The 113,763-nt window shown below is 72.9% G+C and carries 102 protein-coding genes, 4 tRNA genes and 2 pseudogenes (2 of these 108 cut by a window edge); 61 read left to right on the forward strand and 47 right to left on the reverse strand.

Annotated features, from left to right (window positions below; all coding sequences use genetic code 11):
- From CK485_RS04290 to CK485_RS29375, 7 genes are all read left to right on the forward strand, one after another.
- Positions 1 to 287 carry the end of an SDR family NAD(P)-dependent oxidoreductase gene (locus CK485_RS04290; RefSeq protein WP_109447067.1) on the forward strand. Its footprint begins 502 nt before the window's first position, so the window shows 287 of its 789 coding nt (coding positions 503–789); its start codon lies beyond the left edge, outside the window; it ends in the stop codon at positions 285 to 287.
- Positions 288 to 340: 53 nt separating this feature from the next.
- A complete protein-coding gene (locus CK485_RS04295) occupies positions 341 to 1,300 on the forward strand; it encodes an aromatase/cyclase (RefSeq protein ID WP_109447069.1) in 960 nt (319 codons plus the stop codon).
- Positions 1,293 to 2,900, forward strand: a complete 1,608-nt coding sequence (locus tag CK485_RS04300) for a class I adenylate-forming enzyme family protein (RefSeq protein ID WP_241968120.1) — start codon at positions 1,293 to 1,295, stop codon at positions 2,898 to 2,900. Before CK485_RS04295 ends, CK485_RS04300 begins: the two co-directional genes overlap by 8 nt.
- Complete coding sequence (locus CK485_RS04305; protein ID WP_109447071.1) at positions 2,897 to 3,514, forward strand: antibiotic biosynthesis monooxygenase family protein; 618 nt, start codon at positions 2,897 to 2,899, stop codon at positions 3,512 to 3,514. The genes CK485_RS04300 and CK485_RS04305 overlap by 4 nt, the downstream gene beginning before the upstream one ends.
- A 21-nt stretch (positions 3,515 to 3,535) precedes the next feature.
- The gene (locus CK485_RS04310; RefSeq protein WP_109447073.1) at positions 3,536 to 4,798 is read left to right on the forward strand and encodes an FAD-dependent monooxygenase; all 1,263 of its coding nucleotides are present in this window, start codon (positions 3,536 to 3,538) and stop codon (positions 4,796 to 4,798) included.
- Between the two features lie 186 nt (positions 4,799 to 4,984).
- Positions 4,985 to 5,572 (forward strand): NAD-dependent epimerase/dehydratase family protein, encoded by a 588-nt coding sequence (locus tag CK485_RS29370; protein WP_241968121.1) that lies wholly within the window; start codon positions 4,985 to 4,987, stop codon positions 5,570 to 5,572.
- Positions 5,565 to 6,032, forward strand: a complete 468-nt coding sequence (locus tag CK485_RS29375; RefSeq protein WP_241968122.1) for a hypothetical protein — start codon at positions 5,565 to 5,567, stop codon at positions 6,030 to 6,032. Before CK485_RS29370 ends, CK485_RS29375 begins: the two co-directional genes overlap by 8 nt.
- An 86-nt stretch (positions 6,033 to 6,118) precedes the next feature.
- On the opposite strand, the gene CK485_RS04320 is transcribed toward CK485_RS29375, so the two are convergent.
- A complete protein-coding gene (locus CK485_RS04320) occupies positions 6,119 to 7,300 on the reverse strand; it encodes a helix-turn-helix transcriptional regulator (RefSeq protein WP_109447075.1) in 1,182 nt (393 codons plus the stop codon).
- Between the two features lie 368 nt (positions 7,301 to 7,668).
- Here CK485_RS04320 and CK485_RS04325 point away from each other — a divergent pair, with 368 nt between their 5' ends.
- From CK485_RS04325 to CK485_RS04365, 10 genes are all read left to right on the forward strand, one after another.
- Positions 7,669 to 8,091 carry a recombinase family protein gene (locus CK485_RS04325; RefSeq protein ID WP_109447077.1) on the forward strand — a complete coding sequence of 141 codons (423 nt, stop codon included), beginning with the start codon at positions 7,669 to 7,671 and terminating at the stop codon, positions 8,089 to 8,091.
- A complete protein-coding gene (locus tag CK485_RS04330) occupies positions 8,072 to 8,293 on the forward strand; it encodes a hypothetical protein (RefSeq protein ID WP_146214483.1) in 222 nt (73 codons plus the stop codon). Before CK485_RS04325 ends, CK485_RS04330 begins: the two co-directional genes overlap by 20 nt.
- Positions 8,290 to 8,463 (forward strand): hypothetical protein, encoded by a 174-nt coding sequence (locus tag CK485_RS28670; RefSeq protein WP_158288155.1) that lies wholly within the window; start codon positions 8,290 to 8,292, stop codon positions 8,461 to 8,463. The genes CK485_RS04330 and CK485_RS28670 overlap by 4 nt, the downstream gene beginning before the upstream one ends.
- A 129-nt stretch (positions 8,464 to 8,592) precedes the next feature.
- Positions 8,593 to 9,633, forward strand: a complete 1,041-nt coding sequence (locus tag CK485_RS04335) for a radical SAM protein (protein ID WP_109447081.1) — start codon at positions 8,593 to 8,595, stop codon at positions 9,631 to 9,633.
- Positions 9,633 to 10,265 (forward strand): AAA family ATPase, encoded by a 633-nt coding sequence (locus CK485_RS04340; RefSeq protein WP_109447083.1) that lies wholly within the window; start codon positions 9,633 to 9,635, stop codon positions 10,263 to 10,265. The genes CK485_RS04335 and CK485_RS04340 overlap by 1 nt, the downstream gene beginning before the upstream one ends.
- The gene (locus CK485_RS04345; protein WP_109447085.1) at positions 10,259 to 10,780 is read left to right on the forward strand and encodes a hypothetical protein; all 522 of its coding nucleotides are present in this window, start codon (positions 10,259 to 10,261) and stop codon (positions 10,778 to 10,780) included. The genes CK485_RS04340 and CK485_RS04345 overlap by 7 nt, the downstream gene beginning before the upstream one ends.
- Complete coding sequence (locus CK485_RS04350; RefSeq protein ID WP_241968123.1) at positions 10,777 to 11,577, forward strand: STM4013/SEN3800 family hydrolase; 801 nt, start codon at positions 10,777 to 10,779, stop codon at positions 11,575 to 11,577. Before CK485_RS04345 ends, CK485_RS04350 begins: the two co-directional genes overlap by 4 nt.
- A 19-nt stretch (positions 11,578 to 11,596) precedes the next feature.
- The gene (locus CK485_RS04355) at positions 11,597 to 12,016 is read left to right on the forward strand and encodes an NUDIX hydrolase (protein WP_109447087.1); all 420 of its coding nucleotides are present in this window, start codon (positions 11,597 to 11,599) and stop codon (positions 12,014 to 12,016) included.
- 286 nt (positions 12,017 to 12,302) lie between these two features.
- On the forward strand, positions 12,303 to 13,223 hold the full coding sequence (locus CK485_RS04360; protein WP_158288156.1) for a methyltransferase domain-containing protein: 921 nt from the start codon (positions 12,303 to 12,305) through the stop codon (positions 13,221 to 13,223).
- Between the two features lie 167 nt (positions 13,224 to 13,390).
- Positions 13,391 to 13,606: a hypothetical protein gene (locus CK485_RS04365; protein ID WP_109447091.1), complete on the forward strand. Its 216-nt coding sequence runs from the start codon at positions 13,391 to 13,393 to the stop codon at positions 13,604 to 13,606.
- Between the two features lie 122 nt (positions 13,607 to 13,728).
- Here CK485_RS04365 and CK485_RS04370 read toward each other — a convergent pair whose 3' ends face one another.
- From CK485_RS04370 to CK485_RS04410, 11 genes and pseudogenes are all read right to left on the reverse strand, one after another.
- Entirely contained in the window at positions 13,729 to 14,103 is a 375-nt protein-coding gene (locus tag CK485_RS04370) for a hypothetical protein (protein WP_109447093.1), read from the reverse strand.
- Positions 14,104 to 14,345: 242 nt separating this feature from the next.
- Complete coding sequence (locus CK485_RS04375) at positions 14,346 to 14,948, reverse strand: DinB family protein (RefSeq protein ID WP_241968124.1); 603 nt, start codon at positions 14,946 to 14,948, stop codon at positions 14,346 to 14,348.
- Between the two features lie 62 nt (positions 14,949 to 15,010).
- Positions 15,011 to 15,184, reverse strand: a complete 174-nt coding sequence (locus CK485_RS30135) for an ATP-grasp domain-containing protein (RefSeq protein ID WP_342673459.1) — start codon at positions 15,182 to 15,184, stop codon at positions 15,011 to 15,013.
- An 86-nt stretch (positions 15,185 to 15,270) separates the two neighbouring features.
- A pseudogene (locus CK485_RS04380) lies at positions 15,271 to 15,891 on the reverse strand (ATP-grasp domain-containing protein); the annotation flags it as partial.
- Positions 15,892 to 16,049: 158 nt separating this feature from the next.
- Positions 16,050 to 17,216 (reverse strand): nucleotide disphospho-sugar-binding domain-containing protein, encoded by a 1,167-nt coding sequence (locus CK485_RS04385; protein WP_109447097.1) that lies wholly within the window; start codon positions 17,214 to 17,216, stop codon positions 16,050 to 16,052.
- 121 nt (positions 17,217 to 17,337) lie between these two features.
- Positions 17,338 to 18,894 carry an MFS transporter gene (locus tag CK485_RS04390; RefSeq protein ID WP_109447099.1) on the reverse strand — a complete coding sequence of 519 codons (1,557 nt, stop codon included), beginning with the start codon at positions 18,892 to 18,894 and terminating at the stop codon, positions 17,338 to 17,340.
- A gap of 101 nt (positions 18,895 to 18,995) precedes the next feature.
- Positions 18,996 to 20,183 carry a nucleotide disphospho-sugar-binding domain-containing protein gene (locus CK485_RS04395; RefSeq protein WP_109447101.1) on the reverse strand — a complete coding sequence of 396 codons (1,188 nt, stop codon included), beginning with the start codon at positions 20,181 to 20,183 and terminating at the stop codon, positions 18,996 to 18,998.
- Between the two features lie 295 nt (positions 20,184 to 20,478).
- A complete protein-coding gene (locus tag CK485_RS30020) occupies positions 20,479 to 20,601 on the reverse strand; it encodes a hypothetical protein (protein ID WP_275124587.1) in 123 nt (40 codons plus the stop codon).
- Between the two features lie 40 nt (positions 20,602 to 20,641).
- Entirely contained in the window at positions 20,642 to 20,920 is a 279-nt protein-coding gene (locus CK485_RS04400; RefSeq protein WP_109447103.1) for a phosphopantetheine-binding protein, read from the reverse strand.
- A 52-nt stretch (positions 20,921 to 20,972) separates the two neighbouring features.
- Positions 20,973 to 22,511: an AMP-binding protein gene (locus CK485_RS04405; RefSeq protein ID WP_109447105.1), complete on the reverse strand. Its 1,539-nt coding sequence runs from the start codon at positions 22,509 to 22,511 to the stop codon at positions 20,973 to 20,975.
- The gene (locus CK485_RS04410) at positions 22,505 to 23,533 is read right to left on the reverse strand and encodes a ketoacyl-ACP synthase III family protein (RefSeq protein WP_109447107.1); all 1,029 of its coding nucleotides are present in this window, start codon (positions 23,531 to 23,533) and stop codon (positions 22,505 to 22,507) included. The genes CK485_RS04405 and CK485_RS04410 overlap by 7 nt, the downstream gene beginning before the upstream one ends.
- 182 nt (positions 23,534 to 23,715) lie before the next feature.
- Between CK485_RS04410 and CK485_RS04415 the strand changes: the two genes are divergently transcribed.
- The 17 genes from CK485_RS04415 (at position 23,716) to CK485_RS04495 (ending at position 42,271) form a co-directional block, all read left to right on the forward strand.
- Complete coding sequence (locus CK485_RS04415; RefSeq protein ID WP_109447109.1) at positions 23,716 to 24,834, forward strand: MupA/Atu3671 family FMN-dependent luciferase-like monooxygenase; 1,119 nt, start codon at positions 23,716 to 23,718, stop codon at positions 24,832 to 24,834.
- 63 nt (positions 24,835 to 24,897) lie between these two features.
- On the forward strand, positions 24,898 to 25,479 hold the full coding sequence (gene ssuE, locus CK485_RS04420) for an NADPH-dependent FMN reductase (RefSeq protein ID WP_109447111.1): 582 nt from the start codon (positions 24,898 to 24,900) through the stop codon (positions 25,477 to 25,479).
- 147 nt (positions 25,480 to 25,626) lie between these two features.
- Positions 25,627 to 26,694, forward strand: coding sequence for a glucose-1-phosphate thymidylyltransferase (locus CK485_RS04425; RefSeq protein WP_109447113.1), 1,068 nt, complete (start codon positions 25,627 to 25,629; stop codon positions 26,692 to 26,694).
- Positions 26,691 to 27,671 carry a dTDP-glucose 4,6-dehydratase gene (gene rfbB / locus CK485_RS04430; protein ID WP_109447115.1) on the forward strand — a complete coding sequence of 327 codons (981 nt, stop codon included), beginning with the start codon at positions 26,691 to 26,693 and terminating at the stop codon, positions 27,669 to 27,671. Before CK485_RS04425 ends, rfbB begins: the two co-directional genes overlap by 4 nt.
- Positions 27,668 to 29,341 carry an FAD-dependent oxidoreductase gene (locus CK485_RS04435; RefSeq protein ID WP_109447117.1) on the forward strand — a complete coding sequence of 558 codons (1,674 nt, stop codon included), beginning with the start codon at positions 27,668 to 27,670 and terminating at the stop codon, positions 29,339 to 29,341. The genes rfbB and CK485_RS04435 overlap by 4 nt, the downstream gene beginning before the upstream one ends.
- A gap of 59 nt (positions 29,342 to 29,400) precedes the next feature.
- On the forward strand, positions 29,401 to 30,183 hold the full coding sequence (locus CK485_RS04440) for an NAD-dependent epimerase/dehydratase family protein (protein WP_109447119.1): 783 nt from the start codon (positions 29,401 to 29,403) through the stop codon (positions 30,181 to 30,183).
- Positions 30,184 to 30,245: 62 nt separating this feature from the next.
- Entirely contained in the window at positions 30,246 to 31,028 is a 783-nt protein-coding gene (locus tag CK485_RS04445; RefSeq protein ID WP_109447121.1) for a VC0807 family protein, read from the forward strand.
- A 93-nt stretch (positions 31,029 to 31,121) separates the two neighbouring features.
- Positions 31,122 to 32,072, forward strand: a complete 951-nt coding sequence (locus CK485_RS04450) for an NAD(P)-dependent oxidoreductase (RefSeq protein WP_158288157.1) — start codon at positions 31,122 to 31,124, stop codon at positions 32,070 to 32,072.
- Between the two features lie 96 nt (positions 32,073 to 32,168).
- Positions 32,169 to 33,488, forward strand: a complete 1,320-nt coding sequence (gene rfbH, locus CK485_RS04455; protein WP_109447125.1) for a lipopolysaccharide biosynthesis protein RfbH — start codon at positions 32,169 to 32,171, stop codon at positions 33,486 to 33,488.
- 76 nt (positions 33,489 to 33,564) lie between these two features.
- Complete coding sequence (locus CK485_RS04460; protein WP_109447127.1) at positions 33,565 to 34,326, forward strand: SDR family NAD(P)-dependent oxidoreductase; 762 nt, start codon at positions 33,565 to 33,567, stop codon at positions 34,324 to 34,326.
- A gap of 82 nt (positions 34,327 to 34,408) precedes the next feature.
- Positions 34,409 to 35,908, forward strand: a complete 1,500-nt coding sequence (locus CK485_RS04465) for an NDP-hexose 2,3-dehydratase family protein (protein WP_109447590.1) — start codon at positions 34,409 to 34,411, stop codon at positions 35,906 to 35,908.
- Positions 35,901 to 36,938: a Gfo/Idh/MocA family oxidoreductase gene (locus tag CK485_RS04470; RefSeq protein ID WP_109447129.1), complete on the forward strand. Its 1,038-nt coding sequence runs from the start codon at positions 35,901 to 35,903 to the stop codon at positions 36,936 to 36,938. The genes CK485_RS04465 and CK485_RS04470 overlap by 8 nt, the downstream gene beginning before the upstream one ends.
- Positions 36,939 to 37,105: 167 nt before the next feature.
- Positions 37,106 to 38,728, forward strand: coding sequence for an acyl-CoA carboxylase subunit beta (locus CK485_RS04475; protein ID WP_109447131.1), 1,623 nt, complete (start codon positions 37,106 to 37,108; stop codon positions 38,726 to 38,728).
- A 15-nt stretch (positions 38,729 to 38,743) separates the two neighbouring features.
- Positions 38,744 to 38,965 carry an acyl-CoA carboxylase epsilon subunit gene (locus tag CK485_RS04480; RefSeq protein WP_109447133.1) on the forward strand — a complete coding sequence of 74 codons (222 nt, stop codon included), beginning with the start codon at positions 38,744 to 38,746 and terminating at the stop codon, positions 38,963 to 38,965.
- Positions 38,966 to 39,070: 105 nt separating this feature from the next.
- Positions 39,071 to 40,690, forward strand: coding sequence for an FAD-dependent monooxygenase (locus CK485_RS04485; RefSeq protein ID WP_109447135.1), 1,620 nt, complete (start codon positions 39,071 to 39,073; stop codon positions 40,688 to 40,690).
- A gap of 89 nt (positions 40,691 to 40,779) precedes the next feature.
- Positions 40,780 to 40,852 (forward strand) — tRNA-Lys (locus CK485_RS04490).
- Positions 40,853 to 41,110: 258 nt separating this feature from the next.
- Entirely contained in the window at positions 41,111 to 42,271 is a 1,161-nt protein-coding gene (locus tag CK485_RS04495) for a chitinase (RefSeq protein WP_241968152.1), read from the forward strand.
- 82 nt (positions 42,272 to 42,353) lie between these two features.
- On the opposite strand, the gene CK485_RS04500 is transcribed toward CK485_RS04495, so the two are convergent.
- Positions 42,354 to 43,010, reverse strand: a complete 657-nt coding sequence (locus CK485_RS04500) for an IclR family transcriptional regulator C-terminal domain-containing protein (RefSeq protein ID WP_109447592.1) — start codon at positions 43,008 to 43,010, stop codon at positions 42,354 to 42,356.
- Positions 43,011 to 43,442: 432 nt separating this feature from the next.
- On the reverse strand, positions 43,443 to 44,468 hold the full coding sequence (locus CK485_RS04505; RefSeq protein WP_109447139.1) for a D-2-hydroxyacid dehydrogenase: 1,026 nt from the start codon (positions 44,466 to 44,468) through the stop codon (positions 43,443 to 43,445).
- A gap of 280 nt (positions 44,469 to 44,748) precedes the next feature.
- On the opposite strand from CK485_RS04505, the gene CK485_RS04510 reads away from it, so the two are divergent.
- The 3 genes from CK485_RS04510 (at position 44,749) to CK485_RS04520 (ending at position 49,334) form a co-directional block, all read left to right on the forward strand.
- On the forward strand, positions 44,749 to 45,852 hold the full coding sequence (locus CK485_RS04510) for an LLM class flavin-dependent oxidoreductase (RefSeq protein WP_109447141.1): 1,104 nt from the start codon (positions 44,749 to 44,751) through the stop codon (positions 45,850 to 45,852).
- 139 nt (positions 45,853 to 45,991) lie between these two features.
- Complete coding sequence (locus CK485_RS04515) at positions 45,992 to 46,966, forward strand: hypothetical protein (RefSeq protein ID WP_109447143.1); 975 nt, start codon at positions 45,992 to 45,994, stop codon at positions 46,964 to 46,966.
- Between the two features lie 202 nt (positions 46,967 to 47,168).
- The gene (locus CK485_RS04520) at positions 47,169 to 49,334 is read left to right on the forward strand and encodes a glycosyl hydrolase family 18 protein (protein WP_109447145.1); all 2,166 of its coding nucleotides are present in this window, start codon (positions 47,169 to 47,171) and stop codon (positions 49,332 to 49,334) included.
- Between the two features lie 97 nt (positions 49,335 to 49,431).
- On the opposite strand, the gene CK485_RS04525 is transcribed toward CK485_RS04520, so the two are convergent.
- A complete protein-coding gene (locus CK485_RS04525) occupies positions 49,432 to 51,261 on the reverse strand; it encodes a GGDEF and EAL domain-containing protein (protein ID WP_109447147.1) in 1,830 nt (609 codons plus the stop codon).
- A 324-nt stretch (positions 51,262 to 51,585) separates the two neighbouring features.
- Positions 51,586 to 51,762 carry a hypothetical protein gene (locus tag CK485_RS28950; protein WP_199239245.1) on the reverse strand — a complete coding sequence of 59 codons (177 nt, stop codon included), beginning with the start codon at positions 51,760 to 51,762 and terminating at the stop codon, positions 51,586 to 51,588.
- 78 nt (positions 51,763 to 51,840) lie between these two features.
- Here CK485_RS28950 and CK485_RS04530 point away from each other — a divergent pair, with 78 nt between their 5' ends.
- Both CK485_RS04530 and CK485_RS04535 read left to right on the forward strand, forming a co-directional pair.
- Positions 51,841 to 53,061, forward strand: a complete 1,221-nt coding sequence (locus tag CK485_RS04530; RefSeq protein ID WP_241968125.1) for a M6 family metalloprotease domain-containing protein — start codon at positions 51,841 to 51,843, stop codon at positions 53,059 to 53,061.
- Between the two features lie 59 nt (positions 53,062 to 53,120).
- Complete coding sequence (locus CK485_RS04535; RefSeq protein ID WP_241968126.1) at positions 53,121 to 54,326, forward strand: M6 family metalloprotease domain-containing protein; 1,206 nt, start codon at positions 53,121 to 53,123, stop codon at positions 54,324 to 54,326.
- 273 nt (positions 54,327 to 54,599) lie between these two features.
- Here the strand turns inward: CK485_RS04535 and CK485_RS04540 are convergent.
- A tRNA-Lys gene (locus CK485_RS04540) sits at positions 54,600 to 54,672 on the reverse strand.
- Positions 54,673 to 54,688: 16 nt separating this feature from the next.
- The gene (locus tag CK485_RS04545; RefSeq protein WP_109447149.1) at positions 54,689 to 55,372 is read right to left on the reverse strand and encodes a TetR/AcrR family transcriptional regulator C-terminal domain-containing protein; all 684 of its coding nucleotides are present in this window, start codon (positions 55,370 to 55,372) and stop codon (positions 54,689 to 54,691) included.
- A 128-nt stretch (positions 55,373 to 55,500) separates the two neighbouring features.
- Between CK485_RS04545 and CK485_RS04550 the strand changes: the two genes are divergently transcribed.
- Positions 55,501 to 56,439: an alpha/beta hydrolase gene (locus CK485_RS04550; RefSeq protein ID WP_109447151.1), complete on the forward strand. Its 939-nt coding sequence runs from the start codon at positions 55,501 to 55,503 to the stop codon at positions 56,437 to 56,439.
- 109 nt (positions 56,440 to 56,548) lie between these two features.
- Here the strand turns inward: CK485_RS04550 and CK485_RS04555 are convergent.
- The 7 genes from CK485_RS04555 to CK485_RS04585 form a co-directional block, all read right to left on the reverse strand.
- Positions 56,549 to 56,624: transfer RNA gene (locus tag CK485_RS04555), tRNA-Lys, on the reverse strand.
- 79 nt (positions 56,625 to 56,703) lie between these two features.
- Positions 56,704 to 57,345, reverse strand: coding sequence for a hypothetical protein (locus CK485_RS04560; RefSeq protein ID WP_241968127.1), 642 nt, complete (start codon positions 57,343 to 57,345; stop codon positions 56,704 to 56,706).
- A gap of 215 nt (positions 57,346 to 57,560) precedes the next feature.
- The gene (locus CK485_RS04565) at positions 57,561 to 57,932 is read right to left on the reverse strand and encodes a hypothetical protein (RefSeq protein WP_109447153.1); all 372 of its coding nucleotides are present in this window, start codon (positions 57,930 to 57,932) and stop codon (positions 57,561 to 57,563) included.
- A gap of 166 nt (positions 57,933 to 58,098) precedes the next feature.
- Positions 58,099 to 59,439 (reverse strand): AAA domain-containing protein, encoded by a 1,341-nt coding sequence (locus CK485_RS04570; protein WP_109447607.1) that lies wholly within the window; start codon positions 59,437 to 59,439, stop codon positions 58,099 to 58,101.
- An 8-nt stretch (positions 59,440 to 59,447) separates the two neighbouring features.
- Positions 59,448 to 61,004: a hypothetical protein gene (locus CK485_RS04575; RefSeq protein ID WP_109447155.1), complete on the reverse strand. Its 1,557-nt coding sequence runs from the start codon at positions 61,002 to 61,004 to the stop codon at positions 59,448 to 59,450.
- Positions 60,995 to 62,119 (reverse strand): hypothetical protein, encoded by a 1,125-nt coding sequence (locus CK485_RS04580; RefSeq protein ID WP_241968128.1) that lies wholly within the window; start codon positions 62,117 to 62,119, stop codon positions 60,995 to 60,997. Before CK485_RS04580 ends, CK485_RS04575 begins: the two co-directional genes overlap by 10 nt.
- 100 nt (positions 62,120 to 62,219) lie before the next feature.
- Positions 62,220 to 63,251: a phosphatase PAP2 family protein gene (locus CK485_RS04585; RefSeq protein WP_109447157.1), complete on the reverse strand. Its 1,032-nt coding sequence runs from the start codon at positions 63,249 to 63,251 to the stop codon at positions 62,220 to 62,222.
- Positions 63,252 to 63,533: 282 nt separating this feature from the next.
- Between CK485_RS04585 and CK485_RS04590 the strand changes: the two genes are divergently transcribed.
- Together CK485_RS04590 and CK485_RS04595 are read left to right on the forward strand one after the other, a co-directional pair.
- A complete protein-coding gene (locus CK485_RS04590; RefSeq protein WP_109447159.1) occupies positions 63,534 to 64,226 on the forward strand; it encodes a TetR/AcrR family transcriptional regulator in 693 nt (230 codons plus the stop codon).
- Positions 64,227 to 64,309: 83 nt separating this feature from the next.
- A complete protein-coding gene (locus CK485_RS04595) occupies positions 64,310 to 64,915 on the forward strand; it encodes a histidine phosphatase family protein (protein WP_109447161.1) in 606 nt (201 codons plus the stop codon).
- Between the two features lie 48 nt (positions 64,916 to 64,963).
- Here the strand turns inward: CK485_RS04595 and CK485_RS04600 are convergent, their stop codons facing one another.
- The gene (locus CK485_RS04600) at positions 64,964 to 66,307 is read right to left on the reverse strand and encodes a transcriptional regulator (RefSeq protein ID WP_109447163.1); all 1,344 of its coding nucleotides are present in this window, start codon (positions 66,305 to 66,307) and stop codon (positions 64,964 to 64,966) included.
- A gap of 314 nt (positions 66,308 to 66,621) precedes the next feature.
- Between CK485_RS04600 and CK485_RS04605 the strand changes: the two genes are divergently transcribed.
- Both CK485_RS04605 and CK485_RS04610 read left to right on the forward strand, forming a co-directional pair.
- The gene (locus tag CK485_RS04605; RefSeq protein WP_109447611.1) at positions 66,622 to 66,969 is read left to right on the forward strand and encodes a hypothetical protein; all 348 of its coding nucleotides are present in this window, start codon (positions 66,622 to 66,624) and stop codon (positions 66,967 to 66,969) included.
- A gap of 56 nt (positions 66,970 to 67,025) precedes the next feature.
- The gene (locus tag CK485_RS04610; protein WP_109447165.1) at positions 67,026 to 67,892 is read left to right on the forward strand and encodes a fused MFS/spermidine synthase; all 867 of its coding nucleotides are present in this window, start codon (positions 67,026 to 67,028) and stop codon (positions 67,890 to 67,892) included.
- Between the two features lie 125 nt (positions 67,893 to 68,017).
- Here CK485_RS04610 and CK485_RS04615 read toward each other — a convergent pair whose 3' ends face one another.
- Entirely contained in the window at positions 68,018 to 68,548 is a 531-nt protein-coding gene (locus tag CK485_RS04615; RefSeq protein ID WP_109447167.1) for a hypothetical protein, read from the reverse strand.
- Positions 68,549 to 68,728: 180 nt separating this feature from the next.
- On the opposite strand from CK485_RS04615, the gene CK485_RS04620 reads away from it, so the two are divergent.
- From CK485_RS04620 to CK485_RS04630, 3 genes are all read left to right on the forward strand, one after another.
- Positions 68,729 to 69,451 (forward strand): response regulator transcription factor, encoded by a 723-nt coding sequence (locus CK485_RS04620; protein WP_109447169.1) that lies wholly within the window; start codon positions 68,729 to 68,731, stop codon positions 69,449 to 69,451.
- Positions 69,448 to 70,902, forward strand: coding sequence for a HAMP domain-containing sensor histidine kinase (locus tag CK485_RS04625; RefSeq protein WP_109447171.1), 1,455 nt, complete (start codon positions 69,448 to 69,450; stop codon positions 70,900 to 70,902). Before CK485_RS04620 ends, CK485_RS04625 begins: the two co-directional genes overlap by 4 nt.
- A gap of 142 nt (positions 70,903 to 71,044) precedes the next feature.
- The gene (locus CK485_RS04630; protein WP_109447173.1) at positions 71,045 to 72,505 is read left to right on the forward strand and encodes a cellulose binding domain-containing protein; all 1,461 of its coding nucleotides are present in this window, start codon (positions 71,045 to 71,047) and stop codon (positions 72,503 to 72,505) included.
- 101 nt (positions 72,506 to 72,606) lie between these two features.
- Here CK485_RS04630 and CK485_RS04635 read toward each other — a convergent pair whose 3' ends face one another.
- The 5 genes from CK485_RS04635 to CK485_RS04655 form a co-directional block, all read right to left on the reverse strand.
- The gene (locus tag CK485_RS04635) at positions 72,607 to 73,005 is read right to left on the reverse strand and encodes a chorismate mutase (protein WP_109447175.1); all 399 of its coding nucleotides are present in this window, start codon (positions 73,003 to 73,005) and stop codon (positions 72,607 to 72,609) included.
- A 190-nt stretch (positions 73,006 to 73,195) separates the two neighbouring features.
- On the reverse strand, positions 73,196 to 73,903 hold the full coding sequence (locus tag CK485_RS04640) for a DUF1524 domain-containing protein (RefSeq protein ID WP_109447177.1): 708 nt from the start codon (positions 73,901 to 73,903) through the stop codon (positions 73,196 to 73,198).
- 279 nt (positions 73,904 to 74,182) lie between these two features.
- A tRNA-His gene (locus CK485_RS04645) sits at positions 74,183 to 74,255 on the reverse strand.
- Positions 74,256 to 74,375: 120 nt separating this feature from the next.
- A complete protein-coding gene (gene orn, locus CK485_RS04650; RefSeq protein WP_109447179.1) occupies positions 74,376 to 74,984 on the reverse strand; it encodes an oligoribonuclease in 609 nt (202 codons plus the stop codon).
- A gap of 5 nt (positions 74,985 to 74,989) precedes the next feature.
- Positions 74,990 to 76,279: a helix-turn-helix domain-containing protein gene (locus CK485_RS04655; RefSeq protein ID WP_241968154.1), complete on the reverse strand. Its 1,290-nt coding sequence runs from the start codon at positions 76,277 to 76,279 to the stop codon at positions 74,990 to 74,992.
- A 1,027-nt stretch (positions 76,280 to 77,306) separates the two neighbouring features.
- Here CK485_RS04655 and CK485_RS04660 point away from each other — a divergent pair.
- Positions 77,307 to 77,831 carry a universal stress protein gene (locus tag CK485_RS04660; RefSeq protein WP_109447183.1) on the forward strand — a complete coding sequence of 175 codons (525 nt, stop codon included), beginning with the start codon at positions 77,307 to 77,309 and terminating at the stop codon, positions 77,829 to 77,831.
- Positions 77,832 to 78,030: 199 nt separating this feature from the next.
- Here CK485_RS04660 and glmS read toward each other — a convergent pair whose 3' ends face one another.
- The 6 genes from glmS to CK485_RS04690 form a co-directional block, all read right to left on the reverse strand.
- A complete protein-coding gene (gene glmS, locus CK485_RS04665; protein ID WP_109447185.1) occupies positions 78,031 to 79,845 on the reverse strand; it encodes a glutamine--fructose-6-phosphate transaminase (isomerizing) in 1,815 nt (604 codons plus the stop codon).
- 89 nt (positions 79,846 to 79,934) lie between these two features.
- Entirely contained in the window at positions 79,935 to 80,210 is a 276-nt protein-coding gene (locus CK485_RS04670) for a hypothetical protein (protein WP_109447613.1), read from the reverse strand.
- Positions 80,211 to 80,393: 183 nt separating this feature from the next.
- Complete coding sequence (locus tag CK485_RS04675; RefSeq protein WP_109447615.1) at positions 80,394 to 81,554, reverse strand: acyl-CoA dehydrogenase family protein; 1,161 nt, start codon at positions 81,552 to 81,554, stop codon at positions 80,394 to 80,396.
- Positions 81,555 to 81,565: 11 nt separating this feature from the next.
- Positions 81,566 to 82,486, reverse strand: a complete 921-nt coding sequence (locus CK485_RS04680; RefSeq protein ID WP_109447617.1) for a hydroxymethylglutaryl-CoA lyase — start codon at positions 82,484 to 82,486, stop codon at positions 81,566 to 81,568.
- Positions 82,487 to 82,527: 41 nt separating this feature from the next.
- The gene (locus tag CK485_RS04685) at positions 82,528 to 84,543 is read right to left on the reverse strand and encodes an acetyl/propionyl/methylcrotonyl-CoA carboxylase subunit alpha (protein WP_109447619.1); all 2,016 of its coding nucleotides are present in this window, start codon (positions 84,541 to 84,543) and stop codon (positions 82,528 to 82,530) included.
- Between the two features lie 74 nt (positions 84,544 to 84,617).
- The gene (locus CK485_RS04690; protein ID WP_109447187.1) at positions 84,618 to 86,255 is read right to left on the reverse strand and encodes a carboxyl transferase domain-containing protein; all 1,638 of its coding nucleotides are present in this window, start codon (positions 86,253 to 86,255) and stop codon (positions 84,618 to 84,620) included.
- 167 nt (positions 86,256 to 86,422) lie between these two features.
- Between CK485_RS04690 and CK485_RS04695 the strand changes: the two genes are divergently transcribed.
- From CK485_RS04695 to tesB, 3 genes are all read left to right on the forward strand, one after another.
- Positions 86,423 to 87,025 (forward strand): TetR/AcrR family transcriptional regulator, encoded by a 603-nt coding sequence (locus CK485_RS04695; protein ID WP_109447188.1) that lies wholly within the window; start codon positions 86,423 to 86,425, stop codon positions 87,023 to 87,025.
- 160 nt (positions 87,026 to 87,185) lie between these two features.
- The gene (locus CK485_RS04700) at positions 87,186 to 88,343 is read left to right on the forward strand and encodes an acyl-CoA dehydrogenase family protein (protein WP_109447190.1); all 1,158 of its coding nucleotides are present in this window, start codon (positions 87,186 to 87,188) and stop codon (positions 88,341 to 88,343) included.
- A 20-nt stretch (positions 88,344 to 88,363) separates the two neighbouring features.
- Complete coding sequence (gene tesB, locus CK485_RS04705) at positions 88,364 to 89,239, forward strand: acyl-CoA thioesterase II (RefSeq protein WP_109447192.1); 876 nt, start codon at positions 88,364 to 88,366, stop codon at positions 89,237 to 89,239.
- Between the two features lie 4 nt (positions 89,240 to 89,243).
- Here tesB and CK485_RS04710 read toward each other — a convergent pair whose 3' ends face one another.
- Positions 89,244 to 90,032, reverse strand: coding sequence for a phosphatase (locus tag CK485_RS04710; protein WP_109447194.1), 789 nt, complete (start codon positions 90,030 to 90,032; stop codon positions 89,244 to 89,246).
- A 140-nt stretch (positions 90,033 to 90,172) separates the two neighbouring features.
- A complete protein-coding gene (locus CK485_RS04715) occupies positions 90,173 to 91,678 on the reverse strand; it encodes a PucR family transcriptional regulator (protein ID WP_109447196.1) in 1,506 nt (501 codons plus the stop codon).
- 246 nt (positions 91,679 to 91,924) lie between these two features.
- On the opposite strand from CK485_RS04715, the gene speB reads away from it, so the two are divergent.
- From speB to CK485_RS04730, 3 genes are all read left to right on the forward strand, one after another.
- Entirely contained in the window at positions 91,925 to 92,893 is a 969-nt protein-coding gene (speB, locus tag CK485_RS04720; protein ID WP_109447198.1) for an agmatinase, read from the forward strand.
- A 265-nt stretch (positions 92,894 to 93,158) separates the two neighbouring features.
- Positions 93,159 to 96,905, forward strand: a complete 3,747-nt coding sequence (locus CK485_RS04725; protein ID WP_241968155.1) for an ABC transporter ATP-binding protein — start codon at positions 93,159 to 93,161, stop codon at positions 96,903 to 96,905.
- A 34-nt stretch (positions 96,906 to 96,939) separates the two neighbouring features.
- Entirely contained in the window at positions 96,940 to 97,524 is a 585-nt protein-coding gene (locus CK485_RS04730) for a hypothetical protein (RefSeq protein WP_109447202.1), read from the forward strand.
- A 9-nt stretch (positions 97,525 to 97,533) separates the two neighbouring features.
- Here CK485_RS04730 and CK485_RS04735 read toward each other — a convergent pair whose 3' ends face one another.
- The 3 genes from CK485_RS04735 to CK485_RS04745 form a co-directional block, all read right to left on the reverse strand.
- Positions 97,534 to 98,325 carry a sugar phosphate isomerase/epimerase family protein gene (locus CK485_RS04735; RefSeq protein WP_109447204.1) on the reverse strand — a complete coding sequence of 264 codons (792 nt, stop codon included), beginning with the start codon at positions 98,323 to 98,325 and terminating at the stop codon, positions 97,534 to 97,536.
- Positions 98,322 to 99,212 (reverse strand): bifunctional helix-turn-helix transcriptional regulator/GNAT family N-acetyltransferase, encoded by an 891-nt coding sequence (locus tag CK485_RS04740; RefSeq protein ID WP_109447206.1) that lies wholly within the window; start codon positions 99,210 to 99,212, stop codon positions 98,322 to 98,324. Before CK485_RS04740 ends, CK485_RS04735 begins: the two co-directional genes overlap by 4 nt.
- A gap of 165 nt (positions 99,213 to 99,377) precedes the next feature.
- Positions 99,378 to 100,562, reverse strand: a complete 1,185-nt coding sequence (locus CK485_RS04745) for a LacI family DNA-binding transcriptional regulator (RefSeq protein ID WP_109447208.1) — start codon at positions 100,560 to 100,562, stop codon at positions 99,378 to 99,380.
- 203 nt (positions 100,563 to 100,765) lie between these two features.
- Between CK485_RS04745 and CK485_RS04750 the strand changes: the two genes are divergently transcribed.
- The 3 genes and pseudogenes from CK485_RS04750 to CK485_RS04760 all read left to right on the forward strand — a co-directional run bounded on the left by CK485_RS04750 (position 100,766) and on the right by CK485_RS04760 (position 104,108).
- The gene (locus CK485_RS04750; protein ID WP_109447210.1) at positions 100,766 to 101,923 is read left to right on the forward strand and encodes a Gfo/Idh/MocA family oxidoreductase; all 1,158 of its coding nucleotides are present in this window, start codon (positions 100,766 to 100,768) and stop codon (positions 101,921 to 101,923) included.
- A gap of 233 nt (positions 101,924 to 102,156) precedes the next feature.
- Positions 102,157 to 103,233, forward strand: a pseudogene (locus CK485_RS04755) (dihydrodipicolinate synthase family protein); the annotation flags it as partial.
- Between the two features lie 83 nt (positions 103,234 to 103,316).
- Positions 103,317 to 104,108 (forward strand): sugar phosphate isomerase/epimerase family protein, encoded by a 792-nt coding sequence (locus CK485_RS04760; protein ID WP_241968129.1) that lies wholly within the window; start codon positions 103,317 to 103,319, stop codon positions 104,106 to 104,108.
- Between the two features lie 769 nt (positions 104,109 to 104,877).
- Here the strand turns inward: CK485_RS04760 and CK485_RS04765 are convergent.
- Positions 104,878 to 105,798, reverse strand: a complete 921-nt coding sequence (locus tag CK485_RS04765; protein ID WP_109447214.1) for a ribokinase — start codon at positions 105,796 to 105,798, stop codon at positions 104,878 to 104,880.
- A gap of 648 nt (positions 105,799 to 106,446) precedes the next feature.
- Here CK485_RS04765 and CK485_RS04770 point away from each other — a divergent pair.
- The 3 genes from CK485_RS04770 (at position 106,447) to CK485_RS04780 (ending at position 111,607) form a co-directional block, all read left to right on the forward strand.
- Positions 106,447 to 108,693, forward strand: coding sequence for an ATP-dependent RecD-like DNA helicase (locus CK485_RS04770; RefSeq protein WP_109447216.1), 2,247 nt, complete (start codon positions 106,447 to 106,449; stop codon positions 108,691 to 108,693).
- Positions 108,694 to 108,815: 122 nt separating this feature from the next.
- Positions 108,816 to 110,105: a citrate synthase gene (locus CK485_RS04775; protein WP_109447218.1), complete on the forward strand. Its 1,290-nt coding sequence runs from the start codon at positions 108,816 to 108,818 to the stop codon at positions 110,103 to 110,105.
- A 662-nt stretch (positions 110,106 to 110,767) separates the two neighbouring features.
- Positions 110,768 to 111,607, forward strand: coding sequence for an SDR family oxidoreductase (locus tag CK485_RS04780; protein WP_241968130.1), 840 nt, complete (start codon positions 110,768 to 110,770; stop codon positions 111,605 to 111,607).
- 19 nt (positions 111,608 to 111,626) lie between these two features.
- On the opposite strand, the gene CK485_RS04785 is transcribed toward CK485_RS04780, so the two are convergent.
- Complete coding sequence (locus CK485_RS04785; RefSeq protein WP_109447219.1) at positions 111,627 to 111,875, reverse strand: heavy-metal-associated domain-containing protein; 249 nt, start codon at positions 111,873 to 111,875, stop codon at positions 111,627 to 111,629.
- A gap of 224 nt (positions 111,876 to 112,099) precedes the next feature.
- Between CK485_RS04785 and CK485_RS04790 the strand changes: the two genes are divergently transcribed.
- Positions 112,100 to 112,837 carry a VTT domain-containing protein gene (locus CK485_RS04790; RefSeq protein ID WP_109447221.1) on the forward strand — a complete coding sequence of 246 codons (738 nt, stop codon included), beginning with the start codon at positions 112,100 to 112,102 and terminating at the stop codon, positions 112,835 to 112,837.
- Positions 112,838 to 112,867: 30 nt separating this feature from the next.
- Here CK485_RS04790 and CK485_RS04795 read toward each other — a convergent pair whose 3' ends face one another.
- On the reverse strand, positions 112,868 to 113,068 hold the full coding sequence (locus CK485_RS04795; RefSeq protein WP_109447223.1) for a MarR family transcriptional regulator: 201 nt from the start codon (positions 113,066 to 113,068) through the stop codon (positions 112,868 to 112,870).
- A gap of 165 nt (positions 113,069 to 113,233) precedes the next feature.
- Positions 113,234 to 113,763: the 3' portion of a DUF4865 family protein gene (locus tag CK485_RS04800; RefSeq protein ID WP_109447225.1), read on the reverse strand. Its footprint extends 79 nt past the window's final position; the window shows 530 of its 609 coding nt (coding positions 80–609); its start codon lies beyond the right edge, outside the window; it ends in the stop codon at positions 113,234 to 113,236.

Genomic DNA, 113,763 nt, shown 5'->3' on the forward strand with positions numbered 1-113,763 from the left:
TCACCAAGGCCCTCGGCCTGGAGCTGGCCAAGACCGGCGTCACCGTCAACGCGGTCTGCCCGGGCTACGTCGAGACCCCGATGGCCGCCCGCGTGCGGCAGGGCTACGCCGCCGCCTACGACACCTCCGAGGACGCGATCCTGGAGCGCTTCCAGGCCAAGATCCCGCTGGGCCGCTACTCCACGCCCGAGGAGGTCGCCGGGCTCGTCGGCTACCTGGCCACCGACACCGCCGCCTCCATCACCGCGCAGGCGCTCAACGTCTGCGGCGGCCTGGGCAACTACTGATCCCCCCGAACCCCGATCGCGTTACGTCCTAGTCGAGTTGGAGTTTCCAGACCATGACCGTCACTGAACAGCGGCTGACGACGCACGAGACCACCCATGCGATCGACGTGGCGGCCCCGGCCCGGGTGGTCTACGGGATCATCGCCGACGTCGAGACCTGGCCGCAGCACTTCAAGCCCAACGTCCACGTCGAGCGCCTGGAGGAGGAGGCGGGCCTGGAGCGCATCCGCATCTGGGCCACCGCCAACGGCGAGGTCAAGACCTGGTCGTCGGTGCGCACCCTCGACCCCGAGGCGCGGCGGGTGACCTTCCGGCAGGACGTGTCCACCCCGCCGGTCGCCGCGATGGGCGGCGAGTGGATCGTCACCGCCACCGGCGAGGACACCAGCCGCCTTCAGCTCAAGCACGACTTCCAGGCCATCGACGACGACCCGGCCAACGTCGAGTGGATCAACAAGGCGCTCGACGAGAACAGCGGCAAGGAACTGGCCGGTATCAAGGAGGTCGCCGAACTCGCGGACCGGCTCGGCGAGCTGGTGTTCAGCTTCACCGACACCGTGCACGTCGAGGGTGACGGCGCGGACGTCTTCGACTTCCTCAACCGCTCCGACCTGTGGCCCGAGCGCCTGCCGCACGTCGCCAAGCTCGACCTGACCGAGGACACCCCGGGACTCCAGGTCATGCGGATGGACACCAGCACCAAGGACGGCTCCGTGCACACCACCGAGTCGGTGCGCGTGTGCTTCGCCCCCGGCCGCATCGTCTACAAGCAGACCACCGTGCCGCTGCTGATGACCGCGCACACCGGCGAGTGGCTGATCACCCCCAGCGGCACCGGCGTGGACGTCTCCTCCACGCACACCGTCACCCTGCGCACCGACACCATCGAGCGCATCCTCGGCGAGGGGAAGACCACCGCCGACGCGCGCGCGTACGTGCACAAGGCGCTGTCCACCAACTCCGGCGTCACCCTCCAGCACGCCAAGGCCTACGCGGAGGGCCGTCGTGGCTGAGCCGTCGGACGCCCGCGCCCGGGACCTGGCGGCGCTGCCGCCGGTCCCGGCGCGCGTGGACGCGCTGCTGAGCGAGGCGGCCGCCGCCCACCCGGGCCGCACCGCCGTCATCGCCGAGGGCCGCGGAATCGGCTTCGCGGCGCTGGACCGCAAGGTCACCGCGGTCGCCTCGGCGCTGCGCGAGCTGCTGCCCGAGCCCGGCGCGGTCGTTGCCACCGCCTCCGTACTGCACCCGGACTTCGCCGTCGCCTACTACGCGGCAGCGCGCGCCGGACACGTCGCCGCCGTCGTCAACCCGCTGATGCGCGAGGAGGCCCTGCTGCACGTGCTCACGCTCAGCGGGGCACGGGCGGCGTTCGTGGACGGCACGGTGTACGAGCGGCTCGCCGCCGTCCGCGACCGGCTGCCCCTGCTGCGCCACGTCGTGCTCATCGGCGCCGCGACGGGGCAGGAGCCGACCATGGAGACACTCGCCGCGGGTCCCGCGAAGGGCTTCACGCCCGCACCGGTCGAGCCGGACGACGTGGCCGTCATCCAGTTCACCAGCGGCACCACCGGCCTGCCCAAGGCCGTACGCCTCAGCCACCGCAACGTCACCGTCAACGCGGCGCAGATCGCCGCCGCCCACAAGCTCGACGGCGACGCGGTGGCCGTCAACCACCTGCCCACCTACCACCCCATGCACCTCAACTCGGCCTTCCGGGCGGGCGCGACGCAGGTGCTGTTCGCCGGGCCGGACCCGGCCGAGGCGGTGGCCGCCGCCAACCGCTACGGCGCCACGCACTTCTACAGCCTGCCGGTGCGCCTGGCCCGGCTGGCCGCCGACCCGTCGCTGGAAGGGCTGCGGCTGACCACCGTGAAGCGGATCGCCTCCGGCGGCTCCGGCCTGCCGGTACCGGCCGCGCGCCGCCTGACGCAGCGGTTCGGCATCCCGGTCTTCCAGGGCTACGGCCTCGCCGAGACCGCGCCGCTGACCCACAGCGACGACCCCGACCACCCGGTGCACGGCTCGGTCGGCACCCCGGTCGCGGGAACCGAGTGCCGGGTCGTGGACATCGACACCCGCGCCGTGCTCACCGAGCCGGACGCGGTCGGCGAGATCCAGCTGCGCGGCCCGCAGGTCATGCTCGGCTACCTCGGCGGCCCGGACGGCACCGGCCTGGAGCCGGACGGCTGGTTCTCCACCGGGGACGCGGGACGGGTGGACGGCGACGGGCGGCTGTTCCTCGTCGACCGGCTCAAGGACGTCTTCAAGTGCGACAACTTCCTCGTCGCGCCCTCGGAGGTGGAGAGCGCGCTGCTCGGGCACGCCGCGGTGCGCGAGGCCGTCGTCTTCGACCTGCCGGACCCGTTCAGCACCGCGGTCGCGGGCGCGCTGCTGGTGCTGCGCGCCGGGGCCTCGCTTGAGGGCGTCCTCGAAGAGGTCAACTCCCGGCTCCCGTACTACCAGCAGGTCCGCTACGCCGAGACGGTCGAGACGATCCCGCGCTCGGGCAACGGAAAGATCCAGCGCCGCATGCTGCGCGACCAGCTCATCGAGCGCGGCGCGTGGCAGTCCGTTCCCGGCGTCCCCGCCATTCCTGAAAGGGCATCAGCATGACGTACTTCACCGTGGTCAACGTCTTCACCCTCAAGAACCCCGACGAGGCCGAGGCGTTCGAGGCCCGCTTCGGCACCCATGTGCAGTGGATGCGCGAGCGCGAGGGATTCCAGGCCCACCAGGCGGTACGCCAGGACGACGAGCCGGCCACGTACGTCAACTTCGGCTGGTGGGACAAGCCGGAGTCGTTCCAGGCGGTCATGGCCAGCGACACCTTCCAGGCGCACGCCAAGGAGTTCCACGAGCTGGTCGACGTGGTCGCCGACCCGTCGCTGGGCGTCCTGAGCCTCCAGGGGCAGGCGAGCGCGGGCGAGGCGCCGCTGGTGGCGCTGGAGTTCATCGAGGCCAAGGGCGACCAGGAGGAGTTCGAGGCCGCCTACGCCGCCTACGCGCAGGCCGCCGCGCGTGCCGCCGGCTTCGCCTGGGCCGACCTCGCCAAGTCGCTGTTCACGCCCGGCAAGTACACCGCGGTGACCCGCTGGGAGGACCGCGACGGGTTCGCCGCCGCCAAGGCGCTGCCGCAGTACGCGGCGCTGACCGCGCTGGCCACGATCCGCACCGTGACCGCCGCCCCGGTGGCCGGCACCCGTACGCCCGAGGGCGCGACGGCCTGACCGCGGAAGGAGACCGACATCATGGCTGAAGGACACGCGGGGGAGGCCGTCGACACCGACATCTGCGTGGTGGGCGGCGGCCCGGCCGGGCTGACGCTGGCGCTGCTGCTGCTGAAGTCGGGCGTGCGGGTCGCGGTGGTCGAGCGCTCCCGGGCGCACCAGCGGGAGTTCCGCGGCGAGATCCTCCAGCCGGGCGCCATGCGGCTGCTGGACGAGCTGGGGGTGCTGGCCGGAGCCAGGACCCGCGGCTGCCACGAGCACCAGCGGTTCCGCCTGGTGGAGCGCGACCGGGCGCTGCTGGACATCGACTACCGCTCGCTGCCCGCCCCCTACGACCACCTGCTGAGCATCCCGCAGGCCCACGTGCTGGACGAACTGCTCCTGCACTGCGGCAAGTTCGAGGGGTTCAGCTACCTGGACGGCAGGCGGGCGGGCGGCCTGGTCAAGGACGCGGACGGCCGGATCACCGGGGTCACCGCAGACGGCCCTTCGGGGAAGCTGACCGTCTCCGCGCACTGCGTGGTCGCCGCGGACGGCCGCTTCTCCAAGATCCGCAGGCTGGCCGGGATCGAGGCGGGCCGCTCGGACGTCTTCGACCTGGACGTCCTGTGGTTCAAGCTCACCGTCCCGCCCGGCGGTTCGGACCGCGAACGCGACGTACGGGTCTTCCGCGCCGAGGGCGCCCCGGTGCTCGCGTACGACTCGTGGCCGGACAAGGTCCAGATCGGCTGGACGCTGCCGCACGGCGGCTACCAGGAGGTCGTGGCCAAGGGCCTGGACCACACCAAGGAGGAGCTGGCGAAGGCGGTCCCGCCCTACGCGGACCTCATCCGCGAGCAGATCACGTCCCTGAAGGACCTCACCCTCCTCGACGTCTTCTCCGGCCGCGCCGACACCTGGGCGGTGGACGGCCTCGTCCTGATCGGCGACGCGGCACACACCCACAGCCCGATCGGCGCGCAGGGCATCAACCTGGCCATCCAGGACGCGGTCCTGCTCCACCCGATCCTGGTGGACTCCCTGCGCCGCAGCGACGCGAGCGCCGCGGTGCTGGGCGCGTTCGAGGAGCGCAGGGCGGCCGACATCGCGACGGTCATGCGCACCCAGCGCATGCAGAGCAAGGCCATGCTGGCGCACGGCGCCTTCGCCACGAGGATCCGCCCGAAGCTGGCCGCGATCCTCAAACACACCCCCGCCTACGGCAAGATCCTCCGCAAGATCGCCTACGGCAACCCGGCGATCGCGATCGCGGGGGAGCTGTTCGTGGACGAGGGAGGCCGCTGAGGGCTTGAGTGGTGAGGCTTGAGCGGCGAGGGCTTGAGCGGTGGAGGCTTGAACGGTGGGGGCGGCTGGGTGAACACCTGGCCGCCCTCGGCACGTCGACCGGAGCGCCTTCGCGGCACGCGTAATCCGTTCGCCATCCGCATACGACCGTTCCGCCGGTGTCGTGGCGAACCGAGACTCGTCCTTATGAGGCTCCTCGTGATCGGTGGATCGGTGTTCGTCGGGCGGGCCTTCGCAACGGAGGGGCTGTGCCGCGGCTGGGAGGTGACCGTCTTCAACCGGGGCCGGACGCAAGCCGATGTGCCGGGCGTCAGCATTCTGCGTGGAGACCGGACGGACGAGGCGGATCTCGCCGCGGTGGCAGCCGCCGGGCCGTACGACGCGGTCGTGGACGTTTGCGGTTACGTGCCCCGCGAGGTGGCGAAGTCGGCCGCCGCGCTGGCCGGGCGAGCAGGTTCCTACCTGTTCGTCTCCACGATCAATGTCTACCCCGGCTATCCCGCGCTGCCGACCGACGAGTCGTCCCCGCGCCAGGGCGGCAGCGCCGACGCCGGACCGGAGGACGGTGACTACGGCTGGCTCAAGGACGGTTGCGAGCAGGCGGTCCGGCAGGCCTTCCCCGGAAGAGTCGTGGTGCTCCAGCCGGGTCTGATCGTTGGGCCGCACGACCGGGCCCGGCGCACCACCGCCTGGCTGCGCCGGGCCGCGCGCGGCGGGCCGATGGCCGTGCCCGGTACCCCCGGACCGGCCGCTGCGGGTCATCGACGTGCGTGACCTCGCTGCCTTCGGCCTCGACCTGCTCGCCGGCGTACCGAGGCACGAGGTTGAGGACTACACGGTGCCCGGCGCCCCGGACAACGGGAGCTGGGGCGACTACCTGGACGCCTGCGTGGCCGCCACCGCGGGCCGGGCCAAGCTCGTCTACATCGACGACCGGCTCTTCGTCGAACACGGGGTCGAGCCGTGGACGGAGATCCCGCTCTGGTTGCCGCCGGGACCTCGATCCGCGGGAGTCTGGGCGGCTTCGTGCGCGAAGGCGCTGGCCGCCGGCCTGCGCTGTCGCCCGGTCGCGGACTCGGTGCGTGACACCGCCGCCTGGCTGTTCGCGCCCGGCGGTGAACGGGAGGCGTTCGAGGACTACAAGCACTTCAGTGAGTGGACGCCGTTCCTCCCAGCAGAGAAGGAGCAGGCGATTCTCGCCGCCCACGCCACCGGCTCACATCAGGCCGAGTGAGCACCGCACACGTCGAAGGCGGCAGTGGCCAGGGGGCTGACTGATGGCGGGCACGCCAGGACGCACCGCGAGCCGCTCCCCCTGGTTCAGACGGTGAGCCCGGCGCGCTTGGCCATCGTCATCAGCTCGGGCTTGGCGCGCTGGTGGAGCACGAACAGCACGCGGAGTACCTCCCGCGCCATCGGGTGCATCTCGGCCATCTCCGGGGAGATGGTGAACGCCGCCTTCAGCGCCTCTTCGGCGCCACTGGTGTTCTTCACGGCCAGGCGGGCACGTGCCACGTCGATGTAGAGGCGGCCGACGCGGTTGGGCGTCAGGTCGCCGGGCGGCTGTTCCATCAGAGTGTCGCCCATGGCCGCCGCCTTGTCGGGACGGCCCAGTTCGACGTGGGCGGCCAGCTCGTACAGCGCGGTGTTGCCGGACCCGAAGGTGAGGTTGTGGCGGACCATGTCCCCCTCGCCGCCAAGCGACTTGGCGAGTTTCCAGGCACGAGTCAGATGGTCCTTGGTGGCCTGGGCGTCCTTGTGCCGGGAAGCGAGAACGACGCCACGCAGGTGAAGGGAGCCGAGCGGCACGATCTTCGCGGGACCGCCGGTGAACCGTGCGCTCTCCAGCCGTGAGATGGCGCGTTCGATGATCGCGAGGCCGTCGTCGTACTGCCCGGCCGACTGGTAGGTGCCCGCCTCGTTCCAGGCCGCGGCGGCGTCCGCCTCGGGGTTCCAGGTCTGTTCGGCGGCCCACGTCTGCCGGGCGACGACCATCTCGGCGAGGTCCGGCTGCCCGAGGCGGTGCGCGACGGCGTACCCGCACCCGTACAGGTCGGCGACCTGACCCCAGGCGGCCGGGTCACCGTCGCCGGCGAGGGCGACGGCTGTGGCCTGCTCCAGGAGAGTCGGCAGGATGCGCAGGAGCTCGACGTATTTGGTCTGCGCGCGCAGGGCCGTTGCGGTCGCCAGGCCGGTGGCGAGGACATCGAGGGGCGGCGCGTCCTGCCGGGGCAGGGTGTGGCGTCGTACCGATACCCGGAGGGCATCGAGGAGGTCGGCCTGCTCCGACGCGCTGAGGAACGGCTGCCCGTAGATGCGCGCGGTGGAGACGCGAAGCGCCTTGGCGACAGCGGCGACGACGGGAGGCGTCGCCGGGCGCGTACCGACCTCGATCTTGCTGAGGTACGACAGGGAGATCCCGGCCTGGCGTGCCAGCCTGGCCTGTCCTATCCCGCGCGACTTCCGGAGCACGGCGATGTTCTCGCCCGCGGCTGGGGTCATGCCCCTACCTTCCCACCCTTCGCGACCGCTGATCCGGCCTGAGGTCCTAACGCCCCTGCGTTGTGCATGACTTGTGCTAACTGATCTTGAAGCTCCGGAGTTGACTGGGTATCAGCCCGCTTCGGCTGCGGCCCCCGCAGCCACGAGGCTGAAGACCTGTCGGTGATTCATGATGCCGGAAGAGAGTGAGCATGCCGACCCCTCGCCGTACTCACCAAGTCCGCCTCCGAAGCGGCGACTTAACAGATAGCACCTTCCCCGTCCCTACTCCGGTGCGGCTCCCTTCACGAAGCCCCGAAGAACCGGCACCAGAAGTGGTCGGGGCACGCGAGGCAGGCATGTCGGCGATGGCATGTCGGCTAAGCCTCGTGCGGGAGGCCACCAGTCCGGCGCTGGCGTTCGTCTACGACCGGGGTCCCGCCTCTGCAGCGGCCCGTCTGAGTGTGTGCGTCGCGTACGCCGAGCGGCAGCGCTGGCCGGTCGCCGGGGCCTGGACGGAGAGCGGCGAGCACGTGGCCCGGCCGGTCGCCGAGCAGCCGGCGTACCGGAAGCTGCTGGCGAGCCTCCTCGGCGAGCACCGCGATGGCGACCGGGACGTCGTGCTCGTCGTGACCGACTGGGACCGCCTCCACCCCGATCCCGCGCAGCAGTTCGTGGCATGCCGCCAGATCCACGACGCGGGCGGCTGGACCGAGACCACCGCGGGCGACACGAGCCTGCGCCTGGTCGAGCGTCACCGGCCGCGCCGCACACCGCGCGACGGGAGGGCCCATGCGTACTCCAATGCCTGACCGGCCCGCATGGCTCGTCCAGGGCGCGAGGGTCGCCGACCTGGCCCGGGGTGAGACGGGCGTCGTTCAGGGTGTGGAACCGCCCACCATGCCGGGTTTCGCGTCCACCGACGCCACCGTGTTCGTGCTGCCTCTCGGCGGTGGCATCGGATGGGAAGCCGACCCGGCCGACCTGCGTCCGGCCGGGAAGGCCATGCGGTGAACCGCCAGGAGGTCGGCGAAGCGCTCGCCACGGTGTTGTGCGTCGCGGCGAACCCGGCCGGCCTCACCCTCCTCGGCGTGACCGTCCACGACCAGATCACGACCGACCACCCTGGCCCGTCCGCCTTGGCGGACCTTTCCTTGACACCGCCCGCCCCAGACGGTGTGTAGACCGGCTCGGCCGCGCACCTCTCTCCGGCCGCGCGGCCGCGCCGCCTTACTGCCCGGCACCTCAAGAGAACCGGGCACAGCCCACTCGGTCGTGCCCCAACGGCGAGCCCCTCTTTCCAGGAGAGCCACATGGGTCTTCTCAGTCCTGCTCTACGGTCACCGGCCCCCGCGCCGGACATGACCGCCCTGTCCAACTTCGCTGCTCTGCGGGGGCAGTTACGGGTCTCCCTCGGGCCCGCCTGCAACATCTGGTGCTGGTTCTGCCACAACGAGGGCGACGTGCCGCCCGGCGCCACCAAGGACGATGGGTCTCTGCGCCCGCGCGAGCGGCTCCTGTGTGCAGACCACTACGTGCAGGCCATCGGCGGGCTGATCGCGACCGGCCTGCGGCGGGTGTACTTCACCGGCGGCGAGCCGCTGGCCTCCCGCTTGGCCCGCCCGGTGCTGGAGGGCGTCGCCCGCTACGCCGCGCCGGACGTCACCTTCGCCTTGATCACCAACGGCATATTGGTGCCCCGGGCGTTGCCGTGGCTGCAGCGCATCCCGCTGGACAAGATCAAGGTGTCACTGCACTACTTCAGCGATGCCACGTTCCGCATGATCGCGCGAGCGAATCGGCCGATCTCCGACGTCCTGGCGGGCATCGAGTCCGCGCGGGAGGCGTTCGAGCGCGTCGAGATCAACACGCTGCTGCAACGCCAGAACCGGCACGAGGTCCCCGCGATTCTCGACTACGCGCTGACCCGGCGTCTGCCGGTGCAGTTCATCGAACTCGTCAGCACCGACTTCAACACGCCGGCCTCCGACGCGGCTGTGCCCGCCGACGACCTGGTCGCGCTGCTGCGCACGATGTGCGAGAGCGAGCGCGTCGAGGTCGCTGGCGTCGGGCAAGGCCGCCGGGTGTTCACCGTGGACGGGGTAGAGGTTGAGGTCATCCACCGGGAGCTGGGACGCCACCACGTCGGGCAGTGCGGCACCTGCCCGCTCAAACCGCAGTGCGTGGAGGGCTTCTGGGCCCTGCGCCTCGATCACGCGGGCGGCCTGATGCCGTGCCTGCTGCGGGAAGACCTGCGCCTGCACCTGGCACCCATCCTGACCGCGCGCGGCGGACTGGGCGCGGCCCACGCCGTCGCCCGCCACGTGGCCGCCTTCACGGAGGGAACGCTGTGATGCCTGAGCTTCCCGCCTGCTACCAGCCGCCCGTCACCGGCCGGCACGGCAGGCTCCTGGTCCTGGAGGGCATCAGCGCCTCCGGCAAGTCGACGCTCACCCGCCTCTTGGCCGACCGGCTGGACGCCGCGACCCTGCACATGGTCCCCGAGCCGTTGAGCAGCTTGTCCGGCTACGTCAACGACCATGGCGGCGCGCTCACCCAGTTCGCGTTCTATCTGACCGGCGCGCTCGATGCCGCCGACACCGTCCGGCGGCGCCTGGTGGCCGGGAACATGGTCACCGACCGGTGGGTCAACTCGATCATCGCCAACCACACCGCGGTCAACAGCCTGGACCTCGAAGCGGTCCTCGCCGCGTTCACCCCGTTCCTGCCCTACCTGCCAGCCCCCGACCTGACCGTGTACCTGGAGACGTCGGAGAAGGAACTCCTGCGGCGGATGGCCGACCGGCCGGACCGCTCCCCGCAGGACCGGCTGCTGGTGCGCCGCCCCGGGCTCATGCATCGCGTGCGCGCGCTGTACCGCATGCTCGCCGCCGTCGACCCCACCGCGGTCACCGTCATCACGGACGGCAAGACCCCCGAAGAACTGGCCGACGAGATCTACGCACTGCTGGAGGAACGATGCTGAGCCCCGTCGACCTGCCGTCCGTGTTCGCACCCGACCGCATCCACGGCGTTCTCACCGACCCCTTCCCCGGACCGCGCCCCGGCCTGATCCACTCCGCTCTGGGCTGGTGGGTCGGCTCGTGTCTGGTCCTGACCTGCCGCGCCGGTGCCGTGGCGGTCGTCCATGACGGCACCGAACCCGCGATGCGCCTCGCCGACCACTTCGCCCGGGGAGCGGCGAACTGCCTGCACTACGCCGCGACCGTCTCGATCATCGGCGAAGGGGACGCCGACCTGCTCGCCTACGGGGTGCGCACCGTGCAGGGCCCCGGGGCGCTCATCACCACCGACGCCGGGGAGGTGACGATGCGCTTGCTGGCCGCCGGTGGCACGCCCATGACGTGCGGAACCGGTCTGGAACTGATCTGTGACCTCATCGCCCGCGACCGGGTGCCCATCCCCGTCAACGCGGGCGCCCGCGGCCGGATCCTCCAGCGCCGGGACTTCGCCCACCACTACGCCACCGCCGAGGGGTGACCACCGTGATCGACGCCGCCGAAGTCGTCGCCTCCGGCATGAACATCCTGTTCGTCACGCTCGACTCGCTGCGGTACGACACCGCCGAGACGGCCTTGCGCGACGGACGCACCCCGCGCCTGGCCGGACTGCTGCCCGCCGGCGGCTGGGAGAGGCGGACCACGCCGGGGACGTTCACGCTGCCCGCGCACATGGCTTTCTTCTCCGGGTTCCTGCCCAAGCGCCCGCAGCCCAACCAGCCGCCCCGGCTGTGGGAGTGCCGCCCGCCGGCCTTCAAGACGGTCACGTCCGGCACGTTCGTCTTCGACGCCCCCAACCTCCTTCAGGGCTTGGGGCAGCACGGCTACACCACCGTGTGCGTTGGGGGCGTCACCTACTTCTCGCGCGAGACACCACTCGGCAGCGTCCTGCCGGACATGTTCGACCAGGACTACTGGGAGCCGCGGTTCTGCTCACCGGAACTGGACTCCACCCGCCACCAGGTCGACCGCGCGCTCCAGGTCGCCGACGAGCACGAGGGCCGCCCATTGCTGCTGTTCGTCAACGTCTCGGCCACCCACGTCCCCCACGGTCACTACCTGGGCGACAGCCACGACACCGCGCTCTCCCAGCAAGCGGCGCTCGCTTATGCGGATGAGCACCTGGGCCGGCTGGTCACCGGCCTGACGAGCCGCGACCGCTGGCTCGTCATCCTGTGCGCGGACCACGGCGACGCCTACGGGGAGGACGGCTACCACGGACGAGGCATCATCCACCCCACCGTCACCACAGTCCCTTTCGCCCTGATGCTGTGCTGACAGCGCTACGCTCCCTGGCATGACCACGCTGCCCACCCGTGACGCCTGCGTCGTCGTCGCCCAGGATCATCAAGGACTCGTCGCCGTGCTCAGCGCGCACTTCGCAGGGCACGGCGGCGAGTACCTGTTCCTGCCGGGCGGGCGTATGGAGGATGGCGAGACCCCGCCACAGTGCGCCGCTCGCGAGCTGCGCGAGGAGGCCGGCGTGACCGCGGCTTCGTGGCGGCCTCTCGGCTCCTACGCCATCACCCTCGCCTCACCGGCCCGCGTGCACCTCTACGAGGCGCATGACCTCACGCTCGGACCGCAGGAACTCACCCCCACCGAGCAGGACTTCAAGCTGTCGTGGTGGCCGAGGGACGACGCGGTCGATGCGGCCCGAAAGGGCCGCTTCTTGCTTCCCGCTGGTCCGCTGGCCCTCCTGCTCGCCCGCGGCTGACCCCGGCCGGAACAAGGCTGACGGTCTCGCGCGCGGACTACCCGGCCCGCGCATACTGCCTGGTCGATCCGCCGCAACTGCCGATCGCTGAGGCACACGTCCTGCAAGGAGCCGTCGCATGACCGTGGGCATCGATGCTGAGCGCGCGAACGCTACGCGAGGAACTCGCCGTACAACTCGCCGCGGCGGGACACGACACGGCATGGGTGGAAGCCGTGCGGGCGGTGCCCCGGCACCTGTTCGTGCCCCTCTACTACCGGCAGGGCGACGAGGGCGCTTCCAACCCGTGCGCCAGGACGACGAGAACTACCTCGACGGTGTCTACGCCGACCAGGCCCTGACCACCCAGCTGAACGGCGGCGATTCCACCTCGCCGTCCAGCGAGCCGGGCCTGATGCTCACCATGCTCGAAGCGCTCGACGTGCGCCCCGGGCACCGTGTCTACGAGTGCGGCACCGGCACCTGCTGGAACGCCGCTCTCCTCGCCCACAGGCTCGGCGACGCGAACGTGACGACGGTCGACGTCGATCCCGGTCTGACGGCCGCCGCGGTCGAACGGCTGGCCGCGGCGGGGTATCACCCGGTCGTGCACACCGGAGACGGCGCCGCCGGCCTGCCTGAGCGCGGACCGTTCGACCGGGTCATCGCCACTTGCCGTATGCAGGCGATCCCTTGGGAGTGGGTCGCGCAGAGCGTCGAGGACGCGGTGATGGTCGTTCCGATCGGCTGGGGGCTGGCGCGGGTCGTCGTGCGGGACGGGCAGGCGCAGGGCCGATTCCTGCCGGGCGGCGCCTACTTCATGCCTCGCCGAACGCTCGCGGTCGGCCCTCGGTTCGACAGCCTTGACGACAGCCCTGTGACCACGACAACGGTTCCCATCGATGACCTGATGGATCGGCTCCAATTTCCCCTGTCGTTGGCTCTGCCCGGCTGCGACACCTGCACGTGGCCCGACGAGAAGGACGGCATCCACGCCGTGGGCCTCTGGACGCCGGACGGCTCGACCGCCACGGCCGATGGCACCGGTCACGTGCGTCAACTCGGCCCGCGACGCCTGTGGGACACGATCGAAGAACTCCACGCCCTGTTTCCCACCGCGCCGGACCGCGACGAATTCGGCATCACCGTCACTGCCGAACGTCTGCGAATCTGGTGGCGCTCCGAGGACGGCCCCGGATGGGACCTCCCGCAGGTGGTGTTCGCCTGACGAATCGACCGCGTAGGACACGGCCTCGTCGGGGCGGCCGGTTTGTTCGGTTTGATCCGGCCAGTCATCACCGGTTTGCCGCCAACAGTCCCGGACCGCTCCACCTTCCCGTCGTGCCTGCCGGTATCCAAGGACGACGGCAGGCACGACGGGAGGGGTGGGGCGACGTGCTGACCATGAACCTGGCGGTATTCCTCGTGTTCCTCGTCATCGTGCGGCTACGGCGCCGAACCCAGGCCCGTAGCCGCCGCGACGAGACGCTGACCGTCGTCATCGTCCTGGCGCTGGGCGTTCTGCTGGCCCCGACGTCGCTCGGGCAGGGAGTACTGAGCATCGTCGGCTCGCTCGCCCATGCCGTCTCCCAAAACTTCCACTCGCTCTGACCTTGCCGCTTGAACGTCCGGCTTCGAGCGGGCGGGCCTGGTGATCACTCGTCCGCGGTGATTCCGGGGCGTGGGTGCGCTCGCCTCCCGGTCGGCCGGGGGCAGCTGTCTGCGTGTAGGACTCATAGCGAAGCCGGGCGGCGGTACCGGGCGAACACCGCGTCCCGCTCTTGCTCCCAGGTCCAGTTCGGATCCCGTCGGTGGAACTCGGTGACGGCCAGCTCGAAGAACTGGCCGGAGGGCTTCCGGTTGGTTCCATTGACGACCAGCGCCGAGAGCATCGGATCGGGCCCGGTGCTGTCCTGGCGACAAACATCCGCCAGCAGGCGCGACATCATCGAACCGTGGTAATGGACACGGTGTTCCGGTGCCAGGGTTTCGCTCAACTTCTTGTAGGTGTCGGTCCGGCCCTCTCGGGCCCATCCCCGCAGAACCTCCACCATCGCGTCGCGGGTGGCAACGTAGGCCGCCTCTCCGTATTTCATGTGATCCCCCATCAGCCAACTGGATTGACACGGTACCGAGTTGTGTCGGTGCCTGGGCCGGGCTTGGAGCAAGTCGCGTGACCATGACGTCGAAGGGAGACCCTCGGGGGCCCGGGTGCGGTGGCATGTGGGAGTGTCGGCGCCCTACGATGCCCCTTCTGCCGACTCGTCCGTGAAGACAGCGGTCAATGGGTGGCCGGTGGGGCATCCGCGTGCGCGTTCTCGCCGCTCGGACAGGCCTGGGCGCGCGGGCGTCAGCCGGGCTGGTCGGGCTCTGTGCCGCCACCGGATGCCGCGGCGGCGCGTTCGATCTTTGCGTACCGGGCAGCCCGAAAGGCCGTGTCGAGCGGCGGGGTTGCGTATGCGGCCGCTGTACCGGTTGATCCATCGAGTCGTTCGCGCAGGATGTCGGCGTGACCGGCGTGCCGGCTGGTCTCGGTGAGCATGTGGACCAGGATGTCGAACAGCTTCACGTGAGGGCGTGGCCACCAGGGCACATAACCGGGGGAGTCGATCGAGAGAGCGGCGATCGTCCTGTCCGCGTGCTCGCCCACGCGACGGTAGAGGCCGGTGATCTGTTCGCGTGTCTCGTGCTCAGCCGCCCACAGGTCTGAGCCAGGCTCATCGACGTCGCTCCACCGTGGAAGGGGTTCGAGGAAGGGGCGATCGAAGACCTCGCCGAAGTACCTGGATTCCCAGACCGACAGGTGCTTGACCAAGCCGAGGAGGTTGGTGCCGGTCGGGGTCAGGGGCCGGCGGACGTCGTACTCGCTCAAGCCGTCGAGCTTCCAGAGCATTGCGCTACGCATCTCTCGTAGAACCCCTTGCAGATGCTCTTTCGCGCAATCGTCGATCACGGGCCGCGAGCCTGTCATGTGCGGCCAGTGGCCTCAAGCGGAATCACGGTTCCGGGACGCGGTCAGCTTTGCGGCGAGCCGAACAGCGGCTCCAGCAAACGCAGTTGGTCCGTCGCGGCGGGCAGGTCGCTGACCTGGCCGTCGCCGACCTCCACCAGCCGCCAGACTGCGTCGGAGCGCAGGGCCAGGTCGGTCGTGACGAACCGGCAGCCGAGAGCGTCCACCAGCGGCGCCATGCGGTCGAGTTCCTGACATGGGAGGGATGCCGCGGCGTCTCCGAGTCCGTGTCCGGGTGCGCGGTGGTGAGGACGGGGGCCGCGTCGATCCACCACACCCGCACCTCGTCGCCGGTGAAGTCCTCGAAAGCGCGCAGGACGATTCCCCCGGCCAGGGAGTCCTCCTGGAGCGCGACGAAACGGCCGACCACAGCCGCCAGCCGTTCCGTATCGGCGGCGTCGGGCACGAAACACGCCTCGTCCCACTCGTGCTTGCGGGACTTGACGTAGTCCTTGACGACGACCGGCCCGGGGCTCAGTGGTGCGGCCAACTCGGCCAGGCGGGCGGCGTCGGCTTTGAGCCCTGGGAGCCAGACGCTGCGGGGTGTCACCGCCGCGAACGTCTCGTACCAGCCGGGCAGTTCATGAGCCCTGCGGTACTGACCGGCATCCGTGACCAGGGTGCTGCCTCGCTCGGCCAGTGCCTGTGCCAGTTCGGCGTAACGGCTGCTCGGCAGCATCCAGCCCCGGTACCACAGCGGTCCGAGGCCGCGCGGCACCCTGGACACGGCCTCTTCGGGCCGTCCGCGCACGAGTGCTTCGTGATCGAGGAACGCGACGTCAACGCCCAGGACTCGGGCCGCCTCGGCCGCGCCCGAGAAGTGCGGGTCCGCACGACGCGGCCGCAGAGGGTCGCAACACGTCAACAGGACGGCAGCAGCTGTCATGGACGCAGAGCCTAACCCCGGAGGCAGATGCCGACCTGGGCAGACCGTCCACGAGACCGGCACCGGGCTCCTAGCCCAACTCGCCGCCCAGTACGTCACAACGCGACGGAGGCCCCGACCGCGCGCCGGGGCCCCGTCGCTGCGCCGGAGAAGCCGGCTCAGGCCGCCGCCAGTTCCTCCAAATCCTGGACCACCCGTGCCGGGGACGGCATCGACTCCATCGAGCGGCGCAGGGACTGTGCCGCGGTCGTGTAGGACGGCTCCGTCAACAGGGCGCGGATCGAGTCGCGCAGCAGCGGGACGTCCGCCTGGGCCTGAGCCGTGTCCAGCGTGATGCCCGCCCCGGCCGCCGCCAGGCGGTCGCCCGTGGTGAACATGTCCAGCAGCTCGGGCAGCGCCAGTTGCGGCACGCCGGCCGCGGTCGACGTCATCGCCGTACCCGCGCCGCCGTGGTGGACGATCGCGTCGCAGGTCGGCAGCAGCAGGTGCAGCGGCACCGGCTCGATCAGCCGCACGTTGCCGGGCAACCCCTCCAGCGCACCGTGGTCCGCCGCCGGCACCGTCGCCAGCACCTCCACGTCGTCCATGCCCTCGAACGCCGACAGCACCGTGGCGACGTGCCGCGGGCCGTTGAGCAGGATCGCCCGCGAGCCCAGCGAGACCACCACCCGGCGGCCCTCCGGCTTCTCCAGCCGCAGCCACTCCGGCATCAACCCCGGCCCGTTGAACGGCACATAGCGGATGGGGACGCCCGGGGTCGCGTCGGCCAGCCGCAACTCCTCCGGCACCGGGTCGAGCAGCACCGTGGGGTCGGGCAGGCCGGGCAGGCCGAGGCGCTCGCACGTGCCCTTCAGACCGAGCCTGGCGTGCGGCCGCGCCGGGGTGGATATCGGGTCCAGGCCCCAGCGGTGGTGCACCACCGGCACGCCGAGCACCCCGCCCACGATGAGCGAGGTGAACTCCAGCATGTCGGACAGGATCAGGTCGGGCCGGTAGGCCCGCGCGAAGTCCAGGTACTCCGGCAGCAGGTACTTGGCGTGCACCACCCACGCTCTGGCACCGCTCGCCATCTCCTCCGGCTTGGTCCGGCCGCGCACCTCGATCATGCGCTTCGTGGTGCCCGTCATACCGCCGGTGAGCATGTCACCGGCCCGGTACGGGTCGCCCAGGGCGACGGCGTTCAGGCCCGCGGACTCGACGGTCGGCACGACGTCGGGCTGGACCGCGGCCAGCACCTCGTGCCCGGCCGCCCGCAACGCCCAGGCCAGCGGCACCTGCGGGGTGAAGTGGGTGGATACGGGGGTGTTGAACATCAGGACGCGCATCGGGATCTCCCTCGGGGGATGCGGGGTTCACGGTTGCTCGAGTTCGATTACGGGGGCCGCAACGGCGAAGGCGCCCCGCCCCGGGGTGCTTCCTGGGTGCGGGGCGCCTTCGACAGCGGGGTCAGGCCGCCTGGATCGCCTCCGTGTCGGTGGACGCCAGCGGCGCGGCCGACTGCTGCGGCGCCTGCTCCTCCTCCTCGCCGACGGGGTCCAGCCGTACGTCGGGGATGAGGAACGCCAGGCCCAGCGCCACCACCATCAGCCCGGCCGCCACCAGGAACGTCAGCGACGTCGCGGAGGCGTAGGCGGGGGCCACCTTGTCGTGCGGGGCGCCGGTCAGGCCGCCGGGCAGCAGGTGGCCCAGGCGGTGGTTGAGGATCTCGCCCAGCACGGTCGTGCCGAACGCGCTGCCCAGCGTCATGAAGAACCGGGTGCCCGACGTGGTGACGCCCAGCCGCTCCGGAGCCGCCGCCGCCTGCACGGTCTGGAGCACCACCTGCACCACGCCGCCGAGCCCGAAGCCCAGCAGCACCAGCAGCCCGCTCACCTCAAGCGTCGAGGTGTGCGCGTTCACCGTGCCGAACAGCGCCAGCGCGGCCACCGCCACCACGCTGTTGACCAGCAGCACCGGCTTGAAGCGCTCCAGCCGCGTGATGATCTTGCCGGAGGTGAACATGACCGCGATGACGCCGGCCGCCATCGGCACCAGCCGCACGCCCGCGCCCTCCGCGGTGACGCCGCGGGTGATCTGGAGGTAGGTGACCACGTAGACCGGGACCGCCAGCACCGCGAAGCCGCCGATGAACTGGAGCGGCGCGCCGACCCGGAAGACCGGCTCACGGAAGAGCGACAGCGGCAGGATCGGCTCGGCGACCCGGGTCTCCCACCAGCCGAAGACCACCAGCAGCGCGACGCTCGCCGCCGCGTAGCCGATCAGCTGCGGCGAGGTCCAGCCGTACGTGCTGCCGCCCCAGCGGGCGACCAGCAGCAGGCCGGTGGCGCCCGCGGTGACCAGCGCGGCGCCCAGCAGGTCGACGCGGTGCTCGGTGCGCCGGGCCGGGATGCGCAGGGTGGCGAGGGTGATGGCGATGGTCAGGATGCCCAGCGGCAGGTTGACGTAGAAGATCCAGCGCCACGACAGGTGCTGGCACAGGAATCCGCCGAGCAGCGGGCCCACCACGATGCCGAGGGCGACCACCCCACCGCCCATGCCGGAGCCGCCGGCCCGTTCGCGCGGCGGCATCAGCGTGGCCAGGATGATCAGCGTCAGGCTCATCAGCCCGCCGCCGCCGAGGCCCTGCACCGCGCGGAAGGCGATCAGCTCGCCCATGTTCTGCGCGAATCCGCACAGCGCGCTGCCGCCGAGGAAGGCGGTGATGGCGAACAGGTAGACCCGCTTGGGGCCGAACATGTCGCTGAGCTTGCCGTACAGCGGCTGGGTGGCGGTCGCCGACAGCACGTACGCGGCGATCAGCCACGGCAGCCTGCTCAGGCCGTGCGCCGGGTCGAGGTCCTTGGCGATCGGCCAGGCGGCGGTGGAGACGATGTTCTCGTCCAGGAGCGACAGCAGCATGGCCGCGAGCGCCCCGAGCGAGAAGATCTGGATCTGTGATTCGGTCATCCCATGGGCGGGTGCGGCATCGTCTGCCGCGGCGACCTGCTTGCTGCCGTCGCTCATGCTGGCGGTCCTCCGTGGGTGGGTCGGTGCGTGTGTCGCACGCGGCCGGGGACGTGGCCGGGTGCGGGGGGCGGGGCCGGGCGCGCGACGCCGGCGTCCCGTCAGGCGGCGACGTCGGTACGGGCGGCGCGCGCCCCCACCAGCCGCTCCAGGTCGGTGACCACCTCCGCCGGGGTCGGCATGGCGGCCATGGTGTCGCCCAGTCCGCGCGCCGAGGCGCCGAAGTCGGGCTCGTCCAGCAGGCGTTCGACGGCCGCCCGCACGGTCGCGGGGTCGTCCTGCTCGGCCGCGGTGTCAAGACCGAGCCCGGCGCCCGCCGCGGACACCCCGTCGGCGAACGCGAACTGGTCCATGATCTGCGGCAGTACGAGCTGCGGCAGCCCGTACGCGGTCGCCGTCATCGCCGTGCCGCAGCCGCCGTGGTGGACCACCGCGTCACAGGAGTCGAGGAAGAGGGTGAGCGGCGTCGGCTCGACGACGCGGACGTTGCGCGGCAGCGTCCCCAACTCGCCCTGGTGCGCGGCGTCCACGGTGAAGACCACCTCGGTGTCCGCCAGGCCGTCCACCGCCTCCAGCAGGTGCCGCAGCAGCGTCATACCGCCCAGCACCAGCGTCTGGCCGCCCAGCGTCACGCACACCCGGCGCGCGGTCTCCTTGCGCGCCGCCCAGTCCGGCCGGGTGCCGCCCCCGTTGAACGGCACGAAGCGGATCGGCGAGCCGGGCTCGGCGGTCTCGTGCTGAACGGCCGGCGGGCACGGGTCGAGGATCAGGTCGGGCCGCGGCACCCCGTCCATTCCATTGCGCCTCGCCAGGCCGCCGAGCATGAACTCCGCGGCGGCGCGCACGGTGTGCGACAACGGGTCGACGCCCCACCGGTGCCGTACCGCGGGGACGCCCAGCGCGCCCGCGACGACCAGCCCGGCGAACTCCAGCTCCTCACCGACGACCAGGTCGGGCCGCCACTGCCGGGCGATCTCCAGGTAGCGCGGGACCATGTAGCGGGCGTGCCCGGCGAAGACCTTGCAGCCCATCGCGAGGTCCTGCTCCTTGGGCCGGCCGAGCAGCTCCAACGGGCGTCTGCCGGGCGGCAGATAGGGCAGCAGGTGGTCGTTGGTGTGGAACCACGGGCCGACGATCGCGGTGCCGAGGCCGGCGGCCCTCGCCGTCGCCTCCACGTCCGGCTGCCCGACCACCAGCACCTCGTGCCCGGCGGCCCGCAGTGCCCAGGCCAGCGGCACCATGGGGACCATGTGGGTCGCCACGGGCGTCGTCGTCATCAGTACGCGCATCCGATGCTCCTCGAGACTGTCGGGGACGGGAACGGCAGTCGGGCCGGGCCCGGGGGTCGTGGGTCTCGGGCCACGAGGGTGACGGGCCCTCGTCGAGCGCCCCTCGCGCTTGCCTGGAGCGCCCGCGCACGCCCCCCGAGCCCGCGCGCCCCTGAGCCCGGCGCGCCCCCTGAGCCCACGCCTCCCGAGCCCACGCCTCCCAGAGCCCACGCGATCGCCGCTCCCGCACGCGGAAGGCGGGGCCCACGCCTGCGCGTGGACCCCGCCCGTGGTGTCCGGCCGATGGCGGGCCGGCTCAGCCCTTGCCGCGCTTCACGACCTTCAGCACACCGGCGATGATCGCGACGGCCACGAGGGCGATGATGATGTGGGTGATGTTCATGGGATGACTCCTGTCGGTGCGGTGGTGGTCGGCCAACTGCTGCTTGCAGTACGGGAGTTGCAGAGCTTCGGCGAGGTCAGGCGGCCAGCGGGCCGGCCTCGGCCTGGCCGGCGCCCTGCGCGCTCAGCACCCGCCACAGGGCGGCGGGCGTCGCGAAGGTCGCGCCGGTCAGGACCTCCTCGGGGAACTCCACCCCGTACTCACCCTCCAGCGAGACCAGCAGCTCGATGGTGGCGAGGGAGTCGAGTCCCGCCTTCTTCAGATCCAGGTCGGGGGTGAGCCCGGCGTCGCGGGCGGACGGCGGAAGGACCGCGGTCAGCAGGCGCGCGAACCGCTCGTCCCACTCGTGTGCCATGGGGGTTCTCCTTACGCGATGGTGGCGAATGGGTGGGTCACGGACGCCGTGGTCAGGCGGCCTGGGCGGTCAGCCGTCCGCGCAGGGTCTGCCGGTCGGTCTTGCCGTTGGGGGTCAGCGGGAGGGCGCCCAGCACCCGGCACTCGGCCGGCACCTTCGCGTCCTCCAGGCGGTCCTTGAGGCGTTCGATCACCTCGTTCGGGTCCAGCGAGGTCACCGCGAACAGGGTCAGGTCGAACCCGTCGCCCGGCGGTATCGCGGCGGCCGCCTCGACGCCCTCGATGTCCAGCGCGGCGCTCTCGATCTCCAGGGAGCTCATCCGCACCCCGCGCCGCTTGAACAGGTCGTCGCGCCGGCCCTGGAAGTAGACGTGGCCGTCGGCGTCCATGTGCCCGTAGTCACCGGTGTGCAAGGTGACCTCGCCGGTGACCGGGTCGGGCCGGAAGCGCTGCGCGGTGATCTGAGGCGCCCGCCAGTAGCCCGCCATGACGTGCGGCCCGCGCACCGCGATCTCGCCGATCTCGCCGGGCGGCAGGGCGCGCCCGTCCTCGTCGAGGATCAGCACCTCGGTGCCGGGCAGCGCCGGGCCGACCGAGCCGGGCTTGGCCAGGTCGCCGTCCGGGGTCAGCACGGTGATCCGCTTGCACTCGGTGGTGCCGAACATCGGGGAGACCTGGGCCGCGGGGAAGGTGCGCCGCAACGCCTCGATGACCGGCGCGGTCAGCGCGGCACCGGTGTTGGTGAACAGCCGTACCGCGGCGGTGCGCCTGTCACGGCCCGCGAGCCGCAGCAGCATCTCGGCGAGCGACGGCACCACGGGCACGATCGTCACGCCGTGGTCGTGCAGCGTGCTCAGCAGCCGCAGGTGGCGGTCCGGCTCGGTCAGCACCACCTGGGCGCCGGCGATCACCGACAGGAAGACCTGGTAGAGCCCGTAGTCGAAGGACAGGGGGATGGCGACCAGCACCACGTCGTCGGAGCGGTAGCCCAGCACGGCCTGGATGGCGCGGGCCGCGAAGACGATCGGGCGGTGCGGGCTGACCACGGCCTTCGGCGCCGAGGTGGAGCCGGAGGTGTAGATCAGCAGGCCCAGGTCGTCGGGGGTGACGACGGCCTCGGCCGCGTCCCGTCCTGCGCCGAGCAGCGTCTCCACCTCGGCCCACAGCGCGCCCAGTTCGCGCACCGGGCGGTCGGTGAGGCCGGCGAGCAGCGCGGTGTCCTCGCCCTGGCCGATGACGAGCGCCGGGTCGCTGTCGGCGGTCACCGACTTCAGGTGGAAGGACTTCATGGCCGGGTTGACCGGCACGAAGACGGCGCCGTGCCGCAGGGTGCCGAAGAGCATCGCCACGAACTGCCGGGTGTTGCCGACCCGGGCCAGCACGCGCTCGCCGCGCCCGACGCCGCGCGCGTCCAGCCAGGCGGCGAACGCCCTTGAGTACGCGTCGAGTTCGGCGTACGTCCAGGTGCCGGCGCGGTCGCTGACGGCCGGGGCGTCCGGGCGGGCGGCGACGGCGGCGGCGAGCAGGTCGCCGACCGTGACGTCGGCGGCGTCGCTGCCGGAGGGGGTCGGGGTCTCGATCGCGGTCACCATTGGGGCACCTCGTTGATCTCCAGAACGGCGACGGTGCAGGTGTACCCGGCGCCACCGCCGAAGAGCATCACCTTGTCGCCCGGCTCGACGGCGCGGGTGTCGATCAGGTGGGCCAGGCCCGCCGCCCAGTCGCCTGCCCCGATGTGGCCGGTGGTGCGGCCGTAGTCCCAGGTGGTCTGCTCCTCGGTGACACCGATCAGGTGGTGCACCTGGTGGTCGCCCTTGCGGCGGCCGGTGTTGGGGGTGACGACCCGGGCCAGGTCGGCGGTCTCGATCCCGGCGTCGGCCAGCGCCTCCTTCTTCGCCTGGAGCATGACCCGGGCGATGCGCAGCACGATCTCCTTCTCGTCGCCCGCCTCCATGTACTCGTGGCTGCGCCTCGTCAGGTCGATACCCTCGGCGGCGGCCGGCGAAGCGGACAGGAACGGCTGGTCTCCACGGGCCAGCCCCTCCAGGGAGTTGTCGGCGACGGTCGCGGTGGACAGCAGCCGGGCGAAGCCGCCCTGGCTGGAGACGACCACGGCGGTGCCGCCGTCCCCGTAGGTGCTCATGTCGTGCAGCTCCCAGCGGTTGACGCCCGGCGCGGCCCAGCGGTCGGCCGTGGTCAGCATGACCGCGCTGCCGCCGCGCAGGCCCGACTTCAGGTGCGCGGCGGCCAGTTCGACGCCGCTGACGCCGACGTTGCAGCGCTGCTGCACGTCGAGCGCGGCCACCGAGCGGCCCACCGTGCGGGCGGCCACGTAGGAGGCGGTCGGGTAGATGTCGAGGCCCTGGAACCACAGGCTGCCGTGGATCAGCAGGCTGAACTCCTCGGGTGCCACGCCGGAGCGCTTGAGCGCCGACTCGGCTGCGTACACGGCCATGTCCGGCGGCGCGACATCTTCCGCCTGGAGCACCGACTGGTAACCGAAGGTCTCGTACCGCTCGGCCGTGTACTTGCCCTCGCGCACGGCATCGGCGGCGGAGACAGGCTCCGGCAGCCAGGTGCCCACCGCGGCGACGTGGATGTCGTCCCAGCGCATGACTCTCCTCCCGTTAGGGCCCGTGGGTCCGGTGAGCCGATCGTGACGGCCGCACCTGGAGGGGTCCTGGAGCCCGGCTACAGCGCGGGCGGCGCCCGCCTGACCGCCGGTCCAGCGGGCGTCGAGCCAGGCCCCCCAAGGTGTGCCGACCACACGCGAGACCGGTGTCCAGGAGGAGTCAGATGAACGCGAGCCAGCGGCGACAGGGCGGCGGACCGCTCGACTTCGGCGTCTTCTTCTTCGCCGCGGTCGGCGACCAGGCGGGGGAGACCTACCGGCTGATGCTCGACTGCGCGCGCCGCGCCGACGAGCTGGGCCTGGCCTTCGTCTCCACCCCGGAGCGCCACTTCCACCGCTTCGGCGGCGCCTTCCCCAACCCCGCGGTCTCCTCGGCCGCGATCGCCGCGGTCACCAGCCGCGTGCAGATCCGGGCCGGCAGCGTCGTCACCCCGCTGCACCCGACCGCCCGCGTGGTCGAGGACTTCGCGATGGTCGACGGCATCTCCGGCGGCCGCACCGCCATCTCGGTGGGCTCGGGGTGGAACGTCAACGACTTCGTACTCGCCCCCGAACAGTACGAGGGCCGCCGCGAGCGCATGGTCGCCGACGTGGACGCGATCCGCGAGGCGTGGCGCACCGGCAGCTGGACCGGGCCGGACCCGCTCGGCAAGGAGGTCACCCTGAGCGTCTTCCCGCGTCCGGTCCAGCGCGAGCTGGAGATCTGGGTGACCGCCTCGCGCAGCGAGGGCACCTTCCGTGAGGCGGGCCGCCTGGGCTGCAACATCCTCACCCACCTGGAGAACCAGGACCCCGAGTCGCTGGCGGAGAAGGCCGCGATCTACCGCGCGGCGCGCGCCGAGCACGGTTGGCAGGGCCCGGGGAAGATCACCGTGATGATGCACACCTACCTCGCCGAGGACTCCGGCGAGGCGCGGGCGACCGGCGGCGGCTGGCTGCGCGACTACCTGCTGACCGCCATCGACCTGGAGTCCAAGGCGGTCACCGCCGGCGGCCGGATGAGCGGCGGCAAGCAGGGCCGCGACGTGCTGGCCGCCCAGGCCGCGCAGCGCAAGCTCGCCGAACTCGGCGTCAACCGCTACCTGTCCGGCAACTCGCTGATCGGCTCGCTGGACGAGGCGACCGCCACCGCCGAGCGGGTGCGCGCGGCCGGCGCCGACGAGATCGCCTGCCTGGTCGACTTCGTGGGCGACTCCTCGCAGGTGCTCTCCTCGCTCGACCTGGTCGGCGAACTGCGGCAGCGCTTCACCGGCGACGCGCCCGCCGCCCCCGCCGCGGCCTGATCCCCGACGACCCCGCCACGTACGACGTCACGAAAGACACCGACCGACGACAAGGACCCACCCATGCCGACGATCCTGGCCGTCTCCGGCAGCCCGTCCCCGTCCTCGTTCACCCAGGAGGTGCTGGGCCTGGCCGCGCGGCGGCTGCGGGGCCGCGGGCACCCGGTGGACACCCTGCGGTTGCGCGAACTGCCCCCGGCGGAGCTGCTGGCCGCCGACACCGAAGAACCCGCGGTGCGCGACGCCGTCGACCGGCTGCTCGCCGCCGACGCCGTGCTGCTCGCCAGTCCCGTCTACAAGGCCGCCTACTCCGGGCTGCTCAAGGCCTTCCTCGACCTGCTGCCGCAGTACGCGCTGGAGGGCAAGGTCGTCATGCCGCTCGCCTCCGGCGGCTCGATGGCGCACGCCCTCGCCGTGGACTACGGGCTGCGGCCGGTGCTGGCGTCCATGCGGCCGGTCGCCATCACCGACGCCGTCTTCGTGCCCTCCGACGCGGCCGTGCGCGGCCCCGACGGGCGCCGCGAACCCGACCCCCTGACCCGCGCCCGGCTGGACGACGTGACCGACCGGTTCGAGGAGCTGCTGACCGCGGTCACCTCGGCCGAGCGGGACGCCCAACCCGCCGCACCCCGCGCCGCCGCCTGAACGGCCGCGCCCGGCACGGCGGTTCGAGGGTTTCTCCACCGCCTGCCCTCATGGTCCGACCGCGACCGGCACGGACCGGGACATCCGGCCCCTGTCGTCCACGAACCGTACTGAACATGGTGAGACATGGTGAGAGAGGAGTTTCCGATGAAGGCTCTGGTGCTGTCCGGCGGCACGGGTACCCGGCTGCGGCCGTTCAGCTATTCGATGCCCAAGCAGCTCATCCCGATAGCCAACAAGCCCGTGCTGGAACACGTGCTGGAGAACATCCGCGACATCGGCGTCACCGACATCGGCATCATCGTCGGCGACCGGGAGCCCGAGATCGCGGCCGTCCTCGGCGACGGCGAGGAGCTGGGCCTGCGCCTGACCTACCTGCGCCAGGACGCCCCGCGCGGCCTCGCGCACTGCGTGCAGATCGCCAAGGACTTCCTGGGCGACGACGACTTCGTGATGTACCTGGGCGACAACATGCTCCCGGACGGCATCACCGGCGCCGCGGAGCGCTTCCGCGAAGTGGGCCCGGCCGCGCAGGTCGTGGTGCAGCGGGTCGAGGACCCCCGGGCGTTCGGCGTCGCCGAGGTCGGGGACGAGGGCGTCGTGAAGCGTCTCGTCGAGAAGCCGCAGCAGCCGAAGAGCGACCTGGCGCTGATCGGCGTCTACTTCTTCACCTCCGCCATCCACGAGGCCACCGACGCCATCGAGCCCAGCGCCCGCGGTGAGCTGGAGATCACCGACGCCGTGCAGTGGCTGGTGTCCTCCGGCGCCGACGTGCGCGCCCAGGAGTACACCGGGTACTGGAAGGACACCGGCAAGGTCGAGGACGTCCTGGAGTGCAACCGGGAACTCCTCGACCACCTCGTGCGCGACGTCGAGGGCCAGGTGGACGACGAGAGCGTGCTGATCGGCCCGGTCGTCGTCGCCCCCGGCGCCCGCATCGTGCGGTCCTTCATCGAGGGCCCGGCGATCATCGGCCCCGACAGCCTCGTCGAGGACTCCAGGATCGGCCCGCACACCTCCATCGGCGCGCAGGTCTCCCTGGTCGGCACCCACATCGACTACTCCATCGCCCTGGACGGCGCCTCGGTCAGCGGCGTGCACGCGGTGCACGGCTCCGTCATCGGCCGCTCGGCCGCCGTCAGCAGCGGCGACAACTCCACCCGCAAGCACCGGCTGGTCGTCGGTGACCACACCCGGATCGAGGTCGCGGCATGAGGCTTCTCGTCACCGGCGCCGCCGGATTCATCGGTTCGCACTACGTGCGCACCCTGCTCCAGGACGGCTACGCCGGCTCCGAGGGCACCCGCGTCACCGTGCTGGACAAGCTCACCTACGCGGGCAACCGGGAGAACCTGCCGGCCTCGCACCCGAGGCTGGAGTTCGTCCAGGGCGACATCTGCGACGCCGACCTGGTCGACGAACTGCTGCCCGGCCACGACGCGGTGGTGCACTTCGCCGCCGAGTCGCACGTCGACCGCTCGGTGGAGTCGGCCGCCGAGTTCGTGCGCACCAACGTCGGCGGCACCCAGACGCTGCTGGACGGCTGCCTGAGGACCGGGGTCAGCCGCTTCCTGCACGTGTCCACCGACGAGGTCTACGGCTCCATCGAGGACGGCTCGTGGACCGAGGAGTGGCCGCTTCAGCCCAACTCCCCTTACGCGGCCTCCAAGGCGGGCTCCGACCTGATCGCCCGCGCCTACTGGCGCACCCACAAGCTGGACGTGTCGATCACCCGCTGCTCCAACAACTACGGCCCGTACCAGCACCCGGAGAAGCTCATCCCGCGCTTCGTCACCAACCTGCTGGAAGGCAGCCAGGTGCCGCTGTACGGCGAGGGCGCCAACATCCGCGAGTGGCTGCACGTGGCCGACCACTGCCGGGCGATCCACCTGGTCCTCACCAAGGGCCGCTCCGGCGAGGTCTACAACGTCGGCGGCGGCAACGAGCAGACCAACCGCCAGATCACCGAGCGGCTGCTGGAGCTGACCGGCAACGACTGGTCCTCCGTGGTGCGGGTCGCCGACCGCAAGGGCCACGACCTGCGCTACTCGCTGGACGAGACCAAGATCCGCGAGGAGCTGGGCTACGCGCCCGAGGTCACCTTCGAGCAGGGCCTCGCCGAGACCGTCGCCTGGTACCAGGACAACCCCGGCTGGTGGAAGCCGGTCAAGAACGAAGGAGAGCAGGGATGACCGGCGCGCGACGCGAGCGGCCGCAGGTGCTGGTGGTCGGCGCGGGACCGGTCGGGCTGACCGCGGCCCACGAACTGACCCGGCACGGCGTGCGGGTCAGGCTGGTCGACGCCGCCGAGGGGCCCGCGGTCACCAGCCGGGCGCTGGCCACCCACGCCCGCACCCTGGAAACCTACGACCAGATGGGCGTCGTCGACGACCTGCTGCCGCGCGGGCAGCGCGTCGAGCACTTCACGCTGCACCAGAACGGCCGCCGCCTGATCCGCTTCGACACCGATTACAGCGAGCTGCCCACCCGCTTCCCGTACACCCTCATGGTCGACCAGGTCGTCACCGAGGAGGTGCTGCGCACCGCGACCGCGCGGCGCGGCGTGGAGGTCGAGTGGAAGACCAGGCTGACGGCCTTCCACGACACCGGAGACGGTGTGAGCGCCGAACTCACCCACGTCGACGGCACGGTGGAGACCGTCACCGCCGACTGGCTGGTCGGCACCGACGGCGGCCACTCCACCGTCCGCAAGACCCTCGGGCTGCCGCTGCACGGCGACAGCAGCGAGACCTGGCTGATCGCCGACGCGGTCGTGGAGTGCGAACTGCCGCGCGACTCCATCCACTGGATGCGCACACCCGAGGGCACCGTGATGCTGGTGCCGTTCCCCGACCCGGGCAAGTGGCGGCTGCTGGACACCCGCGACGCGAGCTACGACGGCGACGACGAGGCGGTCGCGGCGCGCTTCGCCCGCAAGATCAAGGCGGGCATCGGCGTCGAGGTCACGGTCGAGCCGCCTACCTGGGTGTCGGTCTTCACCATCCAGCAGCGCATGATCCCGACCATGCGCTCCGGCCGCTGCTTCGTCGCCGGCGACGCCGCCCACGTGCACAGCCCCGCCTCCGGACAGGGCATGAACACCGGTGTCCAGGACGCCTACAACCTCTCCTGGAAGCTGGCCTCGGTCATCCACGGGCAGGCCGACGGCACGATCCTCGACACCTACAGCGCCGAGCGGGTGCCCGTCGGCGCGAGCCTGCTGGCCTCCACCCGGTTCGCCACGATCCTGGTGCAGTTGAAGAACCGGTACGCGGCCGCCGCGCTGCGGGCGCTGTTCACCTTCGTGCGCTCGGTGCCGCCGCTGAAGTCGAAGATCGAGCGCAAGATCATGGGCGGCATGTCGGCGCTCGACCTGCGCTACGAGGCGAGCCCGCTGTCCCTGAGCGACGGCGTGCCCGAGGACGCGGTCGTGCCGCCGGGCTCGCGCGCCAGCCGGGTCACCACCGCGGGGGCCGTGCGCTCCAGCGGCTGGCGGGAGTTGCTGGCCGAGTTGCGGGAGAGCGGCTGGACGCTGCTGGCCTGCGGCCGCGAGCGGGACCGGGTGGCGCTGCGCGAGATCGCCGAGGGGTACGAGGGCGTGGTGCGGGTGCGTGTGGTGGGCGACGAGCAGGTGCCCGGCGCGCTCGCCGACCCGGAGGGACGGCTGCGCGAGGAACTGGGGCTCGCACCGGGCAACTGGCTGCTGATCCGCCCCGACGGCTACGTCGCCGCGTCCGGCGCCGACCTGGCGACCGCAGGACCGCGGCCGGCGCTGGAGAAGCTGGGCCTGCGCCGCCCTTCCGCCGCGCGTCCCGAGGCGACGGACCGCGGTGACCGGCCGGTGACGGCCGGCGCCCGCTGACCGTTCCCCACCATCCGAGAACAGTCCCCGAGATCAGTCCCCCGAGATCAGGACACCGCATGGACATCGTGGGAAACGGCTTCCTCGCCCGGAGTCTCGCGCCCCTATCCGACCGGCACCACGACACCGTCGTCCTCGCGGCGGGAGTGTCCTGGGCGAGCGGCACCTCGGCCGCCGACTTCCAGCGGGAGTCGGACCTGCTGGCCGAGGTGGCCGCCCGCTGCGTGGCGACCGGCCGCCGCCTGCTGTTCTTCTCCACCTCCTCCAGCGGCATGTACGGCCGGGTGACCGGCCCCGCGACGGAGGACGCCCCGGTCGTGCCCTGCACCCCGTACGGCCACCACAAGCTGGCGATGGAGCGGCAGTTGGCCGCCTCAGGAGCCGATCACCTGGTGCTGCGGCTCGGCCACCTGGTCGGCCCCGGCCAGCCGCCGCACCAGCTGCTGCCGATGCTGGTCAGCCAGATCCGGGCCGGCCGGGTGGAGATCCACCGCGGCGCCGCCCGCGACCTGATCGCCGTCGACGACACCGTGACCGTCATCGACCACCTGCTCGCCCGGGCCCCGCACGGCGAGGTGGTCAACGTCGCCTCCGGCAACGCGGTCCCGGTCGAACGCATCGTCGATCGGCTGGAGCGCCGGCTCGGGACGCGGGCGCGGCGCGAGTACCGGGACGCGGGCGCCCGGCACACCATCTCCACCCGCAAGCTGCGAACCCTGGTGCCGGAAGTGGCCGGCCTGGGCTTCGGACCCGACTACCACCTGCGGGCCATCGACGCCTTCCCACTGGATCCGGACCCGAGCGCGGCTCAGGCGCCGCTCGAGTCCCGGCTGTCAGCCTGAGGCGCGCGAGGCCCGTGCCGCGTGCCGAGACCGCGCCACGTGCCCGATACTAGGAGACCCCCATGACGAACCCCGCGACGGCAGGCGGCCCGGCGCGCCCGGATCCTTCGCCGTCGAGCCAACTGGTCACCGCGCTGCGCCCGTTGGTCATCGACGTGGCCGTTCCGACCGCCCTCTACTACGTCCTGCACGACGGAGCGAAGTTCAGCTCGGTCGACTCCTTGATCCTCAGCGGCGTCGTCCCCATGGTCCGCACCGTCTTCGGCCTGCTCAGGGAGCGCAAGGTCAACGGCCTGGCGCTGCTGATGCTCGTGGTGACCGTCGCGGGCGCCGGGATCAGCGCGATGACCGGCAGCGCGCGGCTGATGCTGGCCAAGGAGTCGCTGGGCACCGGCGTGATCGGGCTGGCCATCGCCTGGTCGGCGTTCACCCGCCAGCCGCTGATGACCAACGCGATGCGGCCGATGATGACCAAGGGGGAGGCCCGCAAGGAAGCCGCCTGGGAGCATCTGCGCGCCACCTGCCCGGCGTTCCGCCGCGGCATCTCCAACGTCAGCCTGCTGTGGGGGCTCGGGCTGCTCGGCGACTGCGTGCTGCGGGTGATCGGCGCGTACACCCTGCCGGTGGACACCATGGTGTGGATGTCCACGGTGATCCTGGTCGGCGCGGTGCTGGTCCTGATGGTCGGCACCGGCAAGGTCTCCGACCACGCCGAGCGTCTGCTGCTCGCCCACGTCGAGGACGACGCACGGCGCGAGGCCGGTCGGGAGCGGGACGGCGGGCCCGCCGTCCACGCGCACCCGGCGCCCTGGCCGTCCCGTCACCAGGACGGCGCGGCGGCCTAGCCGAGGGACGGATCGCCGACCGGCGCCGCACCCCCGCTGCGGTCCCGGCCGGCGCTCACGTCTGCGGACGAGACGAGAGAGGTACGTGTGGCCGTGACTGAAACGACAGTGAGAGCGGTGGTGGTGTTCGGGAGTACCGGCTTCGCCGGGCGCCACCTGTGTGCGGCCTTCGAGGCCACCGGCCACCGGGTCGTGCGGGTATCCCGCCGGGAGACCGGCCGCGACGGGATCGCGCTGGACCTGGCGGCCGCGTCGCCCGCCGCGATCGCCGGCCTGCTGGCCGCCACGAAGCCGGACGTCGTGATCAACTCGGTGGGTGCCGTCTGGGGGGTGACGGAGGATCAGATGACGTTGCTGAACGCCGAGTTGCCCGCGAAGCTGGCCGAGGTTGCGGCCTCGTTGCCGCGCCCGCCCCGGGTGGTGCACCTCGGCTCGGTGCACGAGTACGGGCCGGTGGCGCCCGGCGTGACCGCCTCGGAACAGCTCGCGCCGCGACCCGACAGCGGCTACGGCCGCACCAAGCTCGCCGGCACCCGGGCCCTGCTGGCCGCCGCCCGCGACGGCCTGCCGGAGGTGGTCGTGCTGCGGGTCTCCAACATCCTGGGTCGCGGCGCCCCGCCGGACAGCCTGCCCGGCACGGTCGCCCACCACCTGGCCGCCGCCCGGGCCGAGGTCGCCGCGGGCCGCCCCGCGCCCGCCCTGCGGCTGTCCCCGCTGATGTCGTTCCGCGACTTCGTGGACGTGCGCGACGTGTGCGACGCGGTGCTGCACTCGGCCAGGGGCGTCCCCGGCGGCGCCCCCGGCACCGTGCTCAACGTGGCGCGGGGCGAGGCGGTCGCCGTGCGCGAGCTGGTGCACCGGATGGTGGAGCTGTCCGGCATCCCGGTCGAGGTCGTCGAGGAACGCGCCTGCGACAGCGTGCGCGGCACCATCAGCGGCCAGCGCTACGACATCAGCGCGGCGCACCGCGCGCTCGGCTGGCGTCCACGCCGCCCGCTGGACGTCACCCTGCGCGACATGCTGCGCCGGCCGGTGGCCCGGTGAGCGCGATCCGGTGTCGAGGGGCGTTCGAGCCCCGGGGTGCAGGGTCTGGCGTGACGGGCGCGGGCACCGTGCCGAACCGATCACGGAGGTAGTTCGATGAGCGACCACAGGGCGCTTGTGCTCGACGAGGTGCGCAAGTACCACCAGGAGCAGCGCGACACCCGGCCGTTCGAGCCCGGTGTCACCGAGATCTGGCCGTCCGGCGCGGTGCTGGAGGAGGAGGACCGGGTCGCGCTCGTGGAAGCCGCGCTCGACATGCGGATCGCGGCGGGCGTCAGCTCCCGTCGTTTCGAGTCGCAGTTCGCCCGCCGCCTCAAGCGCCGCAAGGCCCATCTGACCAACTCCGGCTCGTCCGCCAACCTGCTGGCGATGTCGGCGCTCACCTCGCACCAGTTGGAGGACCGCCGGCTGCGCCCCGGCGACGAGGTGATCACCGTCGCGGCGGGCTTCCCCACCACCGTCAATCCCATCCTGCAGAACGGCCTGGTGCCGGTCTTCGTCGACGTCGAGCTGGGCACCTACAACACCACCGTCGAGCGGGTGCAGGCGGCGATCGGGCCGAAGACCCGGGCCATCATGATCGCCCACGCGCTCGGCAACCCGTTCCCGGTCGCGGAGATCGCCGAACTCGCCGTCGAACACGAGCTGTTCCTCATCGAGGACAACTGCGACGCGGTCGGCTCGCTCTACGACGGGCAGCTCACCGGCACCTTCGGCGACATGACCACGGTCAGCTTCTACCCCGCGCACCACCTGACGATGGGCGAGGGCGGCTGCGTGCTCACCTCGAACCTGGCGCTGGCCCGCATCGTGGAGAGCCTGCGCGACTGGGGCCGGGACTGCTGGTGCGAGCCGGGCGAGAGCAACAAGTGCCTCAAGCGCTTCAACTACCAGATGGGCACGCTCCCGCAGGGCTACGACCACAAGTACATCTTCAGCCACGTCGGCTACAACCTGAAGGCCACCGACCTTCAGGCCGCCCTGGGCCTGACCCAGCTGGCCAAGCTCGACTCGTTCATCGAGGCCCGCAAGGCCAACTTCCGCAGGCTGCGCGAGGGCCTGGAAGGCACCCCGTACCTGCTGCTGCCCGAGGCGACGCCGAAGAGCGACCCGAGCTGGTTCGGCTTCGTGCTCACCGTCGAGCCGAACGCGCCCTTCTCCCGGGCCGAGCTGGTGGACTTCCTGGAGGACCGCAAGATCGGCACCCGCCGCCTGTTCGCCGGCAACCTCACCCGCCACCCGGCCTACGTCGACCAGCCGCACCGCGTCGTCGGCGACCTGACCAACAGCGACATCATCACCGACCAGACCTTCTGGGTGGGCATCTACCCCGGTCTGACCGAGGAGATGATCGACTACATCGCCTCCTCCGTCCGGGAGTTCGTCGCCTCCGCGGGTCTGGCCCGCACCGCATGAGCGCGCCGCGCCCGAGCGCGCGCCGCACCCCGGTGTACCGCACGCCCCACCACCCCCGCACGGAAGGACGCCGTCCATGGATCTCGGCCTGACCGGACGCGCCGTCCTGGTCACCGGCGCCACCGGAGGCATCGGCCGCGAGATCGCCCGCGCCTTCCATGCCGAGGGCGCGAAGGTCGCCGTCGCCTACCGCAGCGACACCGAGGCCGCCCAGAAGCTCTCGACCGAACTCGGGGCGGCCGACGACCGCGCCTTCCCGGTGCCGTACGCGCTGGACGAGGCCGGCTCGCCGGAGCGGGCGGTGGCGGCGGTCGAGGAGCGCTGGGGCGGCCTCGACGTCCTCGTCGTGGGCGCGGTGCGCTACGGCAAGCGGCGCGAGCGCGGCACCCGCTTCGAGGACGTGCCGGAGTCCGAGTGGCGCCCGGTGCTCGACGACAACCTCGCCCCGGCGATCCGCACCGTGCAGTGCGCGGTGCCGGGGATGCGCCGGCGCGGCTGGGGGCGGATCGTGCTGATGTCCTCGCACAACGCGCTCGACGGCAACCTCGGCCAGGAGTTCTACGGCGCCGCGAAGGCCGGACTGCACGGGCTGGCCCGCAGCCTGATGTGGGACCTGGGCGACAGCGGCGTGCTGGTCAACGTGGTCTGCCCCGGGCTGACCGCGACACCGGCGGTGCTGTCCCGGCTGCCCGCGGCCGTGCGCGACCGCGAGTCCGGGGCGACCCCCACGGCCCGGCTGAGCACCCCCGAAGAAGTCGCCCGCTCGGTGGTGTTCCTGGGCTCGGGGGCCAACGGCAACATCACCGGCGAAGCGCTGACGGTTGCGGGCGGCAGATGACATCGCGGCGGACCGCGCCGCGCGTCACCAGGGCACCGGCCCGGCGCGCGGCGGGCCGCCGACCCACCAGGGAGGGACCACCATGACCACTTTCGCCGCACCGCCGGCTTCCCCGCTGCTGACCGCCCGCGACGACGCCGGGCTGCCGGCCCGCTTCGCCCGCTCGGCGCAGACCACCCGCGGGGTGCACCTGAAGACCGAGGACTTCGCCGCGTGGCTCGCCGCCCGCGGCCGGGCCAACGTCTTCAAGGTCGAGAAGATCCCGTTCGACGAGCTGGACGGCTGGTCCTTCGAGGACGGCACCGGCAACCTGGTGCACCGCAGCGGACGGTTCTTCACCGTCGAGGGCATGCGCGTCACCAGCGACAGCGGGCCGTACCGCGAGTGGCACCAGCCGATCATCAAGCAGCCCGAGGTCGGCATCCTGGGCATCCTGGTCAAGGAGTTCGACGGGGTGCTGCACTGCCTGATGCAGGCCAAGATGGAGCCGGGCAACCGCAACCTGCTCCAGCTGTCGCCCACCGTGCAGGCCACCCGCTCCAACTACACCAAGGTCCACCAGGGCGCCGACGTGAAGTACATCGAGTACTTCCTGCGCCCCGAACTCGGCCGGGTGCTCACCGACGTGCTCCAGTCCGAGCACGGCTCGTGGTTCTTCCACAAGTCCAACCGCAACATGATCGTCGAGGCGCACGGCGACGTGCCGCTGCACGACGACTTCTGCTGGCTCACCTTCGGCCAGATCAGCGAACTGCTGCACCAGGACAACGTGGTGAACATGGACTCGCGCACCGTGCTGTCCACCGTTCCCATGGGCCCCGAGGGGCCCCGGCACTTCGCCGCCGACGGCACCTTCGACTGGGCGGTGGACGGCTCGTTCGCCGCCGCGCTGGACCGCGCGCGCACCCCGGACGCGGGCGCGCTGCACTCCGACACCGAACTGCTGTCGTGGTTCACCGCCCAGCGCTCCGCCCCGGACGTGCACGCGGAGCGGATACCGCTGGCCGGCCTGCCGGACTGGACCCGAAACGAGCGGCGCATCAGCCACGACCAGGGCCGCTTCTTCGACGTGGTCGCGGTCAAGGTCGAGGCGGGCAGCCGCGAAGTCGCCCGCTGGACGCAGCCGTTGATCGAGCCGGTCGGCACCGGGGTGTGCGCGTTCCTCGCCCGCTCCATCGAGGGCGTGCTGCACGTGCTGGTCAACGCCCGCGTCGAGGGCGGCTTCCTCGACACCGTCGAGCTGAGCCCCACCGTGCAGTGCACCCCGGGCAACCACGACGGCCTGCCGGAGGCGGACCGCCCGCCCTTCCTGGACCTGGTGCTGGGCGCCGAGCCCGCCCGGGTCCGCTACGAGGCGGTGCACTCCGAGGAGGGCGGCCGCTTCCTCAACGCCGAGGCCCGCTACCTCGTCGTGGAGGTCCTCGACGGTGAGCCGGGCGCCGAACTCGACCCGCCGGAGGGCTTCCGCTGGGTCACCCCCGGTCAACTGGCGTCTTTGGTGCGTCACGGCCACTACGTCAACGTCCAAGCCCGTACGCTGCTTGCCTGCCTCAACGCGATGGGAGGGGGCAGGAATGCCTGAGCTGATCGACGACGGGCCGGGGAACGGGACTCCCCGGCCCGTCCGGATCGGCGTGCTGGGGTGTGCGGACATCGCCCGGCGCCGGATGCTGCCCGCGTTCGCGGCGGCCTCCGGCGCCGAGCTGGCGGCGGTAGCCAGCCGCGACGGCGCCAAGTCGCGGGATACGGCGGCCCGTTACGGCTGCGCGGCGGTCACCGGCTACCCGGCGCTGCTGGAACGCGACGACGTCGAGGCGGTCTACGTGCCGCTGCCCATCGCGCTGCACGCCGAGTGGGTCGAGGCGGCGCTGCGCGCGGGCAAGCACGTGCTGGCGGAGAAGCCGCTCACCGACGACCCGGCGGTCACCCGCGAGCTGCTGCGGCTCGCCTCCGAGCGCGGACTGGTGCTGGCGGAGAACGTGATGTTCGTGCACCACGCCCAGCACGCCGCCGTGCGCAAGATGGTGGCCGACGGCGAGATCGGCACGCTGCGCTCGTTCTCGGCCTCCTTCGCCATCCCCGAACTGCCGCCCGGCGACATCCGCTACCGGCGCGACCTGGGCGGCGGCGCGCTGCTCGACGTCGGCCTGTACCCGGTGCGCGCCGCACTGCACCTGCTGGGCCCCGGCCTTCGGCTGCTGGGGGCCGGGCTGTACGCGGAACCGGGCCGCGAGGTGGAGACCTCCGGTGCCGCGCTGCTGACGACGCCGGGCGGCGACGTGATGGCGCAACTGTCCTTCGGGATCGGCTACGCGTACCGCTCCGCCTACGAACTGTGGGGCAGCGAGGGCCGCATCCGCGTCGAGCGCGCCTTCACCCCGCCCGCCGACCACCACCCGGTGCTGCTGGTCGAGCGGCCCAGCGGCACCACCCCGGTCGTGCTCGACCCCGACGACCAGGCGGTGGCCACGGTCACCGCGTTCACCCGGGCCGTGCGCGACCCGCGGCGGAGCGCGCCGGACGCGGCCGTCTGCGCCGAGCAGGCCGAACTGCTCGCCGCGATCCAGGCGTACGCGGCGCGGGCCCCGCACGAGGCCGGGGCGCGCCGCTGAGCCACCGAGGGCGCCACCTGGGCGGTTCAGCCACCGGGCGGGCGCCCTCGGGCATGCCCGCGCGCGGCTTGCGGCCGCCGACCCCCGCTCAAGCGGTCCGCGAGGGAGCGCGCCCAACCTGGCCCGGCCGCGCGGCAGACCACGACCGCCCGGAGGGAAGGAAGCACATGAGCATCACCGACGACCGCCCCCGTACGAGCGGTCAGACCGCAGCCGAGACCCCCGCCCCGGCCGCCCCCGCCGACGCCCGCGCCCGGGCCGCCGAGCTGGAGCTGATCCGGCGCGACGTCGAGCGCGGCCCCAGCGACCGCGCGACCGAGGCCCAGCACGCCAAGGGCAAGCTCACCGCCCGCGAGCGGCTGGCCCTGCTGTTCGACGAGGGCACCTTCACCGAGGTCGAACCCCTGCGCAGGCACCGGGCCACCGGTTTCGGCCTGGAGGCGAAGAAGCCGTACACCGACGGCGTCGTCATCGGCTGGGGCCAGGTCGACGGCCGCCCGGTCTTCGCCTACGCGCACGACTTCCGCATCTTCGGCGGCGCGCTCGGCGAGGCGCACGCCCAGAAGATCCACAAGATCATGGACATGGCCGAGGCGGCCGGCGCGCCCGTGGTGGGCCTGTGCGACGGCGCCGGCGCCCGCATCCAGGAAGGCGTCACCGCGCTCGCCGGCTACGGCGGCATCTTCCAGCGCAACGTCCGCAACTCCGGTGTCATCCCGCAGATCAGCGTGATGCTCGGGCCCTGCGCGGGCGGCGCGGCGTACTCACCGGCGCTGACCGACTTCGTCTTCATGGTGCGCGGCACCTCGCAGATGTTCATCACAGGACCCGACGTCGTGCAGGCGGTCACCGGCGAGCAGATCAGCCAGGACGCGCTGGGCGGCGCCGACGTGCACGCCGAGACCACGGGCGTGGCCACGTTCGCCTACGACGACGAGGAGACCTGCTTCGCCGAGGTGCGCTTCCTGCTGTCGCTGCTGCCGTCCAACAACCGCGAACTCGCCCCGGCCGTCGCCACCGACGACCCCGCCGACCGGCGCAACGACGTGCTGCTCGACCTGGTCCCGGCGGACGGCAACCGCTCCTACGACATCAAGAAGGTCATCGAGGAGATCGTCGACAACGGCGACTTCTTCGAGATCCACGAGCGGTGGGCGCCCAACCTGGTCTGCGCGCTCGCCCGGCTCGACGGCAAGGTCGTCGGCATCGTCGCCAACCAGCCCAGCTCGCTCGCCGGCGTGCTGGACATCGAGTCGTCGGAGAAGGGCGCCCGCTTCGTCCAGATGTGCGACGCCTTCAACATCCCGCTGGTGACCCTGGTCGACGTGCCCGGCTTCCTGCCCGGCGTCTCCCAGGAGCACGGCGGCGTGATCCGGCACGGCGCCAAGCTGCTGTACGCGTACTGCAACGCCACCGTCCCGCGCATCCAGCTCATCCTGCGCAAGGCGTACGGCGGCGCGTACATCGTGATGGACTCGCGCTCCATCGGCACCGACCTGTCGCTGGCCTGGCCGACCAACGAGATTGCGGTCATGGGCGCGGAGGGCGCGGCGAACGTGGTCTTCCGCCGCGAGATCGCCGCCTCCGACGACCCCGAGGCCACCCGGGCGGCCCGCATCGAGGAGTACCGGCGCGAGCTGATGCACCCGTACTACGCCGCCGAACGCGGCCTGGTGGACGACGTGATCGACCCGGCCGAGACCCGCTCCCGCCTGATCGGCGCGCTCGCGGTGCTGCGCGCCAAGCACGCCCCCCTGCCCAGCCGCAAGCACGGCAACCAGCCGCAGTGAGTGAGGAATCCACCGATGGACGCTGACATCCGCATCGTTCGAGGCAGCGCGAGCGCGGAGGAACTGGCCGCGGTGACCGCGGTCCTGCTCGCCGCGGCGAGAACCCGCGCCGCGGCCCCCGCGTTCCAGGAGCCGGCGGGCGCCACCATCCTGCGCTGGCCCGGCGCCGACCGCGCCCACCGCCCCGCGGGCACCTGGCTCACCACCCCGGCCCCGCACTGGCGCCACGCGGCCTGACGCCCACCGCCGCCCGGCCCGCCCCCGCCCCGAACTCCGTTCTCCGCAGCGGGGGTTGGCCGGAAACCGTCGATTTGGCAGGCTCGTCCTCGTACAGTCGGCCTCATGGATGCCGATGTGATCGTGGCCGGGGGCGGGCCGGTGGGGCTGATGCTCGCGTGCGAGCTGACGCTGGCCGGGGTGGACGTCATCGTCGTCGAGCGTCTCACCGAGCCCGATACGACCATCAAGGCCGGCGCCATCAACGCCCCGACCATCGAGGCGTTCTACCGCCGCGGTCTGCTGCCCGCGCTGCGCGAGGCGCAGGCGACGCAGCGCGAGCGGTTCGAACGGTTCATGCGGCAGCGGCCGGCCGGTGCGCCGGGCGGGCTGCCGCCCCGGCCGCTCGGCCATTACGCGGGCATCATGCTCGACGGCTCGCTGGTCGACGACCGCGACCCCGACTTCACCGACCGCGGCCCGATCGAGGGCATCGGCATGGTCCCGCAGCAGGACGTGGAACGGATCCTGGGGGAGTGGGCCGGACGCCTGGGTGTGGACGTGCGGCGCGGCATCGCGGTGGCCAACTTCGACTACGACGAGGAGGGCGTCACCGTCGCGGTGGAGGGCCCCGGCGGGACGGGCTCGCTGCGGGCCGGGTGGCTGGTCGGCTGCGACGGCGGACGCAGCACCGTGCGCAGGCTCGCCGCGTTCCCCTTCCCCGGCACCGAGGGGCAGATCACCGGCCACCAGGCGTTGGTCGAGATGACCGGCGACGAGGAACTGCGCCCCGGCTGGAACCGCACCGACACCGGCGTCTACGTCAACGGCCCGCTGCCCGGACGCATCCTCACCGTCGAGTTCGACGGCCCGCCCGCCGACCGCGAGGCGCCGGTCACCGCGCAGGAGTTGCAGACCAGCCTGCGCAGGGTCTCCGGCGTGCCGGTGAAGATCACCGCGGTGCGCAGCGCCACCCGCTTCACCGACAACGCCCGCCAGGTGTCCACCTACCGGCTCGGCCGGGTCCTGCTCGCGGGCGACGCGGCCCACGTCCACTCGCCGTTCGGTGCCCAGGGACTCAACCTCGGCATCGGCGACGCGGTCAACCTCGGCTGGAAGCTCGCCGCGACGGTACGCGGCCGGGCGCCCAAGGGCCTGCTCGACACCTACACCGCCGAGCGCCACCCCATCGGAGCCTGGGTGCTGGACTGGACCCGCTCCCAGGTGCTGCTGATGCGGCCGGACGCGCACTCCCGGGCGCTGCGCTCGGTGGTCGCCGACCTGATGGCGACGCCGTCGGGGACCACGTACTTCGTCAAGCGGATCTCGGGCGTCTGGCACCACTACGACGTCGCCCCGCGCGAGCGGGAGGAGCCGGGAGGGCGGGACGGGCGCGAGGAGCGCGGGGAGCAGGTGACCCCGGGCGGACCCGCGGAGCCCGCCGTCTGCGCCGGGGCCGGCGCGTTGCTCGGCCGCAGCGCGCCCGACCTCGTCCTCGCGGACGGCACCCGGCTCGCCGACCACTGCCACGACGGCCGGGCCCTGCTGCTCGACCTGGCCGACGACCCCGCGGTGCGCGAGGCCGCCGCCGCTCACGCGGACCGTGTGAACCTCGTCACGACGACCTGCGAGGCGCGGCCATGGCTGAACGGCCTGCTGGTCAGGCCGGACGGCGTGGTCGCCTGGGCGGGCGGGCCCGCGCTGGGCGACGCGCTGGAGAGGTGGCTCGGTCCCGCGCTCGTGTGACCCGCCGCCGCCGGGTCCCGTGGTCCTGACCACCCGCTGGCATCGGGTAGAGTCTTCCTCGCAAGCAGGCGGCGCCGAGGCGCCGGCTCGCGCCGCTAGCTCAACTGGCAGAGCAGCTGACTCTTAATCAGCGGGTTCGGGGTTCAAGTCCCTGGCGGCGCACATCGCGGAAAAGGGCGTCCTCCTCAGGAGGGCGCCCTTTCCATGTTTCCTGGGACGCGTTCCCGTCAACTGGTCCAGACCAAAGTATTGACGTGCACCCATCAGCGCCCCCACGCTGTCCGGTATTGGTCTGTACCAGCCTCCGCCCCCACCCCTGGAGGAACCGAACCCGTGTCACGTACGCGCAGAGGCCGCAGCCTCCGAACCCTGATGGGCGCCGCCACCGCCGGTGCCCTCGCCGTAGCCGGACTCACCACGATGGCCGCCACCAGTCACGCGGCCACCACCGACGCCACCGCGACCGCCGCCACCGCGCTGGGCAGCAACTGGTACGCGGCGGCTCCGTACTTGATGCCGCTGGACAACGATCCGCCGGACCCCGGCGCGGTGATGGACGCCACCGGCCTGAAGGCGTTCCAGCTCGCGTTCATCCTCGCGCCCAGCGGCGGCGGCTGTACGCCGACCTGGGACGGCACCGACCCGGTCTCCTCCGACACCTCGGTCGCAGGCGTCATTTCCGAGATCCGCGCCAAGGGCGGAGACGTGTCCGCCTCGGTCGGCGGTTACGCGGGCACCAAGCTCGGCCAGGCCTGCGGCACGCCCGCCGCGACCGCCGCCGCCTACCAGCAGGTGATCGACAAGTACCAGCTCAAGGCGATGGACTTCGACCTCGAAGAGCCGGAGTACGAGAACACCACGGCCGTGGCCAACGAGATCGGCGCCGCCAAGATCCTCCAGCAGGACAACCCCGGCATCTACATCTCGGTCACCACCCCCGGCACCTCGGCCGGTACCGGATGGTTCGGCCAGCAGATGCTCGACCAGGCGAAGGCGGACGGCTTCACGCCCAACGCGTTCTCCATCATGCCGTTCGACGGCGGCTTCAACGGCGCCGCCTCGCAGACCGCCGCGCTGACCGCGTTCAACCAGATGCTCCAGTCCACGTTCGGCTGGGACCAGGCGACCGCGTACGCGCACGAGGGCTACTCCGGCATGAACGGCCGCAGCGACAGCGGCGAGTACTTCTACCAGTCGGACTTCCAGACGGTGCTGAACTACGCCGAGAGCAACCACATGGCGCGGTTCACCTTCTGGTCGGTCAACCGCGACCGCCAGTGCAGCCCGCCGGACAACAACGGCCAGACCTCCGGCTCGTGCAGCAGCGTGCCGCAGGGCGCCTACGACTTCACCAAGTACTCGGTGGAGTTCGCCGGCGCGACCCCGCCCACCACGCCGCCCACCAGCCCCCCGCCCACCTCAGGCACCTGCACCGCCGCGCCCTACAGCGCCACCGCGGTCTACACCGGCGGCGACGAGGTCTCCTACCAGGGCCACACCTGGAAGGCCAAGTGGTGGACCCAGGGCGAGGCCCCCTCGGACGGCGGCTCCGGAGTCTGGGAGGACGAGGGACCCTGCTGAGGCGCCTCGGCCAGGAGAAGTGAAGGGGGCCGGCCCCGAACGGGGCCGGCCCCCTTCACCGCCTGATCCCCGTGCCGCGGCGTCAGATCGCCAGCGACAGCAGGACCGGGGCCGAGCGTTTGTTGAGGGTGTCGGCTGCCTTCTTCAGGCGGTGGGCTCGGTCCAGGGGCATCGAGACCGCGAGGCAGCCGACCGTGCTGCCCACGGTCACCGGGACCGCGGCGCACACCGTGCCGACCGCGTACTCCTGGAGGTCCAGCGTGGGGACCGTGGGCGGCTGGCTGTCGAGGGTGTTGAGCAGGACGTCCTCGTTGGTGATCGTCTTCGACGTCAGCCGGGCCACCTTGTGCCGTGAGACGTGCTCACGCCGTCCGTCCGCGTCGAGCTGGGTCAGCAGGCACTTGCCGACCGCGCTGGCGTGCGCCGCGTAACGGAAGTCGACCCACTCGTTGACCTTGGGGGCGGCCGGGCCGTCCGCGTAGTCGACGATGCGGACCTCGCCCTCGTCGTAACGGCTGAAGTAGACGGCGGCGCCGACCTCGTCGCGCAGCCGGGTCAGGACCGTCCTGATCTTGTCGGTCAGGGCCTGCTGCCGGGTGCCGCTGCCGAGCAGCTGGGCCAACTGGCCCGCGGGCACGTCGATCTCCCGGGCCAGCTGCGCGGCCGTCACGCCGTGGCCGTGGCGGTCCACGGTCTCCAGCACCCGGATCGCGTACTGGATGGCGTAGACAGGCGTCATCTGCCGGTGCTCCAGTGCCACGGGGTCCCCCTCGCAGGTGTGACCGTTTGTCTTGTCAGGGTGACCGCCGGTCACGACCCGTCGGCTCGACGAAGCCGCGACCGACACCTGAACCGGAATCCACGATAGCTCCAACGGGCCGGTTATGGACCCTGATTGACCACTTGACGGCCCTGCGACCCCGGCACGAGCAGGGGTGGCCCACTTTGGCATATGCCCTTGTCACGGGCCGCCGGAAAAAGGGAACCGCTGTGCGCCGCACGGGTACTCGACGCGGCGCACGGGTTCCTTCGGGGCGAGCGGAGACAATTCGGCGCACCGCGCTCAGGAATTCCCGGGTGCGTTCATGGCGGGGCGAATTGAACAATGCCTCCGGCGGCCCGGATTCCGCCACCCTCCCGCCACCGAACATCACGGTGACCGTCGGGAGGGCTACGGCGTGGGGCGGGGGTCCACCGGCACGTAGCCCAGACGCTTGTCGACGACGTTGAGCAGGGGGGTGCCGGTGGTCCAGCGGCTGTAGTTGGCGAGGAACTGTTCGGCCAGTTCGTCCTGCCAGCCGAAGGTGTCGGCGCTCATGTGCGGGGAGACGAACAGGCCGGGGATGTCCCACAACTGGTGGTCCTGGTCGAGCGGTTCGTCCTCGAAGACGTCCAGCGCCGCGCCCGCGATGCGCCCGGTCAGCAGTGCCTCGGCCAGGTCGTCGGCGACCACCAGCGGGCCGCGGCCGACGTTGACGAAACGCGCCGAGGACTTCATGCGGGCGAAGGCCGCCGCGTCGAACATCCCCCGGGTCGCCCGGGTCAGCGGTGCCGCGCACACCACCCAGTCCGCCGCGGGCAGCAGCCGCCACAGCGCCCCGGCCTGGTGGACCACCCCGAACTCGGGGTCGGCGTCGCGCCGGGTGCGGCCGACGAGTTCGACCCGTACCCCCAGCGCGGCCAGCGTCCTCGCGATCGCCCGGCCGATCGGGCCCGCCCCGACCACCACCGCACGAGTGCCCGCCACCCGCATCGTCTCGCGGTGCCGCCAGCGACGCTGGCGTTGCAGCTCCCAGGTGCCCCGGAAGTCCTTGGCCATCGCCACCACCAGCCCGGCGACGTACTCCGCCACCGGCTGCTCGAAGATCCCGCGGGCGTTGGTGAGCACGGTCGGCGCGGCGACCAGTCCGGGGAAGACCAGCCGGTCGACGCCCGCGCTCGCGGTGTGCACCCACGCCGGCACCCGGGCGCCCGCCGCGGGCCACGCGTCGCGCACCGCGTCGGACCCGAAGTCCCACACCAGCAGCGCGTCGGCGAGCGGCAGCCGCGCCCGCAGCGCGCGGTGGTCCGCCGACCCGGCGCGCAGCACCCGGGCCCGGCGGTTCAGCCGGGCCAGCTGGCGCGGCGGGTCGTCACCGACGACGAGCACGGTGGGGAAGTCGGGAGCGGCCCGGGGAGCCGTCTCGGGACCAGTCATGACGTGAAACCGCTTCCGGAACGTGAGCCTGGTGACGCTGGACGAGGCGCTCGCGGACGGGCTCCGGCTGTGCGGACGGGGGTGAGAGCTGCGCGGACGAGGTGAGAGCTGCGCGGACGGGCGAAGGAGCTGTGCTTCGGCTGTGTGGACTGGCCACGCTAGGGACGCCCGGCGAACGTTGTCAACAATCGGTGGAAGCGCCCGGGCGCCGGGAATAAGCCGAGGCCGGGACCGGCTGGCTGTGGAGGAAACGTTCCCGTACCGCAGGAGGCGAGAGCAGGTGGCCGACGAGACCATCGCCGCCGACGAGATCAGGGGCCCCGCGCGGGGCACCGCTCCCGTGCCGTTGTCCGTGCTCGACCTGGCCACCGTGGGCAGTGGCCGGACGGCGACCGAGGCGCTGCGCACCTCCGCCGAGCTGGCCCGGCGGGCCGAGGCCCGCGGCTTCCACCGCTTCTGGGTGGCCGAGCACCACTCCATGCCCGGTGTCGCCAGCTCCTCGCCCGCGGTCATCCTCGCCCACCTAGCCGCCCACACCACCACCATCCGGCTGGGATCCGGCGGCGTGATGCTTCCCAACCACGCGCCGCTGGTGATAGCCGAGCAGTTCGGCACCCTCGAAGCGCTCGCCCCCGGCCGGGTCGACCTGGGCCTGGGCCGCGCCCCGGGGACGGACGGCGCCACCGCCGCCGCGCTGCGCCGCAGCGACCAGTTGCACGAGGGTGCGGACGAGTTCCCCCGGCAGCTCGCCGAGCTGGTCCGCTTCCTCGACGACGACTTCCCGCAGGGCCACCCTTATGCGCGCATCCACGCGGTGCCCGGGCCCGTGCAGGGCGGCGTGCCAGGCGGTGTCCAGTCGCCCGCCCGGCCGCCGGTGTGGCTGCTGGGGTCCAGCGGGTTCAGCGCCCGGCTCGCCGGTGAGCTGGGACTGCCGTTCGCCTTCGCCCACCACTTCTCCGCGCACAACACGGTCCCGGCGCTGGAGCTGTACCGCGAGGCGTTCCGGCCGTCCGCCGTGCTGGACCGGCCCTACGCGCTCATCGGCGTCCAGGCCTTCGCCGCCGACGACGACCGCGCGGCGCGCCGCCAGGTGCTCACCGGCGCCCTCGCCATGCTGCGGCTGCGGACCGGCCGCCCCGGCCTGGTGCCGACGCCGGAGGAGGCCGAGGCGCACCCGTTCGGTGAGATCGAGCGGGACTTCGTGGACTCCTGGCTCGCCAACGTCGAGTACGGGACCCCGGACGCGGTCCGCGAGGGCCTGAACGCGCTCGCCAAGCGCACCGGGGCCGACGAGCTGATGATCACCTCCAACGCCCACGGAGCGCAGGAACGGCTGCACTCGTACGAACTGATCGCGGACGCATACGAGTTGCCCAAGGGCTGATGACCTCGGCTCCGGTCACCTCAGGGACTCGACGGCCTCGGAGCCCGATCCCGCGGCCGCCCGATCCCGCGGCCGCCCCCGGAACCGCCGCCGCCGCACGGTCGTTGGAGGGGGCAGGGCGTGACGAAGGGGGCCGGGCGTGGTGGTGCCGTCCTGGGAGGCGTGGTGGCGTACGGCGGCCACCCGGCCGGTTCCCGCGATGACCGGGACGTACCGGGTGCGCAGACCGCGCCGCGACCCCGGCAACGGGATGACGCCGGGCCGGGTCGGCGTCGTCGAGACCTTCGCGCACCGACCGCCCGGCTGGTGGCGCGGCGTCCGCCGGGACCCGCTGGGCGCGGCGGGGGACGCGCTGTGGATCACCGCCCCGGCCGCGCCCGACCGCCACGGACGCGGGTTCTCCTGGGACTTCGCCGGATCGCCGCGCCGACTGGCGCCGGCCGGGGGCGCGGGAGCGTTCGCGGGAGCCGTGCCCCGGGGCGGTCCGCGCCCGTACACGCGGGCCGGGCGGGAGGCCGCGGAGTGGCTGCTGGACGTGCCGCACGCGGGACGGCTGCGCGTCGTGCTGGACGCCGAGCACCCGCTGGTCCTGCTGGCCGAGACCCCGGACGGTGAGTACCGCGAGGAGCTGACGGACCTGGCGTTCCCCGGATCGCTCCCGGAGGAGCTGTTCGACCCCGGTCACGCGGAGGCGGCGCGGGCCGCCTGGGAGGTGCGGCTGCGCGCGGCCCAGGCCGCCTGGCGGGAACGGCCGTTGCCGGCGCCGGGCCACTGGCCGGGCCCGCGCCCCGCCCCCCGCGTGATCGACGGGGACCTGGCGACGGGGTTGCTCGTGCTGGACCTCGGCCTCGGCGGCGGCGCCCCCGCCCCGGGTGCCCGCCCCGTCCGTGCCTCCGCGGCCGGCCGCTCGCGGGGCCCGGTCGCCGCCCGGCTGGCCCGGCGCCGGCGCGGTGAACCCCCGTACCTCGGCGGCATCTTCGCCGACCCGAAGGTCTTCGTGCACACCTGGTCCGACGGCGTGTGGCAGTGGTCGCTGGCCACCGAGGGCCCGGCCCTGTCACCCGAGGACCTGAGCGCGGTCATCGCCTCCATGCCCGCGCCGGACACGGACTGAACTCCCCGCACACACCCGGGTTACCGGCCACGCGGCCGGGAGAACTCGCCTCCAGGCGGTCCACCAGCCGGTGGACCGCCCCATCAGGCTGATCATTCACAAGGGCGCGAATTGGTCTAGTCCACGATTAGTCCAGACCATTGACGTGTACTTGACGTGTCGGTATCCCAGAGACAATCACCCCCACCAGGAGGTTGTCCCTGTGCGCACACCTCGCAAAGGCCGAAGGGCCGTCAGGCCGTGGACCGCGGCCCTGGCCGCCGCGGCACTCGGCATCGGCGCGTTCGGCGCGCTGCTCGCCGCGGGAACCGCCGATGCCTCGTCAGCCCCGAGGACCTCGGCCGTCTCCGCGGCCAACACCACCGGCGCCGCCACCACCAGTGGCGGCCTGAAGGTCGCGTACTACGACCAGTGGTCGGTCTACCAGAACGCCTTCTACCTCAAGAACGTCCAGGACGAGGGCGAGGCCGGCAAACTCAACTACCTCATCTACGACTTCGAGAACATCGACCCGACCAACCTGACCTGCTTCGAGAACACCAAGGCGTCGGACCCCGACCCGGGCGGCGAGTCCGACCCCAACGCCGGTGACGGCGCCGAGGACGCGTTCGCCGACTACCAGAAGTCGTTCGGCAGCGACATCAGCGTCGACGGCACGGCCGACGTCTACAACCAGCCGATCGCGGGCAACTTCCACCAGCTCCAGGAGCTGAAGGCGAAGAACCCCAACCTCAAGGTGCTGCTGTCGATCGGCGGCTGGACGTACTCCAAGTACTTCTCGGACGTGGCGGCCACCGACGCCTCGCGCAAGAAGTTCGTCTCGTCCTGCATCGACATGTTCATCAAGGGCAACCTGCCCTCGCAGGGCGGCTACGGCGGCACCGGCAGCGCCGCGGGCATCTTCGACGGCTTCGACATCGACTGGGAGTACCCGGGCGGCGGCGGACACGTCGGCAACCACTCCAGCCCCAGCGACAAGCAGGACTTCACCGCTCTGCTGGCCGAGTTCCGCTCCGAACTCGACGCCCAGGGCAAGGCGGACGGCAAGAGCTACGCCCTGTCCGCGGCCCTGCCGGCCGGCCAGGACAAGATCGCCGACATCGAGACCGACAAGATCGGCCAGTACCTCACCTTCGGCGACCCGATGACGTACGACATGCACGGCGGGTTCGAGCCGACCGGCCCGACCAACCACGCCTCGCCGATCTACGACAACCCCAACGACCCCAGCTCGCCCATCGCGCCCGGCAACGAGAAGTACTCGGACGACGAGGCGATCAAGGCGTACACGGTCGGCGACTCTCAGTACGGCATCCCGGGCGGCTTCCCCGCGAGCAAACTCAACTTCGGGGTGCCGTTCTACTACCGGGGCTGGACGGGCGTGCCCGCGGGCAACGACCACGGCCTGTTCCAGACCGCGACGGGACCGGCGGCGGGCTCGGCCGACTCCGGAAGCGTGCCGGGCGTACGGATGTACAAGGAGCTGACCGGCGTCGTGGACAACCCCAGCGACACCTTCTGGGACCCCGTGGCGCAGGCGGCCTACTTCTACGACGGCACCAACTTCTGGACCGGTGAGGACGCGCAGTCGTTGCAGGCCAAGGCGGACTACGTCCACTGCAACGGCCTCGGCGGCGAGTTCATGTTCTCGCTGTACGACCTCGACCAGGCGGCGACGCTCTTCAACGACACCGTGAACGACGTCAACGGCAGCGCGGGCACGTGCACTCCGGGCGGCTCCACGACCGGGGGTACGACCACCGGCGGTTCCACGACCGGGGGTTCGACCACGGGCGGCTCCACGACGGGTGGCTCCACGACCGGAGGCACGACCACCGGCGGCTCGACGACGGGCGGTTCCACGACCGGGGGCTCGACCACCGGGGGGAGCACGACCGGCGGCTCGACCACCGGAGGGTCCACCACCGGGGGTTCGACCACCGGCGGTTCGACCGGGGGGACCACCGGCTCCGGCGGAGTCGTCAACGGCGGCTTCGAGAGTGGCGCGCTGACCCCGTGGACCTGCTCCGGCGGTACGGGCAGCGTGCAGAAGACCACCGTGCACGGCGGCACGTACGCCCTGGCGGGCGCGGCTTCCAGCAGCGACGACGCGCAGTGCCAGCAGACCATCAGCGTGAAGCCCAACACCAAGTACACGCTGAGCGGTTACGTGGACGGCTCCTACGTCTACCTCGGTGACTCCGGAACCGGCACCACGGACACCTCCACCTGGGCCAGCACCGGCGGGAGTTGGCAGAAGCTGTCCACCTCCTTCACCACCGGTGCGAACACCACCAGCGTGACGATCTACGTCCACGGGTGGTACGGCCAGGGCACGTACTACGCGGACGACATCGGCGTCGCCTGACGCGCCCGGCGGAGTCCGCCTTCCCGCGATGCCCGGCGAGTGAGAAAGCCGCCCCTCACCACTCGCCGGGCATCGCCCCGTTCCGTCTCCCGACGTCTCACGCGTCGGCGGCCGGCGCGCCCAGCATCTCCGCGATGCGCTCCGGTGCCACCGGCCGCGAGTAGAACCACCCCTGACCGGTGTCGCAGCCGATGCGCCGCAGCCGTTCCGCCTGCTCCGCGCTCTCCACGCACTCCGCCGTCACCGTCAGGCCCAGCCGGTGGGCGAGTTCGACCAGCGCGACCACGATCGTCTCGTCGGCCGGGTTGGGGTGCTCGGGGTCGCGGAAGCCGCGCACGAACGATCCGTCCAGCTTCAGCGCGGCCACCGGGAGCCGGCTCAGATAGGCCAGGTTGGAGTAGCCGGTGCCGAAGTCGTCGATGGCGATGCGCACGCCCATCTCGTGCAGGGCGTGCAGGGCCTGCAACGGGCGGCCCGCCGACCCCATCACCGCCGACTCCGTCAGCTCCAACTGGAGCAGTTCAGGCGGCAGTCCGGTGTCGTCCAGGATTCCGGCGACGTCCGCCACCAGGTCGGAGTCCCACACCTGACGCACCGCGACGTTCACGCTGACCGAGATCGGCTCGTCCGGGTGGTCCTTCTGCCAGACCCGGGCCCGGCGGCACGACTCCGCCAGCACCCAGCGGCCCAACTGCACGATGGCGCCGTTCTCCTCGGCCAGCCCGATGAAGCGGTTCGGCGCCAGCAGCCCGAACTGCGGGTGGTCCCAGCGCACCAGCGCCTCGACGCCGCGCAGCGCCCCGCCGTCCAGCGCCACCAGCGGCTGGTACTCCAGCCTGAACTCCCCGCGTTCCACGGCCTGCCGCAGGGTGCTGGACAGCGCCTGGCGGGTCATCCGGTGCGCGTTGCGCTCGGGGTCGAACAGCGCCCAGCGCGCCTTGCCGTCCGCCTTGGCCCAGTACAGCGTGGTGTCCGCGGCCTGCATCAGGCCGGTCGGCGAGGTGCCCGCGGCCGGGCGCTCCACCACGCCGATGCTGGCGGAGACCGCGAGCCGGTGGCCGTCGAGGTCGAACGGCCTTTGCAGCGCGGCCAGTACGGCGTCGGCCAGCGCGGTCGTCTGCTCGGTGCCGTCCGACTCCTCGACCAGCAGCGCGAACTCGTCGCCGCCCAGCCGGGCCACCAGATGACCGCCCTCCGCCACGCAGGCCAGCAGCCGTCCGGCCACCGCGAACAGCAGCCGGTCGCCGATCGCGTGGCCCAGGGTGTCGTTGACCGCCTTGAAGCCGTCCAGGTCCAGGTAGCAGATGCCCACCCGCTCGGGCCCGGGGGAACGCAGGGCGGCGCCGAGCCGTTCGAAGAACAGGGCGCGATTCGGCAGCCGGGTCACCGGGTCGTGCATCTGCAAGTGCCGCAGCCGGGCGGCGAGTTCACGCTGCTCGCTGACGTCCTCGACGGACAGCAGCGCGGCCCCGGCCTGGGTCGCCGCCTCGCCGGCGCCGGGGGAATCCTGCCGCAGCGCGTCGAGCGTCACCTCGGCCCACAGGGCCTGGCCGCCGGGGTGCTTGAGCCGGCAGGTGCAGCGCAGCCGCTCCCGGCCGCCGCGCAACACGTCGTGGTAGGCGTCCCGGACGCGCTCGTCCCCGCCGAGCCCCACCAGGTCGGCGGCGCGGCGGTCGGCGAGCCGGTCGGGGTCGGCGCCGAGCAGAGAGCCCAGCGCGGGATTGGCGGCCAGCAGCCGTCCGTCGCGGTCGACCAGGGCCATCGCGGTGCGCGCGGCGTTGAACGCGGCGTGGTAGTCGCGCAGTCGCGGCCCGGGCGGGCCGCCGCGACCGGGAGGCCTGCCGTCACCGTCGGTCACCGGCGGGGGAGGCGCGGCGGGCTCGCCGGCTCGGCCGACCAAGGGCCCGCCGTCAGCTTGCTCCCGCATCGCAGTCGTCTCACACAGTCGGTCGTACGGAGGTCCCGGGAAACCATGAGAGCGGTTTCCCGCGCGGAAATGTGGCGATCATAGAGGTTCGCGACGGCTCTGAGCCACCGTCATCGTGGTGATTCTCGGCACGCGGGAGCACCCGCGGGGCGCGTTGACCGATCTTGCGCCGATCCCGCACGCCTTGGCGCCCCGCTGATCCGATGTGACCGTTCCCGACCGGTGCTCACGGTACGTGATGTCCGGGCCTGGTGTTGTGCCGACGACACGAGCGGACTATCAGAACAGGGCATAAGAGGATGAACTGCCTCAGGGTGGGTCAGGTCAGCGAAGTGACCCGATCCCGTCCGGGGAGGTCGTGTGCGAGGCGGCGCGTACGGAGGTGCCTTCGGCGACGCCGCCGAACGGCACGCCGACGGGGTCGGCGGCGGCGAAGGCCTCGGGGAAGGGGGCAGCCACTTCGGAGAAGGAGGCGGGGGCCTCGGGGACGGAGGCAGCCACTTCGGGGATGGCGGCGCCGGCCCGGGGGACGGGGGCGGGAACGCCTTCGAGGGGTCCGGGCCGTACCCCCTGCGCAGGGTGGCGGCGCTCGCCGTGGGCTTCCTCGCGCTGGTCGCCTGGGGGCTGGCCGCCGGGCCCGCGCAGGCCGCGTCCGCCAACGGCCCGTGCGCGCTGGCGGCGACCGGCGCCCGGCACTCCGAGGGCCTGTCCGCCTGGAACGCCGCCTACCCGCGTCCGCTGGGCGAGGTGAACGCGGTGATGTTCTTCCTGTCCTTCCCCGACCACACCCCGGACGTCACCACCGCCACCCTCGCCGCCGACCACTTCCCCGCCACCACCGAGTACTTCGACCGTGCTTCGTACGGCCGCTTCCGGCTGCGCCCCCGCATCACGCGCCGCTGGTACCGGATGCCGCGGCCCTCCACCGCGTACGGCATCGCCCGCGCCTGGAGCCCGGCCGCGCGCGCCCGCTACATCCGCGACGCGCTGGCGCTGGCCGGCCGGGGCGGCGACCTGCGCCGCGTCCCGGTGGTCTACCTGGTCGCCGACCCGGACGCGCCGGGCGTGGACTCGGACGCGACCAAGGTCGTCAGCTTCGACCAGCCGCTGCGGGCCGGCGGCACGTCGCTCAAGAGCGTCGTCACCGTCTTCGAGCGCCACCCGCCCGACCCCAACGTCCTCGCCCACGAGACCAACCACGTCTTCGACCTGCCCGACCTCTACCGCCAGCCACCCGCCGCGCCCGGGGGAGGCAGCGCGGGCGACGCGGCCGCCGACTCCTGGGACGCCCAGGTCGGCGACTGGGACCTCATGGGCAGCCAGTTCGGCCTGGCGCCCGACCTGTTCGCCTGGCACCGCTGGAAGTACGGCTGGATCGACCGCTCCCAGGTCGCCTGCGTGGACCACCCCGGCACGAGGACCACCCGCACGCTCACCCCGGTCGAGACGGCGGGCGGCACGAAGCTGGTTGTGGTGCGCACCAGCGCCACCTCCGCGCTGGCCGTCGAGGCCAGGGCGCAGCGCGGCAACGACGTCACCGCCTGCCGCGAGGGCGTCCTGCTCTACGAGGTGCGCAGCGACGTGGACACCGGCGAGGGCCCGATCCGGGTCCTGGACGGCCATCCGCGCACCGGCGCGTGCTACGGCGCCTCGGTGCGCCCCCAGCTGGCGGACGCCCCGCTGGCCGCGGGGGAGTCGTACGCGTACCGCTTCGGCCCGTCGGCGCACGAGACGGTGGACGTGCGGGTGGACGCGCGCACCGCGGCCGGCGACTGGCGGGTGACGGTGGTGGAGCCGTGATACTTGGGGGCGGGGGCGGGGGCGGGGGCGGGGGCGGTGCGGGCGGCGCGTGGCGCCGGGTGCGCACGAGGGTGGTGCTGCTGGTCGGCGTGCTCGCGGTGGTGGCGGCCTGCGCGGTGGGGGTGGAGACGGTGGCGTCCGGGGCACCGGCGGCCGCGCCGCCCGGCCGGCCCTGCGCGTTGCGGGCGGTGCCGGGCGTGGAGATGTCCGAGGGCTTCCCGGCCACCCGGAGCAGCCAGTACGCGCGCTCCACGGGCGTGCTGCGGGCGCTGACGCTGTTCATCGACTTCCCCGACGCGCCGGCCCAGGAGTCGGCGAAGGCGCGGTACGACGAGTTCTTCCCGTTCGTCCAGCAGTGGTACGCCCGCGCCTCGTACGGCAGGCTGCGCTACGAACCGGTGCCGGTGCTGCGGTGGTTCAGGATGCCGCGCCCGTTCTCCGCGTACGGGATCACCCGCGGCTACGGGTGGCCGGTGCACCGGGCGATGATGCGGGACCTGGCGGCGGTCGTGGGGCGGACGGTGGACTTCCGGGGCTACGACCTCGTCAACGTCATAGCGGCCCCCAACGCGGGCCCGCCCGCCGACCGCACGGTGCTGTCGGTCACCTGGACCGGCGGCAACGCGGCCACCACGGAGAACGGCACGCACCTGGACCGCGTCTCGGTGATCTACGGTCGCGACCAGGCAGGCCCCCGGGTCCTGGCGCACGAGAACGGTCACATCCTGGGCCTGCCCGACCTGTACGCGGTCGACGACTTCGCCCGTACGGACACGCTGGCCGGGCAGTGGGACACGATGTCGCTGGACTGGGGCCTACAGGGCGAGCCGCTGGCCTGGCACAAGTGGCGCATGGGCTGGCTGACCGACGCGCAGGTGGCCTGCGTCAGCCGTCCCGGCACCCGGGAGGTGGCGCTGTCCCCGCTGGAAGTGCCCGGGGGACGCAAGGCGGTGGTCGTGCCGTTCGGCAGGACGACGGCGTACGTGGTGGAGGCCCGCAGGGCCCTGGGCAACGACGCGCAGGCCTGCACGGAAGGCGTCCTGATCTACCGAGTCCGCACGGACGTCCCCTCGGGCGGAGGCCCCGTCCACCTGATGGACGCCCACCCGAGGACGGCAGCGTGCGCGTACAGCAGCAGTGCGTTCAATTCCCTGAACGACGCGCCGTACGGGGTGGGTTCGACGTTCACAACGAAGGGTTTGGCGGTGAGGGTGCTGGCGCGTAACGCGGAGGGAGGGTGGACGGTGAGGGTGGGGAGGGGGTGAGGTTGTTCTTTGCGGGGGTGGGCGTGCGTGCGGGAGGGGCGAGGGCGGGTCGCGGGTTCGGGCGCAGGGGGCTGGGTTTGCGTGCGGGAGGGAGCGATGGCGGGGGCCTCAGGCGCGGGGGTGCAGGGGCGGAGCCCCCGCTTTCGGGGGGAGAGGTGGAGCCCCGCGGGGCCACTGGCAGGACCTGTGGGCGGGTGGGTGGGCAGCGAAACCCCAACCACACCCACCCCCGAACGCAAGAAGGCCACCCCCGCCGAGGGGGTGGCCGTAACGTGCGCCGCCAGGGACTTGAACCCCGAACCCGCTGATTAAGAGTCAGCTGCTCTGCCAGTTGAGCTAGCGGCGCTCACCAACGTCGTAGATCATACCCGATCCGCCCCGGCCCCCCGCGCCGCGTCGTCGTGGCCCTCCGTGCCGCGGCTCCCCGCGTCAACTCGCCCCCGGAGCCCGTCCACGATCAGCCTGACCCCGGAGGCGAACGCCGCGTCCCTGTCCGGCGGCGTCCCCTCCCGCGCCCAGCGGCTGAGCAGCGGGTACGCCGCCAGGTCGGCCGTGGGGTCCCCGACGCCGCCGACCGCCTGCTCCTGCATCACGAACCCCGTGACGTAGCTGGTGACCGTGTCCCCGAAGTGCGCCGCCAGCGCCAGCGGCACGCCCGCCGCCGTGAGCAGCGCCAGCCCGTCCTCCGCCGCCCGCAGCGCGGACCGCCCGAGGGGGGTGTACGTGGCGACCAGCCGAGCACCGTCCCGGTGCGCGAGCAGCGCCCGCCGCATCCCGTGAGCGAACGCGGTCACGTCCTCGGCCCAGTCGCCCGAGGCCGAGGGCGCGGGCGAGACCGACGCCGGTGTGGGCGCTGCGAACGCCTCGTCCATCACGCGTTCGGCCATCGCGCCCAGCAGTTCCCGCTTGTCCTTGACGTGCCAGTAGAGCGCGCCGGGCTGAACGCCGAGCCGGGCGGTCAGCGCCCGGGTGGTGAGCTTGTCGAGCCCGACCTCGTCGAGCAGAGCGAGCCCCGCGTCGATCACCGTCTCGCGCCGCAGTGGCATGCTCGCGCTCCCTTCCTTCTTGACGGGGCCCAGCGTACCGGCCTAACTTGAGCAGTGTTCAATTGAGCGTTGTTCAAGTCGGGGTGCGACGGCGAGGCGCCGGAGCATCCGGAAACGGGGGAATCCGCATGCGAGCGACCACACCGGTCCAGAAACCCGCAGGTCAAGAAGGCGGCGGCAAGCAGCCCGGCCCCGCCTTCCCGCCTCTGCCCGACGCCCCCGCCTGGCAGCCCCCGCCGCCCGGCGCAGCCCACCGCCTCCTCGCCGGTGCGCTCCCCACGTACTACGAACGCTGGGGCGGCGACGGCCACAGCAGCGAGGAGCGGCCGCCCGTGCTGCTCCTGCACGGCGGCGGGACCGGCGCGTTCAGCTGGTGGGGCCAGGCGCCCGCGCTCGCCGAGCGGTACGACGTCTACGTGCCGGAGCGGCGCGGGCACGCGCGCACGCCGGACGCCGACGGCCCGATCTCGTACGAGGCGATGGCCGACGACACCGCCGCGTTCATGGTGGCGGCGGGTTTGCGGACCGCCCGTGTCGTCGGCTGGAGCGATGGCGCGACGGTGGCCCTCCACCTCGCGCTGCGCCACCCTGAGCTGGTCGAACGGCTGGTGGTGATCGGCGGCGGAGTGACCCGGGAGGGCGCCACGCCCGCCGCCGACGCGCTGATCCACGACGACGCCTCGCGCGAGTTGCTGGCCGGGATGTTCGCCCCGCAGTACGAGCCGCTGTCGCCGGACGGCCCCGCGCACTTCCCGGTGGTCTTCGCCAAACTGCTGCGGATGTGGCGGGCGGGCACCGGCATCGAGCTCGCCGACCTCGCCCGGATCACCGTGCCGGTGCTGGTGATGCAGGGGGACGACGACGGGGTGCGGGTCGAGCACAGCGCCGAGATGGTGGCCGCGCTGCCGGACGCGCAGCTCGCGGTGGTCCCCGGCACGTCGCACGCGTTGCCCCTGGAGAAGCCCGCCCTGGTCGCCGGGCTGCTGCTGGACTTCCTCGGCGAGGACCGCGAGGCGCGCCCGGCGAAGATGATGCCGCTCGGCGTGAAGTCGCCAGGACGCGGCTGAGGGCGGGGCGATCAAGGGACCACGGGGCCACGGGACCACGCAGGTCAGGAAATGACGGAGGCGCCTCACCCGAAGAGGTGAGACGCCCAGGTCAACGGCCTTGCCGTGATGGTGCGCCGCCAGGGACTTGAACCCCGAACCCGCTGATTAAGAGTCAGCTGCTCTGCCAGTTGAGCTAGCGGCGCCCGGCCAACGTCGAAGACCTTAGCATCCTGTTCCGGCCCAGGAAAAATCGACAAGTGCGCAGGCCCGGGCAGGCGCGGCTCAGGCCGGAGCGGTCCCTTCCGCCCGGGCCGCGCGCAGGCACGCCCACAGCAGGACCGCGGCCCCCGGCAGCCACGGATCGCGCACCCCGGGCGCCACCAGCCAGCGTGACGCGCAGCGCGCCGAGCCGCCCTCACCGTCACCCTCGGCCGTGCCGGAGGCGGCCGGCGGGTCGGGGACCAGCGGCGGCACGGTCACCGCGTCGCCCGCGCCGTGGCACAGCGGCCGGGGCACCAGCTCGCCCCACTCCTCCCACGACAGCAGCGACGGCAGCCGGTCGGCGGTGCCGGGCTCGGCGAAGACCAGGACGCGGTTGTGGTGGAGGGCGACGGGACCGCAGCCCGGCCCGGCCGTCCACAGCCGCTCCAGCATCCGGCGGCCGAACAGCGCGGGCAGGTTGACCACGTCGAACGCCGTGCCGCACGGCAGCACGCTCGGCGCCGAGGGCCGGGCCGACCACAGCGCCTTGACGCTGCGGGGGAAGGCGCTGGCGGAGGCGAGCCACTCGGCGCCGTCGACCGTGACGTACTCGGAGTGCAGCGCCGCGTCGGCCTGCCACAGGTCGAGCCCCGGTGCGCCGGGGCGGCGGGGATCGGTGGGCCGTACGTCACTGTTCCGGATGTCCCAGGTCATGTCGGTCATGGCAGATACATCTACCGGCGGCATGGTTCCGGTTGCCCGGATCGCCGGAAATCGGGACAGCCCGGGGCCTGCGGCGGTACCCTGCCCGCATATGCCACCGGCCCATGATGCCCGTGCATTCGCGTGTGCGTCCGCCGGTGCGAAGGCCCGTGCCGCTGCACGTGCATCAGCGAAGCGACAGGCCTGACCCGCCGTGGCGTGAGAGGGCGCGGAGGTCAGTCGACCGCCGGGCGCTGCCGGAGGAGATCGGTGCCGAACTCGATCATGCGCTGCGCGTAGTCCTGCGACCAGTCCGCCCGCCGGGCGATCGACTCCACCGTCGCGCGGTCGAAGCGCTTGGGGTCGGCGAGCTGCGCGGCCGCCATCGCCTGGAACTCGGTGGCCCGGTCGGCCGCCGCCCGGAACGCGAGCGCCAGTTCGGTGGAACGCTCCAGCAGCTCACCCGGGTCGTCCATCGACTCCAGGTCGAAGAAGTGCTCCGGATCGTCCGCGGCGGCCTCGGGCTCGAAGAGCAGCGGCGCGGGCCGCATCCTGGGCCGGCCCGCCGCCGTGTCCGGCGTCTGCTGAGCCGAGTTCGGCTCGGACATCTACCTACCTCCAGGTTGTGGACCGTCATCCATTGTCCCGCACCCGCGCAAGCCCCCGAAGGCTCGCGGCCCCGGCGGCCCGCCGACTCATCCCGGCGGACCCGGTGCTCCCCCGGCCGGGCCGGCGCCGCACGGGCCGCCTGCCGGGCAGACGGAGGTGTGGGGGTCAGGGACGCCAGACGACCCGGTGCTCCGCCAGCCGGGCCAGCACCGCGTGGTTCGCCTCCCAGCCGTCCGGGAACTTCACCGTCACCCCGAGCCGCACCGGCTCGGTGGAGGGGTGGTCGTCCAGCAGCCGCTCGACGCCCGCCCGGCAGACCACCACGCAGGCGTGCCGGTGCCGGGAGGCCAGCACGCACAGGCGGCCGGTCTCCAGGTGGAACGCGGTCGCGTCCGGCCGCCCGGACAGCGGGTGCAGCACCACCGTCACGTCGAACTCCCGCCCCTGCAAGCGGTTCGCCGTGTCCACCGCGACGCCGGTCACGCCGAGACCGGCCAGCGCGGAGCGCACCGCCGCCGCCTGGTCGCGGTGCGCGGTGCCGACCGCGATCCGGTCGGCGGTCAGCGGCGCCGGTTCTTCGGACCGCTCGCTGACCGTCACCCCGCCGCGCTCCAGCATCCGGCGCACCACGAGCGCCACCGCCGCGACCGCCTCCGGGTCGGTGCGCGGGGTGTGCCGGGCGGGCAGCTCCAGCAGCCCCCAGCCGCTGACGGCGGCCTCGTCCAGCACGCGGTCGGCCGCGCCGCCGTCCGACGCCACGCCGAACGCCATCCGCCGGTCCCCGTGGTCCGTACCGCTGCGGAACGGCGTGTACGGGTAGAACGCGCCGGAGATCAGCGGCGCCGCCGACGCGGGCAGCCGCCAGGAGACCGGCAGCCGGTGCTGCGGCAGATCTGGGTTGTGCGCGAGCAGCGTGACGACCGCGCTGGCCGACGGGTCGTAGGACAGCCCCGCCCACTGCTCGGCGCCGACCACGCTGAACGGGTCGAGCTGCCCCGGGTCGCCAACGAACAGCGCCCGTTCGAAGAGCCCGGCCACCCGCAGCAGCGCGTCCGAGCGCATCTGGTACGCCTCGTCCACGATCGCGTGGCGCCACGGCTCGACGTTCTTGACATAGCCCCACTTGGCCGCGGTCGCGATCACCACCTGCCGTTCCAGCAGGTCCGCGACCTTCGCCGACTTGAGGACCGACGGGTGCCGGTCCAGCGCCGGGTCGGGCGGCGAGTCCGAGCCGTGCAAGCGGCCCACCGCCAGCTTCGGGTCGGCCGTCGCGAGCCGGTCGGCGAGGTCGTCCACCTGGGCGTTGGTCTGCGCGACGATCATCAACCGCTCACCGGACGCGGCCAGTTCGCGGGCCGCGCGCACCACGAGCGTCGACTTGCCCGCGCCGGGAGGGGAGTCCACCACGACGCCGCGCCGGGTGCCGTGCCGGGCGTCGCGCAGGATCGCCTCGGTGGCCCGGGCCGCGGCGGACGCCGGGTCGTCGCCGGGCACGAGGGCGGTCACGGTCTCGCTCACAGCAGGTCCTCCCCGGTCACCGGATCGGGCGGCGCGGCCACCGGCGCGGCGGACGGCGGACCGCCGTGCGTCCACGGGGTGGCCTCCGCGTCGGGCAGATCGGGGCCACCGCGCGCGGTGTGCTCGAACAGCGTCCAGCGCACCTCGTCACCGACCGCGGGAAGCGTGCCCGCGTCCGGCTCCTTGCCGCGCCCCATGCCGTTCAACAGCCGCACGGTGAGCGTCCGCTGGTCCACCCAGCCGGTGAACTCCGCCTCCTGCACACGCCCGTCCGGCAGCGCGCGGTACAGCCTGCCGCCCTCGTCCAGATGCGGCAGGTCCTCGGTGGCGAGCGTCACCAGCGGCCGGGGCCTGGGAACCTTCGCCGCCGAGTACGCCATCTCGACCGCGGTCACCTCGCCCGCCAGCGCCTCACCGGCCAGCCGTCGCCCGGCCATCACCAGCGGGTCGTCCAGCGCCTCGCCCGCGTCCAGCCGAGCCTGCGCGGTCTCGCGTCCGGCGAGCTTCTGCGCCGCGGCGACCGCGTCGTCCCGCCGGGGCTGCGGCGGCTCCCCGGCGCGCACCCGGTCCCGGTGGCCGGTGAACGACCAGCGGTCCCGCTTCCAGCGCTCCTCCACGTGACCGCCCGGCGGCAGCCCGCGCAGCAGGTCGACGCCGCGCCACACGTCGTCCCACGCGGGCCGCGCCTGGCTCTCCAGCAGCGCCGTGATCTCCGCCACGGCGGCGGACGGGTCGGCGCCCCGGGTGCGGGCCGCGTCGTAGCGCGCCATCGCGGGCGCCAGCGCCTTGTTGTCGAAGACCGGGTCGGTCGCTGGACCGGCCGGCGGGCTGACCAGCAGGCCGCGCTCGTTGCGCACCACCTGCGCGCGCGTGGCCGCCTCCCGTCCCGTCATGCCCGGCGGCGGGTCGATCCAGCCCAGCAGCGCGCCCAGGTGCTGGTCCTCCAGGCCGCTCTGACCGGTCGCCCAGTGCCGGGTCAGCAGGTCGGTCATCGCCACCAGCAGCGCGCTGCCCGGCACCCGGGCCCGTTCGCCGAAGTGTGTCAGCCAGCGGCCCAGCAGCGGGACGCGGGAGGGCGCCGGATAGGGTTCGTCGGGGTTCTCCTCGGCGGTGCGGCGGAAGCGGGTGGCCCGGCCGAGCAGCCGCACGTAGTCGATCCCGGCCGCGTTCGGCACGATCAACTGCGGGGCGTCGGCGCACAGTTCACGCTCGACGGCCACCTTCTTGCCGGTCTCGGGATCGGTCTCCTTGCCGGGCTCGAACTCGACGCCGTCCTCGTATCCGGTGACGTACGGCAGGATCTCGTCGGCAAGCTCGGCCAGGAAGGCCGACCTCAGGTCGCGGTCGCGCGGCTGGGGCACGACGAGCAGCCTGGGCCGGTCGCGGTCGGTGCCGACCAGGGCGCCCAGCGGTGCCCCGACCTCGCCGGCGGTGGTCAGCGGCACGAAGACCAGCGGCCGGTCGGACAGCCACCGGTGCCGCACGGTCGCCAGCGGGCGGGCCCGCCCGGCGGCCACGGCCTCGGCCCGCGCCAGCGTCGTCATCAGGGACATGACGCCTCCCGACCCAGCGCCTCGGTCCGCAGCGCCGCCGCCCGGCGCAGGGCCACCGCCGCCGGATCGTCCTCGTGGCCGTCCCCGACCCGGCCGTCCCGGTCGCCGTACGCCGCCGCCAGCACCCGTTCCACCGTGGTCAACGTGCCCAGCTCACCCCGCACCGAGCGGCCCAGCGCCTCGACCGCGCCCCGCTCCCTCGCCCGGTCCCGGCAGTGGTAGGCGAGTTCGCAACTGGCCAGGCACTCCGGCGCGTACGTGGCGGGCACCGCCTCGACGGCCTCGGCCAGCTCGCCGGGCGGACGCTCCCGCGTGACGTCGAACGTCGTGCCCTCCGGCAGGGTCGCCGCGATCCGCTCCACCTTCGTCATCCGGGCCAACTGCCGCCTGGTGACCGCCAGTTGCCTGCGTACGTCGACCAGCTCCGCGGTCGGCGCGTTGGAGAAGTCCTTCGGGCACACCAGCAGCACGTCCGGCCGGGGCGCCGTCGCGTCGAGCCGCTCCAGGGCCAGCACGTAGACCGCGGCCTGCCGGGCCGCCGCGCCGACCTTCACCGGGTCCGCCGCGCCGTCCAGGATCGGGAAGGACTTGACCTCGATCACCGTCCAGCCACCGTCCGGGCGCACGGCCACCGCGTCGGGCTCCAGGTAGACGGGGGCGCCCGCCACGTCGAGCACCAGCAGCGGATGGTCGAGCAGTGTCCAGCGCTTGGCCGCCGTCGCCTCCCGCAACGCCAGCCCGGTGCGGGCCGCTCGGCCCTCGGGGCCCGCCGCTGTCAGGTCCGGCACCTCGGCGGTCTCGCTCTCCGCCGCGCCCAGCAGTCGCAGCAACTCGGCGCAGCCGTCCGCCTTGACGCGGGCCTCGAACGCGTTGCCCCGGGCGAACGCGAACTGCGACTGGCCGAACCGCTCCGGCGAGCCCAGCGCCCGCGCCACCGCGCCCTTGTCGACCCCGGCCGCGTCCAGCACCGCGCGCCGCCCGCACCCCGGGTTGGCCGCGAGCGCCGCCAGCGCCCGGGCGTCCAGCGGACGCGGCGGCACCCCGGGCCCGCGCAGCCCGGCCCACCGGGCGCGCTGGTCCACGGCCGCGGACCGGCTGTCGCTGAAGTCGTTCACGCCCGGCAGTCTGGCATCCGCCACTGACAGCGCGCCGTCCGCCACCGGCAACGCGCCGTCCGCGCCGGGCGAACGGGGTCCGGCGCGGCGGGCGGAAGGCCTAGCGCCGTACGGGACGAATCGTTTCGGTGGAGTGCCGTTGCGCAGGGAGCGGGTGGCCGGTCCGCACGGCGGTCCCGGGCCCGGCCACCTCGACCGCCCGGCCGCCGGCCCCGGCCACCGCGACGTCCCCGGCGGCTGCCGCTGCGGCCCCGGCGTCGGACACCGGCGCCCTCACCGCGCCCAAGGGAGTCCCCGTCCCGGCCGTGCTCACGGGAGCCCCCGTCCCGGCCGCGGAAGCCCCCGCGTCCTGGACGGCGGCCCCCGCGAAGGCGGTCCGCACCCGTGCCACCAGCCGCCGGGCGGGCCGGGTCAGCAGCAGCCCGACGCCCATCACCAGCGCCCCGGCGAGCGTGTCGAGCAGGTAGTGGTTGGCGGTGCCGAGCACCACCAGCGTGATCAAGAGCGGATACGCCACGCCCAGCGCCCGCGCCAGCGGATTGCGCGCGTAGCGCCACAGCATGATCCCGCACCACAGCGCCCACCCGACGTGCAGACTGGGCATCGCCGCGTACTGGTTGGTCAGCCCGCCCATGCCCTGCGGCGCGCTGGCGTCCGCGCCCCACCAGCCGAACGACGCGTACTGCGCCAGCGTGTCGTGGAACCCGGACCCGCCGGGCAGCAGCCGCGGCGGCGCGGTGGGGAAGAGGGTGAAGCCGACCAGCCCGATCAGGGTGGAGATCATCAGCCAGGTGCGCATGAACAGGTAGTGGCCGCTGTGCCGGCGCCACAGCCATATGAGCACACCGGGGGTGATGACGTAGTGCAGCGTCGCGTACGCGAAGCAGGCCGGGACGCCCAGCCACGCGGCCTGCGTGAAGGCGGAGTTGAGCAGGTGCTCGGGGTCGATGTGCAGCAGGCGTTCGGCGCGCAGGATCGCGTGCGCGTGCCGGACGGCGGACGTGGTGTCACCGGCGACCAGCAGCCGGCCGGCCGAGTAGGCGGCGTAGACGGCGGCGATCAGCGGCAGCTCCGCCCACCAGCGGGGCCTGCTCCTCGACGCGTCCCGGGCGCGGGCTGCGGTGCTGGACATCCGTCTCCGTCTCCTCCGTCGGCCCCGCGGGCCGAACCCCCGCGCGGCGGTTTCGCGCGAGCGCTCTACCGTACGCCGTACGTTAGGGCGACGGGTGGGCGGGTACGCGGTAGGACGCCGGGCGGTGGGCGGGGGTTGCCTCATCAGTGGCATGCTTCACGGCGGCAACGGCAATGCACCGCGGCCCCACCCGCCCCGTCCCCGGCCCACTCGACACCGCACGCCGCCGCCCGTCCGCCGCCCACGTCCCCGCCCGCCCGTCATCCCCGGACCGTGCCGCCCATGACCGACCGCTCGTCACGCCGTCCCCGTGCCCCGCGGGGCACCCTCAACCGCGAACGCGTCCTGGCCGCCGCCGTCGACCTGCTCGACCACGCGGGCCCGGACGCCTTCACCATGCGCGCGCTCGCCCAGCGGCTCGGGGTCGGCACGATGGCCGTCTACAGCCACTTCCAGGGCAAGGACGAGATCATCGACGCGGTGCGCGACCTGCTGTTCTCCGAGGTCGAACTGCCCGCCGAGGACACCGGCCGGCCCCCGCACGCCGAACTGCGCGAACTGTGCCGCGCGGTCTACCGGCTGCTGTCCGAGCACCCGTCCGTGCTGCACCTGCTGGCCACCCGCCCGGTCCAGGGCGACGAGGGCACGCTGTTCGCCGAGCGCGCCCTCGGGCTGCTGCGGCGCGCCGGGCTCGACGGCCCGGCCGCGGCCCGCGCGTACACCGCGGTGATGCAGTACACGGTGGGCGCCGCGCTGTGGACCGCGCGAGGGCGCAGGGCGCGCGCCGCGAAGGGCTGCGACGACGTGGCCGAACGGCTGCGTTCGCGCTTCGCGGGCCTGCCGCCCGACCGCTACCCCTGCCTGACCGGACTCGCGCCCGAGCTCGCGGCGGCGCAGGACGGCATGCCGCAGTACGAGCACGGGCTGAACGCCCTGTTGGCGGGGCTGCTCGGCGGATCGGACGGTGAGGGATGATGGAACGGAAGTCCCCGGTCCGCATCCTGTCGGGACCGTGTCCCGTCAGACCGTGACGCCCGTCCGTCGAAAGGCCCCCGCGCATGTCCCCGGCCCCGCGCCTCCTCCTGGTCCGGCACGGCCAGACCGACTGGTCGCGCACCGGCCGTCACACCGGCCGCACCGACGTCCCGCTCACCGAGGAGGGTCGCCGCACCGCGCGCCTGCTGGGAACCCGGCTGCACGGCGCGCCGTGGCACGGCCTGCCCGACGTCGAGGTCCGCACCAGCCCGCTGGCCCGCGCCGCCGAGACCTGCGCGTTGACCGGCTTCGGCGACCGGGCCAAGGAGTGGGACACGCTGATGGAGTGGGACTACGGCGCCCACGAGGGACTGACCCCGGAGCAGATCCGGTCCGCCCGGCCCGGCTGGCTGGTGTGGCGGGACGGCGCGCCGCGGGGCGAGTCCGTGGCCGCGATGACCGCGCGCGCCGACGAGGTCGTCGAGTGGGCGCGCGGCAGCGACCGCGACGCGCTGGTCTTCGCGCACGGCCACTTCCTGCGCGCCCTAGGCGCCCGCTGGCTCGGCCACGACCTGTCCTTCGGCGCCGCGCTGCGGCTCGACCCGGTCTCGCTGTCCGTCCTCGGCTGGGCCTACGGCGCCCCGGCGATCGAGCGCTGGAACGACACCGGCCACCTCGACGGCAGCTGAACTCCCGGGCGGGCGGGGCGAGATGACGCCGCCGCGCCCGGCCCGCCGCTACGCCGATGACGCCTCCAGGCCCTCGTGCCGGGCGAGGAAGTCGGCGACCGCGGTGCGCCGCCGGTACGGACGCAGGCTCGCGGCGGCGCCGTCCAGCATGCTCTGGATGCGCGAGGAGCGCACCCGGCGGCCCAGCAGGCTCAGCGCCCGGTGCCCGGCCTGCGCCGCCTCGTCCGGCTCGCCCAGCGCCGCCAGGTCGGAGGCCAGCTCGGCGCTGTACAGGGCGATGTTGCGGGTGAAGTGCGGATCCTGGAGCGCCACCCCGCGCCGCGCGTGGGCGGCGGCCCTGCGGTAGTCGCCCAGCCGGGACCAGCACTGCGCCTCCAGGCCCTCCAGTTCCGCCTCGCCGTAGAACGTCATCCACTCCGGGTCCGCGTCGCACGGCCCCTTGCCGTACAGCCGCTGCGCCCGCGACAGCGCGCGTTCGCAGGCCGGGCGGTCGCCGAGCCCGGCCCAGCCGCCCGCCTCGCGCAGCGCGAGCAGCGACAGCAGCCGCGACGACCCCAGGCGGCTCGCGGCCTGCTGGGCGGCCTGCGCGGCCCGCACCGCCTCGCGCGGCCGGTCGTCGTCGCGGGCCAGGAACGAGGTGTTGCAGAAGGCGTGCGCCTCCAGTGCCGGGTCCCCGGCCATCCGCGCGGTGGCCAGCGCCTCCGCGTAGTACGAGCGGGCGTCGGCGTGCCGTCCGGAGTCGTGCGCCAACCAGCCCACCGAGATGGCCAGTTCCCCGGAGCCCGTGTGCAGCCGGTCGGCGACCGCCTGGTGGTGGGCGCCCTGGTCGAGGAGGGCGTAGGCGTTGCGCAGCGACTGCCCGGCCCGCTGGTAGAGGGTGTCGGCGCCGTGCCGGTCGTCCAGCAGCCTGATCCGCCGCACCGCCTCCTCGACGGCGCGCACCTCCCCGTCGCCGACCCTGCGCGGCGACGGGATGGCGCCCTGGCTCAGCGGCAGGGTCGCGCCGAGCGCGGCGGCCGGGCCGCTGGTGATGAATGCGCGACGCAGCACGTCGCTCTCCTCGTCGTTCCTCGGTGGTTCTCGGTCGGCGCCGCGCTGCGGCCCGGCCCGGCGCCCGCGGACCGCCTCGCGCGGCGCGAACCCCAGTTCCTCCAGCGTGCGGCCGGGGAACATGTGCTTGAAGACCCGCTCGTAGGCGTAGTTGGGACACCGGATCTCGCCGGCCTCCACGCGTCCGACGTACCGCGCGTCGCAGCTGACGCGTTCGCCGATCTCGCGCGCGGCACGCCGCACCGCGGCTGAGAACTCGCCCGGCGACAGGTCGCCGCGCAGCCTGCGGAAGGCGGCGTTGGGAACGGGTCTCGGCCTGGGGAATGACGGTGAGGGTGCCACGGGAGGCCTCCCCTTGGTCGTGCTGAGGGCTGGATCGGCGGGACGACGGTACCGGCTGTGACCGGGTCGGCACGGGCTGTTCGGAACAAGATTGGCTACAAACGGGATATCTCACCCCGGATTCGCCATGAACTGCCATCCTTTGCGGCGGTCCGCACACGTAGCGTTGACGCCACTCGCGCGTTGTGCACGGTGTACGGGCAGTGTCGTGTGCGGCAGCACTGACAGCGAGGCGAGGAGGGTTTCCCTTGTTGGACACCGGTGAGGCGCACGGGCCGGCCGCGACGGCCCGGCAGGAGCCGCTCGCGCGTCCCATGCCTCCCGCGCCGGACTGGGACCTGGTGACGGTCCCGTCCCGGCAGGGCCTGGAGGCCGTCGACATCCTGCGGCTGCGCACCGGCGTGGGCCCGGTGCTGCACGACACCAGCGGCGACACCCTGGGCTTCCTCGTCCCGGCCGGCACCGCGGGCTGCTGGGACCTGCCCGGCAGCGCCTGCACCCGCACCGACGGCCGGGGTACGCGGTTCGCCGACGAGCCACCGGTCGCGGGCACCGGCTGGCTGGTCCCGCCGCGCGGCAGCCACCCGGTGACCGACCCGGTGCTGCTGCGCATGGCGCTCGGCGAGGCGGCCCGCACCATCGAGGCGGCGGACGGCCTGTAGCCCCGGCCCCCAGGACCGACCCGACGCCGAACCCGGCGGGGGCCGATACTGGGGGAGTGGCAGGCACGAAGCGACGCGGCAGAGCACGGGACCCCGAGGTCCTGCGGGAGGCGGTGGACGGCGGGACCGCCGAACTGGTCCCGGACCGCGACCGGCCCCGCGCGTTCTCGCTGCTGATCGACGGCGCCCCGCAGTCGCACGTCGACCTCGACGATCCGGCCCGCCTCGACTTCGCCTACCAGCGCCGCATGGGCCACGTGGCCGACCTGGTCGCCCCGCCGGGCAGGCCGGTGCACGTCGTCCACCTGGGGGGCGGCGCGCTGACCCTGCCGCGCTACGTCGCCGCGACCCGGCCGCGCTCCACCCAGCAGGTCGTCGAGGTGGACGCCGCCCTGGTCGACCTGGTGCGCCGGGAACTGCCGCTGGACCGCGCCTGGCGGATCAGGGTGCGCGGCGGCGACGCCCGCGAGGGACTGGCGAAACTGCCGGAGGGCTGGGCGGACCTGGTGATCGCCGACGTCTTCCACGGCGCCCGCACCCCCGCGCACCTCACGACCGTCGAGTTCCTCGACGAGGTCGCCCGGGTGCTGCGCCCCGGCGGCTGGTACGCGGCGAACCTCACCGACGGCGGTCCGCTCGCCTTCCTGCGCGGGCAGGTCGCCACCGCGCACAGCCGATTCGAGGAGGTCGTGCTCGCCGCCGACCCGGCGGTGCTGCGCGGACGCCGTTTCGGCAACGCGCTGCTGCTCGCCGCCAACCGCGAGCTTCCGGTCGCCGACCTCACCCGCCGCACCGCCACCGATCCGCACCCCGGCAGGGTCGAACACGGGCGCCCGCTGCGGGACTTCACCGGCGGCGCGGTCCCGGTCACCGACGCGACCGCGCAGGCGTCACCCGCTCCTCCGGAGTCGGTCTTCCGGTAAACGTGGACGCACGTCACGCCTTCGGGTGATTTCCGGCGGCTTCTGGAAGGACCGCGGGCGGACCGGCTCGCGCGGTCGGTTCCCAGCCGGGCTCGCGCGGTCGGTTCGCCGTCAGCTCGCGGCGGTCAGCTCCCGTAGGTCTGCACGGTCGGCGGATGCCCGTTCCAGGTGCAGAAGATGGACGAGGTGTGCACGCCGGAGGTGAAGTCCACCCGGATCCAGCCCGGCTCCTTCCACACCTTCGTCGACCAGCCGCTGTCCGGGGTCGCCGACACCAGCGTCGCCGAGGACGGCCCCAGCACCAGCGCCACCCGGCCGCCGGTCACCTCGTAGCTGTGCACGTCACCGGTGGTCGACCCGCCGGACGCGGTGGAACCGGCCCGGCCGGGCGGGCGCTCGGGCGTGGTGGACGCCGAGGACGAGGGGGCCGCGGAAGACGACCGGGCGGCCGCCGGCCTTCGCGGTCCGGTCGTGGGGGGTGACGGCGCGAGCGACCCGTTCACGCCGGCCGAGGGCAGGCCGCCGGAGATCGGCAGCGCGCGCGGCGGATCGTAGACGGTGCCGGCCAGCACGGTGTGGACGCCGAACCACGACAGCGCGATCGCCGCGCCGGTCGCCAGCGTCCACGCCCCGGCGTGCACCAAACCTCGTCGCATGGCGGCCCATCCTGCCGCACCGCGCCCGTCCGTCAAGCGCCGCCCGCCCCACCCGGCGTACGCCGGTCCGATTCCGCCCGCGACATGGGCGTTCGCGGTAGAGTACGCCGCCCGCACGGGCGCTCACCGCCGGTTCGGCGCCGGGGACCGAGGGCCACCGCATGGCGTACGGTGCCGGGCATGGCAAGTGTGCTCGTCGTCGAGGACGACCAGTTCGTGCGCTCCGCGCTGATCCGGCATCTCACCGAGGCGGGCCACACGGTGCGCAGCGTCGGCACCGCGCTGGAGGCCCTGCGCGAGGTCGCCCAGGTCGGGTTCGACGTCGTCGTGCTCGACCTCGGGCTGCCCGACCTCGACGGATCCGAGGCGCTGAAGATGCTGCGCGGCATCACCGACGTGCCCGTCATCATCGCCACCGCGCGTGACGACGAGACCGAGATCGTCCGGCTGCTGAACGACGGCGCCGACGACTACCTGGTCAAGCCGTTCTCCGTGGAACACCTGTCGGCGCGGATGGCGGCCGTGCTGCGCCGCACCCGCGGCACGCAGGCGTCGCAGGTGCTGCGGGTCGGGCAGTTGAGCATCGACACCCAGCGCCGCGAGGCCGAGCTGGACGGGGTCCGGCTCGACCTGACCCGGCGGGAGTTCGACCTGCTGGCGTTCCTCGCCGCCCGCCCCGGCGTCGTCGTGCCGCGCCGCGAACTGCTGACCGAGGTGTGGCGGCAGTCCTACGGCGACGACCAGACCATCGACGTCCACCTGTCCTGGCTGCGCCGCAAGCTCGGCGAGACCGCGGCCAGCCCGCGCTACCTGCACACGCTGCGCGGCGTCGGCGTCAAGATCGAGGCGCCCCAGCCGCCCCATGCCCCCCGGCCACCGCACGCCGCGGAGCCTTCGCGATGAGATGGGCGCTGGTCAAGGTGGTGGTCGCGGTCACCGTCATGGTCGTGCTGGCGTTCGCCGTGCCGCTGGGCCTGGTGGTACGGGAGATGGCCCGCGACCGCGCGCTGACCAACGCCGAGCGCCAGGCCGCCGCCATCGACCCGGCGCTCGCCATCACCACCGACCGCACCCAGCTGGAACGCGCGGTCGCCTCCACCCAGGCGGGCGCGGACGGCCGCATCGCGGTGCACGTCCCCGGCGACGGCGGCGCCGGCGGCGCGGGGGCGAGCACGGGCGTCGAGATCGGCAGCGGTCACGCGCCGGCCGCCGACGTGGCCGCCGCCGCCCGCCTCGGCAAGGCCTTCACCCTCACCGTCCCCGGCGGCTACGCGCTGCTGCAACCGACCGCCGTGGACTCGGGGTTCGCCGTCGTCGAGGTCTACGTGCCGGAAGCCGACGTCACCCGGGGCGTGACCACCGCGTGGCTGGTGCTCGCACTGGTCGGCGCCGGGCTGGTGGTCGGCTCGGTGGCGATCGCCGACCGGCTCGGCACCCGGCTGGTGCGCCCCGCCCGCAGACTCGCCACCGCCGCCCGCGACCTGGGCCGCGGCGACCTGGGCGTACGGGTCCAGGAGGGCGGGCCCAGCGAACTGCGCTCGGCCGCAGCAGCGTTCAACTCGATGGCCGACCAGGTCAGTCAACTGCTCGCAAACGAACGCGAGTTGGCGGCCGACCTGTCGCACCGCCTGCGCACCCCGCTGACCGTGCTGCGCCTGAACGCCGCCTCCCTCGGCGAGGGCCCGGCCGCCGAGCAGACCCGGGAGGCGGTCGCCCAACTGGAGCGCGAGGTCGACCAGATCATCCGGACCGCCCGCGCCCAGCGCACCGCCGCGCCCACCGCCTCCGGATGCGACGCGGCCGAGGTGATACGCGAACGCATGGCGTTCTGGGCGGCGCTCGCCGAGGACCAGGGCCGCAGCGCCCGCACCGCCGGGGTGGACCGCCCGGTACGGGTGCCGGTGCCGCGCGCCGAACTGGCCGCCGCCCTCGACGCGTTGCTCGGCAACGTCTTCCGCCACACCGCCGAGGGCACCGCCTTCGCGGTCGACGTTCACAACGGCGACGACGCGGTCATCGTGCTGGTCTCCGACGCGGGCGGCGGCATCGGGGACCCGGCGACCGCGCTGCGCCGGGGCCAGGGCGCCGGCGGTCCCGGCTCCACCGGCCTCGGCCTGGACATCGTGCGCCGGGTCGCCGAAACCACCGGCGGCGACGTGGCGTTGGGACGCTCGGTGCTGGGCGGCACCGAGGTGCGGCTGCGGCTCGGGCTGCGTCCGCGCGACGGCCGCGGCGGGCGCGGTCATCGGGTGAGCCGACGCGGTGCGGGATGGGCGGCGGGCTGGCGCGGGGCCGCACGGCACGGCTTCCGCCCGCAGGCCCCCCGCACGGGCGAACGGCCGTCGAAGGTCTGAACCATAATCGTCGCCGATCACTGCCTTAAGCCCGCCATAAGAACCCCAACCCCCGCCCTGAACTGGCCTTTTGTCCGATTCCCTGCCGCTAGCGTGCTGCCGCCCCCACATCGACGCACCCCCGTGAGGCAGGTCTTCCCCCATGAGTTCTTCGCACCGCCGCCGTCCCAGCCGCAAGGTCAAGGCCATCGGCGCCGTCGCCGTGGCAGCGGCGATGGCCGGCACCGCCTTCGCCCTGGCCGGCTCGGCGCAGGCCGCGACGCTCGGCGCCGCGTACACCGCGACCAGCACCTGGGACGGCGGCTACACCGGCCAGTACGTCGTCACCAACTCCTCCGGCCAGGCGCTCGACAACTGGACGCTCACCTTCGACCTGCCCTCCGGCACGTCGATCAGCTCGCTGTGGAACGGCAAGTACACCGTGAGCGGCGGCAAGGTCACCGTCACCGGTGAGGACTGGGACAGTTCGATCCCGGCGGGCAAGTCGGTCACCGTGGGCTTCGTCGCCACCGCCTCCGGCGGCAGCGCGGCGGCACCCACCGGCTGCCTGATCGACGGCGCCAAGTGTTCGGTGGATGACGGCCCGACGCCCACCCCGACCGGGCGGCCGACCTCCACCCCCACGCCGACGCCCACCGCGACCCCGACGCCCACCTCCACCCCCACCGGGACGCCGACCGCCACGCCCACCAGCGGCGGCAGCTCCTCCGACGCGGGCTTCGCCCCGTACGTCGACACCTCGCTCTACCCGCCGTTCGACCTGACGGCGGCCGAGAAGGCCACCGGCGTCAAGCAGTACAACCTCGCCTTCGTCACCGACGGCGGCTCCTGCACCCCGAAGTGGGGCGGCGTGACCGCGGTCGGCGACGACAGCACGGCAGGCCAGATCGACGCGCTGCGCGCCGCCGGCGGCGACGTGCGGGTCTCCTTCGGCGGCGCCAACGGCAACGAGCTGGCCACCACCTGCTCCTCCGCCTCCGCCCTGGCGACCGCGTACGGGCAGGTGATCGACGCGTACAAGCTCACCAAGGTGGACTTCGACGTCGAGGGCGCCGCGCTCGGCAACACCGCCGCCAACACCCGCCGCGACCAGGCGATCGCGCAGCTGCAGAAGAGCCACCCGAGCCTGAAGGTCTCCTTCACCCTGCCGGTGCTGCCCTCCGGCCTCACCCAGGACGGCGTCAACCTGCTGACCGACGCCAAGACCAACGGCGTGGACATCGACGCGGTCAACGTGATGGCGATGGACTACGGCGCCAACTTCCCCAGCGACATGGGCCAGAACGCCATCGACGCGGCGACCGCCACCGAGGCGCAGGTCAAGAGCGTGCTGGGGATCTCCGACGCCGCGTCATGGAACAAGATCGCGGTCACCCCGATGATCGGCGTCAACGACACCAGCTCCGAGATCTTCACCCTGGACGACGCGAGCAAGCTGGTGGCGTTCGCCAAGTCCAAGGGCCTGGCCTGGCTGTCGATGTGGTCCGCCACCCGCGACAAGCAGTGCGACGGCGGCGCCCAGTCCTACGCGTCCCCGACCTGCTCGTCGATCACGCAGGCGCCGAACGCGTTCGCGAGCGCCTTGTCCGCGTACACGAAGTGACGGCGCGCCAGTTTCCGCTGCTCCTTTGAGCCCGTACCGCCCCGGCCGGTCACCCCACCGACGGCCGGGGCGGTACGACCACGTCCTGCGCGGTGCGGGCGCTACCGGGCCCGGGAGCCGCCATCGCCGCCGCCGTTGCCGTTCTCGTCGGCGATCGCGCGGTGGTGGCGGACGACCTCCTCGATGATGAAGTTCAGGAACTTCTCGGCGAACGCCGGATCGAGGTGCGCGTCCTCCGCAAGCCGCCGCAGCCGGGCGATCTGGGCGACCTCGCGGGCCGGGTCTGCGGGCGGCAGGTCGTGCGCCGCCTTGAGCCGCCCGACCTGCTGGGTGCACTTGAAGCGCTCCGCGAGCAGGTGCACCAGGGCCGCGTCGAGGTTGTCGATGCTGGAGCGCAGCCGCAGCAGCTCGGCGCGCGCGGAGTCGCCCACGCTCGCCGCCTGGCCGAGATCGCGCGGGTCCGCCTGCTCCCGGCCCGCGCCGCCGTCCCGCTCGCTCATAGCTCGTACCCCTCCGTACGCACGTGCCCCTGCGTGCGCGGGCCCCTGGTCCGGACGCGCATCAGGGACACTCCCACCATTTCGCGCCGACCCTAGCCGATCCGCCCCCCACCCCGCCGGACCGTCTCGCGGCCCGGACGGGGTCGCGCCGCGGGCCCGGGCAATCCGGGCCCGCGCCGGGGAACACCTCCTAGGAGCAGGTGTCCAGCATCTGCCCCAGCGCCGTCTTCTCCGCGCTGGTCGCCGTCAGCTTCCACACCCACTTCACCCGTGTGTAGTCCTCCGCGTACGTGCACCAGAAGGCGTGGTTCGCCGGCTTCCACTCGTCGGGACTGGAGTCGCCCTTGCTGGAGTTGGATGACTCGGAGGCGATGATCAGCTGCGGGTCGGTGAGGTCGTTGCCGAAAGCTTTCCGCTGATCCGCGGTCCACTTGTCCGCCCCGGAACGCCAGGCGTCGGCGAGCGGCACCATGTGGTCGATGGTCGCCTGCGCGACCACGGTGACCGTCTTGCCGTCGTAGGCCGAGTACCACGAACCGCTCGACGGCTGACACCCGCCCGACTCCTCGACGACGTCCGACCCGTCCCTGGCCAGCACGTCCTGCCGGGTGGTGCAGTGGTCGGGCTGCTTGGCCCATATGTCGAACGCGGAGCGCGCGTACCCGGTCATGGGATCCGGGGCCGCGACGACGAGGGCGGCAAGCTCGGTGCGGGCGGTGGCGAGCGAAGGCGGCGCGGGCGGCGCGGCGGAGGCGGGCCCGGCGGCCACCGCGACGGCCACGAGCGCGGCGACCGCGCCGAGGGCGGCGGTGCGGCGGGTGCCCGTGGGGCGGGCGGTGGCGGCGCGTCGGGCGGTGGCGGGCTCGGCGGGGCGCGCGGGGGTGGGGGTTCGGCGCATGGGGGCTCCCTGGAGGCTGGGTGAACGGGAACGCCAATCTCCGCACGCCTACCCAGATTTAACGTGAACATGACAAGAATGGGAGCGGTTCGGGGGCCAACAGCACGGTATGAGGCGGGAGTTGGCGGTGTCTGTGGTCCGACGGATGCCGAACCTGCGACGGCCGTCACGGGTGCGCTGAGGTGCTGGTGGCCCTGCGGTACGGGAGGCGTACGTGAAGGGGGCCGTACGCAAAAGACCAGGGTCCGACCCGCCGTGCGGATCGGACCCTGTCGTCAGGGTGAGTGACGGGACTTGAACCCGCGACATCCTGGACCACAACCAGGTGCTCTACCAGCTGAGCTACACCCACCATCACCGGCGCTTCTCGCACCGGCCGAGAAGAAGCATACAGGGTTTTCCAGGGTGCTCGCTGCCACCATTCCGTGCGGCGGGGCGTCGGCCGGGGCGGCCCCGCCGCACGCGAAGGCGGCTAGCCCTCGCGTGCGGGCAGGACGTGTTTCGCGGCGATCGCGCGGGCCGTGTCGGTGTCGGGACCCGGCTGCGGCACGAAGACCGCCTCGCGGTAGTACCGCAGCTCGGCGATGCTCTCGCGGATGTCGGCGAGCGCCCGGTGGTTGCCGTTCTTGGGCGGACTGTTGAAGTACGCCCTCGGGTACCAGCGCCGGGACAGCTCCTTGATCGAGGAGACGTCCACGATGCGGTAGTGCAGGTGCTGCTCCAGCTCCGGCATGTCCCGGGCGAGGAAGCCGCGGTCGGTGCCGACCGAGTTGCCGCACAGCGGCGCCTTGCGCGGCTCCTTCACCCAGGACCTGACGTAGTCGAGCACCTGCCGCTCCGCCTCGGCGAGCGTGGTGCCGCCGGACAGCTCCTCCAGCAGGCCGGAGGCGGTGTGCATCTCCCGCACCACCTCCGGCATCGTCTCCAGCGCCTCGGCCGGCGGCTTGATCACGATGTCCACCCCCTCGCCAAGGACGTTCAGCTCGGAGTCCGTGACGAGGGCGGCGACCTCGATCAGCGCGTCATGGCGCAGCGAGAGCCCGGTCATTTCGCAGTCGATCCACACCATGCGGTCGTTCATGCGTCTCACCCTACGGGGCGATCGCGTTGACCCGGCATCGCCGTGCTGCGAGCGGCCTGCTGGCCCAGGACCTGCCCCGGTGCCGGGCGGCCCCCGGCACGCTCCGGGCGCAGCCTGGTCAGCCCCGCCGCCCTGGCCAGCCCGGCCAGCTCCGCGCCGTCCGCGCGCCCGTGCTGCTCGGGCAGGCGTATCGCGTGCGGATCGGGCTCCGTGCGGCCCGGGTCCATACCACCGCTCTCGGCACCGGGACCCCGGCGCTGGTGCGGCAGCGTCTCACCGCGTGACCCCTCGCCGCGCTCCAGGCGGTCCGGACGGTCGGGGCGCCCGTCGGCACCCCGGTCCGCCCGGTCCGCGGGATCCTGCGGACGGCGTGCGCGGAACGCCGTCCGGTACGAGGCCGGGGAGGAGCCGAGCTGGCGGCGGAAGTGCCCGCGCAGCGCCACCGGCGACCGGAAGCCGCAGCGGCCCGCCACCTCGTCCACCGAGTAGTCCGACGTCTCCAGCAGCCGCTGCGCCTGGAGCACCCGCTGGGTGATCAGCCACTGCAACGGCGCGCTGCCGGTGAGCGAACGGAAACGGCGGTCGAAGGTGCGACGGCTCATGTACGCGCGGGCGGCCAGCGTCTCCACGTCGAACTGCTCGTGGAGGTGCTCCAGCGCCCACGCGACGACCTCGGCCAGCGGATCCCCGCCGATCTCCTCGGGTAAGGACCGGTCCAGGTAGCGCTCCTGGCCGCCGCTGCGGCGCGGTGGCACGACCAGCCGCCTGGCCAGCGCGTTGGCCGCGTCCGAGCCGTGGTCGGTGCGCACCACGTGCAGGCACAGGTCGATCCCGGCCGCGGTGCCCGCGGAGGTGAGGATGTCCCCGTCGTCCACGAACAGCTCGCGCGGGTCGACGTGGACCGACGGGTACCGCTTGGCGAGCGTCGGCGCGTACATCCAGTGGGTGGTGGCCGGGCGGCCGTCCAGCAGGCCCGCGGCCGCCAGCACGAAGGCGCCGGTGCACAGGCCTATGATCCGTGCCCCCTCCTCGTGCGCCCTTCGCAGCGCGGCCAGCGCCGAGGCCGGCGGCGGCTGGGAGATGGAACGCCAGGCGGGCACCACGATGGTGCCGGCCCGGCCGAGCGCGTCGAGCCCGTAGGGCGCGGACAGCTCCAGGCCGCCGGTGGTGCGCAGCGGGCCGTCCTCGCCCGCGCAGACCAGCAACCGGTAGCGCGGGACCCCGGCGTCCTGGCGGTCCACCCCGAAGACCGACAGCGGGATCGAGCTTTCGAAGATCGGGCCGCCGCTGAACATCAGTACGGCGACGACCTCCTTACGGCGCCGTGCGGAGAGTTTGCGTCCCGGCACCGCCGTGGTGGTGCCGCTGCCCGCCTGGGACGAGACACGGACTGACGGGGTGGTGATGACCTCCGTCGCCGCTCCGGTCCTGGAGTCCTGGGTCATGGCGGATGAGCCCCCCTCGGTAGAAGCAACGTCCTTTCGGTACTGCACGTTTCCCCCGCCGTGTTACCCAAGATCGAATCTACTGCGTTCGCTGCGGATGAGGTGACAAGTTCACCATCCGGTACTAAGTCGACATGACAACTTGGCGCGAAGCATTCGATCACGAAGCGTTCCACTGACCGGGCCCGGTGGGAAGTGCGCCTCGGGCCCGTCTGCCGGTAACCCCCTGGTGTGGCTGGCTTTGGGCATTCTGCGCCGTCACGTTCGCGCAGGTCGAGAGGGGGTGGGGAACTCTTGTTCCCGACCTCGTGGGCACGATGGGAAGTTGGCCGAAAAGAGCCGTCGAAGATGCCCGCACCACCCGTCAACGCGCCGTCGTGCGCCCTGTGTTGAGGCGTGCGCCGGAGCGCGCCCCGGAAGCCGGTCGTCCGGTCCTTCCGGTTACCGGCCGCCCGGTCGTTGAACGGGCAGGTCATCGATGGGAACACGGTCCGGGCGGCCGGTCCTGGGGACCGAGGGCCCAAGCCGGACGGGCGGTTCGCGGCCTTCCCCCGTGCGGTGAATCCAGCCTCCGGAGGTTGACGCGGGGAGGGTTACCGAAGGGGTGAAACGGGGTACGCAATACCCGCGTCCGGCGGCCATGGGCGTTGCGCTTCGCGCCCGGCTCCGGCATTCTCTCGGGAACTTCGGGTTACCGACATCGCGGCGGAATGCCTGGCCTGTCTGTGCAGCAGCATGTCGTCGCCGTACCCTGGAGGCAGTGGGAGGGCAATGCCCATACCGGCCATTGTCGGCCGGTCCCGCGGTCACCGGTGTGCACGCCAGACCTGTCCGCTCCAGCGACGCCGCAGGCGCCGCCTCTCCCGAAAACCCCATCATGGCCGGTTACGAGTTCCCCGACCCCGCCGACGGCAAGCCGATCGCCGACTTCGGCACGGCCCAGCCCGCGGCGGACGCAGAGACCCACCACCACTGCGATCCGGCGTTCCAGCACGGGGTGGTGGTCGGCTTCGACGGATCGGTCTCCAGCGAGCGGGCGCTCGCCTACGCGATCGGCATGGCTCGCAGGGCCGGCTCCGGGCTGATCATCGTGCACGTCGCCAACCGGCTGCCCGCGACGGTCTGGGCCGGCTGCGAGCCGCCCGTCTTCGTGGACGTCCCCGACCACCGCACGGAAGTCCTCGGCCTGGAGCTGGCCTGCGCGGACCACCTGGGCGACGTCTCGTGGGTCCTGGTCGAGCGCGGCGGCGACATCTGCCACGAACTGGAGGAGGTCGGCCGCGAGTACAGCGCCGACGCGATCGTCGTCGGCGGCACGCACGGGATCATCGGCAAGATCTTCGGCTCGGTGGCGGGCCGCTTGGCGCGGCGCGCGCAGCGCCCGGTGATCGTGATCCCGTGAGCCCGAACGCCTGAAGGGGCGCCGAGTCGTGACGATGTGCGGCTCCGCCGCGGGGCGCGCTCAGCCAGTACGGGCCGGTGGCCGGGCCGCTACCGCAAGTGGCATGGCGAGTGGCCGACTGCGGATTCGTTGTGGCTGGTCGCGCCCCCCGCGGCGGAGCCGCGCAAGGTCACAGCCCCGCGCCCCTTCGTGGTGACCGCTATTCCACCGTCACGGACTTCGCAAGATTCCGCGGCTTGTCGATGTCGCGGCCCAGCGCCAACGCGGCGTGGTAGGCGAGGAGTTGAAGCGGGACGCCGAGCAGGATCGGGTCCAGTTCGGGCTCGTTGCGGGGGACGACGAGCGTGTCGTCGGCGATCTCGTGCACCCGGTGGCCCACCGCAAGGATCCGGCCACTGCGCGCCTTGATCTCCTCCAGCGTCGCCCGGTTCTTCTCCAGCAGCTCGTCGTCGGGGATGATCGCCACCGACGGCACCTCGGGCTCGATCAGCGCCAGCGGCCCGTGCTTCAGCTCGGAGGCGGGGTACGCCTCGGCGTGCACGTACGAGACCTCCTTGAGCTTCAGCGACGCCTCGCGGGCCACCGGATAGCCCCGCACCCGGCCGACGAACATCATGCTCTTCGCGTCCGCGTAGCGGGCCGCGAGCCGCTTGATCCCGTCCTCGCCGCGCAGGATCTCAGCGATCTGCTCCGGCAGCCTGCGCAGGCCCTCGATGATCCGGCGCCCGTCGGCGACCGACAGGTCCCGCACCCGGCCCAGGTGCAGGGCGAGCAGCGCGAAGGCGACCGCGGTGTTGGTGAAGCACTTGGTGGAGACCACGCACACCTCGGGACCGGCGTGCACGTACACCCCGCCGTCCGTCTCCCGGGCGATCGCGGACCCCACCACGTTGACCACGCCGAGCACCCGCGCGCCCTTGCGCTTGAGCTCCTGCACCGCCGCCAGCGTGTCGTAGGTCTCGCCGGACTGGCTGACCGCGATGTAGAGGGTGTCGGGGTCCACCACCGGGTTGCGGTAGCGGAACTCGCTGGCGGGCTCGGCGTCGGCCGGGATGCGGGCCAGCTCCTCGATCATCTGGGCGCCGATCTGACCCGCGTGGTACGCCGAACCGCAGCCGAGGATCTTCACCCGGCGCACCGCACGCGCCTCGCGGGCGTCGATCCCCAGGCCGCCGAGGTGCACGGTGGCGAAGCGGTCGTCGATCCGGCCGCGCAGCACCCGGTCGACCGCGTCCGGCTGCTCGCAGATCTCCTTGTGCATGTACGTGTCGTGCCCGGCCATGTCGTATGACTCGGCGGCCCACTCGATGGTGGTCGGCGCGGCGGAGGTGCGGCTGCCCTCGGTGGTGTACGTGCGGTACTCGCCCGCCTTCAGGGTGGCCATCTCGCCGTCGTCCAGCGTGACGACCTGGTTGGTGTGCCGGACCAGCGCGGCGACGTCGGAGGCGACGAACATCTCGTTCTCCCCGATGCCCAGCACCACCGGTGAGCCGTTGCGCGCGACGACGATCCGGTCGGGGAACGCGGCGTGCAGCACGGCGATGCCGTACGTGCCCTCGACCACCGCCAGCGCCTCGCGGACCTTGGCCTCCAGGGTCTCGGCGGACGAGCGGCCGATCAGGTGGGCGACCACCTCGGAGTCGGTCTCGGAGGCGAACTCCACGCCGTCCGCGACGAGTTTGGCCCGCAGGTCGGCTGCGTTGTCGATGATGCCGTTGTGCACCAGGGCGACCTGCCCCTCAGCGTCCAGGTGCGGGTGGGCGTTCTCGTCGCTGGGCGCGCCGTGGGTGGCCCAGCGGGTGTGGGCGATACCGGTCGTGCCGGAGAAGCGCTTGGGCAGCCGCTCGTCCAGCTCGCGCACCCGGCCCTTGGCCTTGACCGTCCTGAGCGCGCCGGACCTGCCGGCCACCGCGACACCGGCGGAGTCGTAGCCGCGGTACTCCAGCCGCTGAAGTCCTTCGAGCAGCAGCGCAGCGGCGTCCCGCTTCCCGATGTATCCGACGATCCCGCACATGACTGGGCCCTTTCTGGGTCGTTTGCCGTCGTGCCCGGCCGCGCTTCCTCAACCGCCCTCAGACCGCCCTCAGCCGTGGTCGGCCGTCCTCAGCCGTAGACGATGCGGCGCAGCTGCCGCAGCGAGAACGCCGGCGGGGACACCGCGCGGTGCGGCAGCTCCTCGGCGATCCGCTCGAAGATCTCGGCGTTCGCCAGCCCCCTGGCCTGCAGTTCCCGATGCCGGCGGCGGACGAAGTCCTCCGCCGGCTCGTCGAAGTACGCCAGGACGTCCAGCACCACCCGGGCGGCCTCGCCGCGTCGCAGCGGTGTGGTCCGCACCAGGTGGTCGATGAGGTCGTCGTGTGACACCCGGCGTTCGAGCACCGGACGATCCTGCGCGATCAGGTCCGGGCACCGCAACAATCCTGCCCGATATCGGGCAGGCATCGCGAGAAACGGCACCCGGATGGCGTGCGAACGGTGCGACGCGCCGCCTCCGGAACGCGCTCAGGCCGCGACCCGGACGGGGGCCACGGCCTGAGTAGGCGAGGTGCGGGAGGACTGCGGCTACGCCGTGACGCCCAGCTCGCGGGCGATCAGCATGCGCTGCACCTCGCTGGTGCCCTCGCCGATCTCCAGGATCTTCGAGTCCCGCCAGAACCGCGCCACCGGGTACTCGTTCATGAAGCCGTAGCCGCCGTGGATCTGGGTGGCCTCGCGCGCGTTGGTGACGGCGGACTCCGAGGAGTACAGCTTGGCCAGCGCCGCCTCCTTCTTGAACGGCTCCCCGCTGATCAGCCGCGCCGCCGCGTCCCGCCACGCCAGTCGCGAGGTGTGGGCGCGCATCTCCATGTCGGCCAGCTTGAACTGGATCGCCTGGTTGGCGCCGATCGGCCTGCCGAACGCCTGCCGGGTCTTCGCGTACTGCACCGACTCGTCCACGCAGCCCTGCGCCAGCCCGGTGCCCAGCGCCGCGATGGCGATCCGGCCCTCGTCCAGGATCCGCAGGAACTGCGCGTACCCCCGGCCGCGCTCGCCGACCAGGTTGGCGGCCGGCACGCGGACGTCGGCGAAGGACAGCTCGCGGGTGTCCGAGGCGTTCCACCCGACCTTGGAGTACGGCGCCGCCACCGTGAAGCCCGGGGTGCCGGAGGGCACGATGATCGCGGAGATCTCCGGACGGCCGTCCTCCTTGCGGCCGGTGACGGCGGTGACCGTGACCAGGCCCGTGATGTCGGTGCCGGAGTTGGTGATGAAGCACTTGGTGCCGTTGATCACCCACTCGTTCGTCGCCTCGTCCAGCCGCGCGGTGGTCCGCGTGCCGCCCGCGTCGGAGCCGCACTCCGGCTCGGTCAGCCCGAACGCGCCCAGGATCTCGCCCGCGCACAGCCGGGGCAGCCACTCGCGCTTGTGCTCCTCGGTGCCGAACCGGAAGATCGGCATCGCGCCCAGCGACACTCCGGCCTCCAGGGTGATGGCGACCGACGAGTCGACCCGGGCCAGTTCCTCCAGCGCCAGGCAGAGCGCGAAGTAGTCGCCGCCCATGCCGCCGTAGCTCTCCGGGAACGGCAGGCCGAACAGGCCCATGCGGCCCATCTCTCGCACGATCTCGTACGGGAACTCGTGCCGTTCGTAGAAGTCGCCGATCTTCGGCGCGACGACGTCGTGGGCGAACTGCTCGACGGTGCGCCGCAGTTCCTCGTATTCGGCGGGCAGCCGGTGGTCGATCGACATGGTGACTACTCCTCGTGGGAGAGGGCGCGGACGGTGCGGGACGGGCTGGGTCGGCCCAGGTGCCCGGCCATCCACACGCTGGTGGCGGTGAGGCGGGCGAGATCGACCCCGGTGTCGATGCCGAGACCGGTCAGCATCCACACGAGGTCCTCGGTGGCGAGGTTGCCCGTGGCGCTCTTGGCGTACGGGCAGCCGCCGAGGCCTCCGGCCGAGGCGTCCACGGTGGTGACGCCGAAGCGGAGGGCGGCCAGGGTGTTGGCGAGAGCCTGGCCGTAGGTGTCGTGGAAGTGCACCGCGAGGCGTGCGGCGGGCAGCCCCGCGTCGCCCAGCGCGGTCAGCAGCGCGGTGACGTGACCGGGGGTGGCCACGCCGATGGTGTCGCCGAGGCTCAGCTCGTCGCAGCCGAGGTCCGCCAGCCGCTTCGCCACCGCGGCCACCTGGTCCACCGGCACGGCGCCCTCCCAGGGGTCGCCGAAGCACATCGACAGATAGCCGCGCACGCTCGCCCCGGCGTCCCTGGCCTTGGCCACCACGGGCTCGAACATGGCCAGCGACTCGTCGACCGTGCGGTTGAGGTTGGCCTTGGCGAACGACTCGGTCGCGCTGCCGAACACCGCGATCTCGCGCACCCCGAGCGCCAGCGCCCGGTCCAGGCCGCGTTCGTTGGGCACCAGGACCGGCAGCCGTACGCCGGCCAGATCACCGAGCAACGGCATCAGGGCTTCGGCGTCGGCGAGTTGGGGCACCCACTTGGGGTGCACGAAGCTGGTCGCCTCGACGGTGGTCAGCCCCGCGTCGGCGAGGCGGTGCACGAACTCGGCCTTCACCTCGGTCGGCACGGTGGCCTTCTCGTTCTGCAACCCGTCGCGCGCGCCGACCTCGTGGATGCGCACCCGCGCCGGAAGCCCCGGCTCGGGCGCGACCATGGGCAGGCCGGAGGGCTTGGCGCCCGGTTCGTCGATGGCCGTCACCGGTCCGCCTCGCTCTCGCTGTCGTGCGCCGCGACGTCGCTGTCGTGCGGTACGACGACCGCGAGGACCTGGTCCATCGCGACCGTGCTGCCCGGGGTGACGTTGATCTCGGCGACCGTGCCGTCGTGCGGGGCGGCGATGACGTGCTCCATCTTCATCGCCTCGACCACCAGCAGGCTCTGGCCGGCGGTCACCTCGTCCCCGGCCGACGCCTTGACCACCGTGACGGTGCCCGGCATCGGCGCGGTCAGCGTGTCGGTCCCGGCCGCCCCGGCGCCGCCACGCAGCGCCGCCTCCACCGGGTCGTGACCGGTGACGTGCCAGGTGTGGCCGTCGCGGCCGAGCCAGTCGCCGGCCCGGTGGAAGACGTGGGTGACGCCGTCGTGGTGCAGCACGACCCGCGTGCCGCCGCCGCGCACACGCGCCGCCACCGGTTCGCCGTCGCCGACCCTGACCTCGCCGTCGCGCACCAGCACCCGCACCGGCTCGTGGCCCGGCACCCGCAGGTGGACCGGCGTCCACGCCGCCTCGCCGCCGAGCCGCCAGCCGCTGACCGAGTCGAACGGGTCGACCCAGCCGCGCTCGTCGGCCACCGGCTCCCGGGCCGCCCGCCGCAGCAGCGCCGCCGCCGCGTACACCTCGTCGGGCACGGCGTCCTCGACGAGCGTGTCCACGTCCCGCTCCACCAGCCCGGTGTCCAGCGTCCCCGCGACCACGTCGGGGTGGCCCAACAGCCCGCGCAGGAAGCCCGCGTTGGTCTGCACGCCGAGGATCACGGTGTCCGCCAGCGCCGCCCGCAGCTTGCGCAGCGCGGTCGGCCGGTCCGGGCCGTAGGCGATGACCTTGGAGAGCATCGGGTCGTAGAGGCTGCCGATCTCGGTGCCCTTGCTGAGCCCCGAATCGGTGCGCACCCCGTCGCCGTCCGGCTCGGTCAGCGCCAGCACCGTGCCGCCGGAGGGCAGGAAGCCGCGGGCCGGGTCCTCGGCGCAGACGCGGGCCTCGATTGCGTGGCCGGTGAGCGTGACGTCGTCCTGGCCGAAGGCGAGCGGCTCGCCGCAGGCCACCCGCAGCTGCCACTCCACCAGGTCGAGACCGGTCACCAGTTCCGTCACCGGGTGCTCGACCTGGAGCCGGGTGTTCATCTCCATGAAGCAGTACGCCGAAGGGTCGGCGCCCGGCACGATGAACTCCACGGTGCCCGCGCCCACGTAGCCGCAGGAGCGGGCGGCCTGCACGGCGGCCTCGCCCATCGCGGCACGGGTGGCCTCGTCCAGCAGGACCGAGGGGGCCTCCTCGATGACCTTCTGGTGGCGCCGTTGCAGCGAGCACTCGCGCTCGCCGAGGTGCACGACCGTGCCGTGGGCGTCCGCCAGCACCTGGATCTCGATGTGCCGAGGGCGGTCGATCCAGCGCTCGACCAGCAGCGTGTCATCGCCGAACGAACCGCGCGCCTCGCGCCGGGCAGCGGCGATCTCGTCGGCGAGCAGCGCCTCGTCGCGCACCAGCCGCATGCCCTTGCCGCCGCCACCCGCCGACGGCTTGAGCAGCACCGGGGTGCCGATCCGCCGTGCCGCCGCGATGAGTTGCTCGTCGCTCAGGCCGCTGCCGCTGGATCCGGGGACGACCGGGACCCCGGCGACCTCGACGGTCTCCTTGGCGCGGATCTTGTCGCCCATCAGCTCGATGGCGCCGGCCGGCGGGCCGATGAAGACCAGCCCTGCGTCCTCGCAGGCCCGGGCGAACGCCGCGTTCTCGGCGAGGAAGCCGTAACCGGGGTGGACCGCCTGTGCGCCGGTGCGGGCGGCGGCCTCCAGCAGCCGGTCGATCCGCAGGTAGCTGTCGGCGGCCGACGGCGGCCCGATGCGCACCGCGGTGTCGGCCTCGACGACGTGCCGGGCGCCGGCGTCGGCGTCGCTGAAGACGGCGACGGAACGCACACCCAGGCGGCGCAGGGTGCGGATCACCCGCACCGCGATCTCGCCGCGGTTGGCGACCAGCACGGTGTCGAACATCGGCCGCGTGCGGTGGGTCCGCTGTGCCGGGTCCAGTGGTGTCTGGTGTGTCAGGTCCATGAGTGTGCTCCCCCCTACATCCGGAAGACGCCGTAGCCGGGGGCGAGCGGGCCCCGGTCCGGGATGGGCGCGTTGGCGCAGGCGGTCAGGGCCAGGCCCAGCACCGTGCGGGTCTGGAGCGGGTCGATCACGCCGTCGTCCCACAGCCGCGCGGTGGCGTAGTACGCGTTGCCCTGCGTCTCGTACTGGGCGCGGATCGGGTCCTTGAAGCGCTCCTCGTCCTCGGCCGTCCACTGCTCGCCCGCCGCCTCCAGCTGGTCGCGCTTGACGGTGGCGAGCACCGAGGCGGCCTGCTCACCACCCATCACGGAGATCTTCGCGTTGGGCCACATCCACAAGAATCGCGGAGAGTAGGCGCGACCGCACATCGAGTAGTTGCCCGCGCCGTAGGAGCCACCGATGACCACGGTCAGCTTCGGCACCCGGGTGCAGGCGACCGCGGTGACCATCTTGGCGCCGTGCTTGGCGATGCCGCCCGCCTCGTACTGGCGGCCGACCATGAAGCCGGAGATGTTCTGCAGGAACAGCAGCGGGATGCCGCGCTGGTCGCACAGCTCGATGAAGTGCGCCCCCTTGAGGGCGGACTCGCCGAACAGGATGCCGTTGTTGGCGACGATGCCGACCGGGTGGCCGTGCAGCCGGGCGAAGCCGGTGACCAGCGTCGTGCCGTACTCCGCCTTGAACTCGGCGAACCTGCTGCCGTCCACCAGCCGCGCGATGACCTCGCGCACGTCGTACGGCGTACGGGAGTCGACGGGGACGGCGCCGTAGAGCCCGGCGGGGTCGACCGCGGGCTCCTCGACCGGCTCCACGGACCACGGCAGCGGGCCGCGGGCGGGCAGCGTGCCGACGATGTCGCGGACGATGCGCAGCGCGTGGGCGTCGTCGTGCGCGAGGTGGTCGGTGACGCCGGAGACCTTGGAGTGCACCTCGCCGCCGCCCAGTTCCTCGGCGGTCACCACCTCGCCGGTGGCCGCCTTCACCAGCGGCGGGCCGCCGAGGAAGATCGTGCCCTGGTCGCGCACGATCACCGCCTCGTCGCTCATCGCGGGCACGTAGGCGCCACCCGCGGTGCACGAGCCCATGACGGCGGCGATCTGCGGGATGCCGCGGGCGGACATGGTGGCCTGGTTGTAGAAGATCCGGCCGAAGTGCTCGCGGTCGGGGAAGACCTCGTCCTGCCGGGGGAGGAAGGCGCCGCCGGAGTCCACCAGGTAGACGCACGGCAGCCGGTTCTCCAGGGCGACTTCCTGGGCCCGCAGGTGCTTCTTGACGGTCATCGGGTAGTACGTGCCGCCCTTGACGGTGGCGTCGTTGGCGACGATCACCACCTCGCGGCCCGAGACCCGCCCGATCCCGGCGATCACGCCGGCCGCCGGAGCCTGTCCCTCGTACATCCCGTCCGCGGCCAGCGGCGCCAGCTCCAGGAAGGGCGAGCCGGGGTCCAGCAGGCCGTCCACCCGGTCACGGGGGAGCAGCTTGCCGCGTGCGGTGTGCCGGGCGCGGGACTTCTCCCCGCCGCCCAGCCTGGCGGCGGCCAGCTTCTCGCGCAGCCGGGCCGACAACTCGGCGTGCGCCGCCGCGTTGGCCGCGAAGGCGTCGGAGGCCGGATCGGCCGCGCTGCGCAGCGCGGGTGGTGCCGTGTCACGCATGTCGTGGGCTCCCTTGCACACGTACGCGATGGGTGGTCGCCGGGGCGATCCCTGGGTGATGGCTGACGACCGCGCGGGGCCGCCGTCCGCCACCGATGTTAGTGACCGTTAACGTCTCTGGGGCCAAGGTTAACGCTCGCTAACGCGGAATGTCTAGAATCTTCTGCATGCAGCCGACGAAGGCCGGGGCGACCCGGCGCGAGCAGATCCTCAAGGAGGCCGCGCAGCTCTTCGCCGAGCGCGGTTTCCACGGCGTCGGCGTCGACGAGATCGGCGCCGCCGTCGGCATCAGCGGTCCCGGCCTGTACCGCCACTTCGCCGGCAAGGACGCGATGCTCGCCGAACTGCTGGTCGGCATCAGCGGCCGGCTGCTCGCCGCGGGCAAGCACCGCATCGCCCGCGCGGGCTCGGCCGCCGAGGCGCTGGACGCCCTGGTGCGCGGCCACGTCGACTTCGCGCTCGACGACCGCCCGCTGATCGTGCTGCACGACCGCGAGCTGGACCGGCTGCGCGAGTCGGACCGCAAGCTGGTGCGGCAGTTGCAGCGGCAGTACGTCGAGCTGTGGGTGGAGGTCGTACGGGAAGTGCACCCCGACGCCGACGAGACGCAGGCGCGAGCCGCCGTGCACGCGGTCTTCGGCCTGCTCAACTCCACCCCGCACCTGGGCACCCGCGGCGACCTGTCCGGCCGCCAGGCCGCCGCCGCACTGCTGCGCAGGCTCGCGCTGAGCGCGTTCACGGCGCTGGACGGCGAGGGGGAGCGGGACTGAGCCCGGCGGGGAGCCGGACGGGGCGGGTGCGGCGGAGGCCGGCGCTGGACAGATCCGCCAACCGAGAAGTAACTTGCCAAGCGCTTGCTTAGGCCGGTTTCCATCGGCCGCCGGGCCGGATCCCGCCGGCCGGTCCCGCCACGCGCTTGAGGAGGCCAGCGTGCGCCGCACGGTGTTCAACGAGGACCACGAGGCGTTCCGGTCCACCATCCGCGACTTCATCGCCACCGAGGTCGTCCCCGTCTACCCCGAGTGGGAGCAGGCCGGGCACGCTCCGCGCGACTTCTACTACAAGCTCGGCGAGCTGGGCGTCTTCGGCATCGAGGTGCCGGAGGAGTACGGCGGCGCGGGCGAGACCAGCTTCAAGTTCAACGCGGTCATCTCCGAGGAGTGCGCCCGCGCCGGCGTCAGCTTCGGCGGCAGCAGCGTGCACACCGCGCTGTGCCTGCCGTACCTGCTCAAGTACGCCAACGACGAGCAGAAGAAGCGCTGGCTGCCGAAGTTCGTCACCGGCGAGATGATGACCGCGATCGCCATGACCGAGCCCGGCACCGGCTCGGACCTGGCGGGCATGAAGACCACCGCCCGGCTGTCGCAGGACGGCACGCACTACGTGCTCAACGGCGCCAAGACCTTCATCACCGGCGGCGTCCTCGCCGACCGCGTCCTGGTCTGCTGCCGCACCTCCGCCCCGACCCCCGAGGACCGCCGCGGCGGGATTTCCATCCTGGTGGTCGACACCAGGAGCGAGGGCTACGCGGTCGGCCGCAAGCTGGAGAAGCTGGGCCTGAAGTCCTCCGACACCGCCGAGCTGTCCTTCACCGACGTCAAGGTGCCCGTCGAGGACCTGCTCGGCGAGGAGGGCAAGGCGTTCGAGTACCTCACGCACAACCTGCCGCAGGAACGTCTCGGCATCGCGCTGGGCGCCTACGCCCAGGCCTCCGCCGCGATCCGCTTCGCCACCGAGTACGTGCGCGAGCGCACCGTCTTCGGCAAGCCGGTCGCGGGCTTCCAGAACACCAAGTTCGTCCTCGCCGACTGCAAGGCCGAGGTGGACGCCGCCCAGGCGGTGGTCGACCGCGCCCTCGACGCCCTCGACGCCGGCGAACTGACCCCGGCCGACGCAGCCTCCGCCAAGCTGTTCTGCACCGAGGTCGCCGCCCGCGTCATCGACAAGTGCCTGCAACTGCACGGCGGTTACGGCTACATGATGGAGTACCCCATCGCCCGCCTGTACGCGGACACCCGCGTCACCCGCATCTACGGCGGCACCAGCGAGGTCATGCGGTCCATCATCGCCAAGTCCATGGGCCTGTGAGCGGGAGACCGGAGCCGACGATGGACGCGCCGCTCAAGGATCTGCTCGACCTGCTCGACCTGGAGCGGATCGAGGCGAACATCTTCCGCGGCCGCAGCCGCCCCGCCGTCGTGCCCCGGGTCTTCGGCGGCCAGGTCGCCGCCCAGGCCCTGGTCGCCGCGGGCCGCAGCGTGCCACAGGACCGGCACGCCCACTCCCTGCACGCCTACTTCCTGCGCCCCGGCGACCCCGGCGCGCCGATCGTCTACGAGGTCGACCGCATCCGCGACGGCCGCTCCTTCACCACCCGCCGGGTGGTGGCCGTCCAGCACGGGCAGCCGATCTTCCACCTGTCCGCGTCGTTCCAGACCTACGAGGAGGGGCTGGAGCACCAGGAGCCGATGCCGGAGGCGCCCGATCCCGAGACGCTGCCGCCCGCGGAGGAGGTGCTGCCGAAGCACGCCGGCTACTTCCCCGATCCCTCGGTGGTGGACCGGCTGCTGGAGGCCAGGGCCGCCGTCGACCTCAGGTACGCGCAGGACCCGCCGTACCTGAGTGTCGGACGTCCGCGCGAGCCGCGCTCGCAGGTGTGGTTCCGCACCCGGGGCGAACTCGCCGACGACCCCCTGCTCCACGTCTGCCTGGCCACCTACGTCTCCGACATGACGCTGCTGGACTCCGTGCTGCTCGCGCACGGGCGCGGCGGCTGGGCGGTCGGCGACGTGGTGGGCGCGAGCCTCGACCACGCCATGTGGTTCCACCGGCCGTTCCGCGCCGACGAGTGGCTGCTGTACGACCAGCAGTCGCCGTCCGCGTCCGGCGGGCGGGGGCTCGGCACCGCGCGCATCTACACCCGCGACGGGCGGCTGGCGGTGTCGGTGATCCAGGAGGGCGTGGTCCGCGTCCCCCGCGCCTGAGCGGCTACCCGGCGAGCCCGGCCGCGTTCAGCAGGTAGGCGGTCATCGGGTCGTAGTAGTGCGGCGCCACGTGGTCGTCGAGCGGCACGGTGACCGCGAGCGTGCCCTCCGCCTCACCCACGAACAGCGCGGGGTCGTTGCAGTCCGCGTACCCGACGGCGTCGATCCCGCGCTGCCCGGCGCAGCCCGCCCAGCCGTGGTCGGCGACCACCAGGTCGGGCAGCGGACGCCCCTCGCGTTCCAGCGCGTCCAGGATCGCCGACATCGGGTCGGGGGAGTGGGTGTGCACCAGCGCCGCGCCGCGCAGCAGCATCGCGACGCCGCCGATCTGCAGCACCCGCCCCTCGTCCGCGAACAGCCCCTCCGGGATCGCCACGATCTCGCAGCCCGCCGCGCGCAGCGCCTCGCCCGTCGCTTGGTGCACCCCGAGCAGCCCGCCGGGGTGACCGGTGGCCAGCAGCACCCGCCGCCCGCCCTCGGCCGCCTTGCGCAGCGCCGCCGCCGCCCGGTCCAGCGCGGCCACCGTCAGGTCCGGGTCGATGGTGTCCTGGCCCGAGCGGTACGCCGGATCGGCGACCACCCCGCAGCGCTGCGCCATCAGCTCCAGCACCGCGTCCTCGTCCCGCCACCGGTCGCCGAGGTCGAGACCCAGCCAGTAGTACCGGTTGCCCGCGGCCAGCTCGCGGTAGTGGTCGAGGTTGTTGTCGCGGCTGGTGGCGACGGCTCCGGCGATACGGGTGCGTATCAGGTGCTCGGTCAGGGCGGTGCGGGACGGTGCGTGAACTGTGGGCATGCCTTCATTGTCGCGTGCCGGGGGAAAGGGGGACGGGGGGTGGGCGATCGAGACGAAGGCGTGACCGGAGCGTGCCTGTGCCACGATCGCGTGAGGTGTGCCTTCGCCGCGGTCGCGTGAGGCGGCCTCGCCGCGATCGCCTACAGGTGGCGCAGGGCCAGCCACAGGTCGGCTCGCACGTCCGGGTCGTTCAGGTCCGCGTCCAGCAGTTCGGCGGCCCTGGCCACGCGCTGCCTGACGGTGTTGCGGTGCACCCGCAGGGCCGCCGCCGTACGGTCCCAGCCGCCGTGCAGCGCGAGCCACGTCCGCAACGTCTCCAGCAACGCGGGCGAACCGGCGACCGGCGCCAGCCTCGCCGCCGCGTACGCCCGCGCGTCCTGCGGCGGCAGCAGCGCCCCGATGCCGTCGCGCTCCGGCCGGTGCCGTACCACCGCCGCGTGCGAGGCGACCGCCCTGCGCAACGCGGCCGCCGCCTGCGCGTCCGCGCCGGGCAGATCGGCGGTCCTGGCCGGCCCGCTCACCCCCAGCGTCCAGCCCGGCAGCGCGGACAACTCACGCCGAGGCGTCCCCGCTTCCTCCGGCACCAGCACGCGTACCGGGCCGCCCGCCTCCGCGTCCGCCAGCGGGCTGCCGAGGGCGGCGGCCAACGCGGCGGCGGACGCGCGCGGCGACAGGCCGACGGGGTCGCGGCGGTGGCCGTGCACCACCGTCCACCACGCCTCCGGCGCCTCGCACAGCAGGGGTGCGACCGTCTCGGGATCCGCCCCCAGCAACAGCCTGACCAGGGCGGACGTGCGGTCGGCGGGCGCGGTGCCCAGGTCGCGTGCGGTCAGCAGCGACAGCAGGACGGCGGCCACCCCCGCGATCGCCGCTCCGCCCGCCTCGGCGTCCTGCGGCAACGCCAGCACCAGCGCCGCCGTCCCGCCCTCGCCCAGCGCGTGGGCCAGCAGCCGCCGTCCGCCCGCCGCCTCGGCGGCCGTGGTCGGCGCCCCCGCCCGCCCGGACCGCACGACCCCGGCCAGCTCCCGCATGGCCTCCGTCACGTCGTCCGGCGGCACCGGACCCGCCGCGTACAGCTCCTCGCCCCGCGCCCCCAGCACGCAGGCCCGCGCTCCCAGCCGCCGGGCCAGCTGCCGCAGCACCGCGGGCACCGGATCCGGCGCCGCCGCGGCCGCCGCCAGCCCCTGCTGGGCCTGCGCCACCCGCCGCAGCTCCCGGTGCCTGACCTGCGCCATCAACTGCCACACCGCCCGCGCCACCTCCGCGAACGGCGTTCCCGGCGGCACCTCGACCAGCGGCACCCCGTACCGCTCGCAGGCCCGCGGCAGCGCCTGCGGGGTCGCCTCCAGCACCGGCGTCACCCCGAAGCCGAGCGCCGCCACCCCGCCGCGCGCGAGCCGTGCCACGTAACCGTCCAGTACGTCGGCCGCGTCGGCCGCGTCCGGCGCCGGGAAGTGCACGCCCGCCGTCAGCAACAGCTCACCGCCGAGCAGGTACGGGACCGGATCGGCCATCTCGCTCGCGTGCACCCACCGCACCGCGACACCCTCGGGATCGGGCCCCGCGAGGCTGCGCAGCCCCAGGTCGGCCCGGTCCAGCAGGGCCGCCAACGGCACCGCGGGCGTGGGCGGGGTCAACTCGGGCATGGACGAACCGTTCAGTGAGTGCCTCCAGTATGGAGGAAACGTACACTTCACCGTCGCCCAGCGGCGACCTAGGGTTCTCATCGAGACGGGCTCCCGGGCGCCCCGCTTCGGCGCCGGACGCGTTCACCGTGTACTCGTTGATCCGTGTTGGTCCGCGCTGGTCAATGTTGACCAACACGGACCAACACGGATCAACGTTGAGCAATATTGACCAAGCTGAGCAATGTTGACTAAGGGGACACCATCATGACCAGCAGCGCCGGGCCGCGCGGCCCCGTCGACTCCTCCCGGATCCCGCGCTACGCCGGGCCCGCCACCTTCGCGCGGCTGCCGCGCATCGACGAGGTCGGCGCCGCCGACGTGGCCGTCGTCGGCGTCCCCTTCGACAGCGGCGTCTCCTACCGTCCCGGCGCCCGCTTCGGCGGCAACGCCATCCGGGAGGCGTCCCGGCTGCTGCGCCCCTACAACCCGGCGCAGGACGCCTCCCCGTTCGCCCTCGCCCAGGTCGCCGACGCGGGCGACATCGCGGTCAACCCGTTCAACATCAACGAGGCCGTCGAGACCGTCCAGGCCGCCGCCGACGACCTGCTGGAGCGCGGCGCCCGGCTGATGACGCTGGGCGGCGACCACACCATCGCGCTGCCGCTGCTGCGCTCGGTCGCCCGCAAGCACGGCCCCGTCGCCCTGCTGCACTTCGACGCCCACCTCGACACCTGGGACACCTACTTCGGCGCCGAGTACACCCACGGCACCCCGTTCCGCCGGGCCGTCGAGGAGGGCATCCTCGACACCTCCGCCCTCTCCCACGTCGGCACCCGCGGCCCGCTCTACGGCAAGCAGGACCTCGCCGACGACGAGAAGATGGGCTTCGGCATCGTCACCTCCGCCGACGTCATGCGGCGCGGCGTGGACGAGGTGGCCCAGCAGCTACGCGAGCGCATCGGCGACCGCCCGCTGTACATCTCCATCGACATCGACGTGCTCGACCCGGCCCACGCGCCCGGCACCGGCACCCCCGAGGCGGGCGGCCTGACCTCCCGCGAACTGCTGGAGATCCTGCGCGGCCTGGCCTCCTGCCACCTGGTCTCCGCCGACCTGGTCGAGGTCGCCCCGGCCTACGACCACGCCGAGATCACCTCGGTCGCCGCCTCCCACACCGCGTACGAGCTGACCACGATCATGTCCCGGCAGATCGCGGCGTCCCGCGAGGTCTGACCCGGCGCGCGCCTCTCGCGGGTCCTAGGTCCGTGGCCCCACCGGGCTCGGACCTGGGACCCGCTTTTTGTTGCGGACGGATGAAATCCGCTTCCCCGGGCGTTGCAGCCTTGCGGCACGGCCGGGTGGCGGCCGACGCGACGGGAGGCACTGAGTGGCGGCGACGACGCGGACCGCGAACACGACGGAACGGCCCGGCGGGGACCCGGACGGGCCAGGCGACGGCCGGAGGAGGAGCACCGGCGGACGCCCTGGTCAGGGGTGGCTGCGGCGCATCACCGCCGACAGCTGGCGCTACCGCCGGGCGGTCCTGCTCGCGCTCGGTGCCTCCCTCGTCGGCATGGCGGTCACCGCCCTCGTCCCGCTGCTGCCCCGGCTGATCATCGACGATGTGGTCGCCGGACACACCGGCTCCGTCGGTCTGTGGGCCGCTCTGATGGTGCTCGCCGCGCTCGCCGTCTACGCCTCCACCTACGTGCGCCGCTACTACGGCGGACGCCTCGCCCTCGACGTGCAGTACGACCTGCGCACCGCGATGTTCCGCACCCTCGCGCGGCTCGACGGCGCCCGGCAGGACGCGCTCGACACCGGGCAGGTCGTCGGCCGCGCCACCAGCGACCTCCAGCTGATCCAGGGCCTGCTGTTCATGATCCCCGTCATGCTCGGCAACCTGCTGCTGTTCGTGATGTCGCTGGTGGTGATGGCGGTGCTCTCCCCGCTGCTCACCCTGATCGCGCTCGCCGTCGCGCCCGCCCTGTGGTTCCTGGCCAACCGCAGCCGCACCCGGCTCTTCCCCGCCACCTGGTACGCCCAGGGCCAGGCCGCCGCCGTCGCCGGAGTCGTGGACGGCGCGGTCACCGGCGTGCGCGTCGTCAAGGGCTTCGGCCAGGAGGCGCAGGAGGAACAGAAGCTGCGCCGCGTCAGCCTGCGCCTGTTCGCCGCGCGGCTGCGCACCGTCCGCCTCAACGCCCGTTACAACCCGGCCCTCCAGGCGGTCCCCGCGCTCGGGCAGGTCGCCATGCTCGCCCTCGGCGGCTGGATGGCCGTCCACCACCAGATCACCCTGGGCACCTTCGTCGCGTTCTCCACCTACCTCGCCCAGCTCACCGGCCCGGTGCGGATGCTGACCATGATGCTCACCGTCGGCCAGCAGGCCCGCGCGGGCGTCGAGCGGGTCTACGAACTGATCGACACCGAACCGGTGATCACCGAGTCCCCGCACGCCCGCGAACTGCCGCGCGACGCGGACGCCGACATCGAGTTCGACGACGTGACCTTCGGCTACGACCCGGACCGCCCGGTGCTTGAGCACCTCAGCCTGCGCGTCGAACCCGGCGAGACGCTCGCCGTCGTCGGCGCATCCGGCTCCGGCAAGTCCACCGTCTCCCTGCTGCTGCCCCGCTTCTACGACGTCTCCGGCGGCGCGGTGCGGGTCGGCGGCACCGACGTGCGCGACCTCACGCTCGACTCGCTGCGGGCGGCCATCGGACTCGTTCCCGAGGACAGCTTCCTGTTCTCCGACTCGGTCCGCGCCAACATCGCCTACGGCCGTCCCGACGCCACCGACGCCGAGGTCGAGGCCGCCGCCCGCGCCGCACAGGCCCACGGCTTCATCTCCGCCCTGCCCAAGGGCTACGACACGGTCGTCGGCGAACAGGGCCTCACCCTCTCCGGCGGCCAGCGTCAACGCGTCGCCCTGGCCCGCGCCGTCCTCACCGACCCCCGCCTCCTGCTGCTGGACGACGCCACCTCCGCGGTGGACGCCCGCGTCGAGGCGGAGATCCACGACGCCCTGCGCGAGGTCATGCGCGGCCGCACCACCCTCCTGATAGCCCACCGCCGCTCCACCCTCGCCCTCGCCGACCGCGTCGCCGTGCTCGACCACGGACACCTGGCGGACGTCGGCACCCACGACGAACTACAGGAGCGCTGCGCCCTCTACCGCCGCCTGCTGACCGATCCGGACGAACTCGCCGGGGACGACGCCTGGTCGCCGGATCCGGCGGGACGGGTGCGGATCGTGGGGGAGGACGGCGCCGACGCGCGGGGCGGTGCCGTCGACGGGGCCACCCCCGAGCTGTGGCCCAGGTCCGATCGGGGTGCCGAGGGGGAGGCCCAGGTCGGTGCGACCGCGGCGGCTCCCGCCGGGCCCGGCATGGCCGGCGCGCTCGCCGGGATGCCCGCCACCCCCGAACTGCTCGCCCGCGTCGCCGCGTTGCCCCCGGCGACCGACACCCCCGACATCGACGAGACCGTCGTCCGCGCCGCCGAGCCGCACTTCGGACTGCGCGCCATGCTCCGCGGCTTCACCGCCCCCCTGCTGATCAGCCTCGCCCTGGTCGCGGCCGACGCGCTGGGCGGTCTGCTGCTGCCGATCCTCATCCGGCACGGCATCGACCAGGGCGTCGACCGCCTCGCCCTCGGCGCCGTCTGGTCCGCCGCCGGCCTCGCCCTCCTCGTCGTCCTCGCCCAGTGGGCCGCCGAGGTCGGCGAGAACCAGATGACCGGCCGCACCGGCGAACGCGTCCTGTACTCCCTGCGCCTGAAGATCTTCGCCCAGCTCCAGCGTCTCGGACTCGACTACTACGAACGCGAGTTGACCGGCCGCGTCATGACCCGCATGACCACCGACGTCGACGCCCTCAGCTCGTTCCTCCAGACCGGCCTGGTCACCGCCGTCGTCAGCCTGCTGACCTTCTTCGGCATCCTCGTCGCCCTGCTCGCCCTCGACGTGGAACTCGCCCTCGTCGTCTTCGTCACCCTCCCGCCCCTGATCGCCGCCACCGTCGTCTTCCGCCGCAAGTCGGTACGCGCTTACGGCCTGGCCCGCGACCGGGTCGGCGTCGTCAACGCCGACCTCCAGGAGCACGTGGCGGGCCTGCGCGTCGTCCAGGCGTTCCGCGGCGAACGCGCCGGCGCCCGCCGCTTCGCGGAACGCTCCGACGCCTACCGCCAGGCCCGGGTGCGCGGCCAGTGGTACATATCCGTCTACTTCCCCTTCGTGCAGTTCCTCTCCAGCGTCGCCGCCGCCCTGGTGCTGATCGTCGGCGCGGGACGGGTCGGCGACGGCACCCTGACCGCCGGCGCCCTGGTCGCCTACCTGCTCTACATCGACCTGTTCTTCTCACCCGTCCAGCAGCTCTCCCAGGTCTTCGACGGCTACCAGCAGGCGTCCGTCTCGCTCGGCCGCATCGCCGAACTGCTGCGCCTGCCCACCGCGACCCCGCTGCCCCAGCACCCCGTGCCCGTACCGGGCACCGGCCTGCGCGGCGAGATCACCTTCGACGACGTCCACTTCGCCTACGGCGACGGCGAGGAGGCCCTCGCCGGCATCGACCTGTGCGTCCCCGCCGGGCAGACCGTCGCCTTCGTCGGCGAGACCGGCGCGGGCAAGTCCACCCTGGTCAAGCTCGTCGCCCGGTTCTACGACCCGACCGGCGGCGCCGTCCGCGTCGACGGCCTCGACCTGCGCGACCTCGACCTGACCGGCTACCGCCGCAGGCTGGGCGTCGTCCCCCAGGAGCCCTACCTCTTCCCCGGCACCATCCGCGACGCCATCGCCTACGGCCGTCCCGACGCCACCGACGCCGAGGTCGAAGCCGCCGCCCGCGCGGTCGGCGCCCACGAGATGGTCGCCTCCCTCGCCGACGGCTACCTGCACCGCGTCGGCGAACGCGGCCGCAACCTGTCCGCGGGACAACGCCAGCTCATCGCGCTCGCCCGGGCCGAACTGGTCGACCCTGACGTGCTGTTGCTCGACGAGGCGACCGCCGCGCTCGACCTGGCGACCGAGGCCGTGGTCAACGCCGCCGCCGACCGCCTCGCGGTGCGCAGGACCACCCTGGTCGTCGCCCACCGCCTGACCACCGCCGCCCGCGCCGACCGCGTCGTCGTCATGGACCACGGCCGGGTCGTCGAGGACGGCACGCACGCCGAACTCCTCGCCGCCGGCGGCCGGTACGCCGAGCTGTGGCGCACCTTCGCGGGCGAACCGGCCGACACCGCCGCCTGACCGGGCATACCCTGACCGCCGGAAGGGGGCGGTCATGCGCACAGCTCTTCTCCTCGCCGCCGCCGCACTGCTGGCTGGCGCCGCCGGCTGCGCGCCGGCCACCGGCTACACCGGACAGCGCGCCGCGGCGGTGACCACCGCGCCCGCCACGGGGCCGCTCCTGCCCGTCGGCAGCTGCGCGGCCCGTTCCGGCACCGCCTACCGCGAGGTGGCGTGCGACGACCGCGACGCGCTCGCGCGGGTCACCCGGCGCGCTTCCGGCCCGCCGGACTGCCCGGCCACCACCGACCTCCTGCTGACGGTGACGGCGGGCGGCGCCGTCGGTGCGACCGCCTCGCCCTCCGGCGGCGGATACGCCTGCCTGCGCGACCTGCGTCCACCGCACCCCGGCGACCCCGGCCAGGGCGGCGGGCCCAACACCATCGTCGGCGACTGCCTGTACTCCGCCGCCTCCGGCCGGGCCGGGGAGACCGCCTGCGACCGCGCCGGAGCCTCCGCACATCCGGCGCGCTACCGGATCACCGCCCTCGTCACCGACCGCGCCCGCTGCCCCTCCACGACCGCGCTCTACGTCACCGAACCCCGCGGCCGGACCGCCTGCGCCGAACGCCTCCCGTGACCCCGCGCCTCACGCGAACTCGCCCAGCAGCCGCATCAGATGCTCCCGCCCCGCGTCCAGCAACTCCGGCAACCCGGCGGCCTGCGGATACCACCGCTTCTCGTACTCCCAGCACAGCCAGCCGTCCCACCCCTCGCGGCTGAGCACCTCCACGCACCCCTCCAGCGGCAGCACCCCGCTCCCCAGCGGCAACGGCGTCAACTCCTCGGCCGACGCGACGTCCTTGACCTGGACGTAGCCCAGATACGGAGCCAGCGCCGGATAGGACGCGGCGGGCTCCTCACCGCCGAGCCAGGTGTGCAGCACGTCCCACAACGCACCCACCGCCCGGTGCCCGACCGGCCCCAGCACCCGCGCCAGAGCCGCCGCGGTGCGGTGCGAGTCGTGCGTCTCGACCAGCACCCGCACCCCGCGCTCCGCCGCGTACGGTGCGACCGCCGCCAGCCGCCGCGCCGCCACCACGTCGTCCTCCGGCCCACCGCCACCGGGGAAGACTCTGACGAACGGCGCGCCCAGATCACCCGCGAGTCCGACCTGCCGCCGCAGGTCCTCCACCACCGCGTCGTCCGCACCGGCCGCCGCCACCCGCGTGTACGCCGCCACGCACAGCACCTGGACCCCAGCGGCCTCGAACATCTCCCGCACCCGGGCCCGCGCGTCGCCGCTCAGCCCGGGGTGCACCGGTTCCTCGTCAGGGTCGGCGCGCAACTCCACGCCGTGGTAACCGTGTTCGAGCGCCAGCCGGACCACCTGCTCCACCGGCAGCCCGGGCACACCGAGGGTGGAGAACGCGAGCCTCACAGCGCCATCACCCAGTCCTGCCCCACCAGGTCCTTGCCGAAGCTGTGGTGGGGTTTCTCCGCCACCAGCTCGAACCCGTGCCGCTCGTAGATCTTCCGGGCCGCCGCCAGTACGTCATTGGTCCACAACACGATCTCCCGGTACCCGGCCTCGCGCGCGAAACACACGCACTGGCTCACCAACCGGTCGCCGACGCCGTTGCCCCGTGCCGTGGGCGCCACCAGCAGCAGCCTCAGCCGCGCCGTCTCGTCGTCCTCCCGTACGCACATCACGCACCCGACCGGCTCGCCGTCGAACTCGGCGATCCACAGCGCCTCGCGGGCCGGATCATGGCCGTTCGCGAAATCGCCGACGATCCGGGCGACCAGCGCCTCGTACTCCTCGTTCCACCCGAACTGCTCCGCGTACAGCGCACCGTTGGCGCGGACCACCCAGCCCAGGTCACCGGGGCGCGGGCCGCGCACCACCACCGTGCCCACCCTCGGGCGCGACAGCACGTCCTCGGCGGTCCGCAGCGCCTCGGTCAGCCGCCGCCGCTGGCCCTCGCCCAGCCGCGCCACCAGGTCGCCGACCGCCTCCCAGGAACGTTCGTCCAGCAGCGCCGCCGCCTCCCGCCCGGCCCGGGTGAGCCGCACCAGGTGCACACGGCGGTCGGTGGGGTGCTCCTCGCGCTCCACCAGCCCCGCCTTCTCCAGCCGGGCCAGCACCCGGCTCAGGTGCGCGGCCTCGGCGCGGATGGTCTCGCGCAGCCGCGGTACCGCCGTGCGCTCCTGCTGGTTCAGCTCGTAGAGCACCCGGGCCTCGGTGAGCGAGTACGGGGTGCCGAGGCGGCCCGCGTAGTCGAGCGCGCCGATCAGGCTGGTGTAGAAGCGGTTGAACGAGCGGATCGCGTCGACCGTGGGGCCGAGCCAGGGGCGTCTTTCGCGGTCATGGGGGCCACCCTTCGGAAATCGGTTGTCACACCGTTGTCTCCGACAAGGGTATGTCGGGGGCGGGTCCCTTCGGCAGGGCTTACGCGGAAGCGGCGGGCGCGACCTAGGGGCGTGCGGCGATCAGCTTTCGCGCGGGGGTGCGGTGGACTCGCGTACCACCAACTCGCCCTCCACCAGCGTCACTGCGCCCGGGGGTGCCGTCTCGCGCCCCATCACCAGCCGTCCGGCCCGCGCCCCCGCCTCGTGCAACGGCAGTCGCACCGTGGTGAGCGCCGGCGTCGCGTCCACGCTGAACGGCAGATCGTCGAACCCGGTCACCGACACGTCCTGCGGCACCCGCAGCCCCCGCTCGCGCAGCGCGGCGATCACGCCGAGTGCCACCGTGTCGTTGGCGGCCACGATCGCGGTCAAGTCGGGGCGTCGGTCCAGGAGTTCGAGCGCGGCGCGGTGGCCGCTGGCCCGGTCGTAGTGCCCGTACGCGGTCAGTCCGCCGCACTCGCGTTCCAGCCCGTACGCCCTCAGCGCGTTGCGGTGGCCCTCCAGGCGGTGCCGCGTCGTGGTGCGGTCGACCGGGCCCGCCACGCAGCCGATGCGGCGGTGTCCGAGGCGTATCAGGTGCCGGGTCAACAACTCTGAGCCGCCGCGATTGTCGAACCCCAGCGTCATCACCGAGCTGCCGCCCTCAGGCTCCTCCGCCCTCTCCTCGGACGGCTCGGACGGCCTGGACGGTCCGGCCGATCCGGCGGGCTCGGACGGCCCTGATGTCCCCGACGTGCCCGATGTCGCCGACGGCAACGGCGGTCGCCCGCACAGCACGACGCGCGTCCCCGACGCCGCCAGCCGCGCCAGCCGGTCGGCGATGGCCCCGGTGTCGGCGCCCTCCACCGCGCTGCCGGTCAGGATGACGCCCGCCGCCCGCTGCCTGCGCAGCAACGTCAGGTATGTCAGCTCCGCCTCCGGCGAACCACCCGTGTTGCAGACCACGGCCAGCTTGCCGCCCCCCGGCGCGCCCGCCTGCCCCTGCCGGCCGACGTCGCCGCCGCGGGATATCTCCGCCTGTGCGGCGCTGGCGAGGATGCCGAAGAACGGGTCGGCGACATCGTTGACGAGCACCCCGACCAGGTCCGAGGTCGCCGCCGCCAGCGCCCTGGCGTTCCCGTTGACCACGTACTCCAGATCCTCCACGGCCCGCAGCACCCGCTCACGGGTGTGGTCGGCGACCGGGTAATTGCCGTTCAGCACACGGGAGACGGTCGCGGAGGACACCCCCGCGCGCGCCGCCACATCGGCCAGGGTCGTGGTCATCGTCGTACTTCCTCCGTACTCGCTCTCTCCGCCGCACGTCATACGCGCCGTACGGCCGGAAGGACTCAGCGGGGTCGGCGCCGGTTTCCGCCATTGGCACGACCTCTTGAAGTGTCCTTCCCGGGATCGCTAGCGTAGCCGGACGGAAAGCGCTTTCTACGGGCCTTCCGGGCAGGCGGCAGCGACGACGGAGAGGACCCGACGTGACCCGCAGGACCGTCCGCATCGCGATGAACGGCGTCACCGGCCGCATGGGCTACCGCCAGCACCTGATCCGCTCCGTCCTCGCCATCCGCGAGCAGGGTGGACTCCGGCTCGACGACGGCACCGTCCTGTGGCCCGAGCCGGTGCTCCTCGGCCGCCGCGAAGCCGCCCTCCGGGAGATCGCCGACCGCCACGGCCTCGACCACTGGTCCACCGACCTGGACACCGCGCTGTCCGACCCGTCCGTGGAGGTCTACTTCGACGCCCAGGTGACCTCCGCCCGTGTGCCGGCCGTGCGCCGCGCCATCGCCGCGGGCAAGCACGTCTACTGCGAGAAACCCACCGCCACCACCTTCGAGGACGCCTTCGAACTCGCCCGCCTGGCCCGCGAGTCGGGGGTGCGCAACGGTGTCGTGCAGGACAAGCTCTTCCTGCCAGGCCTGCGCAAACTGCGCCGCCTTGTGGACGGCGGCTTCTTCGGACGCGTGCTGTCGGTGCGCGGCGAATTCGGCTACTGGGTCTTCGAGGGCGACTGGCAGCCCGCCCAACGTCCGTCCTGGAACTACCGCGTTCGCGACGGCGGCGGCATCACCGTCGACATGTTCCCGCACTGGGACTACGTGCTGCACGAACTCTTCGGCCGCGTGACCTCCGTCCAGGCGCTCAGCACCACCCACATCCCGCGCCGCTGGGACGAGGACGGCAAGCCCTACGAGGCGACGGCCGACGACGCCGCCTACGGGGTCTTCCAACTCGCCTCGGGCGCGGTCGCCCAGTTCAACTCCTCCTGGACGGTGCGGATCCACCGCGACGAACTCCTCGAACTCCAGGTGGACGGCACCCACGGCTCCGCCGTCGCGGGCCTGCGCGACTGCCGTGTCCAGCACCGGTCGGCCACCCCCAGGCCGGCCTGGGATCCGGACGGCCCGCCCGCCGACCGGTTCCGCGCGCAGTGGCAGGAGGTTCCGGACAACGAACCCGGCGGCTTCGGCAACGCCTTCAGGGCGCAGTGGGAACTCTTCCTCCGCCACGCCGTCGCCGACGGCCCCTGGCACTGGGACCTGCTGGCCGGGGCCCGCGGCGTCCAGCTCGCCGAACTCGGCCTGCGCTCCTCGGCGGAGGGCCGCCGCCTCGATGTCCCGGAGCTGACCCTGTGACCCCGGGGATCGTCCTGCCCGACGAGGAGGGACACCTGCGGAGGTATCGCCCGCGCGATGATCCGGCGCCGTACGTGCGGCGGAGTGCGGCGGACCCGGGCGATTCGCGGGAGGAGGCGGCGTTTGGTGGCCGGGCGGAGGGCGGAGCTCCGCCGGCGGGCGCGACGTCGCCGGGGAGCGGGGCTTCGGCGGAGGGCCGGGCCTCGGCACGGGGCGGGGCGGCTGCCACCCCGCCCCCGGCTCCTCGCCTGCTGCTGGCCGCCGCCCACGTCGTCGCCGACCCGTTCCGCACGGTGGGGGATCCGGATGCCCCCGCCGCCGTCGACTGGGACGCGACGCTCGCCTTCCGCCGTCACCTGTGGGCCCTCGGGCTCGGTGTCGCCGACGCGATGGACACCGCGCAACGCGGCATGGGCCTGGACTGGGCCGCCGCCCGCGAGTTGGTCCGCCGCTCCGCCGCCGAGGCGAAGACGGTGGGCGGACGCATCGCCTGCGGTGTCGGCACCGATCAACTCGCCGCCCCGGCACGCTCGTTGGCGGAGGTCGTCGCCGCGTACGAGGAGCAGCTCGCCGTCGTGGAGGACTGCGGTGCGCAGCCGGTCCTCATGGCGTCCCGCGCCCTCGCAGCCCTGGCCGCCGGGCCCGACGACTACGCCGAGGTCTACGGGAGGCTGCTGCGCCAGTGCTCGGGGCCGGTCGTCCTGCACTGGCTGGGCCCGATGTTCGATCCGTCGCTGACCGGCTACTGGGGCAGCACCGAACTCGACGCGGCGACCGAGGCGTTCCTCGCTGTCGTCGCCGCGCATCCGGGGAAGGTGGACGGCGTCAAGGTCTCGCTCCTCGACGCGCGCCGCGAGGTCGCCCTGCGCCGACGCCTGCCGGACGGCGTCCACTGCTACACGGGGGACGACCTGCACTACCCCGAGCTGATCGACGGTGACGACCAGGGCTTCAGCCATGCCCTGCTCGGTGCCTTCGACCCGCTCGCACCGGCGGCCGCCGAGGCGCTGCGTCTCCTCGGCGACGGTGACCGGCAGGGCTTCCGGGCTCTGCTCGACTCCACTGTTGAGTTGTCCCGCCATCTCTTTTCGGCCCCGACCCGTCACTACAAGACGGGAGTGGTGTTCCTCGCCTGGCTCGCCGGGCACCAGTCGCACTTCACCATGGTCGGCGGACTGCACTCCGCCCGATCACTCCCGCACCTGGCCCGCGCCTACCAACTCGCGGACGAGCTGGGCCTCTTCCCCGATCCGGGGCTGGCTCGTTCCCGTATGGCATCCCTCCTCTCTCTCCATGGAGTCAATCAGTGACCACTGACAATCGGGGGCCCGCGGAAGGCTCTGGTCAACCAAGTGATCAGGGGTTCACTCGACTCAGTGTCAATCAGCAGACGGTGCGGCAGCTCTCCGTCCCCGAGCTCGTCCGGGCCTGCGCGGCACTCGGCATCCAGGGGGTGGGTCTGTGGCGGGAGCCGGTCAGGGAGTTCGGGGTCGTGCGGGCGGCCAGGGCGGTACGCGAGGCGGGCCTGACCGTCACCTCGCTGTGCCGGGGCGGCTTCTTCACCGCTGTCGATCCCGCCGAGCGGGCCGCCGCCCTCGCCTCGAACCGCGCCGCCGTCGACGAGGCCGCCGGCCTCGGCACCTCGACTCTTGTCCTCGTCTCCGGCGGCCTGCCGCAGGGGGAGCGGGACCTGGCCGCCGCCCGCGAGCGCGTCGCCGACGCCATCGCCGAACTCGTCCCGTACGCGGCCGACATGGGCGTCCGGCTGGCCATCGAGCCCCTGCACCCCATGTTTGCGTCCGACCGCTGCGTCGTATCGACCCTCGCCCAGGCCCTCGACCTCGCGGAACGTTTTCCCGCCGAACGCGTCGGGGTGGTCGTCGACACGTACCACGTGTGGTGGGACGACCGGACCCCGCAGCAGATCGCCCGCGCGGGTGCCGACGGCAGGATCGCCGCGTTCCAGCTCGCGGACTGGGTGACGCCGTTGCCGGAGGGCGCGCTGCTCGGCCGGGGACAACTGGGCGACGGCTGCGTCGACCTGCGGGGCCTGCGCGAACTGGTCGACCGCGCGGGCTACGACGGTCCGATCGAGGTCGAGGTCTTCAGCCCGGCACTGTGGGAACGGCCCGGGGACGAGGTGGTGGCAGAAACAGCGCGCCGCTTCCGGGAGTTCGTGCTCTGAGTTCGCCCGGTCGGGCGCTCTGCGGGAGCGGGGCGGGCCGGGGGTGGGCGTCGACGGGTGGACTGGGGTGTACCGGGTGGAGTGTGGTGTACGGAGGGGAGTGCGGACGTCGGGCGGGCGCTGCGCCGGTGTCGGGTAGATGTCGCGGGCGGATGTCGCGCGGGCCGGGGTGGGCCGCCGGCGGACGTCAAGTGGCCCCGGGCGGGCCCTTGGCGGACGTCAAGGGGACCGGACGGGCCCTTGGCGGACGACGCGTGGGCGGAGACACGGGCAGTGGGCGGGGCAAGGGCGTGGGTGGGCGCCACGGCCGGGGCCGCTCCCCTCTTCCTTCTCTTGGTCTCTGGGCCGAGACGGGTGCCGCTTCGCGGCGGGTGGTCTGCTGACTCGGGCCCGGGCCCGGGGCCGGGGCTGGGACCGGGGTCGGGGCTGGGGTCGCGCCCGGGGCCAGGCCGGTCCCGGTCCCGGTCCCGGCCCAGGGAACATGGATCAAGGAGCCGAGGACCGCCGGCGCTCGCAACCGCCGCGAAAAAATCTTGCGAGCTGCGTGCAACCATCCGGCTACGTGCGGTGTCGTACAAGTCGTGAGGTTCCCGAGGGGGGCTCGGGGAACCGATGGGGGAAACGCGAAGGGGTCCGGCCACGCCGGACCCCTTCCGCCTTTACGGGCCGTTCTCGCCGCGCCGCCCGCGCTGCTTCGTTCCGACCCGAGCCGCCCCACCGAACGGCCGACGCGCCTCCCCGTCTCGTCGCTCCTCCTTCTGACAACCCCCTAATCCCGCGCGATCTCCCTCTCTGTAGGGAACGCCTCCTGCGCTCCCGCCCGGATCACCGCCGCCGCGCCGACCCGTACCGCGTAGTCCACCGCCTCCTCCAACTCAGCCCCGCGCGTCAGCCGCCAGGCCAGCGCGCCCGTGAAGGCATCCCCCGCGCCCGTCGTGTCGATGGCGTGGACGTGCGGGGCGGGGATGCGGACGGCCGCGCCGCCGGAACGCGTTGCGAGGGCGCCGGACGCGCCCAGTGTGACGACTACGGATCGCGGTCCGAGCCGGATGAGTGCCTCCGCCCACGCCTCCGGCGTGTCCTGCGCCGCTGCCGGGTCGTCCCGGAGCAGCAGCCTGGCCTCGTGCTCGTTGAGCACCAACGGGTCGCACACCGCCAGCACTTGGGCGGGGAGCGCGGCGGGTGGCGAGGGGTTGAGGACGACGCGCGTCCCGGCACGTACCGCCGTCCCCACCGCCTCCGCGACCGTGTCGAGCGGGATCTCCAACTGGAGCGACACGACGCGTGCCGCGTCGAACAGCTTCCCGGAGGCCCGTACGTCCTGGGGGCTCAGAAGGGCGTTGGCTCCGGGGGAGACCACGATGCCGTTGTCACCGGCGGGATCCACGGTGATCAGCGCGACCCCGGTCGGTGCCCCGCCGATCAACACGCCCGACGCGTCGACGCCGCTGGAGCGCTGCGTGTCGAGCAGCAGCCTGCCGTGAGCGTCGTCGCCGACCCTGGCCAGCAGGGCCGTGCGAGCGCCCAGACGCGCCGCCGCGACGGCCTGGTTGGCTCCCCTGCCGCCGGGGTGGGTCGCCAGATCGGACCCGAGTACGGTCTCGCCTGCCGCGGGCCTGCGCTGCACGCCGACCACCAGATCGGCGTTGGCCGAGCCGACGACCAGCAGGTCGAACTCGTGAGCGGGCACCGGTCCCTCCTGTCCGCCGGGGTTCGGTTCCTACTTGTCCAGCTCCTACTTGCCCGGTTCCTACTTGCCCGGTTCGATTCTTGACCCGGGTTCGCTTCATGACCGCGGGGCCTGCCCCGACCGCAAGCACCCAGCCGCCCCCGCCCGCACGCCGCCCTCGCACGGCGCCTGGATCGACCGGCTGCCGGTCCGTCCCCGCCCCGCCCGGGACAAGGACCCTGCCCTCCTGCCGACCACGCCTGACATGTCCTGTTACGAGGTTATCCACAGGGTCCCCACGATGTCGGTCGGCGGCGGTACGGTCGGAGCACTTCGTCGGATCACTTCATCGGAGCCCCGCCCTCCCGGTGCGGTCTCCGAGCAGCAAGCCCCACAGCAACCAGGCCCAGCAGCAAACCCGCGAAAGCCAATCCGTGAAGACGAACCCGTAAATGCCGCCTCAAAGACCAACCCGTAAATACCGCCCCTAAAGACCGACCCGCAAATGCCGACCCCTAAAGACCAACCCGTAACAACGACGCGCAAGAACGACCTGTAGAACCAAGCCGTAGCAGCAAGACCCGTAGCAGCAAGAAGGCCCGCAGTAACAACCCCCACCGAGTGCGATCGCCCGCCGGGACGGTCGCCGACCGCGAAAGGAGGCTCGCGATGGGCGAGTTCCGCTTGGCCGTCCTCGAGGGCGTCCTGGAACGGATCACGTACGCCAACGAGGAGAACGGCTACACCGTCGCCCGCGTCGACACCGGCCGGGGAGCCGGTGAACTGCTCACCGTCGTCGGCGCGTTGCTGGGCGCGCAGCCCGGCGAGTCGCTGCGGATGGAGGGCCGCTGGGGCTCCCACCCGCAGTACGGCAAGCAGTTCACGGTGGAGAACTACACGACGGTCCTGCCCGCCACGATCCAGGGCATCCGCCGCTACCTCGGCTCGGGCCTGATCAAAGGGGTCGGCCCGCGGATCGCCGACCGCATCGTCGAGCACTTCGGCACCGACACCCTGGACGTGATCGAGCAGGACCCGAAGAGGCTGATCGAGGTCCCGGGCCTGGGGCCGAAGCGCACCAAGAAGATCGCCATGGCCTGGGAGCAGCAGAAGGCGATCAAGGAGGTGATGGTGTTCCTCCAGGGCGTCGGGGTGTCCACCTCGGTCGCCGTGCGCATCTACAAGGAGTACGGGGACGCCTCGATCTCCGTCGTCAGGAATCAGCCCTACCGCCTGGCCGCCGACGTCTGGGGCATCGGCTTCCTGACCGCCGACCGGATCGCGCAGGCGGTCGGCATACCCCATGACAGCCCCGACCGCGCCAAGGCCGGACTCCAGTACGCGCTGTCCCAGGCGACCGACGGCGGCAACTGCTTCCTGCCTCAGGAACGGCTGATCGCCGACGCCGTCAAGCTGCTCCAGGTGGACTCCGGCCTGGTCATCGACTGCCTCGCCGAGCTGGTCGAGGAAGAGGGCGTGGTCCGCGAACGGGTGCCGGACCCGGAGGGCGGTGAGCCGATCCAGGCGGTCTACCTGGTGCCGTTCCACCGCGCGGAGATCTCGCTGTCCGCGCAGGTGCTGCGGCTGCTGCGCGGTCCGGAGGACCGGATGCCCGCCTTCCGGGACGTGGCCTGGGACAAGGCGCTGGCCTGGCTCGGAGACCGCACCGGTGCCGAACTCGCGCCCGAGCAGGAGCAGGCGGTGCGGCTGGCGCTCACCGAGAAGGTCGCGGTGCTCACCGGTGGTCCGGGTTGCGGCAAGTCGTTCACGGTGAAGTCGGTCGTGACGCTGGCGAAGGCGAAGGGCGCCAAGGTGGTGCTGGCCGCGCCGACCGGCCGGGCCGCCAAGCGACTGGCCGAGCTGACCGACGCGGAGGCGTCCACAGTGCACCGGCTGCTGGAGCTCAAGCCGGGCGGTGACGCCGCCTACGACCGGGACCGGCCGCTCGACGCCGATCTGGTGGTGGTCGACGAGGCGTCCATGCTGGACCTGATATTGGCGAACAAGCTGGTCAAGGCCGTGCCGCCGGGCGCGCACCTGCTCTTCGTGGGCGACGTGGACCAGCTGCCCAGCGTGGGAGCGGGCGAGGTGCTGCGCGACCTGCTGGCGGACGGCTCGCCCGTGCCGGCGGTGCGGCTGACCCGCATCTTCCGGCAGGCGCAGCAGTCCGGCGTGGTGACCAACGCGCACCGGATCAACTCCGGCGTGCCGCCGATCATCCAGGGCCTGCCCGACTTCTTCCTCTTCGCCGAGGAGGACACGGAAGCGGCGGGGCGCCTCACGGTGGACATCGTCGCCCGGCGCATCCCGGCCCGCTTCGGGCTCGACCCGCGGCGGGACGTGCAGGTGCTGGCGCCGATGCATCGGGGCCCGGCCGGCGCGGGCACGCTGAACGGGCTGCTCCAGCAGGCCGTCACCCCGGCCCGCCCCGACCTGCCGGAGCGCCGCTTCGGTGGCCGGGTCTTCCGGGTCGGCGACAAGGTCACCCAGATCCGCAACAACTACGAGAAGGGCGCGAACGGGGTCTTCAACGGCACGGTCGGCGTGGTCACGGCGCTGAGCGTCGAGGAGCAGCGCCTGACGGTGCGCACCGACGAGGACGAGGAGGTCGACTACGACTTCGACGAGCTGGACGAGCTGGCACACGCCTACGCGGTGACCATCCACCGCTCGCAGGGCAGCGAGTACCCGGCTGTGGTGATACCCGTCACCACCGGGGCGTGGATGATGTTGCAGCGCAATCTGCTCTATACCGCCGTGACCCGGGCGAAACGACTCGTGGTGCTGGTGGGCTCGCGGCGGGCGCTGGGCCAGGCGGTGCGCACGGTGTCGGCCGGTCGCCGCTTCACGGCTTTGGACCACCGGTTGCGCGGCGCGCTCCGAGGTGTGGAACCGGCCCGGGAAGGGGGAAGATAGGCACTGCGTGCCACCGATCGACCGTCTGGCTGACCCCGGGTGCACGTTTGTGCGGCAAATGGGGGAAGGTAGAAGCAGTCAGGGCACCTCGAAGAAGAGGCACAACGTCGGTGAGGGATGACGTGAGCGACAACTCTGTAGTACTGCGGTACGGGGACGGCGAGTACAGCTACCCGGTGATCGAGGGCACCGTTGGTGACAACGGCTTCGACATCGGCAAGCTGCGGGCCCAGACCGGGCTGGTCACCCTGGACAGCGGTTACGGGAACACCGCGGCCTACAAGTCCGCGATTACGTTCCTCGACGGCGAGCAGGGGATTCTGCGCTACCGCGGCTACCCCATCGAGCAGATCGCCGAACGCGGGTCGTTCCTCGAGACGGCCTACCTGCTCATCAACGGTGAGCTGCCCACCGTCGACGAGCTCAGCTCCTTCAAGAGCGACATCACGCAGCACACGCTGCTGCACGAGGACGTCAAGCGGTTCTACGACGGCTTCCCGCGCGACGCGCACCCGATGGCGATGCTGTCCTCGGTGGTCAGCGCGCTGTCGACGTTCTACCAGGACAGCCACAACCCGTTCGACGAGAAGCAGCGCAACCTCTCGACGATCCGGCTGCTGGCCAAGCTGCCCACGATCGCCGCGTACGCGTACAAGAAGTCGGTCGGTCACCCGTTCGTCTACCCGCGTAACGACCTGGGCTATGTCGAGAACTTCCTGCGGATGACCTTCTCGGTCCCGGCGCAGGACTACGACCTGGACCCGGTCGTGGTGGCCGCGCTCGACAAGCTGCTGATCCTGCACGCGGACCACGAGCAGAACTGCTCGACCTCCACCGTCCGCCTGGTGGGCTCGTCGCAGGCGAACATGTTCGCCTCGATCTCGGCCGGCATCAACGCGCTGTGGGGCCCGCTGCACGGCGGCGCCAACCAGGCCGTGCTGGAGATGCTGGAGAGCATCAAGGCCTCCGGCGGCGACGTCGATTCCTTCATCCGCAAGGTGAAGGACAAGGAGGACGGCGTCAAGCTCATGGGCTTCGGCCACCGGGTCTACAAGAACTTCGACCCCCGGGCGAAGATCATCAAGGCTGCGGCGCACGACGTGCTCTCCGCGCTCGGCAAGTCCGACGAGCTGCTGGACATCGCGCTCAAGCTGGAGGAGCACGCGCTCAGCGACGACTACTTCGTCAGCCGCAAGCTCTACCCGAACGTGGACTTCTACACCGGTCTGATCTACCGGGCGATGGGCTTCCCGACGGAGATGTTCACCGTGCTGTTCGCGCTCGGCCGCCTGCCGGGCTGGATCGCCCAGTGGCACGAGATGATCAAGGAGCCGGGCTCCCGCATCGGCCGCCCGCGCCAGATCTACACCGGCGTGGACCTGCGCGACTACGTGCCGGTCGAGTCCCGCTGACCCGAGCGCGCCGACGCGTGCCCGATGACGCGGGCACGCACACGCGTCCGCCGCGGCCGGGCTGTCGCGGACCGTCCGCCGACGGGTGCCGCCGGCGGACGGTCCGCCGACGCGTGCTGCCGCCGAACGGCCGGAGAGCCGCCGCCTCGCGGCTCGTAAGACGTTCGCGGGCCCGGCAGAGATGAAACGAGCGCCCCGGGCCGGATCCCCCCACGGGTCCGGCGCGGGGCGCTCTGGGTCCCGGAAGCGGATCCCCCCACGGGTCCGTACCGGGCGTCTCAGTGCGCGCGGCCCACGGCCGCTCGCGCCATGCCGGGACGAAACAGTCCGGGAGGGCCGCTCAAGCTCTCCGGGCACTTCGCCCCGGCCACGCGGACACGCCGTCCCCCAAGACGGCTCGTCCTCGTCGTCACCGGGTCCGCCGGGAGCCCGGTGATCGTTCGGTTAGACCAACGACCCCCCTCCATGGTTACGTTGCCAAGAGTGTGATCTAGGTCTCCCTTGATCGGGCGCCGGACGCCGCCAAATCCCCACGGCATACGCCAGATGTACGACACCCGTCGATGCCGTTCGGTGGGACGGCACCCTGCGCCGGGGCCGCGAAGGTCATCGCGTAGCGTTAAACGCCCAGTCGGGAGCGGGTGTTGGGGCGGGCGGAACGTATGGCGCAGAACGAGACGGTCGGCATGGCGGGTGCGGTGGCGGGGGTGGACGGCGAGTCGTACCCGGCCGCCGAAGCCGCGTCCCCGTCGCACGACCGGGCCCCGGACGGCCCTCGTACGGTCGTGGTCACCGGTGGCGGTACGGGCATCGGCCGGGCGATCGCCGGACGGTTCGCGGCGGCCGGGGACGACGTGGTGATCGTCGGACGGCGCCGCGAGGTGCTGGCGTCCGCGGCGGCGGAGCTGACGGCGGCGCACGGCCGCGCGGTCTCGCCGGTCGTCTGCGACCTGGCCGACCCCGACGACGTCGAGACCGCGCTCGCCAGGCTGCCGCAGCGCATCGACGTCCTGGTCAACAACGCGGGCAGCCGCGAGGCCGCCGCGGGCCCGGGGCCGCACGCCGTGCTGGCCCGCTGGCGCGGCGACTTCGAGCGCAACGTGCTGACCGCCGTGCTGCTGACCGAGTCGGTACGCGACCGCCTCACCCCGGAGCGGGGCCGGGTCATCACGGTCACGTCGCTGGCCGCGCTGCGCGGCGGCGGGTCGTACGGCGCGTCGAAGGCCGCGCTGCACGCCTGGAACCACTCGCTGGCGGCGCAACTCGGCCCGCAGGGCGTGACCTGCAACATCGTCGCGCCGGGCACGGTCGCGGGAACGGAGTTCTTCGGCGCCCGGCTCAACGACGCCGAGCTGACCCGGCGGGCGGGACGCACGCTGGTCGGCCGGGTGGGCCGCCCGGCGGACGTCGCCGCCGCCGTGGTCTTCCTGGCGTCACCGGAGGCCGGGTTCATCACCGGCGAGATCCTCCAGTGCAACGGGGGCGAGCTCCTCGGCCGCTGACCGGCCCCGCGATGGCGGGTCAGGCGCGACCGGTGAGTTCGTAGCCCGCCTCGTCGATCGCGGCGCGCACGGCGTCGTCGGACGGTGCGGCGGTCGCGGTCACCGAGACCCGGCCGGCCTTGGCGTCGGCGGCGACGGAGACCACGCCGGGCAGCGCGGACAACTCCTCGCTCACCGCCTTCTCGCAGTGGCCGCAGCTCATGCCGGAGACGCTGTAGGCGACGGTGACGGTGTCGAGAGCCGGGGCGCTGGAGTCGTTGGCGGTCATGGGACGTCCTTAGGGAAGTGCGGTCGTAACTCCTTCACCATACCCCCTAGGGGTATCGGGCGCGGTGATCGGCGCCACGCCCGCGGCGTGTCGGAGCAGCCGTGCGGCCGCTACCCGATTGCCGACCCGATCCCCCTCTGTCACCGTCGAGGTGGGACGTTCCGGGCAGCGGACGGCCGTTGCGAGGCGCGGGCCCGCCGGATGCCGGAATGAAGGGCGGTGGTATGGGCGTTTCACCGTTCGTGTCCGTACTGGACTCGCTGGACTTCACGTCCACCCTTGCCCGGCACATGGCGGGCGACACGCTGTGGGCCTATCTGGCCCTGGCCGGCACCACCGCTCCGCCGCTGGTGCCGAACGCCGCGCTGCTGGTGACCGGTGGCGTGCTGGCCGCGCGCGGAAGGCTGGACATCACGTTCGTGCTGCTGGTGGTGGCGGGGTCCGCGCTCGCCGGGGACCTGCTCATCCACCGCGCCGGGCGCGCGCTCAGCGGGTCGCTGCTCGCCAGGGTCTATCGCGGCGGCCGCCGCCGTCAGCTCTTCGACTGGGCCGCCACCCGGATACAGCGGCATGGCGTCCCGTTCGTCGCGGGCTGCCGTTTCCTGCCCAGCGGGCGGCTGGTCGGTGGACTCGCCGCGGGCGTCGTCGGCTACCCGGCCCGCCGCTACCTCGTCGGCGCCTCGGTCGCCGAGGCGATCTGGGCCACGTACTCCGTCGGCATCGGCTACCTCGGCGGCCGGGCCACCGCCAACTCGCTCTACGCGCTCGGCCTGGGCCTCGGGGTGTCGGCGGCGGTCGCCACGGTGGGCTCTCTCGTGCAGGCCGTCGCCCGCCGCAGGGCGCGCACGGCGGCCCGTTCGGCCGACGCCCGTACGGCTGACGCTTCGACCTCCGGCGTACGACCTGCGCAGGGCGGTCCCGCCTGGCCCGTCGCGGGTCGCGCGGGGCAGACGGGACCGTGAGCCGGGCGCGCCGGCGTACTCAAAGGCGCGTCACGAATCGCGCCGCGACCGGTTGCCCGGCCTGCGCGCGCTCCACGTCCTGATGGTGTCCGCGTACCACCAGGGCTTCCCGCCCTCCACGACGTCCGGTTCCGGTAGCAGGCCATGCTTGCGATACGAGCGCACCGTGTCGATGCGCACGCGGATGTGAGCGGCGATCTGCGCGTAGGACCACAGGGTCCGGTCGGCCATCTCTCGCACCTCCCAGAAGGGCAGCGGCTGTCGATCAGTCACCCTGCGCCTTTCGGGTGGCACACACCGTCACCGCCCGGCCGCTGTTGATCACCTGTGACGGAGATCCGGCGTAACGGTGACATTTCCCGCCGGGCCCGAGCCGTCGCGGATCGCGAAGAGTGCCTACCAGTGCCGTCCCGTCGGCAACTCGTCGAGCCCCGGCCTGTTCAGGTGCAGCACGTCGTACGCGGTCGCCCCGGCCTCCGCGTCCTTCCCGGCGACGGCCGCCGCAGGGCCGTCCGTCCGCAGTGTGAAGCGGACCAGCTCCCAGCGGTACGGGTCGATGGCCAGGGTGACCGAGTGGGTGCCCGGCTCGGCCGCCCGCTCCCGCAGTACGGAGAGCTCGCGGTCCGCCAGCTCGGCGAGGTCCGCGCCCTCGGGCACCGCCTCCGTCTCCCGCACGGCGGCCGTCGGCACCGCCGCCCGGTCCGGTCCCGGCTCGTGGCCGACGCCCGTCCAGTGCCGTACCACCGGGCGGCCGAAGTCCCGAACGATGCCCTGGAACCCGCCGCCGCCCCACAGGAAGCGGTTCATGCCCGCGGTGTCGTGCCAGAGGTAGAAGGGCGCGTACGCGTTCACGGGCGAGCCGTCGGCGCGGTCGCGGACGAGGTAGGCCTTGAAGCCGAGCCCGGCGAAGCCGTCGAGCGCCGGTC

Origin of the sequence: Streptomyces sp. ICBB 8177 (assembly GCF_003144095.1) — a bacterium.
Lineage (GTDB): Bacteria > Actinomycetota > Actinomycetes > Streptomycetales > Streptomycetaceae > Streptantibioticus_D.

Excerpts from the sequence above, each read along its gene's own strand:
- CK485_RS04790 (WP_109447221.1), top strand. The coding sequence starts at position 112,100 with ATGGGCGTTTCACCGTTCGTGTCCGTACTGGACTCGCTGGACTTCACG.
- CK485_RS04615 (WP_109447167.1), bottom strand. The coding sequence starts at position 68,548 with ATGCGACGAGGTTTGGTGCACGCCGGGGCGTGGACGCTGGCGACCGGC.
- CK485_RS04385 (WP_109447097.1), bottom strand. The coding sequence starts at position 17,216 with ATGCGCGTCCTGATGTTCAACACCCCCGTATCCACCCACTTCACCCCG.
- CK485_RS04485 (WP_109447135.1), top strand. The coding sequence starts at position 39,071 with ATGGATGCCGATGTGATCGTGGCCGGGGGCGGGCCGGTGGGGCTGATG.
- CK485_RS04785 (WP_109447219.1), bottom strand. The coding sequence starts at position 111,875 with ATGACCGCCAACGACTCCAGCGCCCCGGCTCTCGACACCGTCACCGTC.
- CK485_RS04410 (WP_109447107.1), bottom strand. The coding sequence starts at position 23,533 with ATGCGCTGGGACGACATCCACGTCGCCGCGGTGGGCACCTGGCTGCCG.
- CK485_RS04330 (WP_146214483.1), top strand. The coding sequence starts at position 8,072 with ATGCGTACTCCAATGCCTGACCGGCCCGCATGGCTCGTCCAGGGCGCG.
- glmS (WP_109447185.1), bottom strand. The coding sequence starts at position 79,845 with ATGTGCGGGATCGTCGGATACATCGGGAAGCGGGACGCCGCTGCGCTG.
- CK485_RS04405 (WP_109447105.1), bottom strand. The coding sequence starts at position 22,511 with ATGGTGACCGCGATCGAGACCCCGACCCCCTCCGGCAGCGACGCCGCC.
- orn (WP_109447179.1), bottom strand. The coding sequence starts at position 74,984 with ATGAACGACCGCATGGTGTGGATCGACTGCGAAATGACCGGGCTCTCG.
- CK485_RS04525 (WP_109447147.1), bottom strand. The coding sequence starts at position 51,261 with ATGCGGGAGCAAGCTGACGGCGGGCCCTTGGTCGGCCGAGCCGGCGAG.
- CK485_RS04630 (WP_109447173.1), top strand. The coding sequence starts at position 71,045 with ATGAGTTCTTCGCACCGCCGCCGTCCCAGCCGCAAGGTCAAGGCCATC.
- CK485_RS04465 (WP_109447590.1), top strand. The coding sequence starts at position 34,409 with ATGACCACTTTCGCCGCACCGCCGGCTTCCCCGCTGCTGACCGCCCGC.
- CK485_RS04625 (WP_109447171.1), top strand. The coding sequence starts at position 69,448 with ATGAGATGGGCGCTGGTCAAGGTGGTGGTCGCGGTCACCGTCATGGTC.
- CK485_RS04590 (WP_109447159.1), top strand. The coding sequence starts at position 63,534 with ATGACCGACCGCTCGTCACGCCGTCCCCGTGCCCCGCGGGGCACCCTC.
- speB (WP_109447198.1), top strand. The coding sequence starts at position 91,925 with ATGACCAGCAGCGCCGGGCCGCGCGGCCCCGTCGACTCCTCCCGGATC.
- CK485_RS04395 (WP_109447101.1), bottom strand. The coding sequence starts at position 20,183 with ATGCGCGTACTGATGACGACGACGCCCGTGGCGACCCACATGGTCCCC.
- CK485_RS04480 (WP_109447133.1), top strand. The coding sequence starts at position 38,744 with ATGGACGCTGACATCCGCATCGTTCGAGGCAGCGCGAGCGCGGAGGAA.
- CK485_RS04715 (WP_109447196.1), bottom strand. The coding sequence starts at position 91,678 with ATGCCCGAGTTGACCCCGCCCACGCCCGCGGTGCCGTTGGCGGCCCTG.
- CK485_RS04745 (WP_109447208.1), bottom strand. The coding sequence starts at position 100,562 with ATGACCACGACCCTGGCCGATGTGGCGGCGCGCGCGGGGGTGTCCTCC.
- CK485_RS04355 (WP_109447087.1), top strand. The coding sequence starts at position 11,597 with ATGACCACGCTGCCCACCCGTGACGCCTGCGTCGTCGTCGCCCAGGAT.
- CK485_RS04795 (WP_109447223.1), bottom strand. The coding sequence starts at position 113,068 with ATGGCCGACCGGACCCTGTGGTCCTACGCGCAGATCGCCGCTCACATC.
- CK485_RS04730 (WP_109447202.1), top strand. The coding sequence starts at position 96,940 with ATGCGCACAGCTCTTCTCCTCGCCGCCGCCGCACTGCTGGCTGGCGCC.
- CK485_RS04660 (WP_109447183.1), top strand. The coding sequence starts at position 77,307 with ATGGCCGGTTACGAGTTCCCCGACCCCGCCGACGGCAAGCCGATCGCC.
- CK485_RS30135 (WP_342673459.1), bottom strand. The coding sequence starts at position 15,184 with ATGGCGCCGCTGGTGGACGCTCTCGGCTGCCGGTTCGTCACGACCGAC.
- rfbH (WP_109447125.1), top strand. The coding sequence starts at position 32,169 with ATGAGCGACCACAGGGCGCTTGTGCTCGACGAGGTGCGCAAGTACCAC.
- CK485_RS04310 (WP_109447073.1), top strand. The coding sequence starts at position 3,536 with ATGGCTGAAGGACACGCGGGGGAGGCCGTCGACACCGACATCTGCGTG.
- CK485_RS04770 (WP_109447216.1), top strand. The coding sequence starts at position 106,447 with ATGGGCGAGTTCCGCTTGGCCGTCCTCGAGGGCGTCCTGGAACGGATC.
- CK485_RS04690 (WP_109447187.1), bottom strand. The coding sequence starts at position 86,255 with ATGCGTGACACGGCACCACCCGCGCTGCGCAGCGCGGCCGATCCGGCC.
- CK485_RS04295 (WP_109447069.1), top strand. The coding sequence starts at position 341 with ATGACCGTCACTGAACAGCGGCTGACGACGCACGAGACCACCCATGCG.
- CK485_RS04440 (WP_109447119.1), top strand. The coding sequence starts at position 29,401 with ATGGACATCGTGGGAAACGGCTTCCTCGCCCGGAGTCTCGCGCCCCTA.
- CK485_RS04595 (WP_109447161.1), top strand. The coding sequence starts at position 64,310 with ATGTCCCCGGCCCCGCGCCTCCTCCTGGTCCGGCACGGCCAGACCGAC.
- CK485_RS04495 (WP_241968152.1), top strand. The coding sequence starts at position 41,111 with ATGGCCGCCACCAGTCACGCGGCCACCACCGACGCCACCGCGACCGCC.
- CK485_RS04575 (WP_109447155.1), bottom strand. The coding sequence starts at position 61,004 with ATGTCCCTGATGACGACGCTGGCGCGGGCCGAGGCCGTGGCCGCCGGG.
- CK485_RS04435 (WP_109447117.1), top strand. The coding sequence starts at position 27,668 with ATGACCGGCGCGCGACGCGAGCGGCCGCAGGTGCTGGTGGTCGGCGCG.
- CK485_RS04780 (WP_241968130.1), top strand. The coding sequence starts at position 110,768 with ATGGCGCAGAACGAGACGGTCGGCATGGCGGGTGCGGTGGCGGGGGTG.
- ssuE (WP_109447111.1), top strand. The coding sequence starts at position 24,898 with ATGCCGACGATCCTGGCCGTCTCCGGCAGCCCGTCCCCGTCCTCGTTC.
- CK485_RS04685 (WP_109447619.1), bottom strand. The coding sequence starts at position 84,543 with ATGTTCGACACCGTGCTGGTCGCCAACCGCGGCGAGATCGCGGTGCGG.
- CK485_RS04305 (WP_109447071.1), top strand. The coding sequence starts at position 2,897 with ATGACGTACTTCACCGTGGTCAACGTCTTCACCCTCAAGAACCCCGAC.
- CK485_RS04620 (WP_109447169.1), top strand. The coding sequence starts at position 68,729 with ATGGCAAGTGTGCTCGTCGTCGAGGACGACCAGTTCGTGCGCTCCGCG.
- CK485_RS04505 (WP_109447139.1), bottom strand. The coding sequence starts at position 44,468 with ATGACTGGTCCCGAGACGGCTCCCCGGGCCGCTCCCGACTTCCCCACC.
- CK485_RS04680 (WP_109447617.1), bottom strand. The coding sequence starts at position 82,486 with ATGGTCGCGCCCGAGCCGGGGCTTCCGGCGCGGGTGCGCATCCACGAG.
- CK485_RS04460 (WP_109447127.1), top strand. The coding sequence starts at position 33,565 with ATGGATCTCGGCCTGACCGGACGCGCCGTCCTGGTCACCGGCGCCACC.
- CK485_RS04710 (WP_109447194.1), bottom strand. The coding sequence starts at position 90,032 with ATGCCCACAGTTCACGCACCGTCCCGCACCGCCCTGACCGAGCACCTG.
- CK485_RS04425 (WP_109447113.1), top strand. The coding sequence starts at position 25,627 with ATGAAGGCTCTGGTGCTGTCCGGCGGCACGGGTACCCGGCTGCGGCCG.
- CK485_RS04635 (WP_109447175.1), bottom strand. The coding sequence starts at position 73,005 with ATGAGCGAGCGGGACGGCGGCGCGGGCCGGGAGCAGGCGGACCCGCGC.
- CK485_RS29370 (WP_241968121.1), top strand. The coding sequence starts at position 4,985 with ATGAGGCTCCTCGTGATCGGTGGATCGGTGTTCGTCGGGCGGGCCTTC.
- CK485_RS04345 (WP_109447085.1), top strand. The coding sequence starts at position 10,259 with ATGCTGAGCCCCGTCGACCTGCCGTCCGTGTTCGCACCCGACCGCATC.
- CK485_RS04370 (WP_109447093.1), bottom strand. The coding sequence starts at position 14,103 with ATGGGGGATCACATGAAATACGGAGAGGCGGCCTACGTTGCCACCCGC.
- CK485_RS04415 (WP_109447109.1), top strand. The coding sequence starts at position 23,716 with ATGAACGCGAGCCAGCGGCGACAGGGCGGCGGACCGCTCGACTTCGGC.
- CK485_RS04655 (WP_241968154.1), bottom strand. The coding sequence starts at position 76,279 with ATGTTCAGCGGCGGCCCGATCTTCGAAAGCTCGATCCCGCTGTCGGTC.
- CK485_RS04605 (WP_109447611.1), top strand. The coding sequence starts at position 66,622 with ATGCCTCCCGCGCCGGACTGGGACCTGGTGACGGTCCCGTCCCGGCAG.
- rfbB (WP_109447115.1), top strand. The coding sequence starts at position 26,691 with ATGAGGCTTCTCGTCACCGGCGCCGCCGGATTCATCGGTTCGCACTAC.
- CK485_RS04400 (WP_109447103.1), bottom strand. The coding sequence starts at position 20,920 with ATGGCACACGAGTGGGACGAGCGGTTCGCGCGCCTGCTGACCGCGGTC.
- CK485_RS04565 (WP_109447153.1), bottom strand. The coding sequence starts at position 57,932 with ATGTCCGAGCCGAACTCGGCTCAGCAGACGCCGGACACGGCGGCGGGC.
- CK485_RS04340 (WP_109447083.1), top strand. The coding sequence starts at position 9,633 with ATGCCTGAGCTTCCCGCCTGCTACCAGCCGCCCGTCACCGGCCGGCAC.
- CK485_RS04335 (WP_109447081.1), top strand. The coding sequence starts at position 8,593 with ATGGGTCTTCTCAGTCCTGCTCTACGGTCACCGGCCCCCGCGCCGGAC.
- CK485_RS04390 (WP_109447099.1), bottom strand. The coding sequence starts at position 18,894 with ATGAGCGACGGCAGCAAGCAGGTCGCCGCGGCAGACGATGCCGCACCC.
- CK485_RS04640 (WP_109447177.1), bottom strand. The coding sequence starts at position 73,903 with ATGCGCCGAACCCCCACCCCCGCGCGCCCCGCCGAGCCCGCCACCGCC.
- tesB (WP_109447192.1), top strand. The coding sequence starts at position 88,364 with ATGGACGCGCCGCTCAAGGATCTGCTCGACCTGCTCGACCTGGAGCGG.
- CK485_RS04560 (WP_241968127.1), bottom strand. The coding sequence starts at position 57,345 with ATGACCGACATGACCTGGGACATCCGGAACAGTGACGTACGGCCCACC.
- CK485_RS04550 (WP_109447151.1), top strand. The coding sequence starts at position 55,501 with ATGCGAGCGACCACACCGGTCCAGAAACCCGCAGGTCAAGAAGGCGGC.
- CK485_RS04585 (WP_109447157.1), bottom strand. The coding sequence starts at position 63,251 with ATGTCCAGCACCGCAGCCCGCGCCCGGGACGCGTCGAGGAGCAGGCCC.
- CK485_RS04445 (WP_109447121.1), top strand. The coding sequence starts at position 30,246 with ATGACGAACCCCGCGACGGCAGGCGGCCCGGCGCGCCCGGATCCTTCG.
- CK485_RS04320 (WP_109447075.1), bottom strand. The coding sequence starts at position 7,300 with ATGACCCCAGCCGCGGGCGAGAACATCGCCGTGCTCCGGAAGTCGCGC.
- CK485_RS04545 (WP_109447149.1), bottom strand. The coding sequence starts at position 55,372 with ATGCCACTGCGGCGCGAGACGGTGATCGACGCGGGGCTCGCTCTGCTC.
- CK485_RS04475 (WP_109447131.1), top strand. The coding sequence starts at position 37,106 with ATGAGCATCACCGACGACCGCCCCCGTACGAGCGGTCAGACCGCAGCC.
- CK485_RS04470 (WP_109447129.1), top strand. The coding sequence starts at position 35,901 with ATGCCTGAGCTGATCGACGACGGGCCGGGGAACGGGACTCCCCGGCCC.
- CK485_RS04695 (WP_109447188.1), top strand. The coding sequence starts at position 86,423 with ATGCAGCCGACGAAGGCCGGGGCGACCCGGCGCGAGCAGATCCTCAAG.
- CK485_RS04500 (WP_109447592.1), bottom strand. The coding sequence starts at position 43,010 with ATGACGCCTGTCTACGCCATCCAGTACGCGATCCGGGTGCTGGAGACC.